Source organism: Bacteroides sp. An19 (assembly GCF_002160215.1).
GTDB lineage: Bacteria > Bacteroidota > Bacteroidia > Bacteroidales > Bacteroidaceae > Phocaeicola > Phocaeicola intestinalis.
In genome coordinates this window covers 1-115,343 of record NZ_NFKD01000003.1, presented here as the reverse complement: position 1 = coordinate 115,343, position 115,343 = coordinate 1, and the positions used below count along the sequence as shown (strand labels likewise).

Below are 115,343 nucleotides of genomic sequence, written 5' to 3'. Positions count from 1 at the left end.
TGATGCTGTCTGCAGGCACATTCAGTACCGTCTGAATGACCGGCCGCTCGGATGCAAGTACCATAATCTCATCATCCATATACCAGAATCCCGGACGGATGCCCCACGGGTCACGCACGGCAAACGCTTCACCGCTTCCCGTCAGCCCGCATATCACATATCCTCCATCCCACTTCGGAGTAGAAGTCTTCAACACATTGGTAATGTCAATACGGTCTTCAATCGTATGCGTAATGTCCATTCCTTCCAGCCCTTCCGCCTTACATTCATTATAAAGGCGTTCCACTTCGCGGTCGAGCCGGTGCCCCACCTGTTCCAGCATGATATACGTATCGGCATACTTGCGCGGATGCTGACCCGCGGCTGTAATGTCGGCAAATATCTCATCGACATTCGTCAAGTTGAAATTGCCGCACAAGGCAAGGTTCTTTGCCCGCCAATTATTGCGCCGCAAAAAGGGATGCACATACGAAATGCCACTTTTGCCTGTGGTAGAGTAACGCAGATGCCCCATATAAAGCTCGCCGGCAAAAGGCAGGCATTGCTTGGCATATTCCGCATCTGCCATCTGTTCGGGAGTAAGCTCTTTGAAATAACCGTGCACCGTTCCGAATATTTCGGTAATCGCTCCCGACCCTAACCCTCTTTCACGGAACATGTATTCCTCTCCCGGATTTGCCTGAAGCTTTACACACGCCAGTCCGGCACCTTCCTGCCCGCGGTTGTGCTGCTTTTCCATCAACAGATACAACTTGTTGAGCCCATACATCCATGTTCCGTATTTCTCTTGATAATATTCCAACGGTTTAAGCAACCGTATCATCGCTACTCCGCATTCGTGTTTAAGTGGTTCCATATTGCTCGTTTTCGTTTAGTCGCCGTTAAGATAAAAAAAATACCTGAATTACCGAATCGGTAAGTTCAGGTATTCATGTACATATGCTAATTTTTTATGTAAAAATAAAACTTATACATTCTCTTTTTAATTATAAAAGTTCGGGCATAAAAAAAGACCCACAATGTGAATCTTCGAGCCGAAAGCGGGACTCGAACCCGCGACTTACTCATTACGAATGAGTTACTCTACCAACTGAGTTATTTCGGCTTATGGCTTTTTCTGAAAAGCGATGCAAAGATACGGCTTTCTTTGAACCTACAAAAGAAATCGGCAGTTTTTTTTCAATTATCCACAAAAAAACGTTTATAAGACAACATTCACCTACACAGAGAACAATGCATAAAAATATCATTATATTACATACACAAGCAACTTATTCAATATTTTGTCATATACATAAACAAAACTTTTGCTATTTAATCAGAAAACATCTATTTTTGTGGCACTAATAAATAACAGCATCCATGAAATATCCAATTTTATCAGCAGAAGAAGCTGCAGCGCTTATCATCGACGGACAGACGGTCGGCATCGGAGGATTCTCGTCAGTAGGTACACCGAAAGCAGTCCCCGCTGCATTGGCAAAGCATGCAGAAACATTACACAATGAAGGAAAACCGTTTAAAATAGGACTTATTACCGGAGGGGCAACAGGAAATCAGGTGGACAGTGCCCTGACCGAAGCACATGCCGTTGCTTTCCGCACTCCTTTCCAGTCGAACAAGGAAATGCGGAATGCCATCAATAGCGGCGAGGTGCAATATTTCGATCTTCACCTTTCGCAAATCGGACAAGACGTGCGCTACGGATTCTTGGGGAAAATCGATGTGGCTATCATCGAAGCTTCCGGCATTACCCCTGAAGGCGACCTCATTCTGAGCACCTCGGTAGGCATTTCGCCCACCCTGACATGTGTGGCAGACAAAATCATTATCGAATTGAACGAGGCTCATGCGGGCAAATTGACGGGAATGCACGACATCTTTGTGCTCGACAATCCGCCTTACCGCCGTGAAATCCCTATCTATAAGGTAAACGACCGTACCGGAAGCATCAGCGTGAAAGTAGACCCCAAGAAAGTGGTTGGAGTGGTGTTGACAAACGAACGTGACCAGATAGCCGCCTTCACTCCTCTGAACGAAACCACACGCCAAATCGGACAAAACGTAGCAGACTTTTTGGTAAAGGAATATCGTCAGGGAGCGATTCCCAAAGAATTTCTTCCCTTGCAATCGGGCGTAGGAAACATTGCCAATGCCGTATTGGGCGCTTTGGGTGGCGACCCGCACTTGCCTGCCTTTTCGATGTACACCGAAGTGATACAGAACTCCGTTATCGACCTGATGCTGGAAGAGCGCATCCGTTTTGTGGCAGGCAGCTCGCTTACACTCTCGGACGATAAGTTGGACCTGCTTTACGAACACATCGGTGAAATGAAAGACCGCGTCCTGCTCCGTCCGCAAGAAATCACCAACCACCCTGAAGTCATCCGCCGGTTAGGTATCATTGCGGTCAATACAGCACTTGAAGCTGACATCTTCGGCAATGTAAACAGCACTCATGTGTCGGGAAGCAAGATGATGAACGGCATCGGAGGCTCGGGCGACTTTGCACGTAATGCCTACCTGTCTATCTTTACCACCCCTTCTACGGCGAAAGGCGGTCTTATCTCGTCCATCGTACCTCAAGTATCGCACGTAGACAGTACCGAACACGATGTACGCATCCTTGTGACCGAACAGGGAGTAGCAGACTTGAGAGGAAAATCACCGCTTCAACGGGCACGTCTCATCATCGAGAATTGCGCGCATCCCGACTATAAAGAACTGCTTTGGGATTACCTGAAACTTTCAGAAGGGCATTGTCATACCCCGATGTCGCTCCGTAACGCCTTTCAGATGCATCTGGCATTTGCCGAAACAGGTGATATGCGGAACACGAAATACGTATGATTTGTTCACCACAGAGGACGCAGGGGTTTTTAATTTACGATTGGGCAATTTACTATTTACTATTTTGATATGGAATCGTACTTCGTAAATTGAGAAAAATAGATTTTCCCCTGTACCCTCTGTGGTGAGTTTCTGATTTCTCCCCGGAACAGTTGTTTCCACATTTGGATTACATGATCGTTTCAGACGGCTTCCATTTATGGTTTCCATATGAAAACCGTACGGTTTCCATATCGAGAACGTACGGTTTCCAATTCAAAACCGTACGGTTTTGATATCAAGAACGTAAAAGTATGCCTGCTGAAACAAAGATACGAGCTGTATGCAAAAATAAATGTTCCTTACCGTCTTACTCTTGTATATGCCATCAAATGTAGAAGGTGTGTAACATGCAGGAAATGCACAAATCCATGTCCAAAAGCTTCTGTGGTGAATATTTCAATCAAATCTTTGCTTTCAGCGATGCCTGGCAGATGCCGTTCAATCCGCATTTGTCGCATTTCGGATTGCGTGCCGTACACACGTACCGTCCGTGCAGGATAAGCCAATGGTGTGCCTTGGGTATCAAGGCTTCAGGAATATAACGGGTAAGATGCTTTTCGGTAGCAAGCGGAGTAGTGCAGGTGCCGGGCACCAGCCCGATGCGGTGGCTCACACGGAACACGTGGGTATCGACTGCCATGGCGGCTTTATGGAACACCACGCTTTGGATGACATTCGCTGTCTTCCGTCCTACTCCGGGAAGCTTCACCAGTTCTTCCAGCGTATCGGGCACCTGCCCTCCATAATCACGCACCAGCATCTGTGCCATTCCTACCAGATGCTTCGCCTTGTTGTTGGGATAGCTCACGCTCCGGATATATTCGTAAACCACATCGGAAGTGGTGGCAGCCATAGCTTCTGCCGTAGGAAAATCACGGAACAATGCCGGAGTAATCATATTGACCCGCTTGTCGGTGCATTGTGCGCTTAAGATAACGGCTACAAGCAACTGGAAAGGGTCTTCGTAATGCAATTCGGTTTCTGCCACGGGCATCGCCTGCTCGAAATAAGCGATTACCCGGTCGTAAAGTTCTTTTTTTCTCATTTTTCTTTCGTTCCCATTTTTATATAAAAAGTGCCGTTGAGGCAAATCGCAATCTCTCCGGCTTTTAATACCATTTCTTCCGCTTAAAGTACACGCATACACCGATGGCGATGAGCAACATCAGTCCCCAAGCATAGAGGTATCCGTATTTCCAGTCCAGTTCGGGCATGACGCGGAAGTTCATCCCCCAGATGCCGGCGAGAAAAGTCAGCGGAATAAAGATGGTAGACACCACGGTGAGCTGGCGCATGATGTTGTTCATGTGCCGGTCGTTGCTGGAAAGAATCATATCGACCAGCGCACCGAGCAGGTCACGGCATCCTTCCAATGTTTGCAGGACAAATTGCAGGTGGTCGTTTACATCGTTGAAGAACGGGCGGCTCGCCTTATGCAGCAACCGGGTATCTTCAGGATGAAGAAGTTTGGCGATTTGTTCCTTCAGCGGGAAGATGCATTTCTTTATCAGGCGATAATTACGCCGAAACACGTGCAGGTCGCCGATTGTTGGGTCCATCACACCGGGCGTGAGCAAGCGCTCTTCCAAGTCTTCCAGCTTGTCTTCCATATCCGAAATGATGGACATGAAACTGGTCATCACACTATTCAGAATCACGCTCAGCAGAAAGTCTGACGAGCGGGTACGGATTTTCAACACGTCATTTTCTATCGCCGTATAGATTTCATCGAAAAAATCGGTATCGTTTTCCGTAAAAGTGAGCAGGTAATCTTCGCCTTGCACCAGGCAAAGCTGTTGGGGAAGATATTCGTCCTCACCTGTAGCGGAAAGCAGTTTCAGGATTACGACATTATAGTCTTCGTGTGCTTCAATCTTGGTGAGATGAAGCGAATTGAGAATATCCTGCTCGGTAAGGAACCCAATGCCGAAATGCCGGCATACCTTCTGTATTTCTTCCGTATCCTTCAGCCCATGTATCTGAATCCAGTGCATGGAGCCCGCCTTGAAATAAGGCAATATGTCTTCTATGGTGTCACCGTCATGGTTTTCCGCTCCGGCTGGTCCATACGTACACAAGTGCAGGTGCGTCGGGGTCTTGCTTCCTCCGATATAGTTCAGTTCTTCCGTCAAAAGATTGTTCTTTGCCATAATCTTGCCTATAGAAAGTGTACAAATATAGGGTTTTCTTGCTAATCCGACAAATTATCCGTAACTTTGCGCCCGATAAAAAGATGAGGATGTTTCTTTGCCGAAACATCTTCCGTGTATTCTAGGACAACCACGTAAAAAACAGGAGCGATGAAAAAAGAAAATCTCGTATCGGTGCCTTTTATGGTTTTGGGCATCGTGTTTTGTGTATGCCTCGTAGCGGCAAATCTATTAGAAACCAAAGTCGTGCAGTTGGGACCGATAGCGGTTACTGCCGGGCTGATTGTTTTTCCCGTCTCATACATTATCAATGATTGCATAGCCGAAGTGTGGGGCTTCCGTAAGGCTCGTCTCATCATCTGGATGGGATTCCTTATGAATTTCATGACCGTTGCCTTGGGCCAGCTTGCCGTAGCATTGCCCGCTGCCCCGTTTTGGGAAGGTGAAGCGGGATTCAATTTTGTATTTGGCATGGCTCCCCGCATTGCCGCGGCAAGCTTGCTGGCTTTTCTGGCAGGCTCGTTTATCAATGCCTACGTGATGAGCCGTATGAAGCTGTCTTCACAAGGAAAACATTTCTCGGCGCGTGCCATCCTCTCTACGGTATATGGCGAAAGTGCCGATTCGCTTATCTTCTTCCCCTTAGCATTCGGCGGACTGATGCCGCTTCCCGAGCTGGGCAAAATGATGCTGGTGCAAGTAGCGCTGAAGACGATGTACGAAATCATTGTACTCCCCGTTACTGTCCGTGTCGTACGTTACATCAAGCACATTGACGGAACGGACACCTACGACGAGAACATATCTTACAATATTCTTAAAATTAACGAACTATAAATCAGGGACCAGGTGACTAGATAACTAGGTACTAGGTTTTAAATAGTCTTAGTATTTGGTATTAAAAAACTAGAACCTAGTCACCTAGTACCTAAGATAACAAAAACAATGGATAAAAACAAAGCATTAGTCGTATTCAGTGGCGGACAAGACTCCACCACTTGCTTGTTTTGGGCAAAAAAACATTTCAAGGAAGTATATGCACTGACTTTCCTTTACGGGCAGAAACATGTAAAGGAAGTGGACTTGGCACGCGAAATCGCCCGTAAGGCAGAAGTACATTTCGATGTGATGGACGTATCGTTTATCGGGCATTTGGGTAAAAACTCGCTTACCGACCTTTCCATTCCGATGGACGAAGAAAAGCCCGAAGGCAACTACCCGAACACTTTCGTACCGGGGCGCAACCTGTTTTTCTTGAGCATTGCCGCCGTATATGCACGCGAACGGGGCATCAGCCACCTGGTGACAGGTGTATCGCAAACCGACTTCAGCGGTTATCCCGATTGCCGCGATTCATTTATCAAATCGCTCAACGTCACGCTTAACCTTGCCATGGACGAGCAGTTCGTCATCCATACCCCACTGATGTGGATAGACAAGGCAGAGACCTGGGCTTTGGCAGACGAACTGGGAGTGCTCGACCTGGTACGCCACGAGACCCTGACGTGTTATAATGGAATACCTGGAGACGGATGCGGACATTGTCCCGCCTGTAAACTCCGCCGGGAAGGATTGGAAAAGTACTTGGAAAATAAACAATGTGATAATAAATAATGTGCCAATGTAATAATGTGCTAATGTGCTAATGTGCTAATGAATTAGCGTATTATTTCATTGTTTATTGCCACATTGTTTATTAGCTCATTATTTATTAGCACATTATTTATTAGCACATTAGCAAATTAAAAAATCATGGAAAGAAAAGACGAATTGACTATCTTGGGAAAGACCACCGCTTACAAGCAAGATTATGCCCCCGAAGTGTTGGAGGCGTTTACTAACAAGCATCCCGAAAACGACTATTGGGTACGGTTTAATTGTCCGGAGTTTACCAGTCTATGCCCCATTACAGGGCAGCCCGACTTTGCGGAAATACGCATCAGCTATCTGCCCGACATGAAAATGGTGGAAAGCAAAAGCTTGAAACTATACCTCTTCAGCTTCCGAAATCACGGAGACTTCCATGAGGATTGTGTAAACATCATCATGAAAGACCTTATCCGCCTGATGGATCCGAAGTACATCGAGGTAACGGGCATCTTCACACCCCGTGGGGGCATCTCCATCTACCCGTATTGCAATTATGGGCGCCCCGGCACAAAGTACGAAGAACTGGCGGAATACCGGATGAGAAATCACGATATTTAGACACATTGTCCAAAGCCTCCTCAAACGAACATATGTGATACGACTGACTTACTAAAGTATAATCATTACCTGTCAGGCAAGTTCCAGCCCCAGTTCCTCTTTCAGTTTCAGGAGGTCGGGGTTTTTCTTGCTCATCATTTGGAAGCGTTCCAGATGACTATAGGCACGCACATTTTCATTGGGAGCACTCACACGTACTTTCATCTTAATTTTCCGATTATGAAGTTTGTTGCGCAAATGCGCCTCAATACCTGCCCCCAGATTGGTCATATACTTCTGCACCATTTCGTTATCCACAACTACTTCAAACGTCACACCGTCTTCCAGCAAATGTGGATGAATATTGCGCATGCGTGCTGCATTTGCCGCCTCTTCTTTCGGAAGATTCACAGCAAATTCGTTCCAATAAACATTCAGATCTCTTTCCGTAATGAGGTAATCTTCATAATCCTTGTCTTCGGAAGAAGAGGTCGACACATCAGTCGATCTCACCGTATCTTGCTTTTGTGCGACATGTGGACGACGGATAGAAATCCCCATACTCCCAGCCTTTACCACCGGAATCTTTTTTCCCGCCTCTTGCTTGGGAAGCGGATTTGCGTGCATAACCGGACCAACAGGTGCGGCAACCGGTTGGGAAGAAACCGTCTGGGGATAAATTGCCTCAGACTCAGATACTGTTGAAGGCTGAACTTGCGCTGCCGGACGAGACGATTGGACCGGCTGGGATTGATTGAATACGGGTTTTAAGGTCTGCTTAGGGCTACGCCCCTCACTTTCCTCATCCGGTCCGCCCAGTTGTGCCAGCTGAATCAAGGTCAGTTCTATCAACAACCGCTTGTTTTTGCTCACCCGATAGTTCAAGTCACAATCATTGCAAAGCTTCATCGCCTTGAAAAGGAAGGATGCCGTACATTTCTGAGCCTGTTTCAAATATCTTTCACGGATAGAAGCCCCGACTTCCAGCAAAGGCAAAGTAGCAGAGTCATGACTCACCAGCAGGTCGCGGAAATGCGAAGCCAGTCCGGTGATGAAATGGTTGCCGTCAAATCCTTTCTGCAATACATCGTTGAATGTAAGAAGGCAATCGGGCACTTTGTTCTCCAGAATGAAATCTGTCAGTTTAAAATAATATTCGTAATCCAGCACATTCAGGTTTTCGATGACACTCCGGTAAGTGATGTGTCCGTTGGTGAAGCTTGCCACCTGGTCGAAGATAGACAATGCGTCACGCATTCCTCCGTCCGCTTTTTGGGCAATAACCGTAAGTGCCTCGGGTTCCGCTTCTATATGCTCTTTCAAGGCCACGCCCTCCAGATGCTCCACCATATCGTTCACGCTGATACGGTTGAAATCGTATATCTGGCACCGGCTCAGGATAGTAGGAAGTATCTTGTGCTTCTCGGTCGTAGCAAGAATAAAGATTGCATGCCGGGGAGGCTCTTCCAGCGTTTTGAGGAAAGCGTTGAATGCTGCTTGCGAAAGCATGTGCACCTCGTCGATGATGTACACCTTGTACTTGCCCACCTGAGGCGGGATGCGTACCTGCTCGATAAGCGAGCGGATGTCTTCCACCGAGTTGTTTGATGCCGCATCCAGTTCATGGATGTTATAAGAACGCTGCTCGTTGAAAGCCACACACGATTCGCATGTATTACATGCCTCGCCCTCGGAAGTAGGATGAAGACAATTGATGGTTTTGGCAAAAATACGGGCACATGTAGTCTTCCCTACTCCTCGCGGTCCACAGAACAAATAGGCGTGCGCCAGTTTATGATTGGCTATCGCGTTTTTCAAAGTAGTGGTCAGTGCCTTTTGACCTACAACGGTGTCGAAGGTCGAAGGACGGTATTTTCGTGCCGATACGATATAATTCTCCATACTTCCGGTGCTGTTAATGATACGATAATTTTATTCGATAGCACAAAAGTACATAAAATCTCGGTTTTTCTTAAGGACTTGCCACGAAATCTTTTTATCTTTGTACCGTTATCTGAGCAAAAAAGTATCCGATATGAGTAAACTGAAAGCTGTGTGGAACTATATCCGCCGCCACAAATATCTGATTACCATCCTGGCATTCCTCTTGATTATCGGCGTGCTGGATGAAGAAAACAGCCTGATTCAGCGTGTAAAGCACAAACGTGAGATATACGAACTGAAACGTGAAATCAAGCATTACCGTAATCAGTATGAAAAAAGCAGTGAGGAACTGAAAGAATTAACCTCAAACCCTGAGATGTTGGAAAAGGTGGCACGCGAGAAATACCTGATGAAGAAACCCAATGAAGATATTTACATCTTCGAAGAAGACTTGGACAAAAACAATGACAAATAAATACTATCCGACAATATCCGTTATCGGAGCCATCCTGCTATTAGGAGGCGCTATTATCCAAATTACCCAAGCAGTATGGGCACCTTACGTATACCTCGTAGGAGCTATACTTTTCGCCTATGTACAAGTAACAGACAGATACGAAGGGGCAAATCTTATCATCCGCCGTCTGCGCCGCCAGCAGATGCTGGGAGCTGCTCTACTGGTACTAGCCGGAGTTATGATGATACTTTGGCACCGTAACGAATGGATATTGTGTCTTACCATTGCTGCCATACTAGAGCTCTACACGGCATTCCGCATTCCTCAGGAAGAGCAAAAAGAAAAACAATAACATACGTTCTACCTTTCCTATACAAAACAAGAATGGCACACAGACATTTTTTCACACTGTCTATGTGCCATTCAAATTATACTCAACGAACAATCGTCATTTCATCTATCAGCCTTTGGATGCCCGCATACTTGTCGATGATGAACAACACGTAGCGGATGTCCACACAAGCGGCGCGCTGAAGCTGCGGGTTATAAGCGATATCCCCCGTCAGCCCTTCATAGTTTCGGTCGAAACCGATACCTATCAGTTCGCCTTGAGCATTGAACACCGGTGAACCAGAATTGCCTCCAGTATTATCGGTAGCTGTCACAAAGCAAACCGGCATACGTCCGTCGGACATGGCATACGGACCGAAATCTTTCGTGCGATATAATTCCTTCAGCTTATCGGGCACAATAAATTCAGGATTGTCCGGATCTTCTTTTTCCATCACCCCTTTCAGCGTGGTGTAATACAGATACTCTTCTCCATCCGCAGGTTCATACGAGCCTATCTTGCCGTACGTCAGGCGCAACGTAGAGTTGGCATCCGGATAGATAGCTTTCCCTTCCTTTTGCTTCAACGCCAGCATACCTGCCACCCACGTCTTGTGCGCACGGTTATAGGCATTGGTTTCGGCTTTCATCTCCTCGCCTGTCTTCCGATAACCTTCCTTTACCGAACGGGCATATTGCACCATCAGGTCATTCTTCAACTTATCCGCACAGGGATGCGCCAGGAATGCTTCCAATGCTTCGGTAGTGCTGAAGATTGAACTATCAAAACAAGCATCTACAAAGGCATCGGTATTCCCTCCGAACCGCTCGTTTACCACCTCAAAGATACCGATATGCTGAGCCGCAGGAACCAACCGTGCATAAAGGGCAATCAATTGCTTCGATACTTTCCGGTCCACTTCGGGACTGTAATCCTTATTGAAGAACTTCGCTCCCTCTGTCCGCAAGGCAGATACCGCTTCGTCTATCTCTTTCTTCTTTCCATTCTCCAAAGCTTTCAACAAACCGTCTGTATCAGGCACTTTCGAAAATTCCGTCCCCAACATCAACGCCTCATAAATGGCTTGCTGGTGATAAACGGCATCATGACGTTTGGCTACAATCTGCTTAATGGCATCGTAGGCTTGCTGATAGGCATCGTTTCCCGTCTCACGCCCGTATGCCAGCAAACGCTCTTGCTCTGCTTTCTTGCGGTCGAGCACTTTGAGGCGCACCAGCCCTTCGTTCATGCCAATGGCGTTCTTCCAATAGTTGGCAGACGAAGCATACTTAGCCGCATACTGGATGCGGGTTTTGGCATCCTTTGCCATTTCTTCGCCCAATACCCGAAGCCGCACGCCCCGCACGGTATCGCGCATAAAGTTCGTGGTACTCATACGCTCTTCCACCTCATCGCTAATCATGTAACGCCAATTGCGTCCGGGAAATCCCATCACAAACGTGAAGTCACCTTCCTTGATGCCGCCGGCATTGATAGTCAGATGCTTCTTCACCTTAAGAGGCACATTCTCGGAAGAATACAAAGCCGGCTTCCCGTCTTTCGAGGCATAAATGCGGAAGATAGAAAAATCTCCGCAATGGCGTGGCCACATCCAATTATCGGTATCAGCACCAAACTTTCCGATAGACGAAGGAGGAGCACCTACCATACGGATGTCCTTATAAACGGTCTTGACGAACAGATAATACTTATTGGCACCATAAAACGGTTTCAGTTCGAGTACCGTAAAGTCATCGGTCTTTATCTTTTCTTTCTTGGCAAACCGAACCGCCACTTTCTCCAGATAGGAAGGCGAAAGATAATTCAGCCCTTCGGGGTCTTCGTCTTTCTTTAATTGTTCCAATACATAATCGGTCACATCAAGGATGCGGTCGATAAAAGTCACGGTCAGCCCTTCGCAAGGAAGCTCTTCGGCGTATGTCTTCGCCCAAAATCCATCGGTCAGGTAATCGTGTTCTACAGAACTGTGTTGCTGGATATAACTGTACCCGCAATGGTGATTGGTAAGCACCAGCCCTTCCGCCGATACTACTTCGCCCGTACAGCCTCCGCCAAAGTGAACCACCGCATCTTTCAGGCTGATGCCCTCAGGACAATACACCTTATCAATGCTGATGTCCAGTCCCAAATCTTGCATCACCGCCGCATTCTGTTTCTTCAGGTCGGTCAGCATCCACATGCCTTCATCGGCATGAGAAACCAAAAAGCAAGCGGAAAAAAATGTTATCAATAGGGATTTTCTCATAATGCTTATTCATTGAAAAACGCAGATTAACGCAAATTTACGCAGATTATTTTAATTCTTTATCAATCCGCGGAAATCTGCGTTAATCTGCGTTTCATCTAAAATATATCACTTATTCTACAATCGTCATTTCATCAATCAGGTTCTTGCATCCGCCCAATTTTTCCACGATAAACAATACATAGCGGATATCTACGGCAATGCAACGCTGAAGGTTGTTATCGAAATTGATATCACCCGAAAGCGACTCCCAGTTGCCGTCGAATGCAGCGCCAATCAACTCACCGTTACCGTTCATCACCGGTGAACCGGAGTTACCGCCCGTAATGTCGTTTGTAGTCAGGAAACAAGTCGGCATCTCCCCGTTGGGCAAAGCATAGCGTCCGTAATTCTTCGTAGCGTAAAGTTCTTTCAGCTTCGCCGGTACAACAAATTCCGGATTATTGGGGTCTTCTTTCTCCATTACACCCTTCAACGTAGTATAATATTTATAATGTACGCCATCCTTCGGGTCATACGATTTCACATTACCGTAAGTCAGACGAATGGTGAAGTTGGCATCCGGAGCTTTCGGCGTAGGAGCATACATCTCGCACAAGCCGCGCACATAAGTCTTGTGCAACAAGTCGATATCACCACAAGCCTTGTCGTATGCTTCATACAATTTTTTCATCATCTCGTTCTTGGCGGTCGAATACTGGACAGCCAAGTCCGTATTGATGGCTTCCAGTGTCGGATTAGCCACGAACGCATCAAAGTTCTTCTGATTCGAGAAAATGCTGGTATCATACAACGCGTCAATATAAGCATTGTAATCACCGTTATATTTCGTCTTAATCGTTTCATAGAAAGCGGGAAGCGCATCTGCCGGAACGCTCTTTGCATAAAGCGGAATCAGAACCTTAGCCACCTTGCGGTCTACCTCGTGGTCATAATCCTTATTGTGCACGTTGGCATATCCTTCTTTCAGTTGTTCGAGCGCTTTCTCAATGTCTTTCTTCTTATTCTTTTCGAGTGCAGTTTTCAGGTTATCGAAAATCAGGTAAGTAGCGCCAAACTCGATACCAGAACGGAAAGTTTCGGTGAAATAAGTCAGCTGTTTGGCAAGCGGAGTCACCCGAGTCACATACTCATCGATTTTTCCTACTACCGAAGCATAATCGGCATTGTTCTTTTCCTTGGCAAACTTAGCGAAGTTGGCTTCCTGCTCTGCCTTGGTTTCCAACACACGGTTGTCGACGATAGCCTTATTCATTCCAATCGAATTTTTCCAATAGTTGCTGGAAGAAGCAAACTTGCTGGCATACTGGATACGTACCTTATCACTTGCTGCCATTTCCTTGCGCAACACTTCCTGACGTGCCTCGCGCACCTGAATGCGCGGTGTATTGGTTCCGTCCATACGGAGCTTCACCTCGCTTTGGGTCAGATAGCGGCTGGTGCTTCCGGGAAATCCCATAATCATGGCATAGTCGCCTTCCTGCAATCCTCTCAACGAGATGGCAAGATGCTTCTTTACCTTTAAAGGCACATTTTCGGCACTATAAGGCGCAGGATCCCCGTTCTTGTCGGCATAGATACGGAACATCGAGAAGTCGCCCGTATGGCGGGGCCACATCCAGTTATCCGTTTCACCCCCGAACTTACCGATAGACGAAGGAGGAGCTGCCACCATACGCACATCGCTATAAGTCTTGATGAAGAACAAGTAAAATTTATTACCTTGATAAAAAGGAAGTGCCTGTGCCGTGATGCCGGGTTTGCCTTTCAGGTCACTCTTCTTCAGTTCTTCATCGGCCAGTTTTTTTAAATATTCCGAACCAAACGAATTCAATTCTGTCACCTTCCCGTCTTTGATGTCCTGGTTCACCTTATCAGTCACATCAACAATACGCTCTACAAACTTGAAAGTCAATCCCGGAGTAGGAAGTTCTTCAGCACTGCTTTTCGCCCAAAACCCATCAGTCAGGTAATCATGCTCCACCGAGCTATGCTGCTGGATAGCATCGTATCCACAATGATGATTTGTAAGAATCAAGCCTTCGGGCGAAATGATTTCACCCGTACATCCGCGCCCGAAAATACCTACGGCATCTTTCAATGCCACATGATTCGGACTATAAATATCATCCACGCCTATCTTCAAACCTTGTGCCTTCATACGGTCGGCAAGGTTCTGCTCCTGCATCAGCTGGAGGAGCCACATTCCTTCATCGGCTTTCGCCGGCGCAAATACCGCACAAATCAGTGCGAATGCCAAAAGTTTCAGTTTTCTCATGTCGTTGTTATCAATTTAACTGTTTATTATTTCTTTCTTTTTTCTAATCAGCGAACAAAGATAGCGAAAAAAGCGTTTCCTGCATCTACATTCAGTAATAATCCTCTATTAAGTTTAATTTTTGATAATTTATTTCCATGAAAATAGTAAACGTTATACATTTGCCACACAAATCTTATAAGGCTTATATCTATGCATAAATGGTATTTGTTTCTACTATGTTGTACAATACTCTGCACCTCGTGCGGTAAAAAATACAAAATAGAAGGTGTATCTTCTGTTTCGAGTCTTGACGGTAAAATGCTTTTTATCAAAGTCCCTTCAGGTGACAAGCTGGTCAGCATCGATTCGGCAGAAGTGATACATGGCCTTTTCAAAATGGAAGGCAAGGTCGACTCTACGGTCGTAGCTTCCCTCTTTATGGATGACAAGTGCATCATGCCGGTAGTCATTGAAAAAGGAAACATCGACATCAATATCAACAATGCCGGCTTTACACTGAAAGGAACTCCCTTAAACGACAGCTTCAACGAATTTATCCTGAAACGTAATTCGCTAAGCGACCGTGCCGATGAAGTGGAGCATCTGGAAGCACGCATGATATTGGATGGAAAAGACCCTGCAGAAGTACACCGTGAAATAGAGAAGCAACGCAACCAGGTGGCCACACAAATAGACAGCCTTGCCAAGACATTCATACAGACTAACTACGACAACGTATTGGGACCGGAAATATTCATCATTCTGTGTTACGGCATGCCTTATCCCGTATTGACTCCAGTAATGCAAGACATCATCAACGAAGCCCCAGCCTCGTTCAAAGAAAACCCTATGATAAAAGAATTCATTTCAATTGCCAAAAGCAATATGGACAATTGATTTTTACGTAAACAGCCAATACAATACATACCCCGGAAAAATGAATATATACTGCATCGGCAGTTGAATATAACTGCATCGGCAGTTGAATATAACTGCATCGGCGATTGAATATAACTGCATCAGCCTACGGATATATACTGCATCAGCAAACACAGTACTAGTGTGTTTTTCAACTCGCCGGATTGGCTAATTTCAGATGCGTACCTTTGCATCAGCCAGATACTAAATGACTAGGTTCTGAATAGTTTTACAAATGGCATCCAATACCTAAAACCTAGAACCTAGTCAATCAAAAAATAGCCTAAAAACTTAGAAGCTGTTTTTGAATTTCTCCAAAAAGTTTTTCTTGGCTTGATGTATCCGTTTTCGTGTGTGCTTTGGGCGATTTTTTGGTCCTTTTCGCTCCTGTTCTTCGTCAGATAGCCCGCTATCTTCCTCATCACAGAAGCAAAAATGCCTCAAAAACTCATCCCAAATCATCGCACGATAAATTCAAAACAGCTTCTTAGAAGCTTTATTTTTCCTATGCTACTTTCTCCAACCGCTTCATCACCGAGAAGATGAACAAGGCAGCCAAGAGACAGAGTACCATCAACGTACCCCATACCACATAAAGCGGCATATCTCCCCATAACCAAGAAGCCACCGAAGTGAGGTAATTACCGATAGCCGTAGCCACGAACCAACCTCCCATCATCATACCCTTATACTTAGGAGGAGCCACTTTCGACACGAACGAAATACCCATCGGAGAAAGAAGCAACTCGGCAAACGTCAATACCAGGTAAGTCGATACCAGCCAGTTGGGCGATACAAACGAAGCGGTTCCCGCCTCAATAGCCTGAGCCTGCTCGGTAGGACAAAGCAAACCGACCGAAGCAGCCAACATCAGCACATAACCGCAAGCAGCCACCAACATACCCAAACCGATTTTACGCGGAGCCGAAGGCTCTTTGCCACGTGCTGCCAACGAACCGAATATCGCCATAGATACAGGCGTAAGTGCTACGACAAAGAACGGATTGAACTGCTGGAAGATAGGCGCATCCACCGGAGTGCTTGCAGGAAGTGCGACGTACTGATAACCCAAGAAGCACATTGCCAGAAAGATGACCACACACGAAACAAGCTTGCCTTTGCCTGTTTTCGACTGGAAAAACGAGAACAGGGCATAAACGATGAATATCACCGCCACCAGGTTCCATACGCTGAACATCATGCTTTCCAATCCTTCCGAGCTGCGTGCGGTAAACTGCTTGGCAAAATAAGTCAATGTCAAACCGTTCTGATGGAATGCCATCCAGAAGAAAATCACCACGGCAAATACCAGACACAGTGCCACGATGCGCTCTTTCGTCTCACGCGGCGAAAGCTCCTCGTGCTTTTCTGCCGCAGCAGCCCCCTTGCCTGCTTCTTTCACACTTCCCCCTTCCACGTGGCGGAACGTGCTACGGAACCCGTAATAGATAGCCATGGAAACAATCAGCGAAACACAAGCCACGCCGAACGCAAAGTGATAGGAATCGTTCGCACTTACACCCAGGCTGTTCTGCGCATACTTCATAATCTCGACCGCTGCTGTCGGAGCAAAAAGCGCACCGATATTAATCGCCATATAGAAAATGCTGAACGCCGAGTCGCGCCGCTTGGCATACTGGGGATCATCGTAGAGGTTGCCTACCATCACCTGCAGGTTGCCTTTGAAAAGTCCCGTACCGCAACTGATTACGACCAGTGCGGCAAACATCGCCACCAGCCCCAATGTGCTGCTTCCCATCGGCAGGGCAAGTAATACGTAACCGGCAAACATCGCAATGACGCCCACCGTCACCATACGCCCATAACCGAACTTATCGGCAAGAATACCTCCTATAAACGGCAAAAAATAAACTAAAGCCAAAAACATGGCATAAATGTTGCCGGCTGTACTCGGCGACATGCCGAAATTGTCCATCAAGAACAAAACGAAGATAGCCAGCATGGTGTAATAGCCGAAACGTTCGCCCGTATTGGCGAGCGCCAGCGCATAAAGACCTTTAGGTTGTCCTTCAAACATACATAAAACTATTTTAGATTAATAAAAAAACATTATTCCACCGACAAAGGTATGAAAATTACTTATTTTTGCAAAGGAATAAGCACCATACGTTATGAAAAAGATTGTTTTAGCTATCGATTCGTTCAAAGGATGTCTCACATCAGAAGAAGTGGAGCAATGTGTAGCAGAAGAAATACATCGCCTCCACCCTCAATGCCAAACCGTAGCCATCCCTATTGCTGACGGAGGAGAAGGTATGCTCGACACACTGATAAATGCCATGCAAGGACAAATCATTTATACCCGCGCCCACGACCCACTCATGCGAATGCGTACAACACGCTACGGCATACTGGGCAATCAACAAACCGCTGTTATCGAAATGGCGGAAATAAACGGCCTGACCACACTCTCTCCCGCCGAACGGAATCCGATGGAGACCAGCACATACGGTACGGGAGAACTGATAAAGGAGGCTTTGGAAAAGGGATTCCGACGGTTCATTATCGGTATCGGAGGAAGTGCCACCAACGATGCAGGCATGGGCATGATGCAGGCACTCGGTGCACGGCTCTACGATAAAGAAGGAAACGAATTGGGACAAGGAGGGAAAATCATGCAACACATCGCACGTATTGACCTCGATCTCCTGCACCCGGCTCTGAAGGAAACAAGTTTTACCGTAGCTTGCGATGTACAGAATCCTTTCTACGGGCCACAAGGAGCCGCCTATGTCTTTGCCCGGCAAAAAGGAGCTACCGACGAACAAATACATCTGCTGGACAAAGGGATGCAACATCTCGCCCGTCTCATCGAACAGGATTTTCACATCTATATAAATAAGGTAAAGGGAGCGGGAGCTGCCGGAGGGCTTGGCGGAGCCTTCCACGTATTGATGAAAAGCCGGCTTCAATCGGGTATCGAATTACTGTTGGACACCGTAGGATTCGATGAACAAATCAAAGATGCCGACCTCGTCATCACCGGAGAAGGCAAGGCAGACCGCCAGACTTGCGAGGGAAAGGTTCCTGCAGGAGTACTGAAAAGAGCGACAAAAGCCGGCATCCCTACCCTTCTGCTGGCAGGAAAGACAGAAGACCGCGACTTATTGGAAAAGATGGGGTTCTGCCAACTCATCCAAATCTCACCCGACACGTTGTCTCCTGAGCAAGCCATACAACCGGATATTGCACGGGAAAACATCCGCAAGGCTACGCAATGTGCATTCAAAACAATGCAGCCACTTCCGCCCGCGCCTCACGTATCAGGTCATCAGGAGCAAGCTTGATTTGCAGCCCCCGTACACCTGCACTTACATAAATAAAAGGAAAATCCAGGCAGGTCTTATGAATATACGTCGGGAAATGCTTTTTCATCCCGATAGGCGAACATCCACCGCGTATGTAACCCGTAAGCGGAAGCAATTCCTTTACAGGTATCAAATCACACTTCTTATTACCCGAAACCTTTGCCGCTAATTTTAAGTCGACTTCATGCTCGCCGGGAATCACACAGACAAAATACCCGCTCTTATCGCCGTGCAACACCAAGGTCTTGAATACACATTCGATGTCTTCTCCCAACGATGCCGCCACATGCACGGCACTCAAGTCGTTCTCGTCCACTTCGTAAGGAATCAGTTCGTAAGGCACTTTTGCCTTATCCAGCAAGCGTGCCACATTGGTCTTGTTGATTTTCATAAGCAATTTCGTTTGAATCTCACCACAGAAGACACAAAGTACCATAAAGGAACACAGAAGAATAGGTCAATAAACAATATGCTAATGTGAAAATAAATTAGCACATTGCCCTATTATTCATTGGCACATTAAAATAGAATCTGTGTGCCTCTGTGGTGAAAATATGCACAATTTCATACCGCACATGGTATCATTCTTAATTCTTCATTCTTAATTCTTCATTTACCTTCAGTTCTTCCTTCAAAAACTTAGGCGTATAACCTTTCGGACTCAGTGCCACTTCTTCGGGCGTGCCGGTAGAAAGCACCTCGCCTCCTCCCCTTCCGCCTTCGGGTCCCATATCAATGATATAATCCGCCATTTTAATGACGTCCAGGTTATGCTCAATGACAATCACCGTATTGCCCTTGTCCACCAGACGGTTCAGCACGTTCATCAGTACCCGGATGTCTTCGAAGTGCAAGCCTGTGGTCGGCTCGTCCAGAATATACACGGTCTTGCCTGTATCGCGTTTCGAAAGTTCGGTGGCGAGCTTCACACGCTGGCTCTCGCCTCCCGACAAGGTGGTGGAGGGCTGTCCCAGCTTGATATAGCCCAACCCTACTTCCTGCAACACCTTAATCTTATTCAGAATCTGTGGCACGTTTTCGAAAAACTCTACCGCACGGTTGATGGTCATATCCAGCACATCGGCAATCGACTTTCCTTTGAAACGCACCTCCAGAGTCTCGCGGTTGTACCGCTTGCCGTGGCACACCTCACAAGGCACCAGCACATCGGGCAAGAAATTCATCTCAATGGTCTTGTAACCGTTTCCTCCGCATGCCTCGCACCTGCCTCCTGACACATTGAACGAAAAGCGTCCGGGCTTGTATCCGCGCATCTTCGCTTCGGGAAGACTTACAAAGAGATTCCGGATATCGCTGAACACGCCCGTATAGGTAGCCGGATTGGAACGCGGCGTACGCCCCAACGGCGACTGGTCGACATTAACCACCTTATCAATGTATTCCAGCCCTTCGACGGCATCGTAAGGCAACGGGTCTTGCAACGAGCGGTAGAAATGTTGCGAGAGAATGGGCTGCAAGGTATCATTAATCAACGTAGACTTGCCGCTTCCGGAAACCCCGGTCACGCAAATCAGCTTGCCCAACGGAAATTCCACATCGACATGCTTCAGGTTGTTTCCCCTCGCTCCCCGAATCCAAAGCGATTTCCCGTTTCCTTCCCGACGCTTGGCAGGCACTTCGATTCTCATTTGCCCGTTAAGGTATTGCGAGGTCAACGTACTGGTCTTCAGCATCTCAGCTGGGGTTCCGGCGAAGACCACTTCCCCACCCAGCCGTCCGGCTTTTGGTCCCATATCGACAACATAATCAGCCGCAAGCATCATGTCCTTGTCGTGCTCCACCACAATGACGGTATTTCCCAAGTCGCGCAATTCCTTCAACGAATTTATCAGGCGGATATTGTCGCGCTGGTGAAGCCCGATGCTCGGCTCGTCAAGAATATACAACACGTTTACCAGTTGCGACCCTATCTGCGTGGCAAGGCGGATGCGCTGGCTCTCGCCTCCCGAAAGGCTGACCGAAGAACGGTTGAGCGACAGGTAATCCAACCCCACATCCAGCAGGAACTTCAGGCGGGTACGGATTTCTTTCAAGATTTCCGCTGCAATCAGGCGCTGCTTCTCTTCCAGAAAAGGCTCCACATGCTGCAGCCATGCATACAGCTCGCTGATGTCCATCGTTGCCAATTGATAGATATTCTTATCGTGAATGCGGAAATGCAACGCCTCCTTATTCAGCCGCGCCCCCTTGCATTCGGGACATACATCGGTCTTGGCAAACTGGTCCGCCCATTTCTGTGCGGTAGCCGAAGCATCACGGTCCTGCATCAGCTGGATATATTTGACAATTCCCTCGTACGTCACAAAATAATCGGACGAAGCATGTATCAGGGAATCTTTTATCTTCAGACGTTCGTCGCATCCGTACAATATCTCGTTAATGGCATCCTCGGGCAACTGGTTGACCGGCGTCTTCAGATTTGCATCATACCGTTCGAGCAAGGCATCGATTTGCCAGAATATCATGCCGTTCTTATACTTTCCCAGGGGAGCAATCGCCCCTTCGTAGACCGAGAGGGAACGGTTTGGAATCACTTTGTCCACATCTATCAGATTGACGTAACCCAATCCCTTGCAACGCGGGCACGCACCCTGAGGCGAATTGAAAGAGAAATTATGAGGAGCCGGCTCCTTGTACGAAAGTCCCGTGACGGGACACATCAGCCGCTTGCTGTAATGGCGTACGTTTTCGGTCTGCGCATCGAGTATCATCAGCAGCCCGTCACCCTGCTGCATCGCCGTAGCCACGCTCTGTTTCAAGCGTTTTTCCTCTTTATCCGTCACCACGGTCTTATCGATAACCACCTCGATATCATGGTTCTTATAACGGTCCAGCTTCATGCCATGCACGATTTCCTTCACCTCTCCGTCGACCCGCACATACAGGTAGCCTTTCTTCCGCACCTGTTCGAAAAGTTCTTTATAATGCCCCTTCCGAGTACGCACCAACGGTGCCAGGATATAAATCCGTTTTCCTTTATAGTCGCGCCGGATAAGGTCGAGAATCTGTTCTTCGGTATACTTCACCATCTTTTCGCCCGACAAATACGAATAGGCTACTCCGGCACGCGCAAAGAGCAAACGCAAGTAGTCGTAAATCTCGGTAGTGGTACCTACGGTAGAACGAGGATTCTTATTCGTGGTTTTCTGCTCAATGGAGATCACCGGACTCAACCCCGTAATCTTATCCACATCGGGCCGCTCCATTCCTCCCAGGAAATTGCGGGCATATGCCGAAAAGGTTTCGATGTAACGACGTTGTCCCTCGGCAAAGATAGTGTCAAAAGCCAACGATGACTTCCCGCTCCCACTCAGACCTGTAATGACCGTCAGGCTGTCGCGGGGTATATCTACATCTATATTCTTCAAGTTGTGCACACGGGCACCCTCTACACTGAGCGTTTGGTTTTCTTCTTTCATACTTAACAGGTGATATATCCTCGCAAAGATATAAAAACCTTACCGAACTGCCATACTCCGCAAAGAAAAAGTAACAAATGCCGCAAGGCTTTTCATACCTTCCTACATGAGATGGTTGCGGAATTCAGATTACTTTTTGATAATCGTTTTTTATTTTATACTATGAGCGGTATGAATTTGTACAAATGTCCGCATCTTGCCAATTATACTTTGCGCGGTATGAAATTGTGCATTTTCTCACCACAGAACACAGAGTCTTTTAAGAAGCTGTTTTGAATTTCTCCAAAAAGTTTTTCTTGGCTTGATGTATCCGTTTTCGTGTGTGCTTTGGGTGATAAATTCAAAACAGCTTCTTAAACATCACCTAAAGCCCTTGCCTTTTCGCCTCTTCCCAAATAGCGTCCATCTCTTCCAATGACATATCCGTCAGTTTCCGTCCGGCTTTCAGCGTATGTTCTTCCAAATAGTTGAACCGGCGGATAAACTTCTGATTTGTCCGCTCCAAAGCATTATCGGGATTGATTTTATACAGACGTGCGGCATTGATAAGGCTGAACATCACGTCGCCGAACTCGGCTTCCGCCTTCTCCTTATCCATTGTGGCTACTTCCGATTCGAACTCGCTGATTTCTTCCTTCACCTTGTCCCATACCTGCGTACGGTCTTCCCAATCAAATCCCACGTTACGCGCCTTGTCCTGAATGCGGTATGCTTTTATCAGTGAGGGCAATGCCTCGGGCACTCCGCTCAACACAGACTTGTTCCCGTCTTTTTCCTTCAACTTGATTTGCTCCCAGTTCTCGGAAACCTGCTCTGCCGTGTCCGCCTTCACTTCGCCGAATACGTGTGGATGGCGGAATATCAGCTTGTCGCACAGGCGGTCGCACACGTCCTTGATGTCGAAATCGCCCGTCTCGCTTCCTATCTTGGCATAGAACACCACGTGAAGCAACACGTCGCCCAATTCCTTGCAAATGTTTTTCTTGTCGTCCTTCATCAGAGCGTCGCACAACTCATACACTTCTTCTATCGTGTTGGGACGTAAACTCTCGTTGGTCTGTTTCCGGTCCCACGGGCACTTTACCCGCAACTCGTCAAGCACATCGAGCAACCGCCCGAAGGCTTCTATCTTTTCTTCTCTTGTATGCATATTCCTATCATTTTAGCGTCTGCAAAAGTAAGGAAAAGCTTCGGAAAAACCTATTGCGGATTTGAAAAAGTCAGAGGGAATTAGGGGGAGTTAAGGAGTTAGAAGGAGTTAAGGAGTTAGAAGGAGTTAAGGAGTTAGAAGGAGTTAAGGAGTTAGAAGGAGTTAAGGAGTTAGAAGGAGTTAGAAGGAGTTAGAAGGAGTTAGAAGGAGTTAGAAGGAGTTAGAAGGAGTTAAGGAGTTAAGCCAATACTTTTACTGATGTTTCCACCAACAAAGCTATTGACTTAACTCCTTAACTCCTTCTTAACTTCTTAACTCCTTAACTCCCGATTGACATGAATCAGAAAGACAATCCGTCGTTCCAACCCGGGTTCTGAGTCAGATTCGGATTCAGCGACCGTTCGTTGATAGGTATCGGATACAGGTAATCACGCTCTTCATTGAAAGCCGTGCGTACAATATCGTGATGATAATCGACATACCCATGATCGCCTTCCGACAGAATAATGTCCGACCCGATCTGATATACCTGCGCATCGGGCACTTCGGGTTCGGTATCGCCTTCATCATACAAAACCACGTCAATCTGACCGTCGCCGCTCAAGTCGTATTCGCCTGCACCGGGGAAATACATGCCCATAATAGACTGGTTGATGCAGGCACCCGCTTTCCAGCGCACCAAGTCATCGAAACGGAAACCTTCCTGAGTCAACTCAATGGCACGCTCGCGACGGATTTCCAAGATAACCCCTTGATTGCTTCCGGTCACATTGGTATAGCCGTAATCGGCAGACGACAGGTAACTATCGGGATTTGCATTAGCCTGAGCCATATCCAAATGCGGCATACCTACGCGGTCACGGATTTCATTCACCGACTTATCCAAGTCTTCTTGCGTCAATGTTCCCAGTTCTGCCTTAGCCTCAGCAAAATTCAGCATGACTTCAGCCAGACGGAATACAGGAAGGTCGCAGGTAGAACGGTCGTTACGGTCTACCTGACCGCCCGAAGCTGTCGGGTCTTGCACATATTTTATCGGCTGGTATCCTGTTACACTAACCGACAAATCGGGAGCCAGGATGTCTGTCTGCCCGATACGGTGATACCCCGGAGTACGGATGCTTTGTGCCAGACGCGGGTCGCGGTCTTTCACTTCTTCGGTAAACGGCATGGTTTCCCATCCTTCACGGTCGGTAAAACGTGTTCCGTCTTTCATCAGATACGTATTGACAAGCTTACGGGTCAGGCCCGGACGTCCTTGGGTGGGCACCAACGTATGTGCCGTCGCATTGTGGTAAACGCTCATGCCGTAATCGAACTTGATGGCAAGGATGTATTCATCGGGATTGGCATCTTCTTCGGCAAAAAGCATCAGATAGTCTTCTTCCGGATTATCGGTCGAATACAAATGATATTCGCCGCTATTAATCAATTCTTCCGCCGCATCCGCCGCCTGTTGCAGATAATACGCATAATCATGACCTTCCAAAGTCAGGTTATGATATTTCCGGTATGTACCTTCGTACAGACAGAAGCGGGACTTCAACGCCAGTGCCGCCCAGCGGTTTACACGGAAAGGACTACTGGTCTCTTCTTCCTTGGTGGGCAGGTTCTCGATAGCATAGTCGATGTCGGCAAGCATATTGGTCATCACCAGTTCACGCGAATCACGTGCCTTATACAGGTCAGGGTCATCCGAAAACAATTCCTTGTCATACCAAGGCACATCACCGAAACGCTTTACCTTATCATAATAAAAGTATGCACGGAAGAAACGCGCCAATGCCGTATATTTCACAGCCGCCTCCGCATCTTCACATTTATCTACATTGCCCAGCAGCGTATTGACACTACGCAACGCCGTCCAGCTCCATCCTCCTCCGCTGGCAGGAACGATGCGGTTTTCTCCGCCCAGCATCTCGTCGGAAAGTTCTTGCTGTACATACACATCGCTCTGCTCGTCATACGGTGATTTATTCAGGATACTGTTATAAAAACCGTTGCTGAAAAGCTGCAGGTCGGTCTCTGTCCTGAAATAATTTTCTTCCGTTATATCACTCAAAGGGCTTTTATCTATCCAGTCGTCACACGAGGAAAGTCCGGCAAACAATGCAAGGGCTATAAATATATTTCTATTTTTCATAATCGTTTTTTCTCTTCTGTTTAAAAATTCATGTTAGAAAGTGACATCGATACCGAACAGGAATGACTTCTGCCACGGATAGAATGCATTGTTGTAAGCTCCGCTCCGGTCGATAGCTCCTTCAGGGTCGACATACTTCGAATGTTTCTTCAACGGAGACCAATAGCAGAGGTTTTCACCCGTAAAATATACGCGTACCGACTCAATGCCGGCTTTCTGCGTCCACTGTTGCGGCAAGGTATAACCTACGGTCAGATTCTTGAAACGCATGTAACGTATATTCTGTAAATAACGGTCGTTTACATTGCTCAGCACACCGCTTGATGCCGAATAAGCCATTGCACGCGGGAAATAAGCATCTGTATTATCTGTTGACCATACGTCTTTCAAGAAATCTTTCTGCAAGAAAGACAGGTACGGATAAGAGTAAGCTCCCCAGAAAGGCATGGATTCTCCGTCGGGATACCAATAATGATTGCCCGTTCCCTGGAAGAACGCCGATACATCAATGCCGTTCCAACGCACGCTTGCCGTAATACCGTAAGAAAGCGAAGGCAACGAATTACCGAGTATCTTACGGTCGCCCGGAGCATTCACATTATTGCTTCCGATATTTACCTTATTGTCACCATTCAAATCGACAAACTTCACGTCGCCTGCCTGCCAGCCTCCGGTTTGTCCATTCAATACATAAGTCAAGTCTACTTGGTCGGCGTATGCCTGTGCTTCTTCATCGGTTTGGAAAAGCCCGTCGGTCACGAATCCCCAGATTTCACCGATTTCCATACCTTCATAAAAGTCTCGGGCAAAAGTCTTGTCCTGATTATCATATTTCGTAACAATGCTCTTGTAGTCGCTCAGGTTAACCCCGATGCTGTACTCAAACGGTTTGCCTCCCAGCGTCAACTGGTCATGCCAGTTCAAGGTGATTTCGTATCCTTTCGTACGCAAGTCGGCAGCATTCATCTCCGGCATACTCGCTCCATAGACAGAAGGCAGTTCCACACCGTCGGTCAACATATCGCGGGTATCACGTATATAACCGTCTACCGTCAAGTTCAAGCGGTTGCCCAGCATCGTCAAGTCGAAACCGAAGTCCCATTGCTGGGCGGTTTCCCATGTCATGTCCGAAGCAATCGGAGCACCCAACGTAGAATATTTGGGCAATACGCTTCCTTCACCAAACGTATAATTCAAATTAGCGATAGATACCAGACGCGCGAAGGTGTAATAAGAAGACACATTCTGATTGCCCAGGCTACCGAAAGAAGCCCTGATTTTCAAGTTGTCAACCAAACGGCGTGCAGGCAGGAAGAAAGGCTCTTCCGAAATGCGCCATCCTACAGAAGCCGAAGGAAAGAATCCCCAGCGGTTGCCTTTCGCAAAACGGGAAGTACCGTCGTAACGCCCGCTCACTTCGAACAGGTAACGGCTCTTGTAATCGTAGTTGATACGGCCGAAGATACCTAACAAAGCGTACTCGTTCTGTCCGCCGCCTACACCGGTAATGGTAGCACCCTCGGCATTCTGACCTACCAAGTCCAAATCGTCCAGGTCGGCAGATACCAGGTTTTCACCGTATGCCGAAATGTTTTTGCTCTTCCATGCTTCGTAGTTCATACCGGCTACTACGGTCAAATGATGCGCATCGTTAAACGTATCGGTATAATTACCGAAGATGTTCGTCGAATAATAATTGCTCGTATTCACCGATTCATCCAAACGGTTGGCACCGGCACCGGTAGCATACGAAAGCAGTTCGCCATCGGGATATTCACGGTAATACATCGGATTGGAACGGCTTGTATTGCGTGTCTGATACAAACGGTATGTGAAATCGCCCGTAAAGCTCAGTTCCTTTATCGGAGAATAAACCAAACGAGTGGTATTCGAAAAGTCTGTACCACGCTCTACATTGCGGTGTGAATCTTCGCCCAACAGAATATGACGGCCATTTGCCACCTTATAATTCAGATAAGGTGTACTATACAACCACGAACCATCGGGATTCTTCTGCGGAAAACAAGCCAAAGCGTGGCGGGCACTGTATGCCAAGGTATTTTCTACACTGCCATCGCCCAAGTAGCTGTATTGCGAACTGTAGAACGACGTATTGTTCGACATCGTAAACCACTTATTAATCCGGAAGTCAATCTTCGAGCGCAAGTTGTATTTCCGGTACACATCCGGATTTTCGCGCAAGATACCGGTCTGCTTGTCGAATGAGCCAGACAAATAATACTTGATATCGTCTTTTCCGCCGCTGACAGAAAGGTTGTGCTGCTGCATCGGACGATTATCGCGGTACAATTCGTGCCACCAGTCGTGGTTTCCATAATATACCCACTGGCGGCGTCCGTTACGTACGTCTTCTACCACCCACGGGCGGTCGGGGTTCTCGGCCTTGTCGTTCACACGGTCTAGCAACTCCTGCATGTCCTGGTCTGTATAATCGACATACAATGTACCCGAATTGGCTTGCCAGAACTTGTTGATAGTATATACCGACCAATAACCGGTCGTTTCGTAGTCGGTAGAAGTGGTAGGTGCCTGCCAGCCGAAACGTCCGCTATAATGCACCGTAGCTTTCCCGTCTTTAGCAGCTCCGGACTTGGTAGTCACCAAAATCACACCAAAGGCTGCACGTGCACCGTAAATAGCGGCAGCCGATGCGTCTTTAATTACGGAGATTGATTCTACATCGTTGGGATTGATACGGTCTATCTCGCCTACCGCACCGTCTATCAATACCAGCGGTTCGGCATCGTTGATAGAAGTCACACCACGCACATTGATAGTAGCCGAGCTTCCCGGTACACCCGAAGAAGTGGTTACGTTCAAACCAGCCACCGTACCTTGCAGCATATTGCTGAGCGAAGTCGTCACGCGGTGTTCCAGTTCATCTCCGTTCACCGTAGATACAGCTCCCGTAAGATTTACTTTCTTCTGCTTGCCATATCCCACAACCACGGTCTCATTCAACAAAACCGCATCCTCACTCAGATGCACCGTAACACTTTTCTGATTGGGCGCCACCGTCACTTTTTGTGCGGCAAAACCTACATACGATACATTCAAAGTGACCTTTCCTTGTGGCACCTGAATCGAAAATGTACCATCCACATCGGTTATCGCTCCGATAGTAGAACTTTCAACCGCAACCGTCACCCCAATAAGAGGTTCATCGTTTGCATCCAACACTTTTCCCGATATGGTCCGGTTCTGTGCAGAAAGCGTCACATTGCTTCCCGCCAAGACCAGTATCAGGAACAAAACTACAGATTGTAATGTTCTCATTATTTATTGGTTAAGAATGTGTATTTACACGAAAAATAACAGCCTTCAAGGATGTCACAGGCTGATAGTCTGTGTATAGACTTCGCCGAAACGGTTGGTAAACTCTATTTTGATTTGTCTGGCACCATCGGAAGGCATGGCACGGAACAGGTGAGCCGTAGGTTCAGCCTGGCTGCGGTCTTTCAGTTGCGAAGCACGCTCTTCATCCGAACCGACAAACTGTTCCATATCCCCCATCGGCTTGCCATCCTGATACCATACCACACGGCAAGCACTGTCCCAGTCCCAGACATTGGCTACCACAAAACTGCTTTGAGCCGTAAACTCTCCTTTATTATATATACGGAACTGATAAGCGAAATCGCGGCGCGTTGCCTTGTAATGCCATTTCACATTATCGCCATCTACATCTACTACCATATAGCCATTGGGCGCACCACACTGGTTTACCCAGCCAGCCCACCAGCCGCCACAGGCTGCGCCGATATTGTGCTCGTAAAGCGTAGGCGTCACTTCGTTGTTTTGGAAAAAATGCGTATGGCCGGAGAACACATGCACCTTATAATCTTTCAGCACCTCTTTCAGAGCGTCTGCGTTACGGACATTTCCGCCCGGCGACACTTTATTCCATACCGGCGCATGCAGGTTCAAGATAACCAGACTTCCTTTGGGCACATAACTTAAATCCTTCTTCAGCCATTCCAACTGCTGCCCTGTAAGGCTTTCTACATAATTCTTCCCACCCACATAGTTGATGTCTTTCATCGTTACAATGTGCGCCTTACCGATATTAAACGAATAATCGGTAGGTCCGAAATAGCTTCCGTATATCCTTTCACCGTATACCGGAGTGCCCATCGCCATATTGTGAAGGTCTTGGTATTGCTTATCGAAATCGTGGTTTCCGATGCATTGGAAGAAAACAGCACCGGTATTTTTTACCGACTCTTGATATTCATCGAACAATGGCATGTTGTCCCACACCAAATCACCCAAGGTCATGGCAACCACTTCACGCGTCTGCTTTAAAGAATCGATAACTTCTTTCAAATCGGGTACCGTTTCCTGACACCAGCGCTTCAGTTGTTTTTCATTTTTCACCTGAGGATCCGATATGGCTATATAATGGAAACGTCCGTCTGCTTGCTTCCGCTTCTCCAATACGAAATCATACTTTCCGCCTGCTTGAGCCAAGTCACGTACCGCAATATAATGTCCTGTAGCCAACCCGTCCTGCTGTGGCAAAACATACGCAGCCGGAGTAGATATTGCTACAAATTTACTGATTGTCGTATCCGAATTCAATGCCCATGCTCCCAGCTTGTCTGTCTTGGTAAAATGCACACCGTCATTTACCACCACACCAGGTATTCCCTTACCGCTTTGGTCTGTCACCTTCCCATTGAAACGCAACATTGCTTCCTGAGCACCTGAAGCCAGGCACATACCACAAAAGAAAGCACTAATAATTAAAGATTTACCATCCATCTTTACTTTTGATTTTATAAATTTAATCTAGTTTTGTTTACGAAAGCAAAAGTAAACCTGTGGCATTTCAAATCAGTTACACCTTAATGACATTACTATGTGAGAACAAAGACAAAACCAATACAAACAAAAATGCATACCTGAACCCATGACAAGGATTCAAGTATGCATTTTGATGAACATAAGTGAGTGAACCGTTTCACATAAGTAAGTCGGGCGTTTCACATAAGTAAATCAGGTCGATCACTTATGTTCGTTCGAGGGAGCTTTTAACCATCAAGCCAAGAAAAACTTTTTAGAGAAACTCAAAACAGTATCCTGGTAGTCAGATGTTCTGGAGATGCAGTTCCAAGTGGAATCCTACTACAGCTTCAATACCCCGGCGGAAGATGTCAAGCCGGAAGTTTTCGTTGGGCGAATGGATGGCATCGCTTTCCAGCCCGAATCCCATCAAGATGGTTTTGATACCCAATATCCGTTCGAAATCACTGATAATGGGAATACTCCCTCCACGTCGTACCGCCAGCGGCTTTTTACCGAATGCCTGGGTAAATCCTTTTTCGGCAGCCTGATAAGCTGGATGCGAGATAGGGCATACATAACCCTCGCCACCATGCATCGGAGTGACTTTGACCTGTACGTAGTCGGGGGCGATGGCATGGATGTAGTCGGTAAATAGACGTGAGATGGTTTCATGGTTCTGGTGAGGGACAAGCCGGCACGACACTTTAGCGTATGCTTTTGATGGAAGAACTGTTTTCGAACCTTCGCCGGTATAACCTCCCCAAATGCCACAGATGTCGAACGAAGGTCGGCAACTGTTCCGCTCAAGGGTGGAATAACCTTTCTCACCTTTCAGTGCACGTACACCGATGGCTGCCTTGTAGGCTTCTTCATCAAAAGGAATGCTGGCTATCATTTGACGCTCGGCTTCCGGAACAGGCTCTACATCATCATAGAAATGCGGGATGGCAATGTGTCCGTCATCATCGGTTATCTGTGAAAGAAGATTGCATAGCACATTGATGGGGTTTGCCACCGCTCCGCCGAAATGTCCCGAATGCAGGTCGCGGTTAGGACCAGTCACTTCGATTTCCCAATAAGCAAGTCCCCGAAGACCGGTTGTGAGCGAAGGAGTGTCTGCACCCAGCATACTGGTATCCGACACCAGGGTAACATCGGCACGGAGCAATTCGCGGTGTTCGTTGAGGAAAGCATTCAGGCTGGGCGAGCCAATTTCTTCTTCGCCTTCGAAGATAAATTTCACATTGTGACGAAGTAACCCTTCGCGTACGAGGTACTCGAAAGCCTTTACTTGAATCATTGCCTGTCCTTTGTCGTCATCGGCACCACGTGCCCAAATACGTCCTTCGCGTATCTCTGGTTCAAACGGTTGGCTTTGCCATAGCTCGAGTGGTTCGGCAGGCATTACGTCATAATGTGCATAAACAAGCACTGTAGGAGCCTGAGGGTCAATGCATTTTTCGGCATATACCAACGGGTTGCCTGCCGAAGGCATAATCATTGCCTTATCGGCTCCTGCTTCAAGGAGGAGCTGGCGCCAGCGTTCGGCACAGGCAAGCATGTCTTTTTTGTGTTCCGGCAGGGCACTGATGCTGGGGATGCGTATCAGGCTGAACAGTTCATCGAGGAACCGTTTTTCGTTTTCTTGAATGTATTGTTTGATTTCCATGGTTGTGCGTATTTTCATCACAGATGGCACAGCTGAAAATAACATCAAGCCTATTTGATTTCGGTGCCGTCTGTGGAGGTTTTATCATAATCGGGTAGTTTTGTTCAGTAAGTAGTAATCAAGCAGGGTCATTGCCGCCATCGCTTCTACTATGGGAACGGCACGGGGCAAGACGCAAGGGTCGTGACGCCCACGGGCTTTCAGTATGGTTTCATTTCCGTTCTTGTCTACTGTAGGTTGTTCCATCAGAACAGTGGCTACAGGTTTGAATGCAACGCGGAAATAAATATCTTCACCGTTGCTGATACCTCCCTGGATGCCCCCCGAGCGGTTGGTACGCAGGGCTATGTGTCCGTCTTGGTTGTAAAACAGGTCATTTTGCTGGCTGCCTTTCCATTCCATATTGCTGAATCCTTGTCCGTATTCGAAACCTTTGGCAGCATTGATACTTAACATTGCACTGCCAAGGGCTGCATGGAGTTTCCCAAATACAGGTTCACCCAATCCGGCAGGACATCCCTGGATAACACAGGTCACCACGCCTCCCAGTGTATCACCTTCTCCTTTCGTACGGAAAATAAGTTCTTCCATCTGTTGTGCCAGCTTGGGGTCGGGACACCGTACAGGATTACTTTCAGTGAGGTTCAGGTCGTAGTGCGTATAGTCTTCATTCAGTTTCAATGTACCTACCTGTGAGGTGAATGCCGTGATGCGTATGCCTATTTCCTTAAGGGCTAGCTTAGCAAGTGCTCCCGCTACCACCCGTGCTATGGTTTCACGTGCCGAAGAACGTCCTCCGCCACGGTGGTCACGCACACCGTACTTCTGGAAATAGGTAAAGTCGGCATGCGAAGGACGGAACACGTCCTTCATATTGTCGTAATCAGAAGAATGCTGGTTGGTGTTCCACACGACAAATCCGATGGGGCACCCGGTAGATACACCTTCGTAAATACCAGAAAGGAACTCTACGGCATCGGGTTCTTTACGGCCGGTGGTAATGGTTGATTGTCCCGGTCGGCGTCGGTTTAATTCTTGTTGCACAAAGTTTTCGTCAATAGCAATACCGGCGGGAAATCCGTCAATGACACCACCGATGGCTTTGCCGTGCGATTCGCCAAAGCTGGTCAGTCTGAATATGTTTCCAAAAATGTTGCTCATAAGTAGATAAGTTTATTCGTTCGTTAGAGGCTGCTTCTGTGAACTCTTGTGTCTCTTTTCTGTTCTTAGGTTTTTCATGTCAGAATTTACTTCCGGCTCCTCCACCTCCGAAATCTCCACCTCCAAAGCTTCCGCCGCCGAAGCTTCCGCCGCTATGTCCACCTCCACCGAAGAACGGACCACCCAGGAAAGGCCAGCCATTTCCTCCACGATGATGGAAATCATCGTCATCACGTATACGACGCTGTTTACGCACTACGTTTCCACAATGTCTGCATACGTAAGTCACTTCGTCGGTGTGATAGCCTGCTGTCCGCGAAAGGGTCTGCACAGAGACTTGCCGGAGGGTGTGTTTATGACATTTCGGACAGCGTTTGCGCTGGCGTGCATTCAGCCATAAGAACAAAGGTACCAAGATAAAACAGCAAAAGAAAATGCTGAACAAAAGAAAAGTATCATCGTCTTCTGGAGCTTGAAGCGGTTCGCCTGTCCCGTTCAGTTGGGCGCGTATGGCATGGATGCCTGCCAGCATACCTGCATCCCAGTTGCCATCCTTGAAGTAGGGATTCATGTAACGCACCTGTATTTGCTTACATGTGGCGTCAGGCAGGTCGCCTTCGATTCCGTATCCTGTGGCAAACTGTATGCATCGTTCGCCTGTAACGAGCAGGACGACCAACCCGTTGTCTGTCTCTTTTTGTCCTATTCCGTTTTCCCGTCCCAGCCGGTAAGCAAAGTCAAAGCAGTCTCCTCCTTCTATTTGCCCTACAGCTACCACAAGGGTTTGTATTCCTGTTTCATGCTCAAGGGCATAAAGAGTAGAGTCGATGGCACTTACTACAGCAGGGCTTAAGATACCATCGGGGTTGCTCACGTAGCGGCGTGCGTCTTTCAGATGCACCAAAGGGATGTCTTCTACTTTGTAGATGCGGCTTTGCGCTTCTGCCAAGGCAAAAGACAGAAACAGGAAACCGAGCAGAAACAGTTTTTTCATACGCAGAAATTAAAACTTTACTTCGGGCGCTTTCTCACTCCCTTCTTCTGCTTCAAAATAAGGACGTTTCTCGAATCCGAACATGCTGGCAAAGATGTTCTTGGGAAACCGGCGTATGGTAGTATTGAATTTACGGGCTGTTTCGTTGAATTTACGCCGCTCTACGCTGATGCGGTTCTCTGTACCTTCTAATTGAGCCTGAAGGGTCTGGAAGTTTTCGTTCGCCTTCAGTTCGGGATAATTTTCAGTTACGGCAAGCAGGCGTCCCAGCGCACTTCCTATCTCGCCTTGAGCACGTTGGTAGGCAGCCAGCTTTTCAGGGGTCAGGTCATCGATGTCAACCGACATTTGGGTAGCCTTGGCACGTGCCGATACTACGGCATCAAACGTTTCTTTTTCATGTGCGGCATATCCTTTGACGGTGCTTACAAGGTTAGGAATCAGGTCAGAGCGCCGCTGGTATTGATTTTCCACGTTGCTCCATGCCGTCCCGACTTCCTCTTCCTGTGCCACCATCGAGTTGTATGATGAAACACTGTAACCTATCAGTACGACAAGAATCACGATTACGATAATCCACGTTTTTTTCATAAGATGCATTTTTTGTTTTTTGATTCATATTTTCGGCAAACATACGAAAAATTTCAATAATTGCCAATGAATCGCTGATAATTGTCATGTACATCGTGGCTAACTATGACTATTCATCAAGGCATTGGTTTCAGCTACCAAGCCCGCAAGATGGATAACGGCTTCTTCTGATTCTCTTTTTGTCTTTCGCTTCGTATGAGACATAAAAGGCAGAGCCAGCGCGCATCCCTGCGAACCGGCTCTTGGATTACTAATTTAAGTAAAATGTGCAGGGACGCTTCCCCGCGATAGAGATTTATCTTCTTTATATATTTAATTGTCTCGTACACAACGAATACGATCGCCTTCATTTTCATTCCCCTTGCCCATAGTCAAATTGGAACCGTTATAGAACCAACCGATGCGTTTTTGACTAGAAGAATTAGGCAGTTTTTTATCAGAAAATTTGAATTCCGTTCTAGACACCGCATTTTCTTCAGGAACACCATCATCTAGTGCTCCAACGATAGACATCAAATAAAGTTCCCGCAAATTAGGAGCACGCCAAGCTCCTCTAGGAGTAAGATAACGACAAGGAGTAGAAGTGTTATCCATAATATCTCGAATATCTATAGCATCAACATAATAGTTATTAACATAAGAATAATTCCTAATCCACTCGTCTGAATAAGTAAATCCACCACTATACAATTCACTTTCGCTTTCATCACTTTTATGCGTTCCAAGTTCACCGTATCGTACACGAGGACGGGTAGAACTTTCATCTAAATAAGGAACTGTTATAGAAGGATCATTCGGATCTTTAGAATAAATGCCAACAGGAGTTCCACTACCTAAATTGCGCATGCACCTATAATGATTTACCAACTTGTCCCTATCTATACGATTTCCTTCTTTGCCGTAATAATCATCATCTCCATGATCATAATTTGTATATTGAAAAGTTCCATCGTCACTTCTATATTCCGCCATATTATATTCTGTACCATGACTTTCCGAAACAGATTCTTCCGCCCAATAGATAATAGGGTAATTTCCATAAGTGGTACTTGATACATAGTGCTTATATACATAATCTGTTTCTGTATACAGCTTGGCTTCTTCCGAAAGGCTTCCATCGCCGATAAACATACCGACATATTGGTTAATGGCTGGCAGATACCATTGTATTTCATTTTTTTCGATAAAGCCATCTCCATTTAAATCCCGATTGCGCTGCATGCAAGCGAGGTAAGCCCGTTGATAATCGCTTTTCATCGCATTAACCGTTTGCATATTGGTTACATCGGCATAACCATTTATGCCAAAATCCACATAAGTATTCCATTCTTTATTTGTATTACAAAGTTTATCTATCATTTCCCAAAAGTTATCCCATCCGGTATCTCTATCTCTGGCAGTAACACCTACTTGGTTAGGATAATAAGCCCATGTATACAATGGACCGGTCTCATTGATTGTTTCTACACCATAAGCACTATAAGACTCTTGCACGCTCCGGCTGAAAAATGTCTGGATAGAACGTTGCGACAGAATATAAGTAGATTTCGTTATACTACTTTCTCCATCCGGACTCAGCTCCACATCATTTAATATTTGCACTTCACGTGGCGACACATTGACAAACCGTTTCCATAAATCGCCTGATACCGTGACTCCTTGTGGGGCTTTGTCATAATAAAATTCGTTTATGTGGCAAGTATAAACTACTTTTTCTTCATTGTCATAAGCATCTTGTTCCGTTCCATTTGCAATCTTTTTCAATTCCTCCATAAATTGAGACAATGTCATTCCGTTACGGGTTCCGTCCGATAATGCATAAGGCTGAAAACGTTTTGAATAAATACCGTTACCATCTTTTTCATTTCTCACAAAACGCAACCAGTCTTCATCTCTTACTTCTATGTTTTCATCGGTAGAAATATAAGAAGCGAATGGTGTACTTATTTTATAAGAAAAGAAATCGGAAACATTGACACCACCTGATAACAGCTTTTCGCTGAAACTGAGCAATACGGTTTCATAATGTGCATCCAATATATATTTCGTGGTACCGTTGGTAAATATCACATCCCCTTCTGCTCCGGGAGATGGTTCTATTTCCGGATCATCAGCCAAGACTTCCACTATAATATTATTTACTCCACTAACGGTAATATTATATGTGTATTTCGTATTCCGGTTACTGAAAAAATCATCCGCATTTTGATCTACATAACCTAAATGAATGGTATAGCTGACACTTGCTTCCACTGCTCCTTCATTACCTTCAACGGTGGAATTTCCGGTGAAATCCCCTTTAAGAACTACATACGTACCCTTATCCGGTGCATAAACATAATCTCCATTAGATACAGTTGGTTTGCTATCTGAAACGTTTGAGTTTTTTTCTTCCTTTTCACGCTGATTGTAATCATTGTCCGGTATGGATCGTTTTCCATTCTGCCTGTTTTCTACCATCCAAAAATTAAAAGACATGTCTGTAGACAAAGTCCCTGTTACTTCTTGGGTATCGAAAAAGTCATCCTCATCTTCATCATTTGTTCCGTCCCACGTATTGGCAAGTGCGATTTCCCGTGACGCTTCCCGTTCTATCAGATAAACTTTCTTAGGAACGTTGAAAACCTGATAGCTGGTTGGACGGAACGTACAGCCAGCTGCCGCTTTGATATTAAACGTAATGTGTGAGTCAAGCCTGCGGAGTTTCAGCGTTTTGATATCTTGCCCTTCTTCAATTAGGTAAGTGTTGTCTCTTTCATCGCTTATTGCCATTCCGCTCATTATATACGAATTTCCTACACGGTCTATTTGTTCATATAGTACAGGAGAAAGATTCAATAATTGTTCCTTGTTCTGAATGTCATCTAATATACTTTTAAAATCATCGTCTTCATAAACATTGGTTGCACCGGATATGTTGGCTATGCCATAAACATACGACGGACCTGTCTTGGTATAGATTGTAACATAATTATCACTTCCGGTAGTGTTCGGTTGACTTGTTGTATTTCCATTATTCAAATCATCGAAATATCCAAAACCTGTCTTATTGCCATTGGCATCGAATATCAGGACGTAGAGGTCAAAAACAACATTGTCATCCGGGACGCGCGATGATGCTTTCTCTTCCGGAACGCTTACATCAAAACCAAGCCTAACCGTTACGTCTTGACCAGGCTTGACTTCTCCATCTTGACGGATAATATTTTCGTCTGTGCACGAAAATATGGTTACAAAACAAGCAATAATCGCAAACCTATTCAAGAGTTTATGCAAATGACGTATGTTCATATATTTTCCTTGTATCATAGCTATTTTTATTGGAATTTCGGAATATCTATAGTTTCCTCATCAAACGAGAGAACTTGATAATATAATTTAGGTGTTACAGGCTTGCTTACTGTACCCCCCTCCCTGTCTATCGTCACCGTAATGTCGTAGATGTGGTTACGTAGCATTCGGTAATAATTATTGCGCAAATCCTCTATATCTTCTTTCGAAAACGAAACCTTATCATTATCTTTTGATATGGCAAAATTTACTGGTACCTTATAATAATAGCTATCATCTCCATAGGGGGCTTCCAGCAAGATATATGTCTGTTTTTCTTCATCTATCAAATCGTCTATAGCATAAATATCTTCATCACTAAAGGTTCCGTTTTCATTCAACAAACTTTCATCAAACCAGTCATTGGGATAGGAGTAAAAAATGACTTTTTCATTCTCATAATTAGTCATCTTATTATATGCTTCTAAAGCATCCATGCTTTTACGTCTATCTATCTCGCCGTATGATTCCGCTTCATTTAATACGGATGTACCTGAGTCTACGTATTTGAATAATTGAAACTTACAATTTTTTATAATGGATTCCTGATTATTATTAACTGATAAGCGTATTTTCACGGCGGCTCTTTTCAGTTCGAATTTTAACGTGATAGTGTTGTTGACAGGAGTTGGAGTTTCTTCTATTTTCCCATCCATCGCAAAAGATTTTTGCGGCTGATTGAAAACCAAATCGGGGGTCAGTTTTTCTTTTAAATTGTCAAGTGTAAATTCCTCTTTGTTTATGCCATCAAGAGAAGGACAATTCGCTACCATGTAATAAGAGTAGTTATCTATGTTTGCTTCAACCTCTTCATAGGTAAGTTCTGTCAGCGTTCCATCCTTTTTAAAATTCGTGTAAGAGTCTTCTTCTTGTGCATCTTTAACCCCTATATTTTCTTCTACGATATGATGCACACATTTATCATTTTTATCGAAGACAAATAAGTCTATGCGGTCTATTTCATTTTCATTCCATCCTTCATTCCATCCATCTTCCGTTGCACGAGACAAAGAAGAGCCTGCAATCTTGTACATGATCTTCACCTGTCCGTTGCTGTCGACCGGCACGGTTTGTTGCGGTGCGGTTTCATCCGAGCAAGCGATGCAGCCAAGGCTGATTGTTGCAAGGAGCATGAATATATGTATAGCTTTTGTTACCATATCAATTTACTTCTTTCTTCTTCCAATATGGGTTTTCTCTCCACCATTGATAATTATCCCAAGTATTATCACCTGTTTCACTTTCATCCACATCTCTTGCCAACTCTTCAAAAGACCAATCGAATTGTGCAGGAACTTGCCTTATCCAAATAAAATCATCTTCTCCTGCATAGCGTCTCCAATTTCTTTCATCATCACCATACAAAAACTCCATATTATCAAGATTTTGATGATTCTTATATGAAGGGTTGATATTCAAATTATATTTTGTTCCGTCAGCTAAGGTTACGGTAATATACAGCTTGGTTGCAATAACCCTATGTCGTTCATTGTTGTATCGTCCCCATGCTGTATAATATGTAAAAGCATCTCGAAGCTCTTGGTCATACTCTGTATAAAAGTTTTTTCTTCTATTATCTTTTTCCCACCATGAATTTTTGCCATCATCGTCAATGTCATCTACACGGCTTTCATTATTTGCATCATCCCAATAGTTATTTCCTTCTTTTTTGTACCATGGATATTCACCAATGGCTTTATCGTTTTCATCGGTCGCAGCGGTTTCATCCGTTCCTGTCCACGAACGTACACAATTCACTTGTATGATGTATGGTTTTGGGCGTGCTATGCCATGCGATACCATTTTCACTTTTCCTGTATATCCTTCATCCTTACACCCATTGAAATCATTCGATTCGCTATAAGAGAAAGTAAAATCTCCACCTTCATCTTCATAATTGCTGAGATGCGCCTCCCATGTAGCACCTTCGGGGCCTGTAAGCATAAAGAAATAGCGTGCTCCGGCGCTACCTGTTTTTAATATTTTCCTATCCGCATCTACATAAGTCGGTTTAGTAAGGATGCAATATCTGGCATCGTCATCGCCTCGGTCGGCTGGATAGTCATAAAGGAACTTGAATAGTTTCCGGACTGTAGTTCGGTCATATTGAACATTGTTTACTTCATTATTTTTAAATTCATCAACCGGTAATAATATATAACCGTTTTTCATAAACTCATCATAGTCATTGTCATGATAAAATGGATTGACCGTTGTTGATGCTGGTTCCGGTGCATACCCAATCGAAGACTCTACCAATTCCCATGGTAAAGCACGGTATTGCACAATCAGCTTGCTGTCATTCACATCGGTTATGTCGAACCGATACCAGTGGTTGCGGATTAAGTCGTAATCTGAACCTTCTTCCGGATTTCCATCTGTGTAGTCTTTGAAATAGATGTTCGGGCTTTTCAAAGTCACTTCTTTATTATTGGCATCTTTCAGGGTTACAGACAGGTAGGATGGCTCATTGCCTGTATTTGTATTGTCATATTCGGGTACATAAATGAGAAAAGAGCCATCATCCTGTTTAGTAAAATCTAAACATCCTTCACTTTCCACATCTGTAGCAGGCAAATGAATTTGTTCTTTCCCTTCCCAATTTTCCGTATTGTTGTATACATCCAGTGGCGCGCACATTCCTTTGGTGGAATACTTGTTCAGCTTGACTTCTTTCAGCGTAAAGCCATCGGCACTGCACTTCACTTCTACTTTACATAGGGCACGCAACAAGTCGATGGTGCCAAGGTTGGTAGAAATATCCGGGCGAAGTGTGATGCTGATAGTAGCTACACCGTAAAAAGGAATCAGGTGTTCCTCAGAAGGTACGAACGAGGCAGTATACTGGTATGCATAGACAGAACAAATGTCTTTGATGGTAGTTTTGCCTTCTACCAATTCGTCTGCTTCGGGGTAATCGGGCCAATTTGCCAAGACCACCACTTTATAATTGAAGTCGGCATATTCTTCCGGCATTTCTCCCTCTACTTTGTAAGTCTGGGCATAATATTCACCGCTTGCGCCTGCCGGGGTCACGCTTTGGGGTGTGAAAGAATAGACAAACGAATCGTCTTCGGTATCAAACAGCAAGAAACGGAAATTATTGTTTGTTATGTCGATGTAGTTTTCATATCCAGTGCCCGGCTCATCTGTACCCACACGGGTGGAAGCATTACCGCTGGCTGTAGTGAGGGTAAAGCTGACCTGTACCGATGCAGCCGATTCGTCCGCAACGGCAAGCCCGTCTTGCTCTTGCCGGCATGCCGAAAGCAAAAGCAGGGCGATACATACGCTCAGGGTTCTTATGATATGTTTCTTCATTCTTAATTCTTCATTCTTAATTCTTCATTCTTAATTCTTAAAGTTCTGTTTCTTGCAGCACTACGTGCCATGAATTGATGATGATGCTGGAATTTACCCAACGGTTGTCTTCATCGAGGAAGAACGTCAGGTTGTATTCACTTTGGCGGTCGAGGTATTCTTGGTCGCTCATGTTGCGGTTGTAATGTCCTTTCACCAATAAGGCATAATCTACCAACGGAATAGACAGCACCGTTTCTCCCTTTTCGTTGCGCACCGTAAGGATAGGCTCTTGGTCTACCATCAACCTTCCTGTAGTCAGTTCGGCAATAGCCACGCTTACCGAGGTTTGTGTGTCTCTGGTACCGACAAGGCTGGCTAATGAGGCTGTTCCTTCGTAGGTAGTCCATGCACGATAAGTCAACGTTTCATCATCAAGCAGCGAATTGTCGTAATTCATGTGTCCGTTGGCATCGGTAATGGTATAGGTGAAATCGTCGGCATGGATGTCTTCTCCCGAAAGATGTTGCAACATGACCCGCACATTGTGGGTGTTCTTGGTCAAGTTTATCGGTATGATTTGCTCGCCTCCGTCCAACAGTTCTTCCAGTTCGATGTTTTGGGCAATGCCGTGGAACAGCGGTGTCAAGTCATTGTCGATATAAGCGGCGTTGCCTTCATCGTATTCGCGGTTCATGCGGCAAGTGAGGTCGTGCAGGGAATGCACATTGGGTTGCATCATGGGGTAGGTGAATGTGCTTCCTGTTTCCCATCCTTCCGCCCATGCCACCAAGGTATAGGTTCCCGGTTCGATACCGAGGTTCATCACATAATCGTCTTCTGCCAATACAGACCCACTTTCTGACAGGGTGTTTACCAATTTGCCTTCGCCGTTGAAGATGTAAAGCGTCACTGATTTGACATTGTGGGCAAAGGCATCGGCAAAGTTCATGTTCATGTCGTACGTAAACTTCACCCGGAAGTAGGTGGTACAGTCTCCTTCGTCTTCGTAGATGGTGTCGCATGATGCCGACAGTATGCCTACCATCCACAAAAGCAGCCATTGGATTTTCTGTTTACTTATGCAAGTCAGTACTTTCATAGAGATGATGGATGTAATTTAGTTGGGTTATCTTATCGTATGGCAAGCGGGACGTTGCGCCCGCTTGCCGGAATGTTGATGTATATCAGGCTTGGTTAAGCCGACAAGTTTAGAGGTTCACGCTTTGGTTGACAACATGCCATGAAAGGATGTTGAGCGTTGCGCCTACGTAGTATTTGTTTGTAGGAGGCACTGGAATAATATCTTCCGTCGGCTCATACACACCGTCTCCTAAACCTTTTATGGATTCCAAAGTAAGCACATAACTGTGATTACGTACTACACCGATATGACCATCGCCGCTTGCAGCAAGATGCTCAATAGGCACGGTAAAGTACGCTTTCCCTCCATTGTATTTCTCAGCACCGCCTACCTGCTTAGCTAATGTAGCGTTAAATGTAGTGTAATCAGTAATTTCTACATAACCAGTGCCATCTTCATCTGGTGTATAGTAAGTTGTAGCACTTTGTGTTAAACTGAGAGTTACTTCATTTGTTCCACTAACCCGTACCAAGGTATAAGCAGAAGGGTCAGCCGAAGTATATTTATAAGGGTCTTCTGATGTATCGCTACCTGTTCTTGTATATACCAATCCGTTATTAGCCAACTGATTTTTCAAGCCTGTCTCGGAATAAACTTTTCCACCATACATATAGAATGTTCCATCTGCCTCGGTAACACTTTCTCCGCTTGTATTAGTAACAGTGTATGTACCAACAACCAATACACTGGTGCAAGCTTGGAAATTGTCCGTATCATACAAATTAGCAGTAAGCGTATTCTCCATACAATATTGAACACCTTTGTTATTTTTAACAACATCTTCGTAAGAAACAAAATTCAATCCTTTACCATCCGGCATAGAGGTATAATTCGGGTCTTCAGCCCAAAAACTGCGATGGTCAGTACTGTTGTTCCAAGTCCAAGACAATGCAGACCAATCTTGCAGGTGTTTCAAATAATACTCGGTGGTATTCAATCCAGTTAAAGCATAACCAACCAGATTAAATTTCAATACATTACCTTCTGAGTCTTGCAAATCTTCAATATTATCAGACAAAGAGGTAGCTTCATTTACCTTTACTTTGGCTGCCAATCTTTCTACATAGATAGTTACAGGGTTTTCTGCGGTTGTAGCCATAGCTTCTGTTTCATAAAAATCCCCCGGAGTTACTGCTGTAGCTATCTTTTCCCCATTATCCCAATATGTGGAACTGGTCATAACAAAACCATTGGTTGCATCACCTATAGTATTTGATTCTAATTTATATGCATCAGAATAATTTACATTAATAGTAGGTGTAGCATTGACAAATGCTACTACTTGAGTGGGCATTTCTGCATCTTCTGCCAATTCTAATGCGACAACTGCTTCTGCCAATCCCTCTACATTCTGATCAGGTGTTGTTGGATTTACTTCTGTTTCACCAACTTCGCGACCCAAGGCAACAAACTTTCCTACATTATCATAGAAAGCAAAACGGATGCTTTTAATTGCTTGCTCATCTTCGCTTCCATTGTCATATCCACCGTCGCTTGTCGCTCTTGATGCAGCCCCATCAGACATGGCTATCCTTACTTTGATGTAAGCTTCCCCACCATCTAAGTTCGTGGTGTTGCTTCCTTCCGCAACTTCATCGTTGCTGCACGCCGCCAACATGCCGCATGCCAACATACTTAGAAATACATACTTGATTTTCATAACACAATTTTCTTTCGTTTATACTATTTAATTATCTATTCTCTTCAGTTGTTCCAATACATTTCCAGCCTCTGTTACACCTTGTGCTTGGGCAGTTTCCATCAAGCTACGTGCTCCGGCATAATCTTTAGTCAGCATGGCATACACACCACGCGCATAGACAGCTTGGGGCGAACTTCCGGCTTTCTGCAGATAACGGGCCGCCGTAGGCAGGTCACCCTTCCGCATGGCGGTATTGGCGGCATTCAGGTTGGTCACTTCATCATCGGGATACATCCGCACTGCCGTTTCGAACACTTCGTTGAAGGCATCGCTGCCCGGCTCCATGGTCTGGGCAGCCATGTAAAACTCTTGCCGGCTCAACTTTTGCGGCTGGGTGCGGAGAATGCGCTTGATTTCTTCCACATCGGTATAACTGCGTATCACGTACCCGATGCGATAGTCGGAACGGCGCAAGGCAGGATAGCATTCGCGCAGCAGCTGCGCATAGTCGGCAGGATAAGCGGCACGTATCTTCCGTTCTTTTGCATCAGGCTTCAGGCTGTTGTCGTCTATCAGCCGCAAGATGTCTTGTTTGTTTTCCAGTGAAGAGGCTTCCACGTATTCCCGCAAGCCTTCCCAGTTTTCTGGTTCATAAGAGGTGCGGATAAAGGTGTCCGGGAAGTGATATAAGCCCGATACATATTTTCGCAACGCTTCCGTGCGTTCACGTGCCAACCGTTCATTATTGGCATACGACCCTTCGGGTGAAGCGAACCCTTTGATGGAAAGCGAGGTAAGCGTGATATCGGCATCTCCCCGTATGGAATCTATTGTGGCTAAAATCTTATCCAGCTCGACGCGGTTGTTGCGGTAACCGGGACGTATATCGGTACGCGACACAGGGAAATCTATGTAGGCGGACTTGTCCAACGAACGTGTCTTCACCGTTTCCACTTGGGGCTGCACATAGACGAAATGGGGAACATAGACCAACGCTTCCTTATAGCCGCCAATCACACTCCATTGCTCTGCCAAGAGCGAACCGCAGCAGCCATAATCTTGCCGCCGGAGCACTACTTCTGCTCCGTTCATCCAGTCATCGTAGCTTATTATGTCTGCATAAGCCACTTCGGAGGGCATTTCTTTTCTTTTGTAGGTTAGTTCCTTCGATCCTGTAAGCAGGCTTTCGCCGTTTCGGATGTACGAATAATAGCGTTTGCGTCCATATACGCCGATAGAGCGGAGTTCTAACGAATCCTTTCCTTGGCGGAGGCAAGGAGTAAGCAACACTGCTTGGTTGCCTTCTACTTCTAATCCATCCAAGTCTACGTTCATGCTTATGTGCAAGTATTCACCCTGACGCTCTATGCATACGCTGTCGGCAGACACACTACCGTCCGGCAAGGCTTGTGCTACGGCTGGCGCCGTCAGCAAACTAAACAGGACTGATAAAAAGCATATAGATTTCATTGTTTTTCCTTTTAAGGTTAGAATACATATATCAGATTGACAGCTGCCTTGGTAGGACCCACGAAGTGATGGCTTTTGCCTTCTTCTGTTTTGCGTCCGCATCCGGCGCACCGGTATTTGTCATACCGGCTATACACATAGCCTATACCGATTTCGGCTTCTATGCTCCAATGCTTCGACAATATCCACTGGTAACCGTAGGCTATGCCGGCTCCCAGCATCCACCCTTCGTACCGATGGTCTTTCAGCTTGCCGAAATCGGTACCCAAAAAAGTAAAGTCTGTATCCCAGTTACTCATGTTATAGATGCCGCCTAAGAGGTGTGCACCAAGAAAATGCCCGTTGAATGCCTCACAGAACCAATAGCGTGCTTCGGGCTGGAAAGATAGCTGTTTCCATTTTTTATTGTCGGAAAAAGTCCATGGATTCCAGTTGGCAGATACATCCAATGTCCACTGTGGGGACATACGGACTTCCGCTCCCAAATTCATGGTCGCGGTCATATCGTACAACAGATTGGTCTTCACCGCCCAATTTTGCGCTGAAACCGAAAGTCCTATGCACGACAAAAGGACGAATAACAAACGCTTCATAGCATATCTCTTTTTATTTATACTCTATCAAAACGGGAACTCAGCCGGACTATAGTATATTAAGGTATATAGGCGGCTGTCTGTAAATCTGTATATATTTCTTATCGCGGACAAAAATAGGCAAATTATTTTACACAAGCAATGCATTAATGCATTTTTTTCAAAAAAAATAAAAGAATGAATGAAAAGGCTGATTATCCGCGAGCAGGCAAGTGGTTTTCTGCAAGTAGTTACCTAAGTTTTATATTCCGGCTGGCGGAATGTATATTCCACGGGCTGGAATATACGTTCCACGGCGTGGAATGTACGTTCCAGCCCATGGAATATAAAACTTTTGTAACTGCCGCAGGGAAACAAATGCCATATGCGGCGTAAATATGTTTATCCGCTGCGTGTTTTATTAGGAATTAAATGTTATCTTTGTCTGCATGAAACAAAATGTGAAAATGATTATTGAATATCCGCAAACATCCCATGTAGGGGCGTATCGCATACGCCCGAATGCGCCAACTAATCCACGTGGATGTTTTTAGGGCGTATGCGATACGCCCCTACATGGCAATTGGGTAAAATGCGGATATTCATTAAATGATTTCTAGACGATGTGCACATCGTCTCTACTATGATGACATCCGCAAATAGCTCATGTAGGGGCGTATTGGGAAAAGGCGGACATTCAAATTGAAGAATATGGAAAAATTGCAGAGATTGCCTTTTAAGGCACGTAAAGCTGTCTTCGAGAAACTGGAGCAGATAGTGGACATTGCCGCCATGAGCAAGGAAGACCGCATGAAATACGACGAAAGCATCAAGGTGTACCGCGACCAGCTGGTTACGATGGAATATGAGCGGCAAAAGGGTAAGGCGGAAGGTTTTGCGGAAGGTTTTGCGGAAGGTAAGGCAGAAGGTGAAGCGACAGGCTTTGCGAAAGGCAAGGCGGAAGGCAGAGAAGAAGGTAAAGAAGCAGAACGCCTTAGAAATGCCCGTGGTATGAAAGCCGCAGGCATTGCTCCCGACTTGATAGCACAAATTACGGGGCTCCCCCTTGAAACGGTTGAGAGGCTGTAAGCAGATATTACACTGCCACATAATAAGATCAGGAAATATATTATATTGAGAAGCTGTTTTGAATTTCTCCAAAAAGTTTTTCTTGGCTTGATGTATCCGTTTTCGTGTGTGCTTTGGGCGATTTTTTGGTCCTTTTCGCTCCTGTTCTTCGTCAGATAGCCCGCTATCTTCCTCATCACAGAAGCGAAAATGCCTCAAAAACTCATCCCAAATCATCGCACGATAAATTCAAAACAGCTTCTGAGTGGCTATCCGCAAACATTCCATGTAGGGGCGGGGTTAGCCCACCTGTATGCGTCCATGTAAATGTTTTCGGGCAGGCAGACCCTGCCCCTACATGTGATGTTGCAGAATTCAATAAAACCGAAGCCTTCATTCCACATCTGTTATCCGGTCGGTATCCAAGTCAATGTAAAAATGGATGCTCGGCTCTCCGTGCAGGAAGCATTCGAATATATCGGCTATCTCACACAGACGGATTGTCAACTCATCGCCGGCACCTGACCTGCGCACAGCCTTGAACAATTCATCGTACTCCTTCAGGCGCTTATCCGAAATCTGACGTAAGGCTAGCTTATCGGCATAACGCAAACGGTACAAATCGACAATCACATCATGTCCCGTCCAGTCGGTTCCCCATCCAGTCTGTGCTTCCTTGCCTGTCACATACGTCCAAAGCTGCGCTCCATTCATAGTTACCATTTTCTGACGCACTATCTCCGGGAGGTCTTGCGGTATGAAACGCACACGCACCAAGTCGCGGAACTGCCAGTCACAAAACTCCGCATAGTTTTCTGATACCAGTGCTTCCCTACTCCATACCGGAAACTTACCTGCCTGCCTGTCATAAGCATATTCCTTCTCATACAAACCAAACAGACTGTCGAAACCTGGGACACTATCCAGCAATACCGTTTCCACTTCGAAATGTTCCGCATCTTCAGCTGTAAGAATCTTATAAGCCGGGACACACGTAGCAATGGAAGGTACCTGAATGTTGTACAAACATTTGCCATTCTTTCCGCGCATCACTCCCGTATCATTTACATGCATGTGTCCTGCCACGTGCAGCCTGATGCCAGCTTCCAGAAAGGCTTCTGTCACTTCTTCGTCCGGCACCCGATGCAAATCGAATTTCCTGCTTCCCCAAGCCTTGCGTACTAATCCGGAAGCTCCATCGTTGAAATCCACTAACGGATAATGCGAATAAGTCACCAAAATTTTATTTCTTCGCTTCGCCTCGGCTACCACTTTCCGTACCCACGGAAGCAAAAAAGCCTTATGTTTCAATACATTATTATAGCCTACACTGGAGCCTTGGTAAGTCTGTACGCCGTTTTTCACCGCACCGGGCAGATAGACTCCTCCGTCAATGGCAAGCAACCACAATCCCTGTACAGGCTCGACCAAATAACTGGCATCCGTAGCCTGCAAGGAATCGCACAATGTATATTGCCGCCGGTCTAAAGCCCCTTCGCGCAAGGCTTCCTGATAATTATAATCTTCGTACCGATAAGAAGTAAAAGGGGTTTCCCAATACACATATCCGGGTTGGGGATAAAATCCAAATGCTGCATAGCAGTGCATCTCGTCGGCATATCCCGCACATCGGTTTTCCTGTGTAGTACGGCTTCCGTCGGCACGGAGAAAACCTTGCTCCTCATTTTGCATACCGAACGGACGGACTGGGTCATGATTTCCCGTCGTCACAAAAAACTGTATGCCGTACCGCCTATGATAAGTATCGAGTATCTCCCTGATTTTTTCCTGATTGACAAATTGACCGTTATCAGTCAAGTCCCCGGGAAGCACTGCCAGCGTAATGCCCCTCCTTGCCACATCATCAAGTGCTGCTATCAAGGCGTAATAGTTTTCATTAAACAAGCGGGTGGACTGCACCTGCATTTCCATCGAACGCACCAGTTCGGGATGGTCTGCGATGTTTTGGATATGCGCATCGGATATAAAAGCTACCCGCTGTTGGCCGACGGCAGTCAGACTCCCTCCACTTAAAAAGAGCAAAGCCCATAAATAATTACGAATCTTCATAAGTAGATGTTGATAATAAGCGCGACAAAGATACAAATTCTCTTCTTCTGTTTATCACTATCACACAAATTATATTACCTTTGCCTGCTACTAACCAATACTTTTCTTTTATGAAATACATTGAAGTTACAATGAAGGCACAACCGTGCAACGAAACCATTACAGATGTGCTGGCGGCATTGACAGCGGATATCGGATTCGAAAGCTTCGTACCCTGCGAAGAAGGAATGCAGGCCTACATCCCCAAAGCGCTGTTCGATGAAGAAGCATTAAAAAATGTGCTGACTGATTTCCCGATTCCCAACGTGTGTCTCTCCTATACCCTTACCGAACCGGAAGATAAAGACTGGAACGAAGAATGGGAAAAGAATTTCTTCCAACCCATCGTGATAGACAACCGTTGCGTGATACACAGCACCTTTCATACGGATTACCCAAAAGCCGAATACGACATTGTCATCAATCCGCAAATGGCTTTTGGAACAGGGCACCACGAAACCACCAGTTCCATTCTTGCCGAACTGCTGGATGCCGACCTGAAAAACAAATCGGTACTTGATATGGGATGCGGCACATCCATTCTTGCTATCCTTGCCAGTATGCGCGGAGCCAATCCGGTAACTGCCATCGACATAGATGACTGGTGCGTAAACAATTCGCGCGACAACATTGCCTTGAACCACATAAACAACATCCATGTAGAACTAGGTGACGCTTCACTGCTGAAAGGACGCAAACCTTTTGATGTCATCATAGCCAACATCAACCGTAACATCCTGCTTGCCGACATGCCTGCATATACAGCATGTATGCATCCGGGGTCGGAACTCTATATGAGCGGATTTTATATAGAAGATATTCCTGCCATCCAAGAAAAAGCCGAAAGTCTGGGTATGGAATTTGTACATTACCGAGAAAAAAACCGCTGGGTAGCCGTAAAGTTCATCAAGCGAATCTAAGAAACTGGTCGTGTAAACCGTCATCCGGGGAAACACGACCTGGTATCTTCAAGTAGCCAATTATAAGTAGGAACTGTCTTGAACTCCTAAAGTCTGAAAAATACAGAATCGGGAAGAATAGTCATCTGCTTCAACTCGTCCAAAGTTCCGTTAAACACATTCAGGTCTACCTGCTCCTTGATGCCAGGCAAACTTCCGCCATCGGTATGTTGCCAAAATTTCCATTTACCTTCATAACGTACCGAATCTACATAATAATGAGCTATCCAATAGGGATAAGTATTGAATATCGAATCGTTCAGGTAACGCTCCTTGAACTTGTAAGAAGCATACAGAATGGGCTTTACATGGTAGTGTCGCTCTATTATCCCTAACCATGTCTTTACCCCTTTCCTGAGTGCATTTTCATCATCGCCCACCTTTTCGATATCAAGTACCGGAGGCAAATCGCCCGGTTCCAGTTTGACCGAACGGATAAAAAAAGCAGCCTGACGCGCTGCGTCTGTTTTCGGATTAAAGAAATGATAGGCTCCCCGAATAAAGCCATACTGACGTGCACAATTGAAATTACGAATAAATGTGGTGTCGCTGAAATCGCCCCCTTCTGATGCTTTCATAAAGACAAAACGTACAGGAAAAGGCGCATATTGTGTTTTTCGGAGTTCCTCCCAATTGATATCCCCCTGATGATGCGAGACATCAAAACCATGCACCGTATATCCAGCCGGAAGACAGACACCATAGGCTTTTGTTCCGTAACAAGGCTTCCACCGGTATGCATACGGGCGGATAAACAGGTAATAAAAACCGATTACAACCAAAGCTGCCATCCCTCCCATCACCACATAATTCAACCATACCGGCAAACTCAAGCGAATTTTCTTCTTCGGCCGGTTCTTCTTGCCGGATGGTCTCCTCTTCTTACCCGTTCCAACCGGATTCCGTGAAGAAGCCTTTGTCCGCACTGTCCGACGGGAAGAGCCTGTGTGTGTAACAGATGGTTCTTTTACCATAAAAATAAATGCCTATCTTTTCACAAAAGGAATGTATCCAAACAGACAAAGAAAACGAGCCGGACAGCCTGCAAAAACATCTTTTCACAGCACTACCGACCCGTCCGCTTATCTACATTGGCATATCTCTAACTCGTCTTATTCTTATTTCTGGTGTTCCAGCTGCAAAGTCTTGGTCGGCTGGTCACATACTTCTGTAGGACCGAAATACTGAATCGGACCCGGATATACGTATGCCGTTTCTTTTGCCCACGTATCGCGTACAGCAGCAAATGCCTTAAACGGAGCTCCGTCTAACTTAACCAATGCTTTCTGGATAACAGGTTTCATTTCTCCGTGACGACGTTCCATGTTCATCATCATTGTGATAGGCACACCACCTGCAATCCATTCTTCTGCAGGAGCTGTCAGATTGCGTACGGAAGACATGTATCCGGTCTTTCCGTTTGCAATCAATACGGCTGCTGTATAACCCAACGAATAGCAATAGTCTGCATCAAAGTTGGAAGGAGCCGCGCAACGTCCTTCATAGCCGAAGAAATGATGCTGTGCAGAGAACTTGCCAGCAAACTTGCCTTCTGCTTTCCATGCAGCCAACTTCTTGCCCACCATTTCCGATAACAGTTTTTCCGTCTCAATCAAAGAAACCTGTACGTTTCCATGCGGGTCACGGTCAAGCGTCAACTGGCGTGCAACGCCTTCGGGCAATGAAGCATAAACAGCAGCATTGTCTGCCGACAGTTTGCTGATGATATATTCACGTTGTTTATTGGGCTCGACAGCAGCATACTCGTCAGCATGTACAGCCAGGAAGTCGTTCAATTCTGCTATCAACTTCTTCATTGCAGGGATAAACTCGATCAAACCTTCCGGAACCAGCACCGTACCGAAATTGTTTCCCTCGGCAGCGCGGGCAACTACTGCATTGGCGATATAAGTCACGATATCATCCAAAGACATATTCTTGGCTTCCACCTCTTCCGATATCAAGCAGATGTTCGGCTGAGTCTGCAAAGCGCATTCCAATGCGATGTGAGAAGCAGAACGTCCCATCAACTTAATGAAATGCCAGTACTTGCGTGCCGAATTACAGTCGCGTTCGATGTTACCGATTACTTCCGAATAAGTCTTGCAGGCAGTATCAAAACCAAATGAAGTCTCTATCATATCGTTCTTCAAGTCACCGTCGATGGTCTTCGGGCAACCAATTACCTGAATGCCATAATTCTTGGCAGCATAATATTCGGCCAACACACATGCATTCGTATTCGAATCGTCACCACCGATAATAACCAGTGCCTTAATGCCCAATTCTTTCAAGATTTCGTATCCTTTTTCGAACTGATCTTCCTTTTCCAGTTTTGTACGTCCTGAACCGATGATATCAAAACCACCTGTATTACGGTATTCATCGATGACATCGGCAGTCAGTTCTTTATAATTATGGTCTACCAAACCGCCAGGACCCAAGATAAATCCGTACAGTCTGTTGGCTGGATTCATCTTTTTGATACCGTCGAACAGACCGGAAATCACATTGTGTCCGCCCGGAGCCTGTCCACCCGAAAGGATGACACCTACATTTACCGGAGCAAATTCTTTCTGTTCGCCTTCTACGAACTTCAACAAAGGCATACCATAGGTATTGGGGAACAATTTCTTGATTTCCTCCTGATCGGCTACAGACTGGGTAGCTTCTCCTTCTACTACCTTTACAGCACCTTTCAATGCTTTAGGCAATTTCGGCTGATAAGCAGCTCTTGCAATTTGTAATGCACTTTTCGTCATAATTGTTTATATTTTAAAAAGGTGTATATAAGTTATTCACTTTTTCTGCTTCGCAAATTTCGTTTTTTTTTTTGTAACGACAAAAATGTCTGTAATAAAAAAATCACCCGACAAGAGTTTTGAAAGATTTTTTCGCAAAGAAAGCGGTAAATTCAAACAAAAACATTATCTTTACCCCACAATCAATACTCAATTTATCTAAAAAGGAATATCATTATGGCTAAAAGAAGAGACTTAAAGAAATTCGTGAAGTACACATCCGATCACGTAACAAGCCTTATCTTATGGGAAATGGCTGTGGCATCCGATGAAAAGCGTCCGGCATACGACCAGCTTTTAAATGAAATCGTCTGCCTGCACCACGATATCGTGGGACGTATCAGCCACACCGAACCGGGAAGTGTCAAACCATTCTACAAAAAGCTGAAAGAAGACTTTAAGGAGGGAATCAACGCCATTATCGGCAAGATTGACGAATTAGCAGACGGAAAAACGGAATGAAACAAGCACTCTGCCGCTTCATCTATTATAAGGTATTAAGGTGGAAGTCGCGTGTATCTGTCCCCGACTTCGACAAGTGCATCTATTGTGCCGCTCCACATACCACCAATTGGGATTTGCTCATCGGAAAGCTGTTCATTTCAGCCATCGGACGCGATTCCGGATTTATGATGAAGAAAGAATGGTTTTTTTTCCCGTTGGGAATCTTATTCCGATGGATGGGCGGTATACCCGTCCATCGGGATAAACATACTTCGCTGGTTGAACAGATAATTCAAAAAATAAAACAAAGCACGAAATTCCATCTGGCCATTACCCCCGAAGGGACACGCTCGGCAAATCCCAACTGGAAAAAAGGCTTTTACTACATCGCAGTAGGAGCAGACATTCCAATTATCCTGGTAGGTATCGACTACCAGCGGAAATGTATCTTTGCCGAACGTTATCTCTATGCCAGTGGAGATATAGAAACCGACATGCGCGAAATCAAACTTTATTTCAGACATTTCAAGGGCAGACATCCCGAAAAATTCGAGTTAGGAGAACTGGGATGACAGGGATGTAAACACATATATTTCCTATGAAACAACTATACCTCACTCTCTTCTTTTTCCTTTCCTTCTTCCATGCACCGGCACAAAGCCTGGAGAAAAACGTGGAGAAACGGCTTGAAGACTTCTTTGCAAACTACCAGACCCACTATGCCGACATCGGAACATGCCGGCTGGACCATTTCATTATCGACCATCAAAAGAAAACTCTTGCTATCTACGCCAATGATGTATTCGGTTATCAACCTTTCACCGAAGAAAACACAACGGCTATCTATCGCCAACTGAAACAACTTCTGCCCGGACCAGCAAACTATTACACACTGACCCTATATACCGACGGGCAACCTATCGAAAACCTTGTACCGAACGCCTTCCGCAATAAACAGAAAGACAAAACACGGCTATACGGAAAAACAGCATACCGGGGCGAACCGTGGGTGAGCAACCTCTCGAAAGCCTACCGACCCAGCCAAGGTCTGGAAGGCAAACACATTGCACTCTGGCAAAGCCACGGAAAGTTTTACAAGAACGATACACACAAATGGTGCTGGCAACGTCCGCGCCTGTTCGGCACTACCGAAGACCTCTACACCCAATCCATCGTAGTGCCTTATCTGATTCCAATGTTGGAAAATGCAGGAGCCATAGTATTTACCCCTCGTGAACGCGACAGACAACCTCATGAAGTCATCGTAGACAACAACATCTCCACCCCCAGAAGCAAATACCTGGAAGTAAACTACAAGAAAAAATGTGTATGGCAAACAACATCGTTACCTGGATTTGCACAAAAACGCACGACATACACCGACGGACAAAACCCTTTCCGCGAAGGCACAGCCCGGTTTATCCCCACTCACAAGAAACCTGAAAAAGCGTTTGCCGAATGGATTCCCTACATCCCCGAAAAAGGCCGGTATGCCGTTTACATCAGTTATCAATCTCTTCCTGAAAGCGTTACTGACGCACGTTATCTTGTATTCCATAACGGCGGAGTGACCGAATTTAAGGTAAACCAGCGTATAGGTGGAGGCACCTGGGTCTATCTGGGTACCTTCGAATTCGATCAAGGTATGAACGATTACGGCATGGTGGTACTCAGCAACGAAAGTTCGCAAAAAGGTGTCGTGTGTGCTGATGCCGTACGCTTCGGGGGAGGAATGGGAAACATTGCACGGCAAGGACAAACCAGCGGCATGCCACGATGGGCGGAAGGTGCACGTTATTGGGCACAATGGGCAGGCATGCCTTACTCCATCTACAGTAAAAGCGAAGGTGAAAACGATTACAACGATGATATCAATGCCCGCTCACTTATGCTCAATTACCTGAGCGGCAGTTCCGTCTACAACCCACAGGAAAAAGGACTTGGCATTCCATTCGAACTGAGTCTCGCCCTACACAGTGATGCCGGCTTCAAGCCAGACAACAGCTTGGTAGGCTCACTTGGCATCTATACCACCCGCTTCAATGAAGGGAAGCTGGCTTGCGGTATTTCACGCTATGCCTCGCGCGACCTTGCCGACATGCTCCTCACAGAACTGCAACGGGATATCAGTTCGCGCTTCGGCATCCAGTGGGCAAGACGCTCCTTGTGGAACCGTAACTATAGTGAGACCCGGCTGCCTGCTGTGCCTTCAGCCATATTGGAAACCCTGTCGCACCAAAATTTCGCCGACTTAAAACTAGGATACGAACCAGCTTTCAAGTTTACCACAGCACGTTCCGTATACAAAACCCTGCTGAAATACCTTGCCGACATGCACGATGAACAATATACTGTGCAACCTCTCCCTGTCACGCATTTCGCCATCGATGAAGGAAAAAAGAAAAATACTTTCACTCTCCGGTGGATACCAACAGAAGACCCTCTCGAACCTACTGCCAAGGCACAAGGTTACATTGTCTACACCCGCATAGGAAGAGGAGGATTCGACAACGGAGTCTACGTACGCGAACCCCAATACACATTTCAGGCAGAACCGGGCATCATTTACAGTTTCTACGTCACAGCAGTTAATCGAGGCGGAGAAAGCTTCCCCTCCGAAATTCTGTCGGCATACAAGGCAAAACATAGCAAAGGAACAGTCTTGATAGTAAACAGTTTCCACCGTACCAGCGCACCTGCCACCATCGAAACCACTACGCTACAAGGTTTCGACTTAAAAGCCGACCCCGGCATACCTTATATCGGCACAACCGCCTTCTGCGGATACCAACAAAGTTTCGAACGCAGCCGCATCGGAATAGAAACTGAAGGCGGACTAGGGTACAGCGGAAATGAACTGGAAGGAAAATACATCGCCGGTAATACATTTGACTATCCCTTTATCCATGGTAAAGCTATCCAAATGGCAGGCAACTGGTCATTCGTATCGTGCAGTGACGAGACATTGGAAAGTGGTTCGACCCAATTGCAACACTATCCAATCGTTGACCTTATCCGTGGAGCAGAAAACCAACCGCTCAGCCTTCACGTGCAACAAGCATTGACCGACTATTGCCACTCTGGAGGAAATTTGCTGCTTAGTGGCACATATACCGGAAGCCAACTAGGCAGCGATACTTTCCTACAGAACACCTTGAAATACAACTATGGAGGAAGCATGCGTCATTCGTCCACCAACAAAATCCAAGGTAACAACCTGAATTTCCACATAGCCCGTGAAGCTAATGCCGAAATTTATGCTGTTCCTTCGCCCGAAAGTTTGACACCCGTATCCGATGCTTTTTCCGTCTATCTCTATGCCGGTTCTGAAGCCAGTGCCGCCATTGCCTACAAAGGTAACCATCGCATCTTTGCCCTTGGCTTTCCTTTCGAATGTATCCAAGAAGAAAAAGCACGCACCCAACTGATGCAAAGCGTCCTCACTTTTTTCACATCGCCCAATGAATACTAGTCCATAACCCTTTAGTCATTAAGTTTTCCTTCCAGCCAAGCGTCTATCAGCCGGCGGGCTATGCTCAGTTTCTTGGGAATCTCGGGCAGGCACGATTTGTGGTAGAAGGCTCCCGCACTCAGTTCTTCATCCTGAAGCTTGATGGTGCCGCTCTCGTACTCGGCGGAATAGCCTATCATAATGCCGCTGGGATAGGGCCACGGCTGGCTCCCGAAGTATTTCAGGTTCTTGATGGTAAGCCCCGTTTCCTCCATCACTTCGCGCCGCACACATTCTTCGAGCGTTTCGCCCGGCTCGAGAAATCCCGCTACCAGCCCCTTGAAGGTGCCACGGAAATTGCGCGCATGCACCAGGAGCACTTCGTCCTCGCCCCGCTTGATGAGCACAATGATGGCAGGCGATATGCGCGGATAAATTTCCATACCGCACACGGGACACCGCTTGGCAATGGGCGCCACCTGTCCGGCAGGCGCTCCGCAACGGGGACAGAACCTGCTGTCGCGGTCCCACGTCAGTATCTCTGAGGCTTTCCCCGCCATCCGGTATTCGTCCCAGGGCAATACGTCGAACGAGGCACGCAGGTCTTTCATCCGACGGGGACTTTCATCATCCCCTTCTATGGGCGCCGCCAAAGCGTATGCCTTTGCCGCACACCCGTCCATCACGCCTATCTCGTGCACGGTACTCCCTTCGGGTATAGCTGCCGGCGGCTCTGTGCCTACGGGGATATGCCACCCGCCGGCCCGTTTCTCAATCAACACCTGCCCTTCGTAAAAAGCAAACCAATAACAATTGTTCTCTATTTGTTCTTCCATAATTATTCCTATTTGTCATATATTTCACCACAGAGGACACAGAGGAAAAATTTAAGAAGCTGTTTTGAATTTATCGTGCGATGATTTGGGATGAGTTTTTGAGGCATTTTCGCTTCTGTGATGAGGAAGATAGCGGGCTATCTGACGAAGAACAGGAGCGGAAAGGACCAAAAAATCGCCCAAAGCACACACGAAAACGAATACATCAAGCCAAGAAAAACTTTTTGGAGAAATTCAAAACAGCTTCTAAAAAACTCTGTGTTCCTCTGCGTCCTCGTGTGGTGAAAAAAATCAATCATTTTTCTTTCATTGTCAGTTGGATGCGCTTGCGCTCCCTGTCTACGCTCAACACCCGCACACGTACCTGCTGATGGATGCTTACCACGGTGGTGGGGTCGTTCACAAAATGACTGGCAAGCTGGGATACGTGCACCAGCCCTTTTTCCTTGATGCCGATATCCACGAAGCACCCGAAGTTGGTGATGTTGGTCACGATGCCCGGCAGTTCCATACCCTCGCACAGGTCGTCAAGAGTATGCACGTTAGGGTCGAAACAGAATGCCTCCAACCGCTTGCGCGGGTCGCGTCCCGGCTTCTCCAGCTCGTGCAGGATATCGGTCAAGGTGGGGATGCCTACCTCGTCTGTCACATAGTCTTCCATCCGGATACGCTCACGGAGCGACTTGTCCGCTATCAAGTCGGAGACGGCACATTTCAGGTCTTTCGCCATCTGCTCTACAATGGGATAGCTTTCAGGATGCACCGCCGAATTATCGAGGGGATTGCCAGCGTTCGGGATGCGGAGGAAACCCGCACATTGCTCGAACGCCTTCGCCCCCATACGGGGCACGTCCAGCAGCTCCTTCCGCGAGCGGAAAGGTCCGTGAGCGGTACGGTAGTCCACGATGTTCTGCGCCAATGCCGGGCCCAGCCCTGACACATACGTAAGCAGATGCCGGCTTGCCGTATTGACATTCACGCCCACCAAGTTGACGCAGCTCTCCACGGTGCGGTCGAGTGCCGCTTTCAGCTTCGTCTGGTCCACATCGTGCTGGTACTGCCCCACCCCGATAGACTTGGCATCGATTTTCACCAGTTCGGCAAGCGGGTCTATCAGCCTCCTGCCGATAGACACAGCCCCGCGCACCGTCACATCATAGTCGGGAAATTCCTCGCGGGCGGTCTTCGAAGCCGAATAAACGGAAGCCCCGTCCTCGCTTACCACAAACACTTGCACCTCGCGCCCGAAGCGCAACGCATTGACAAACTGTTCTGTCTCCCGGCTCGCCGTGCCGTTGCCGATGGCTATCGCCTCCACCTTATATTGCTCCACCAGCGTCGTCAGCTTGCGTGCCGCCGCCTGCCGCTCGGATTTCGGCGGATGCGGATAGACCGTATCGTTGCAGAGCAGGGCGCCTTGCGCGTCGAGGCAGACCACCTTGCATCCCGTGCGGTATCCGGGGTCGATGCCCATCACCCGCTTCTGCCCCAACGGAGGAGCAAGCAGCAGCTGGCGCAGGTTTTCGGCAAACACGCGGATGGCTTCCTCATCGGCACGCTCCTTGCTGGTGCCGGAAAACTCGGTCTCGATAGCCGGCTTAAGCAAACGCTTGTAAGCGTCCGCCACCGCCTCTGCCACCTGCGCCGAACAGGCATTGCCGCCCTTCACGTAGCGGCGCTCCAGCCCCCGGATGCATTCCTCGTCGTCTTCGGGCGTGATGCTCACCTTCAGGATGCCTTCCGCCTCCCCTCTCCGCAAGGCAAGCAGGCGGTGCGAAGAACAACGCTTCAAAGATTCGGAAAAATCGAAATAGTCGCGGTACTTCTGCGCCGCCTCGTCCGCCTCTTTTCCCTTCACCACCTTCGAAACGATGACTCCCCGCCGGGCGAAACATCCGCGCACCAGGCTGCGTGCCCGTTCGTCTTCGCTCACCTGCTCGGCGATGATGTCACGCGCCCCTTTCAAGGCCTCTTCCTCATCCTTCACCTCGCCTTTTACGAAGGCATGCACACGTGCGTCCAAACGGTTCTCGCGCTGTATCAGAAGCAGCGCCGCCAGCGGTTCCAGCCCTTTCTGGCGCGCCATTTCGGCACGTGTCTTGCGCTTGGGCTTGTAGGGCAGGTAAATGTCTTCCAGTTCCGTGGCATCCCAGCAGGCATCTATCCGCGCACGGAGTTCAGGGATAAGCTTTCCCTGCCCCTCAATGGTAGAGAGCACGGTTTCTTTCCGTTTCGCCAACTCGCGCAACTTCTCGTTACGCGCCTGTATCTCGCCAATCTGCACCTCGTCCATTCCGCCGGTGGCTTCCTTGCGGTAGCGGCTGATAAAGGGGATGGTGGCGCCGCCCTCCAATAGTTTCAATGTATTTTCTACGCGATGCGCGGGCAGCTTGAGTGCCCGTGCTATCATTTCGCTGAAGTTTTCCATAATTCGTCGTTCTGTATTTTCGGATGGCAAAGATAAGAGTTTTCAATTGATAATCGACTATTTTAATTTATCATGTGCTGATTAGGAATGGGTTTTTAAAGCATTTTCGCTTCTGTGATAAAGCAAACAACAGCTATCTGAAGAAAAGACACTGATTATCTTTATTGGCAGAAAGAATTATCCGATATCGGAAAGAAAATTACCCCCTATATGCGCGTACTCCCCGCGAATCACTTCGCAGGGAGTGCCCAACTAATAACTAACTTTTTACTTTTGTGGTTTACGTAATTTCATATGACTAACGATGCAAAGATACCGGCTTTCAGACATTCAGACAATACCTACATATAGGTATTTTAGAAACATTCCAAACAATAGTCCAATTACAACTTCATCTTTACCTCGCTTAACTCAACCAACTTGTTGACAATGGCATAAATTGTCAGACCTGCCGCCGAATGTATCTGCAGCTTACGGGTGATGTTTCGCCGGTGCGTAATGACCGTATGTACCGAAATGAAAAGTTTCTCGGCTATTTCCTTGTTGGTCATTCCGCGCACCACACAGCAGATAATTTCTTTCTCCCGCTGACTCAAGGCATCCTGATCGGCATCTTCATCGTCTGTAAAATTCATCAACACCGAAATCTTCTTTTCCAATGATTCTATATCTTCGAACAGATTGATACTCTCATCATATCCCTTCAAACGGTTCGAATCAACAAACGAACTCAACAAAGCTACCAATTTAATGTCCAATGATTGGTAACATTCTCTGAAAGCCTCTACATCGAACCAGCCTTCGAACTGTGGATTTATTATCAGCAATTGCGGGCTATGCGCTTCCATACAGTGTTGCAAACCTTCTTGCGATGTTACTTCCACAGTCTGAACATTCAGGTCCGGCAAACGTTTCAGCACTGTAACCAACCCGCTCCGGACAATGACTGAAGTCTCGGCTACAGCCACCAGTATGTTTTCCTCTGATTTCATTTTACCCCCTTTTCCAACTCCATTATAGCAGGGACGAACAGGTAATCTTCCACCCGATTGTGCGATGCCAGATCCTCTTCACAACAAAATATGTCAAATAATGTTGCATTCAACAATTGATTGTCTCCATTGGCCGGATAGTATTTGATAATAATATTTTTCAACTCGGTCAACTTAACATTAATTTGGTCATGATGACGGGCAAACACTCCGATGCTGAATTCTTCAGTCTTCTTTCCTTCCAACAAATCTCTCACATAAGTAAAGACTTGTTTATTCTCATATTCCATGTGTTTCCTCACTTCTCCCACATAATCGTCAAAGAACTGAAGAATCAGATACGATACCTTGTCGCTTAATGAAAAGTCAATTGCTTCTATTAACTTCTTCCGGATAGAGGGGAGCTGAAAATCGAGGAAATACGAATGGGCACGTTGCAAATAATCCATCAATGCCGGCACAGAAAGTCGTGCCAGATGGTCCTGCATCCGGTCGTTCTCCTCTGTCAGAAAATTAACCACAATCAGAAATGTGGGACAATCCACCCCGTTCATGTCACATACTTCCTGAACAGACTTGTCACCAAATCCTAAAGATACTCCAAAACGGCTCAACACCTGCAGCAACGCATAATTCTCACAGATCAAGTCGCTCATCTTATCGGTCGGCTTATATGTTTTGGGTTTACACATAACAAAAAATGAATTCATAATTGATTTCTGTTTGCAAAGTAAGACAATCCACGGGAATCGGTCAATCCCCATTTATAGGTATATTTATTAACGTGTGCATTTTTGTCGCTTGTCATATTTGTCAAGCCGGATTTACGCCCATACATTTTATGTCCATCGGTTGCTTTTCCAAGCCAAACCAGAACATCAGTTTAGTCTGAAAATCCAATCCGCATAGCTGCCTTGCTTGTAAGATTATTAATCTTCATGCCGAAAGATTATTAATCTTCACGCTGTAAGATTAATAATCTTACAAACGGCGCAGCTATATTGCGGAAAGACCAAAGCCTGCTTGTCATGCCGGATGTGTAACCCGGCGTAATTGAAGAAGCGGATTGGCGATCCAGCGTGACACTGGCAACAGGAGTGACACCGACAGTGTGTATCCCATTAAAAATGCACAATTGCACACCGCTCAAAGTATAAAAATGAAGAATGAAGAATTCCAGGCGAAACAATTCTTCATTCTTCATACTTCATTCTTTATCAAAAAAGCTTTACCATTCGACAAACTTTCCCCGCTTGTGGCGTTCTTCCAATATTTCCGCCAAATGTTTGTTCTTGGACGAAGCAATATACTTACGACCAAAAATATTCGGGATAGCAACCCCCACGGAAATGCAAAGAATAACCAATCCCGAATTTACTCCACTTTCAATAGCTTTCATCAACGGAGTAACCCCTTCAAGATTCTGCACATTCATATTGATGAGCCCGAAAAGCATTCGATACATCAATACTCCCGGAATCATCGGGATAACCGAAGGAATGGTCAGTACGTGATTGGGGACATGAAACCAGTGAACCGCCTTTACAGCTATCAGGCTGACCAGCAAAGCACCGGTGAACGAACCGACCACCAATCCCATGTCCAGACCGATGTTGTTGGTACTCGGTCCAAGATTGACAAAGTTACGTGTACAAACAGCCAAAATACCTCCGATAGCTACTACCCAAAGCAAACGACGCTGAATGTTAAAAATCATAGAGAATCCCATTGCCGAAATGGCAGCCGCCAAGGCATATTCCCAATACTCGTGGTGCGGCACCATGCTGATGGTCGGGAAAAAGTTGTCGATGGCACACAATTTCACAGCAAATGCAATACCAAAAGCCATGGCTCCCATCATCAGAAGCGTATTGACAGCCCGCACAATACCCACCTGGATAAAATTGTCGAGCATATCATCCACAAAATTTATCAAAGGAACTCCTGGAACGATAAACAAAGCACACGCCAACAGCGGATGCCAAGGTGTATTAGTCCACGTTTCGGGAAGGTAAGTAGAAGCCCATGCAATCATAGTGGCAACAAAAGCCGCAATAGCAATACCCACATAGCCATTCAGACCTGACTCATTACATTTCTGACGCACGCGCATACCGATAATCGCTGCAATTGAAGCATACAAGAATGCCATCCAGTCGCATCCGAACTGAATGCAGAATCCGCCACAGGCAAATCCGGCACCGACAGCTGTCTGCAAAGGAGTATAGTTCCGTTTCTTGGTACGGATTTTTTCCAGCTCCTCCTCATATTGGTCGAGCGTATAATCGTTCTCTATCGCCCTCCAGGAAAGTTTGCTCACTTCCGAAATGGCAGTCATGTTCACTCCATGTCCGTTGATACGCTGAAATTTGGTGAACGAAAAGTTTTCATCACTCACATTCACCATCAACATCGTAAATCCGATGTTGATATGCAGTTTCTCTTCCGGAATACCCAGATAAGCGGCTGTCCGCTTCATGTTTCTCATAATCCGGTTGGTATCCGCCAAACTTTCCACCAAAAGCTTTCCGGTACGGAGCAAAAGGTCTACCCGACGATGCAACATCTGGTCGTGGGCTTTCAAAGTCGTTTCTAAATGTTCCTCTAAATTCATTTTGTCTAAATTTAATTCCGGCCGCAAAGGTATGAAAAATATCCCTAGTTCCCGCTATCTCAGTGTAGAGAAATTCCACAATCTTCGCCAGAAATTCCCCAAGACACAAATTTGCATGCAGGATTTAGCTTTCTGATTCTCAATATATAAAAATTTATCGTATCTTTGGCACAAGTATTGTTTGTCCTTTACGGCATCTAACCCATAAACTTAAAATTCGTATGAGACGCTTTTTAACAAAGAAAGATTTGAAACTGAAGAAAAAACAAACCATCTACACCATTATCGGTGTCGTTGTAATTATAGGAATATACCTGTTCCTGACACGAGAGAAAAAGACAGAACCAGAAGCGCCTATTGTCAGTGTAGCTCCGGCTCAACAACAAGACGTAGAGATTTACGGCGAATATGTCGGACGCATACGCGCCCAACAATTTGTAGAGGTACGCGCACGCGTGGAAGGCTTTCTGGAACAAATGCTGTTCGAGGAAGGAACACAAGTAAAACGCAATCAAGTCCTGTTCATCATCAATCAAGACCAATACCAAGCCAAAGTGGATAAGGCACGTGCCCAACTGAAAAAAGACGAAGCAACGGCACGCAAGGCAGAGCGCGACCTGAACCGTATCCGCCCGCTTTATGAACAACGGGCTGCCAGCCAATTGGACCTTGACAACGCCACGGCTGCCTACGAAACCGCTGTAGCCAGCGTAGGCATGAGCCAGGCAGACCTTGACCAGGCAGAACAGGAACTAAGCTACACCGTAGTGCGTTCGCCGATAACCGGACAAATCAGCGAACGTCACGTCGACCTCGGTACCTTGGTCGGCACATCAGGCAAGTCTCTGCTGGCCACCATCGTAAAAAGTGATACCGTATTGGTGGATTTCAGCATGACAGCACTCGATTACCTGAAAAGCAAGGAACGGAACATCATCATCGGCCAGAAAGATTCTACCCGTTCTTGGCAACCAACTGTCACTATCACCCTCCCCGACAACACGGTATATCCTTACAAAGGACTGGTAGACTTCGCCGAACCGCAGGTAGACCCCAAAACCGGAACATTCTCCGTACGTGCAGAAATGAGCAATCCCGAACATGTATTGCTGCCCGGACAGTTTACAAAAGTAAAGCTGCTGCTCGACGTACGCGAAAATGCCACAGTAGTTCCCCAAAAAGCATTGATTATTGAAAAGGGAGGTGCATATATCTACGTGATGCGCAAAGACTCTACAGCTGAAAAACGTTTCATCGAATTGGGACCGGAATTTGGCAACAATGCAGTAGTAGAACGCGGACTGATACCGGGAGAAAACATTGTAGTAGAAGGTTACCACAAGCTGAGCCCGGGCATCAAGATGCGTATAGGCACAGCCCCGATAGAAAAAGAAGAAGAAAATAAGGATGAATAAATCGCACAATCACCAAAACGTATTCACAAAATGAAAGTAAGTTTCTTTATCGACCGGCCAGTCTTTTCAATCGTCATCTCTATATTGATAGTCATCATCGGTGTCATCGGACTTACCATGCTGCCTATCGACCAATATCCGCAAATTACGCCACCTGTGGTAAAAATCAGTGCATCTTATCCGGGTGCGAGCGCACTCACGGTATCACAAGCCGTCGCAACCCCGATAGAACAAGAACTGAACGGTACACCAGGCATGCTTTATATGGAGTCGAACAGTTCCAATTCCGGAGGATTCTCGGCAACAGTCACCTTTGACATCTCGGCAGACCCCGACCTTGCTGCCGTGGAAATCCAGAACCGCATCAAACTGGCTGAATCACGTCTGCCAGCCGAAGTGGTACAGAATGGTATCGAAATCGAGAAACAAGCCGCCAGCCAGCTGATGACTATCTGCCTGACTTCAAGCGATCCCAAGTTTGACGAAATCTACTTGAGTAATTTTGCTACCTTGAATGTACTCGACCTGCTGCGCCGTATACCGGGAGTAGGACGCGTATCCAACATCGGAAGCCGCTACTATGCCATGCAAATCTGGCTGGACCCTGCCCGTCTTGCCAATTTCGGTCTCACCGTACAAGACGTACAAAATGCCTTGAAAGACCAGAACCGTGAATCGGCTGCCGGTGTATTGGGACAACAACCCGTTACCGGTCTCGACATTACTATCCCGATAACGGCACAAGGGCGTCTGTCAAGTGCTGCCCAATTCGAAGAAATCGTATTGCGTGCCAACCCCGACGGTTCACTGATACGCATGCGGGACGTGGCGCGTGTATCGCTCGAAGCCCAGTCATACAATACTGAGAGTGGTATCAACGGAGGCAATGCCGCCGTATTAGGAGTCTACATGCTGCCAGGTGCCAACGCCATGGAAGTAGCAGAACGTGTGAAAGCCGCCATGGATGAAATCAGCAAGAATTTTCCGGAAGGCATGAAATACGAAGTACCTTTCGACATGACATCTTATATATCCGAATCCATCCACGAAGTATACAAGACCCTGTTCGAAGCCTTGTTCCTCGTCATCGTGGTAGTGTTCCTTTCGCTACAAAGTTGGCGTGCGACTCTGATTCCTACCATAGCCGTTCCTATCTCATTGATCGGTACTTTCGGCTTTATGCTCATTTTCGGCTTTTCGTTGAACATCCTGACCCTGCTAGGTTTGGTACTGGCCATCGGACTGGTAGTGGATGATGCCATCGTAGTAGTCGAAAACGTAGAACGTATTATGGAAGAAGAACACCTCAGCCCTTACGAAGCTACCAAAAAAGCAATGGACGGTCTGACCGGAGCCTTGATTGCCACCTCTATGGTACTGGCTGCCGTATTTGTTCCGGTCAGCTTCCTTTCCGGCATTTCAGGACAATTGTATCGACAGTTCAGTATCACCATTGCAGTATCTGTACTGCTATCCACCGTCGTGGCACTGACACTCAGCCCTGTGATGTGCTCACTGATTCTACGTCCACAAGACCCGAACAAACCCAAGAACCGTGTGTTCCGGGCTATCAACAAATGGCTGGACATAGGCAATCATAAATATGTAGGCGGCATCAGCCGGCTCATCAAAAACCCTAAACGCGTGACGGCAGGATTCGGTATGGTCATCGTTTTCATATTCGTGCTCTACCGGCTGATACCAACCAGTTTTCTCCCAACGGAAGACCAGGGATATTTCACCGTCGAACTGGAAATGCCAGAAGGTACTACACTGGAACGTACCCGCGAAATTACCAACCGTGCCGTAGCCTTCCTGATGAAAGATCCTGCTGTAGAATATGTACAAAGCGTAGCAGGTTCCAGCCCGCGTGTCGGTACCAGCCAGGCACGCACCACGCTTACGGTCATCTTGAAAGAATGGAAAGAACGTGACAACACTACCATTGAACAAATTATGGCAGATGTGCAGAACGAGTTCAAGAAATACCCAGAATGCAAGGTTTACCTCTCCACACCACCTGTCATTCCCGGCTTAGGTACCTCCGGAGGTTTTGAAATGCAGCTGGAAGCCCGTGGAGATGCTACGTACGACAATCTGGTGGCTGCTGCAGACACGCTTATGTACTACGCCTCGCAACGCAAAGAGCTGAGTGGACTGTCGTCTTCATTGCAGGCGGAAATCCCTCAACTTTATTTCGACGTAGACCGTGACAAAGTAAAATTGTCGGGCGTACCGATGGCCGATGTTTTCACAACAATGAAAGCTTATACCGGATCGCTTTATGTGAACGACTTCAATATGTTCAACCGTATCTACCGTGTGTACATCCAGGCTGAAGCACCTTACCGTGAACATCGTGACAACATCAACCTGTTTTTCGTGCGGGGAAGTTCCGGCGATATGATTCCATTAACGGCATTGGGCAATACCGAATATACCACCGGTCCCGGAAGTATCAAACGTTTTAATATGTTCAACACCGCCATCATCCGCGGAACAGCCGCCCACGGTTACAGTTCAGGACAAGCAATGGAACTTATCGAGCAACTGGCTAAAGAACATCTGCCCGACAACATCGGAGTAGAATGGAGTGGACTTTCCTACCAGGAAAAACAGGCAGGCGGACAGACCGGTATGATTCTGACACTGGTATTCCTCTTCGTCTTCCTTTTCCTGGCAGCCCTGTATGAAAGCTGGAGCGTGCCAGTCGCTGTACTGCTCTCCTTGCCGGTAGCCGCTTTGGGAGCATATGCCGGTGTCGCCTTATGCGGATTGGAAAATGATACGTATTTCCAGATTGGCCTGGTAATGCTGGTCGGACTGGCTGCCAAAAACGCCATCCTGATTGTAGAGTTTGCCAAAGACGAAGTAGACAAAGGAAAAGATGTAATAGAAGCTGCGCTGCACGCATCACATTTACGTTTCCGTCCCATCCTGATGACCTCACTCGCCTTTATTTTGGGCATGGTGCCACTGGTCATTGCAAGCGGACCGGGTTCTGCCAGCCGTCAAGCCATCGGCACGGGCGTATTCTTCGGAATGATTGTGGCTGTAACAGTAGGTATTTTCCTGGTTCCTTTCTTCTTCGTGATGATTTACAAGGCAAAAAACAAACTCAAAGTGAAACATACTCATTAATTGCTGCAACCTATGAAAGTAACAAAACTCACATATTATTTCCTTTGCATCATCTTGGCAACCTCACTCTTGGCTAGTTGCCAGATAGGGAAACATTATTCACGTCCCGAACTGAACCTGCCCCATACCCTGGACAGTCTTAGCGTAGACACCGCTTCAATAGGTGACTACGCCTGGGAAAAAATCTATACCGACACGACCCTGCAGGCACTGATACGCAAAACACTGACCTACAACAAGGACATGCTGATAGCTGCCTCACGGGTGAAGGAACTGGCAGCACGTAAGCGCATTGCCATCGGAGATATGCTGCCCCAAATCGGACTGCGCGTCTACGCCGAGCGTGAACGGGAAAACTATGGTGGCAATCACTACTCACAAGACGACGAATTCGACCTGAAAGGTACCATGAGCTGGGAAATTGACCTTTGGGGTAAACTGCGTTGGGCAAAAGACAAAAGCGTAGCCGACCTCATCGGGTCAATAGAAAACCAACGGGCATTGAAAATGAGCCTGGTAGCCGAAGTGGCACAAACCTACTTCGAACTGGTGGCCCTCGACAATGAACTTGCCATCGTGCGCCAAACCGTAGATGCGCGACGCGAAAGTCTCCACCTGGCACGCATCCGCTACGAAGGAGGACTGACTTCAGAAACCGCCTTCCGGCAAGCACAAGTGGAATTGGCACGTACAGCCACACTGGTTCCCGACCTTGAACGTCAGATTACGTTAAAAGAAAACGACATAGCTTTCCTGACCGGTGACTATCCACACCACATCCGGCGCACAGCATTGCCCGAAGACGTATTGTTGCCAGCCAGTCTGCCTGTAGGGCTGCCGTCCAGCCTATTGGAACGCCGCCCCGACATCCGCGAAGCAGAACAGGCACTGATAGCAGCCAATGCCGAGGTAGGTATTGCCTTCACCAGCCTGTTCCCCAGTCTGACCTTGAATGCCAGCTACGGAGGCGAGAGCGATGTGCTCAGCGAACTGCTGAAATCTCCCTGGCACCTGCTCAGTGCCAACCTACTACAACCGGTCTTCAGTTGGGGTAAGAACCGTGCCCGACTGAAAGCACAAAAAGCCGCTTTGGAAGGAGCTACCCAAGCCTATGAGAAAGTAGTGCTCAACGCTTTTAAAGAAGCCTACAATGCCATTGCCGACTTCAACAAAAGCAAGGAAATCTATGAAACCCGCCTCCGCTTGGAACAAGCATCGAAAAGTACCCTCGATCTCGCTCAGCTGCAATACATCAATGGTGTGATCGGCTATATGGACCTGCTGGATGCACAGCGTGGTTATCTTAATGCGCAAATCGGACTTAGCAATGCTGTACGTGACAAGCAAATCACCGTTGTCCGCCTATACAAAGCATTAGGAGGTGGATGGAAAAACTGACATTATACTTCCGCAGCATTTATTGATGCATTTTGTCGATGTCATTATAGAAGGTGTATCAAAATGAAAGTTGATTTTTATTTTGATACACCCTCATCATCTCTACGGAAACGGTGTGAAAGGTTCAAGGAAATGCAACACTATAAATGCCTTCTCAAACGAACATAAGTGATACGACTGACTTACTTATGTGAAACGCCCAAGTTACTTATGTGAAACACCCAACTCACTTATGTTCATCAAAAGGCATGCTTCAATCAATGCCTCTGAAATGCAGACAAAAACAAAGCCTCAAAAATTTTAAAGAACAAAGCCGGAACCTCCTCGCGGAGACCCCGACTCGCTTTCATCAAACAACCAATAAGGAAATTAGAGGTAAATTTAATGATATTATCTAATGAATAACAGCTCTCTATATTTAGGCAGCGTCCACATCTGATCGTCTACTATCAGTTCCAATTTGTCGATGTGGTAACGTATCTGTTCCAGCATCGGCGCAATGGTGTCATGGTAAGCCACGGCCTTTTCACGCTCGTCCACAATTTTATTTGCCACTTTACGCGCTTCTATCATCGTATCCACGTGCTCTTTGATATAAGACGTATGCTCCGAAATCTTCCGGATGATGGCAACGTTCTCGGCAGAAAGCTTCTCTGCCTCTTCAGCTGGAAACAGTCCCTTCATCTTGTACACATTATCTATCAGCTTGCTTTGGTATTCGATGGCGACCGGCACCACATGGTTCATCACCAAATCGCCTAATACACGTGCCTCAATCTGAATCTTCTTTGTATACGTTTCCCATTTCACTTCGTTACGCGCCTCCAGTTCTTTCTGTGTCATCACACCCTGCGACTCGAACATCTTCACCGAAGCAGGTGTCAGATACTGGTCGAAAATAACCGGACAACTGGTTTCGCAATCCAGGCCGCGACGTGCCGCTTCCGCTTTCCACTCTTCACTGTAGCCATTACCGTCAAAACGGATAGGCTTCGAAGCCTTGATGTATTCACGGATAACCTGAATGAGGGCAGACACTTTCGGTTCACCTTTCTCTATAAGTTCGTCTACCTTTTGTTTAAACTCTACCAGCTGCTCTGCTACGGCAGTATTCAATGCAATCATTGCGCTGGCACAGTTAGCCTCCGAGCCTACCGCACGGAACTCGAAACGGTTGCCCGTAAAAGCAAAGGGGGAAGTACGGTTACGGTCGGTATTATCAATCAGCAATTCGGGAATCTGCGGGATGTCCAGTTTCATGCCGTGCTTGCCGCCAAGAGCTATCAAGTCATCGGTCGAGCTTTCCTCCATGTGATCAAGTACTTTGCTAAGCTGTGTGCCGAGGAAAGAAGAGATAATGGCAGGAGGTGCTTCGTTGGCTCCCAAACGATGGGCATTCGTAGCGCTCATGATAGAGGCCTTCAGCAAACCGTTGTGACGGTACACCGCCATCAGTGTGTTGACAATAAAAGTTATAAAGCGCAAGTTCTCCTCGGGAGTCTTACCTGGTGCCATCAGCAATACACCTGTATCAGTCCCCAATGACCAGTTGTTGTGCTTCCCCGAACCATTTACTCCCTTGAAGGGTTTTTCATGAAGCAGCACACGGAATCCGTGCGTACGTGCTACTTTACGCATCAGCGACATAATCAGCATGTTATGGTCTACGGCAAGGTTGCACTCCTCAAAGATAGGTGCCAGTTCAAACTGGTTGGGAGCCACTTCATTATGACGGGTCTTGACGGGTATTCCCAGTTCTAATGCCTGAATTTCCAAATCTTTCATAAAAGCAGCCACGCGGGTCGGGATGGCACCGAAATAATGGTCTTCCAGCTGTTGGTTCTTCGAAGCCTCGTGTCCCATCAACGTACGCCCGGTCAGCAATAAATCGGGTCGTGCGGCATACAAGCCTTCATCTACCAGGAAATATTCCTGCTCCCATCCCAGGTATGCCGAAACTTTCTTCACATTCGGATCGAAATAATGGCATACATCTACCGCTGCCTTATTGACTGCACGCAGTGCTTTCAACAACGGAGCCTTATAGTCAAGCGATTCGCCCGTATAAGCGATGAACACGGTAGGAATACACAAGGTGTCGTCTACCACAAATACCGGCGACGAGGGATCCCACGCACTATAACCACGCGCCTCGAAAGTATTACGGATACCGCCATTAGGGAACGAAGAAGCATCCGGTTCCTGCTGTACCAGCAATTTTCCGGAAAACTCTTCCATCATACCTCCCTTGCCATCGTGTTCCACAAAGGCATCGTGCTTCTCTGCAGTCCCTTCCGTAAGCGGTTGGAACCAGTGTGTATAGTGAGTAGCCCCTAATTCGCTTGCCCACTGTTTCATTCCTGCTGCTACAGCATCGGCAATGCTGCGGTCTAGTGTCGCGCCGTTATCCATTGCATCTACCAGCTTCTCGTACACTTTGCTGGGAAGATACTTAAACATCTTTTCCCGATTGAACACGTATTTCCCGAAATATTCACTCGGGCGCTCCTTTGGAGCCGGTACATCAAAAGGCTTCGCCTGGAATGCCTTTTCTACTACCCTGAATCTTAAAGTTGACATAATACCTCAATAATTAGTTGTTATTTGTTCACATATTTCTATACAATCAAATCTTTTTGAAACGAAATTCAATTATATAACATCTTTTTGTCTGATGCAAAAGTAAGGCTTTTCATTCATATACTCCCCCTCTACGAAGTCATATTTTCATTTATTTTATCAGAACCTTTCAATTTGAAATAAAACCGCAACATTCTGTTATCAATTTCACACAAACGAAGTCGATTTTATTACTTTCACAAACAAAGGGACTGTTTTGAATTTCCACAAAAAGTTTTTTTGGGCTTGATGTGTTCGTTTCGTGTGTGTTGGGCGATAAATTCAAAACAGTTTCTAAGACATACTTAAATTTAATGAATCTGCATGTCCGCAATTAGCCAATCCGGTTGAGTTGAAAACGCAGTAGTACTTCATTTGCCGATGAAGTATATATCCGTAGGCGGATGGAGATATATTCAAACGCAGATGCAGTATATATTCATTTTCCAAGGGTATGTATTGGCTGTTTGCGGAATTCATAATTCAAAACTGTTTTTCAAAAACAGTTCCTCATCTATTTTTCAATTACGTTTTCGTAATTTACCCAGTATCTTGCTTTTTTGTATTATCTTTGCCCCTAAATTTGAACTACTAAATTAAAATGAAAAAGAAACGACTGCTTATTGGAGGAAGCATCCTGTTCCTAATCCTAGCCTCAGGCATCATAACAGGATATGCCTGCCTAATGAACCAACCGCTGGGAATTGAAAAATCCACTTTCTTATATATAGACAATGATGACAACATAGACTCTGTATGCTATAAATTGGAACACAGGCTGCATGCACGCAGGCTGACAGGATTTCGCCTGCTGGCATTCCAAAGTGATTATACCAACCACATCCACTCGGGAGCCTATCTGTTTACTCCAGAAGCACGTACGTGGCAAATCTTCCGGACGTTACAAGCTGGAAACCAAACGCCTGTATCGGTCACTATCCCCAGCGTGCGCACCATCGGAAAACTATGCCAATCTATTTCACACCAATTGATGATGGATTCGACCGCAATTGCCAGCCTCCTGACAGACAGTACATATTGTGCCAGTTTGGGATATAACGCTTATACCCTGCCTGCCCTATTTATTCCAAACACCTATGAAGTATATTGGAACACCAGTTGCAAAGATTTCATAAAACGCATGCAGAAAGAACATCAACGGTTCTGGAATGAAAAACGCACAGCACAGGCAAAAGCTATCGGACTTACCCCGACTGAGGTAAGTACCCTTGCATCCATCGTAGACGAAGAAACGGCTAACCAAGCAGAAAAACCGATAGTGGCAGGACTGTACATTAACCGGCTGAAAGCAAACATGCTGCTTCAAGCAGACCCTACTGTTAAATTCGGATTACAGGAATTTGGATTACGCCGCATTCTATACAAACATCTGGAGACCGACAGCCCGTATAATACCTATATATATAAAGGACTTCCTCCTGGTCCTATCCGCATTCCCAGCATACAAGGATTGGAAAGTGTATTAAACTATTCACATCACGACTATCTGTACATGTGTGCCAAAGAAGATTTTTCGGGTACGCACAATTTTGCCCGTACCATGAGCCAGCACCTTGCCAATGCCCGACGTTATCAACAGGCATTGAACCGAAGGAATATCCGGTAAACTTGAGCGGATTGTCTTAAATAATCATTACTTTTGCATCACATTTTCAATAATTACAATATGAATTGGAAAAAACTAACTTTATGGCTGGCAGCAGGTTGCCTATCATTGCCCGCTATTGCCCAACAAACAGACACCACCCTCACCTACCGCATCGAAGCAAGCGGCAATCTGTCGGATGGTACGTATGCACCGCTCTGGTTCACAGCCAACCGGTATGGGCTATCCAGCCAGAAACCAAACAGTGGCTACATCCGAGCCGGACTACATTACGGAAAAAAACTGAACCGCCACTGGCGCATCGAAGCAGGACTTGACCTGGCAGGTGCCGCCGATCAAGTTTCCGGTTTTGTTATACAACAAGCGTACGCCGACATCGCGTGGAAATTCCTGCGCCTCAGCATTGGAAGCAAAGAGCGCCCGGGTTTCCCACTTACAAAAAATGAAAGACTGAGCAGCGGCATGATGGTAGAAGGACCGAATGCCCGGCCAGTTCCGCAAGTCAGAATAGACATCCCCGAATATGTCACCATCCCTGGTACGGGCAATTGGCTTGCCTTAAAGGGGCATCTTGCTTACGGAGCGTTTACCGACTGGAACTGGCAGGAAGATTTCGCAGCTCCCGAGACCAATTGGGGCAAACATATCCTGTATCACAGCAAGTCGTTGATGTTCCGCATCGGGAACCGTGAAAAGTTTCCGGTAGAGTTCGAACTGGGACTGCTGATGGCTGCACAGTTTGCCGGAGCACAAATGCTGAAGAATGCCGATGGAAGCAGCACGGTCTCTGTAGACATGCCCGGCGGACTGAAAAGTTTCTTTAAGGCATTCATCCCGATGAGCGGAGGAAGCGACACACCTTGGGGCGATCAAGTAAACGTAGAAGGCAACCACTTGGGAAGCTGGAATTTTGCCTTGACCTATTACTTGAATGACTGGCGGGTCCGTGCTTACTTAGACCATTATTTCGATGACCATTCGCAAATGGTATGGCAATACGGACGGTGGAAAGACGGACAGCTAGGCATCGAAATAGACCTGCCGAAGAATCGTTGGTTAAGCGCAATTGTATGGGAAACCATGTCGACCAAACAACAGACCGGCCCGCTACTGTATGACGAATTTGCCGGAACACTGGGTTATCAAGTCAGTGCATCCGATAATTATTACAACAACTATTGCTATCAGGCATGGCAGCACTGGGGACAAGGTATGGGAAATCCTTTCCTTCCGGGGCCTATTTATAATAAAGACGGAGAAATCACTTTCAAGAGCAACCGCGTGCGTGCCCAGCATTTAGGCATCGAAGGCGACCCAAGTGAGGAATGGAACTGGCGCATACTGATATCGTTTGCACGCCATTGGGGAACCTACCAAACACCGCTGGACAAACAACGCAAACAGTTCAGTTCGCTTTATGAGGTGAGCTATACTCCCCAATGGGCCAAAGGATGGGGCGCAACCGTAGGCGTAGGACTCGACCGCGGAAATTATTTAGGAAACTCTACAGGAGGTATCCTGACAATCCGGAAAACAGGAAAGATATTTTAAGTTTGTGAGTTTTTAAGTTTTGATTGTTAATATGAAAGCCATACATTTATTAATTGCGATGTGTTTCTTCGCCTTGTTCGCTTCCTGCGAGAAAAAGCCTATTGACGAAAACATCGAAGGCATGTGGAAATTGGAACAGTTTACCACCCTTGACGATGGCATTGTCCACCGTGACTGCCAGCGCATCTTTTATAGCATCCAGTTGCAGATTGTACAGATAGCTGAAAAGCAATGCACGCACAAATACGGCACATTCGTCGGACATTTTTACCTGAACGAAGACCATAGCCAGGCAACCATGAAAGATTTCCGTTTCCGTGGTGAATCAACCGGCGACAGCGGTGAAGATGTTCCAGTAGAGCGGCTGCTTCCTTTCGGCATCAACTCACTTGAAACGACCTTCGATGTTTTGAAAGCCGACGGGAAACACCTCGTCCTCCAGTCAGATTACGCCAAACTGGAATTTATCAGTTTCTGATGAACCCCAATAAACAGACTCTAAACGCGCAGGAAAAAGCATCCGATGACTTCATGGCTTGAGGCTTTTTCCTGCGTTTTTCGGTATGTCTGCGAACGGCAAATAAGCGCTGAAAAGAAAAATTATCCTTTTATCCACCATTTCTTACCCTTCCATCCCCAATTTTAGATTCCGAATTTGCTTGCACATTCCAGATTTTTCTTATCTTTGCAACAAACTAATACATCCAACTAATATATCCAATAATGAAAAACAGTAAAGAACTTATGAACCGCGCAGCCGATAACATCCGTATCTTGGCTGCTTCAATGGTAGAAAAAGCTAAATCCGGACACCCGGGTGGTGCTATGGGTGGTGCAGACTTTGTAAATGTACTCTTCTCTGAGTTTTTAGTTTACGACCCTGAAAATCCCCGTTGGGAAGGCAGAGACCGCTTCTTCCTTGACCCAGGACACATGTCACCGATGCTGTACTCTGTACTGGCGTTGACTGGCAAATTCACCATGGACGAATTGCAACAATTCCGTCAATGGGGAAGCCCTACTCCAGGACATCCTGAAGTAGACGTCATGAGAGGTATCGAAAACACTTCCGGCCCGCTGGGACAAGGACACACATTCGCTGTAGGTGCCGCCATCGCAGCTAAATTCCTGAAAGCACGTTTAGGTGACGTAATGAACCAGACTATTTATGCTTACATCTCAGACGGAGGTGTACAAGAAGAAATCTCACAAGGCTCGGGACGTATCGCCGGACACTTGGGACTGGACAACTTGATTATGTTCTACGACTCGAACGATATCCAGCTGTCTACCGAATGTAAAGACGTAACAGACGAAGATGTAGCCAAGAAATACGAGGCATGGGGCTGGAAAGTCATTACAATCAATGGGAATGACGCTGACGAAATCCGTGCCGCATTGACCGAAGCAAAAGCCGTAACAGGTCAGCCTACCTTGATTATCGGTAAGACCATCATGGGTAAGGGGGCACGTAAGGCAGACAACAGCAGCTACGAACACAACTGCGCTACACACGGCGCGCCGTTGGGAGGTGACGCTTACACCAATACCGTCAAGAACTTGGGTGGCAATCCGGAACAACCGTTCCAAATCTTCCCGGAAGTAGCGGAACTTTACGCAAAACGCCGCGAAGAACTGAAAGCCATCGTAGGCGAACGCTATGCGGCTAAAGCAGAATGGGCAAAGGCTAATCCGGAACTGGCTGCCAAGATGGAATACTGGTTCTCTGGCAAAGCTCCTCAAGTAAACTGGGACGCTATCCAGCAAAAAGCAGGTTCGGCTACACGTGGTGCTTCGGCTACTGTGCTCGGCGCATTGGCAGAACAAGTAGAAAACATGGTTTGCGCATCTGCCGACTTGTCTAACTCTGATAAGACCGACGGTTTCTTGAAAAAGACACATGCCTTTACGAAAAACGACTTCAGCGGCGCATTCTTCCAAGCAGGTGTATCAGAATTGACCATGGCATGCTGCTGCATCGGTATGGCATTGCACGGAGGCGTTATCCCCGCATGCGGTACCTTCTTTGTATTCTCCGACTACATGAAACCAGCTGTACGTATGGCTGCCCTGATGGAAACTCCTGTGAAGTTCATTTGGACACACGACGCATTCCGTGTAGGCGAAGACGGACCTACTCATGAACCGGTAGAACAAGAAGCACAAATCCGCTTGATGGAGAAACTGAAAAACCACAAGGGACACAACTCAATGTTGGTTCTCCGCCCGGCAGATTGCGAAGAGACTACTCAGGCATGGAAGCTGGCAATGGAAAACACGACCACTCCTACTGCACTGATTTTCTCTCGCCAGAATATTGCCAACTTGCCCGAAGGAAACGATTATACCCAGACAGCCAAAGGCGCTTATGTCGTAGCCGGCTCTGACGAAAACCCGGATGTTATCCTGCTGGCTTCAGGTTCGGAAGTATCTACTTTGGTAGCCGGAACTGAACTACTCCGTAAAGATGGCATCAAGGTGCGTATCGTTTCTGTTCCTTCGGAAGGACTGTTCCGCAGCCAAAGCAAAGAATATCAGGACAGCGTCCTTCCTGCCGGAGTAAAGAAATTCGGTCTGACAGCCGGACTGCCTGTAAATCTGCTTGGACTGGTAGGCACTGACGGAAAGATTTGGGGATTGGAATCATTCGGTTTCTCGGCTCCGTACAAGGTTTTGGACGAAAAGCTGGGCTTCACAGCCGAAAACGTATACAACCAAGTAAAAGCCATGTTCTAATATGAAACTGATAGGATTGGCTTCCGACCATGCCGGCTTTGCATTGAAACAATATGTAAAGCAATGGCTCGAAGCAAAAGGTTGGGAATATAAAGACTTCGGCACATATACTGCCGACAGTTGCGACTACGCAGACTTTGCACACCCGTTGGCACTTGCCGTAGAAGCGGGCGAATGTTATCCGGGTATTGCAATCTGTGGCAGCGGAGAAGGCATCAGCATGACTCTGAACAAACATCAGGGCATACGTGCCGCACTTTGCTGGATTCCGGAGATTTCCCACTTGGCACGCCAGCATAATGATGCCAACGTTTTGGTAATGCCTGGACGTTTCATTGACAACGAGATGGCGGACAAAATTATGACCGAATTCTTCAACACTGCTTTTGAAGGAGGACGTCACCAAAAACGCATCGATAAAATGCCGGTCCACTAACCGGTACCTTTTAAAAATGCGGATTAACGCAGGCTTTCGCAGCATAGAATAACTAACTGCCCAATCTGCGTTAATCCGCATTTTATTTAGAAGCTGTTTTGAATTTATCGTGCGATGATTTGGGATGAGTTTTTGAGGCATTTTCGCTTCTGTGATGAGGAAGATAGCGGGCTATCTGACGAAGAACAGGAGCGAAAAGAACCAAAAAATCGCCCAAAGCACACACGAAAACGGATACATCAAGCCAAGAAATACTTTTTGGAGAAATTCAAAACAGCTTCTTACGCTTCTCTTTTCATATTATTTATAGCAAAATTCAGCCTTTTTTTTCGTTTTCTTCCTATATTTGTCCTTCTAAATAGAATCAAATCAATAAATCATTATGAAAAAACTACTGCTCATCCTTTTGATATGTTTGCCTCTGACAGGCATTGCTAAGGATAAAAACGACAACTCAAATCCAAAGTACCTGGCAGGAGCCGTAACCCTGACCGATGGGAAAGTGACTTTCACCAAAGAAATCAAAGCACCCGGACTCTCGAAACAGGAAATCTACAATCAACTTCTAGACTGGGCTACGAACCGGTTTAAACCCGATGGAAAACTAAACAGTTTTGTAGCCTATACCAACGAAGAAGCTGGAGAAATCGCCGTACAAGCTGAAGAATACATTGTATTTTCTTCTTCCGCATTATCACTCGACCGCACACGTATTTACTATCAATTTCTGATTTATGCCAAAGAAGGTATTTGCGACCTTGAAATGACACGTATCCGCTATTGGTATGACGAAGCCCGTGATGGAGGTGAAAAATATACTGCAGAAGAATGGATTACAGACGATATGGCTTTAAACAAGAAACAAACGAAACTGGCTCCGATATGTGGAAAGTTCAGAAGAGAAACCATCGACCTGAAAGACCAACTCTTCCAGCAGGTAACCGATGCTTTAGGACAAAAGCTTCTGGGTACGCAAACAACTGCAAACGTACAACAACCTGCCACTCTCTCTACACAACAGCCCACTCTTTCTGCTACAGGTGAACTGAAAACAGTGAGCATAGACCGGCTTCCTTCCAACTTGAATGAGCTGGCCACCCAAGGACGTATCACTCTGACTGCTGAAAACGGAGAAACCATTGACATCCAAACTGAAAGCTGGAGTGGACTGGGACAAATGTTGGGAAAGAATGTTGCCTATATTTTATTCGACCAAAGCCGCATCGCAGCCAACGCATTGATGGGACAAAACACGACCTACAAAGTTTCATTCTACTTCAACCAAAGCACACAGCCTTCGATAATTATTACTTGCAAAAAAGCGATGGCGCAACCAATGACTGCAAATGAATTGAAATCGCTCAACCAAACTGTCGATGCATCTAAACAATATACAATGTATATCGGTGAAATTACTCAAATTGAAATGAGATAACAAACTCCCTAAATTTCCAAAAGAGGATAGGATGTACACTCGCAAAGAGTAACATCCTATCCTCTTTTTTATTGCTTGCTGCCCATCTTACTGCCATCCGAAAAAACTTGTTTATAGCTTTTTACTACCGTAACAACATAGACAAACAAGTGACTATAGATTGTATAGACCTATCAAACGCCGGAGTACTGTATCTTCTTGTCTCCACACAGATAACTTCGTCTGGTATAAAATTAATAATCTTGCAGCGGATGGACCTATATGCGCTTGCCACTGCAACTATATCCGCGGGCTTCTGCAACCGGCTGCGTCTTGTTATGATTCTATCCGGAAAGGCAGTAGTCAGTAAGCATTGGTTCGAATGCTTACAAAATTTCATCAGGCAATTCAGAAACTGTTTTGAATTTATCGTGCGATGATTTGGGATAAGTTTTTGAGGCATTTCCGTTTGTGTAATGAGGAAGATAACGGCTATCTGACGAAGAATACAATCAGACTGCGATAAGGGTGTGCCAACGACATGAACCGCCTGTAAATCACCTTGCTGTAACAGATGGAAAGCTGTACGAAAAAGAACACGCAGACCAAAGTAGTCAAAATATCCACCACGTAATCCCAGACCGGGTGCTTCTCCAGATAGAAATCACGCATTACCTCGTCAGTCAGGAAGTAAAGCAACATGTAGAGCACATAAGTGATGAACGTCAGCAGCAGCCGGCTCCGGAGTGTGTCGAACCAAAATTTCATATCATCTGTATTTTATTGATTAACGCATGCAAAGTAAAAGCATTCACACAAGACTGACTTCAGAAATCTTTCCCAACCGGCAAAAAGAGGCACTGAAACGTATTCCCTTTCAATCAACCTCTTCTGCCTTCGCCTTCTTACTCCGGAATATTCTATACCCTACTGCAGCAACCAGAACAGACATAAACGGAGAAAGGATATTAAAAAAGCTATATGGAAGATACTCCAGCGTAGGTACTTTAAGTACTGTCGCCTGCGTCATACCACAAGAATTCCATGGAATAAGCACCGATGTGACAGTAGCCGAGTCTTCCACCGACCGGCTAAGCAAACGGTTTTCATACCCTTTTCGCTCATAAAGTTTCTTATAGAGGCTGCTAGTCAGCAAGATGGAAATATATTGGTCGCCCGTAACGATATTACATACCAATCCGGTTCCAACCGTAGCTCCTACCAACGTAAAGGCCCTATGGGCAAGACGGGCAAACAGTTCGGTCAGACTTTTCAGCATACCACTTCCCGCAAGTACTCCACCGAATGTAACCGAACAGACAATCAAGAATATCGTATTAAGCATCCCCGTCATACCTCGTGTAGAAATCAAGGCATCAATAGCCTCATTACCGGTCTGGATAGCCGTCGAGCCATAAAATGTAACAGTAATGCCCTTACATGCATCCCAAAAAGACAAACCTGAAAAATCAGTAAAAGGCAGTCCGGGGTTCGCTACTGCCCATACCGCTTGAGGCTGAGCGACAAGTCCCGTTACGGCAGCCATCACCGCAGCACAAAAAAGCGTCAAGACAGCAGGTACTTTCTTAACAATAAGCACACCAGTAAGTGCCGGAACAATCAGCAACCAGGGTGTAATGTTAAAAACAGATTTCAATGCCCCAGCAAACTCGGCAGTCTGTGACGCTCCAACCTGCTTGTGCATCAGACTCGCCACAAGAAAAATCACCATCGCTATCGTCAGCGAAGGGATAGTAGTAATCATCATATAGCGAATATGAGTGAACAAAGGAGTACCCGAAGAGGAAGAAGCCAACACCGTCGTGTCAGATAACGGAGAGACCTTATCGCCGAAATAAGCCCCCGACACAATAGCACCTGCCGTCCATCCCGGTTCAAATCCCAAAGCCACACCGATGCCTATCAATGCCACTCCAATGGTGGCAATCGTGGTCCACGAACTCCCTGTCATCAGCGATACTAGCGCACATATCGCACAAGCTGCAGCCAAGAATATTGCCGGATAAATTACCTGCATTCCATAACATATCATAGCAGGAACAATACCACTCACCATCCATGTGCCGGCAATCGCACCGATAAGCAACAAGATAAGGATAGCTGTACCAACTGACCGGATATTGTCGAGAATGCAAAACTCCAAAATTTCCCACGAATTCTTATAGGCAAACATCGAAATGGCTGCCGTAACAGCAGAAGCCAATAACAAACATACCTGACTCCCTCCCGAAAGAGCATCGGGGCCGAATATTTTTATAATCACTACCAGAGACAGGGTCAATACCACAAAAGGTATCAAAGAAACTTGCCACGAAGGCAGTCGGCGCATCGGTGTCGATGCACGATTGTCTTTACTCATTTTCAATATTTAATCATCAACAAAACGCAGATTCACACAGATGATTTATCTTTTCCAATCTGCGGAAACCTGCGTTCCTAATGTTCTAAAATCAATACCAATATATTATACCACTCATTAGACAGCACCACGCAACTGCTTGTCCATGGCGGCTGCAGCACGACGTCCGTCACCCATTGCCAGAATCACCGTAGCACCTCCACGCACGATATCACCTCCGGCATAGATAGCAGGAATGGAAGACTGCATGTCATCGTTCACCGCAATGGTACCTTTACGTCCCAGTTCCAGTCCTGGAATGGAATTCGGTACTATCGGATTTGGCGACACGCCCACACTGACAATAGCCATATCAATATCGAGCGTTACAGTAGCCCCTGGTATAGCCACCGGGCTACGGCGTCCAGAAGCATCGGGTTCTCCTAACTCCATTTTCTGAAGCACCACTTGCTTCACACGCCCCTGCTCGTCGGCAATATATTCAAGCGGATTGTGCAGAGTCATAAACTCCACACCTTCTTCTTTGGCGTGCTTCACCTCTTCAATACGGGCAGGCATTTCAGCTTCCGACCGACGGTAAACAATAATTGCCCGCTCAGCTCCTAGACGGCGTGCTGTACGCACGGAATCCATTGCCGTATTTCCGCCTCCCACCACAATGACACGCTTTCCAAAAGTAACAGGGGTATCTGAATCCTCACTTGCCGCATCCATCAGGTTGACGCGGGTCAGATATTCATTCGATGACATAATATTGATTGAATTCTCGCCCGGAATGTTCATGAAGTTGGGCAGTCCGGCTCCAGATGCTACAAAAACACCCTTATAACCTTCAGCCTGCAAGTCTTCTACAGAAACCGTCTTCCCAATGATGCAGTCTTTTACAAACTCTACCCCCATTTTCGAAAGGTTCTCTATCTCTACATCCACGATTTTATTCGGCAACCGAAATTCCGGGATACCATATTTTAATACACCACCAATTTCGTGCAAAGCTTCGAACACGGTCACATCATAACCCATCTTAGCCATATCGCCAGCAAACGACAAACCGGCAGGTCCCGAGCCTACAACAGCTACTTTAACGCCATTCTTCGGAGCCAGTTCGGGCGTAGAAATCTGTCCGCTCTCACGCTCGTAATCAGCAGCAAAACGCTCCAAGTAGCCGATAGCAACGGCTTCGTGCCCCATCTTAAGATGAATGCACTTCGACTCACATTGCTTTTCCTGTGGACATACCCGACCACAAACTGCAGGCAGTGCACTGGTCTTTTTCAATACACGGGCCGCCTCAAGAAACTCACCACGTTCGATATTTTTAATGAAGCCCGGAATATTGATACCTACCGGACAACCTTCCATACACGAAGGATTGGCACAATCCAAACAACGCTTAGCCTCTGTCAATGCCTGTTCTTCATTCAATCCGAGATTCACTTCCTCCTTACGGCTATGCGAACGGTATTCGGGATCCAACTCATTCATTTTCACACGAGGGATAGCGGTGCGTTCTTTCGGTTTCATTGACTTACGCAGGGCTTCTCGCCATGGAGCTGTACGGTCGTCCTGAGACTTTGTAACTTCACATACGTGCGGGTCTACCGGATCGAGTTTATGTATTTCTTCGCGTTCGATATCGCGAAAAGCCCCCATACGCTTCAACATTTCATCGAAATCCACTTGATGTCCATCGAACTCCGGCCCGTCTACGCATACAAACTTGGTCTTTCCTCCTACAGTTATACGGCAGGCACCGCACATACCTGTTCCATCTACCATAATGGTATTGAGCGACACATCGGTCGGGATATCGTATTTTTTGGTGAGCAGGCAAACGAACTTCATCATGATTGCCGGACCAATGGCAAAGCACTTATCCACTTTCTCACGCAGAATGACTTCTTCCACACCAGCCGTTACCAATCCTTTCTTCCCATACGAACCGTCATCAGTCATAATGATTACCTCATCCGAACTTTCACGCATCTCCTTCTCCAGGATAATCAGTTCCTTGCTACGTCCGGCAAGCACAGTTATCACCCGGTTTCCGGCAGCTTTCAACGCCTGCACAATAGGCAACATTGGAGCAACACCCACGCCTCCACCAGCACAAACCACCGTACCGAAGTTTTCAATGTGCGTGGCCTTACCAAGTGGTCCTACCACGTCAGTAATGTAATCACCCTCGTTTAACTCGCACAGGCGTGTAGACGATAATCCCACCTCTTGTACCACCAATGTAATCGTGCCCTTTACCGGATCTGCCTCAGCTATGGTAAGCGGCATACGTTCACCTTTTTCTCCTACGCGCACGATGACAAAATGCCCAGCCTTACGTGACTTGGCTATAAGTGGTGCTTCCACCACTAATTTGAACACCTTTTCTGAAAAATGTTCCTTTGAAATAATTTTATTCATTTTGTCTTGATGTAATAAGTTAGTTTTCAGCACGGCAAAGTTAACTTTTTCAAGCTCATCTGCCAAACAAAAATCAAAATTGTTGCCAACACACCTCATATATACAATCTCAACAGCCTGAAAATCCATCACAAATATTCCTTTCTAATCTATATAAATCTATCTTTTATTCGATAATATTCCAACGAATTGTGTAACTTTGCAGAATAATTTTAGTGAACAATCAATTTTAACCATAACAGACGCTATGATTCTATTTTTCAGAACACCTAATCAAAGTGTGATTGCTACCCAATGCAATAAGGAAATGAATGCAGACGACATCAAGAAACTGAGTTGGCTGTATGGAAACGCGACGGTAGAAAAAGAAGAGAATTTACAAGGCTGGTTCATCGGTCCACGCCGGGAAATGATTACGCCGTGGAGTACGAACGCGGTAGAAATTACCCAGAACATGGGACTTACAGGCATTCGCCGCATCGAAGAATATTTTTCCGTAAAGGACGAAAACGCGGAACACGACCCGATGCTGCAACGTATGTACCACGGGCTAAACCAACAGATATTTGACGTAAATATCAAACCCCAGCCCATTATTTACATTGATGACCTGGAAGCTTACAACGAACAGGAAGGACTGGCACTCTCACGCGAAGAGATGGACTACCTGAAAAAAGTAGAACAAGACCTGGGACGCAAGCTGACCGACTCGGAGGTGTTCGGTTTCGCCCAAATCAATTCGGAACATTGCCGCCATAAAATATTCGGCGGTACGTTCATCATTGACGGAAAGGAAATGGAATCATCCTTGTTCCAGATGATTAAGAAGACTACCAAAGAGAATCCGAACAAGATTATCTCGGCATACAAAGACAATGTAGCCTTTGCCGAAGGTCCCGTAGTAGAGCAATTCGCTCCGAAAGATCACTCTACATCCGATTATTTCATCATTAAAGATATAAAGACCGTCATCTCCCTGAAGGCGGAAACGCATAACTTCCCCACAACGGTAGAGCCGTTCAACGGCGCTTCTACTGGTACCGGAGGTGAAATCCGCGACCGTATGGGCGGAGGAAAAGGCTCGTGGCCCATTGCAGGTACAGCGGTTTATATGACTTCTTATCCCCGTACCGATGAGGGACGCGAATGGGAAAGCATCCTGCCCGTACGCAAATGGTTGTACCAGACTCCCGAACAAATCCTGATTAAGGCTTCGAACGGTGCTTCCGACTTCGGAAACAAATTCGGGCAACCTCTCATCTGCGGTTCGGTATTGACCTTCGAGCATCAGGAAAACAACGAAAAATATGCATACGACAAGGTGATTATGCTTGCCGGAGGCGTGGGCTACGGAACAAAACGCGATTGCCTGAAAGGAACGCCCGAAGCAGGAGATGAAATCGTAGTATTAGGAGGTGACAACTATCGCATCGGACTGGGAGGCGGTTCGGTATCGTCGGTAGAAACCGGCCGTTATTCATCAGGCATCGAGCTGAATGCCGTACAACGTGCCAACGCCGAGATGCAGAAACGCGCATACAATGTAGTGCGCGCCCTCTGCGAAGAAGATACCAACCCGATTGTTTCCATCCATGACCACGGTTCGGCAGGTCACGTAAACTGCTTGTCGGAATTGGTTGAGGATTGCGGCGGATTGATTCACATGGACAAGCTGCCTATCGGAGACGAAACACTTTCGGCAAAAGAAATCATAGCCAACGAATCGCAAGAGCGTATGGGACTGTTGATTGAAGAAGAATCTATCGAACATGTGAAAAAGATAGCCGAACGCGAACGTGCCCCGATGTATGTGGTAGGCGAAACCACGGGCGACCATCGTTTTGCCTTCGAGCAAGCCGATGGTGTACGCCCGTTCGACCTGGCGGTAGACCAGATGTTCGGTTCTTCTCCTAAGACTTATATGGTAGACAAGACTGTAGAACGCCACTATGAAAACGTGACCTACGACGTAACCAAGCTGAACGAATACGTGCGCCGTGTGCTCCAACTGGAAGCCGTAGCCTGCAAGGACTGGCTGACCAACAAAGTAGACCGCTCGGTTACAGGTAAAATCGCGCGCCAGCAATGTCAGGGCGAACTTCAGTTGCCTTTGAGCGATTGCGGTGTGGTTGCGCTCGACTATCGGGGTGAGAAAGGTATTGCCACAGCTCTCGGACATGCTCCGCAAGCAGGTCTTGCCAATCCGGCATACGGTTCGGTATTGTCTGTAGCCGAAGCCCTGACCAACATCGTATGGGCACCTTTGGCAGACGGCATGGACAGCCTCTCGCTTTCGGCTAACTGGATGTGGCCCTGCCGCTCGCAAGAAGGTGAAGACGCACGTCTCTACACGGCGGTGAAAGCATTGTCTGATTTCTGCTGTGCCTTGCAAATCAATGTGCCTACAGGAAAAGACTCGCTTTCGATGACGCAAAAATACCCGAACGGAGAAAAGATTATCAGCCCGGGAACAGTTATCGTATCTGCAGGAGGCGAAGTATCGGATATCAAGAAAGTTGTTTCTCCGGTAATGGTAAACAATCCGAAATCGACCTTCTACCACATTGATTTCAGCTTCGACCAGCTCCGCTTGGGAGGTTCGGCATTTGCACAATCCTTGAATAAAGTGGGCGATGACGTTCCTACCGTACAAAATCCCAGCTATTTCCGTGATGCATTCCTTGCCATTCAGGAACTGGTGAACAAAGGATTGATTTTGGCAGGACACGACATTTCGGCTGGAGGTCTTATCACTACCTTACTCGAAATGTGCTTCGCCAATACCGAAGGCGGTATGGAAATCAACCTCGATAAATTCAAGCACGAAGACATCGTGAAGATTCTCTTCGCCGAAAATCCGGGTGTTGTCATCCAGGTAGCCGACAAGCACAAACACGAAGTCAAGAAAATCCTGGAAGATGCAGGTGTAGGCTTTGTCAAGCTGGGTACACCTACCGACGAACGCCATATACTTGTCACGCTTCACGAAGCTACTTACCAGTTCGGCATCGACTATTTGCGCGACGTATGGTACTCTACTTCTTACCTTCTCGACCGCAAGCAGAGCATGAACGGATGCGCCAAGAAACGTTTCGAGAACTACAAGATGCAACCGCTCGAAACTGTATTCGACAAGTCATTTACAGGCAAATTGTCACAATTCGGCTTGAACCCCGACCGACGCACACCAAGTGGCATCAAGGCGGCAATCATCCGTGAAAAAGGGACCAACGGTGAACGCGAAATGGCATATATGCTCTACTTGGCAGGCTTCGATGTAAAAGACGTAACGATGACCGACCTTGTAAGCGGACGCGAAACACTGGAAGACATCCATTTCATCGTGTTCTGCGGAGGGTTCTCCAATTCCGACGTATTAGGCTCGGCAAAAGGATGGGCTGGAACCTTCCTCTTCAACCCGAAAGCCAAGGCGGCACTTGATAACTTCTATGCACGCAAGGATACCCTTTCGTTAGGCGTATGCAACGGATGCCAGCTGATGATGGAATTAGGGCTGATTACTCCTGAAGACAAGAAACAGGGCAAGATGTTGCACAACGACTCGCACAAGTTCGAATCGGCATTCTTGGGCGTAACCGTACCGATGAACCGAAGCGTGATGTTCGGCTCGTTGAGCGGCTCAAAATTAGGCATCTGGGTAGCCCATGGAGAAGGAAAATTCTCGTTGCCTTATCCTGAAGACCATTACAACGTGGTATTGAAATATTCATACGATGAATATCCGGGCAATCCGAACGGTTCAGACTATAGCGTAGCAGGTATCGCCAGTCAGGACGGACGCCATCTGGCGATGATGCCGCACTTGGAACGTGCCTGCTTCCCCTGGAACAATGCCTACTATCCTGCCGACCGCATTCACGAAGACCAAATCACACCGTGGATGGAAGCCTTCGTCAATGCGCGTAAGTGGGTAGAAGTACATAAGTAAATACCTTTAATATATAAGGAAACACAGATTAACGCGGATTAACGCAGATTATCGAATGAATATCTGCGAAAATCTGCGTTAATCCGCGTTAAAAACAAAACTCATAAACCTTTCCGTTATGCTGAACAAGTTCTTTATTCTAATAGGAATGATATTGGTATCATTATTCCCTATAAACGCCCAAATATTCAAATACATCGGCATGGATAACGGACTCAGCAGCAGAAGGGTACTTTCTATCGAACAAGGAAAACAATATTATATCTGGATACTTACCCACAAAGGGGCAGACCGTTACGACGGGAAACGGTTCACACATTACGACCTGTTCCATCAAGGAAAAGCCCAAGACTTCTATCCCAACCTTAACCTCCTACGCACCGACAGCAAACAGACAATATGGGAAATAGGAAAAGATGGACACCTTTTTCGCTACAACGAACTGAAAGATTCTTTCCAGCTCACTTTCGACCTGCATCTTGCTTATCCGGAATTGAAGAAGCACCCTATATCGGCACTTTATATGGACCGTTCGGACCGGATATGGATGTGCGTGAACCAGCATTTTGTCATTTACGACATCCACTCGGGTAAACACTACCAGTTACCCCAACAGGCAAAAGGCAAAATCATCGGCATTGCACAGGCAAATGCAACCGAATATTATCTGGCATCCGAACTACAATTATACAAAATCCGGTTCGAGGATTTCCAGATTCGAGAGATATATCCCATCCATCTGCCTGCCCTCCAGCTGATAGACTATATCTATTACCACCAACCTACACACCAGCTTGTCATCAATAGCCTGCTGGATAAGGTGTATGTATATAATCCGCTGCAAGAAAAGCTAACGGCACTGGGCAATTCGATGAAAGACATTGGCATTAACAATATCATCCCAGACCGTACGTACCCTGATACACTTTATATCGCTACCGATGGGAAAGGCGTTTACCGCCTGGACATGAACCGCCTGCACCTGGAACCATTCCTGCAAGAAGACCCACGCACCCCCAATAAGATGAATGGAAACATCATCAAAGATATTTACATGGACCACGCCAGACGACTTTGGAACGTGGTCTACCCTACTGGTATCACCATCTATTCGGAACAATATCCCAGTTATCAGTGGCTTGTACACTCGCCCAACAATGCCAATTCCTTGGCAAACAATTGTATCAACGACATTCTGGAAGATGCCGATGGAGACATCTGGTATGCCACCAGCAACGGCATAAGCTGTTTTGACACTCAGCGGAAGCAATGGACCAACTATCTCACTTCTTCCGACAAAGGCTCCAACGGAGAAAGTGAAAACCGCATCTTTACAGCTCTTTGTGAAGTTCGCCCCGGCCTTATCCTAACCGGAGGATACATGTCGGGAATCTATGCAATAGACAAGCAGGCCAGACGAGTGACCTTTTATCAGCAACAAAAGTTCTCACCCGAAGAAGGACCGGACAAATATATCCGATGCATCCTGCGCGATGAAGAAGGCCTTGTATGGACTGGAGGATTCTACCGCCTGAAATCGCATCATCCTCACACGCACGCCACTGCCGAGTATGACATAGGCTATCCTATTACAACATTGGTACAAAAAGACAAACAGACAATGTGGGCAGGTACCATAAACGGGGTATTCGTCCTCAACAAACAGAGTGGTGAAATCCGTCCGCTTGACAATGAAATCGAAATGGGTTGCATCAATGCCATCTGTCTGCACCCAAAAAGCCGGTATACCTATATCGGAACCTCCGGAAACGGACTGTTCGTTGCCGATGATCAAGGAAAAATCATCCGGCACTACCATACCGAAAACAGTGGCTTGGGAAGCAACAATATTTACAGCATCACGAACGACCGTGAAGGAAATCTCTACCTGGGCACAGAAAACGGACTGGCATTTTTCAACCTCTCCACTGGTACATTTACTAACTGGACCAAAGAGCAAGGTCTGCTGGCAGCAAGCTTCAACCCCAATGCAGCTATCCATAGCCGGAATGGGGAAATGATATTCGGAAGTAACGAAGGTGCCATCGTCTTGCCTGACAACATCCAGTTACCTTCCGATTTCTATAGCCATCTGGTATTTACAGACTTGAAAATCATGTACCGAACAGTACACGCGGGAGAGAAAGATTCTCCCCTTTCCCAACCGCTTGACCAAACGACACAAATCAAGCTGGGGTATAACCAGAACACTTTCTCACTCAACGTTTCATCCATCAATTTCGACAATTCATCCGACATTGCATACAGCTGGAAACTGGAAGGATTCTACGATGAATGGTCACCTCTCTCGCCCGACGGACTCATCCAATACACCAACCTCTCGCCAGGCAATTATACCCTGCACGTACGAGCCGTCCTGACCGATAATCACCAACCGATAGAAGAGCGCTCTATCCGTATCCTGATAGGACGTCCGGCATGGCTCACCTTTTGGGCATTTCTGGGCTATGCCCTTATCATCATCGGCATCACATACCTCTTGGTACGCATCAAAATGATACGCCACGAGAAACAAGTATCGCAAGAGAAAATCAATTTCTTCGTACATACCGCTCACGATATCCGTACACCGCTCACCCTCATCAAGGCTCCTTTGGGTGAAATCCTGAAAGACGAACATTTAAGCGATAAGGGAGTAATGAATCTAAACCTCGCCCTGCAAAGCACCGAAAACCTCTCTGACCTTGCAGACAATCTCATCAACTTCCAGAAAGAAAGTTACTACAGTTCACAAGCCGTAGTGTCACGACATGAGCTGGGAACCTACCTGCAAACCTACCTGAAACAATTTCAGGCATACGCCGAACAAAAAGGCATCAGCCTACATTATACCTCCACTTTCAGCCAACTGGATGTATGGATAGACCGTAATAAAATAGACTCTATCCTACGAAACCTCATCAGCAACGCCTTGAAGTACACACCGCACGGAGGAGAAATACAGATAGAATCCGGATATACCAAGAATCGCTGGACACTCTGCATCAAAGACACCGGAATCGGCATCCCCAAAGAAGACCAAAAGAAACTGTTCCGTTTCCTGTTCCGGGGCAGAAATGCTACCAACCAACTGATAACGGGTTCAGGTATTGGCATGTTGCTCACCTACCGGCTCATCCGTAATCACGAAGGAAAAATAAGTTTCACAAGTGCTGAAAACGCAGGCACCACCTTCGTCTTGAGCTTCCCCATCCGGAGCGAACATTATCAGTATCGCACCGATGAAATCCCAGGCGAAGCCTTCGCCACAATGGAAGAACGAGAAGAAATTCTTCCTGCACTTCCTCAGAAAAAGAACGTCCGGAAAGCAGCTTCCAATGCTCCTCTTATCTTAATAGTAGAAGACAACACCAGCCTGCGCACTTTCCTTGCAGAAAACCTGGCTGACACCTATCGTACAGAAGAAGCCGGCAACGGACAAGAGGCACTCAGCAAGATACGCACCCTTCAGCCCGACCTGGTCATCTCCGACGTAATGATGCCCGTAATGAACGGAGAAGAGCTATGTGGAACCCTGAAAAGTGACATTGAAACCAGCCACATACCAGTCATTCTGCTCACAGCCCTGGGAACTAAGGAGGATATCCTGCGCGGTCTACAGACCAAAGCAGACATGCATATTGTAAAGCCCTTCGACCTGACGGTACTGAAAGCAAATATCAATAACCTGTTGGAAAACCGTGAGTTTATACGTAAGCGTCTGAAGCAGGCATCATTAGACATGGAACCACCTGCCGAAGACATCCCTCTCCCATCAGGACTGGACGAAGACTTCATGCGCCGTGCCACTACTTTCATTAAGGAAAACCTAGGAGGTGAACTGACTGTAGACACCCTGTGCGCCAGCATGAACATGAGCCGCACCAGTTTTTACAACAAGATGAAGGCACTAACGGGCATCGCCCCCAACGAATTCATCCGCAATATCCGTATGCAAGAAGCTGCCACCCTGCTGAAAAGCCAGCAATACACTGTAGCAGAAGTTTCCGACCGTATGGGTTTTGCCGATCCGAAATATTTCGCCGACACGTTCAAGAAATTTTATGGCGTGCCGCCCAGCGTATATAAGAAAAACGAATAACAAACCGATTAAAACAACAACATGAATTTCTACATCAAGTCATTCCTTATCTTTACCCGCATCGGGATGTTCACCATCGGGGGCGGATATGCCATGGTGCCGCTCATCGAAGACGAACTAGTCGACAAACGGAAATGGATTACCCGCGAAGACTTCCTCGACCTGATGGCACTGGCACAAACCGTACCCGGCATCTTTGCCGTCAATATCGCCATTTTCATCGGCTACAAGTTACGAAAATTCTGGGGAGCTTTCTGGATGGCACTGGGCACCATCCTCCCTTCGTTCCTTGTTATCCTTGCCATTGCCCTTTTCTTCCAACAAATCAAACAATACCCTGCAGTGGAAAACGTGTTCAAGGGCATCCGCCCTGCTGTAGTGGCATTAATAGCTGCCCCCACGTTCAAGATGGCAAAGTCGGCACGTATTAACCGCTATAACGTGTGGATTCCCATTGTTTCCGCTCTTCTTATCTGGCTCTTGGGTTTTTCTCCCATTTATGTCATTATCCTAAGCGGACTGGGAGGATACATCTATGGGAGGTTAAAATCTAAACGTTGAAAATTAGAAGTTTGCATACACCGGCTCAAACATCAACCGTTCACTATTAATTATTAATTATTAATTATTAACTATTAATTATCCATATGCTTTTCCTGCAACTTTTTTACGCATTCTTCAAAATCGGACTTTTTGGATTCGGAGGCGGGTACGCCATGATATCCATGATACAAGGCGAAGTTGTGACCCGCCACGCCTGGCTCACATCGCCCGAGTTTACCGACATCATCGCCATCAGCCAAATGACTCCTGGTCCTATCGGCATCAACTCTGCCACTTATGTGGGGTATACGGCAGTAGTCAATGCAGGCTATTCGCACGCTTGGGGTATTTTAGGCTCTATTATCACGACTGGTGCCGTGGTGCTTCCTTCGTTTATCTTGATGGTCCTCATCAGCCGGTTCTTCCTGAAATACCAAAAACATCCTGCTGTGTCTTCCGTATTTAGTGGATTACGTCCGGGCGTAGTAGGACTGCTTGCTGCTGCCGCCCTCGTATTGATGAATGGAGAAAACTTCGGCACCGCCAATGTGCAAATCATCGTCAGCATCATCCTCTTCGTAACTGTCTTCATAGCCTCCTACCGCTTTAAGGCCAATCCCATCCTGCTGATTGTACTAAGCGGTATTGTGGGATATCTGGTTTATGGATAAAACAGAAGTTCCGGATAGCCCACATCAACCAGGAAAAGAGCATGTGCAGGCACGGAAGTCCCTGCACTACAACGGTCTTTTGCTTCTATCACCCGACGGAACCCGTCAAGGGTAAGTTTGCCCCTACCTACTTCGACTAGCGTACCTACCACCGCACGCACCATATTACGGAGGAAACGGTCTGCCTGAATAGTAAACACCCATTCATCTTCGCCCACCTGTTCCCAACCAGCTTGCATGATACGGCAATTATTAGTCTTCACATCAGTATGAAGCTTGCTGAAGCTCGTAAAATCGGTGTATTCGAAAAGAACAGATGCAGCCCGATTCATTGCCTCGAAGTCAAGCGACTGAAATACACGCCATGCATAATGCCGATGGAATGGATCCTTATTTGTGGTAATATGGTACTGATACCGCCGATAAGTGGCATCAAAACGGGCATGAGCCTCGTTTGTAACCCGACGCATCCGGTAAACCGCAATGTCAGGCGGAAGCAGGCGATTCAGCTTGTCCACCATCCGAAATATATCTACCGGAGCATCAAAATCAACATGTGCCACCATCAGACGAGCATGCACACCGGCATCGGTACGCCCGGCTCCAACCACTTCCACCGGACGGCGCATCAAGACAGACAAGGCTTTTTGCAATACTTCTTGTACACTCATGCCATTGGGTTGTACCTGCCAGCCGTGATAAGCTGTGCCGTCATATCCTAAATAAATGAAATAACGTACCATTTCCCTTATCTTGCCGTTATGTGAAAACATCCTTGACGCAACTCATACTTCACATAACACCGGTCTGCCTGACGTAAGTCACGAAGCACTTCCGACAATACCAGTTTCAAGGTATCTGCACCCACACCCTGCATGGGACGCCCCTCGGGATGCTCGACTTTAGCAAATCGTTTCCAACTGATATCGAACGTAGTACCATAAAAATGACATGAGTTGAGCGAAGCATTTCCGTTGGTACGACGTAAACGCTTCACGTCATCTTTGGTGCGCAACACCGAAGTCACAATAATTTTATTCGGATTCAACCCCTTCCGACCCAATGAGTCAAGAAAATTCATGCCTATAGTATCCAGCAAGGCACTAGCCTTCGGAACAAGAAAAGGAATTGAATGTGTCAATGAGTCCATATCATAATGCCCGCACGGAGCTATGTGGGTAAGACGTGACCCGACTTCATCTTCGGCCTCTTCACGCGAAGCAATGGGACGGATGCCGATACGCTTAGCTGAAGACAACTGCACATCATTCAGGTCATTGAAACTCCGTTTATAACTTACTACTCCACGGATGTTGTGCGGATTGTTCAGCACAATACTCCGGTCAGGCTCCATACAGCTTCCCAACACAACCAAAAAGCCCCCTATTATCAGGACTGTTCGCATGAAAGTTCGTATCATTTTCTTCTTTTTTAGTACAGATTTCACAAATCTAAACAATATGGCACAAAGATAACGAGATTCAACGAAACATCCGATGAAAAAAGAAAAGAAAATGCCCGATAAGAAGCGTTAGATTAAAAGGAATGATTAAATTTGCAGAAATTTAAATACGAACAAAGACTGAATGATAGAAAAGCATATTGTACTGGAGGACATTGACCCGGTTGTCTTTTATGGCGTCAATAACGCCAACATGCAGATGATTAAAGCATTGTTTCCAAAACTACGAATCGTAGCACGTGGAAATGTCATCAAGATTATGGGAGACGAAGAAGAAATGTGCGCTTTCGAAGAAGCTATCCTTGACTTGGAAAAGCATTGTGCACAATACAATTCGTTAAACGAAGAAACCATCCTCGATATCATCAAGGGAAACAAACCTGCGGTAGAAAAAACAGGGGATGCCATCGTATACAGCGTAACGGGAAAACCCATCACACCGCGGAGTACCAACCAGCTGAAGCTAGTCAAAGAGTTCGACAAGAACGACTTGATTTTTGCCATCGGTCCTGCCGGTTCAGGAAAAACCTATACCGCTATAGCACTGGCAGTACGTGCTTTGAAAAACAAGGAAATAAAAAAAATAGTCTTGAGCCGTCCGGCCGTAGAAGCGGGAGAAAAACTGGGATTCTTACCGGGTGACATGAAAGATAAAATCGATCCTTACCTGCAACCGCTATATGATGCATTGCAAGATATGATTCCTGCCGCCAAGCTCAAGGAGTATATGGACCTGAACATCATACAGATAGCCCCGCTGGCTTTTATGCGTGGACGTACACTGAACGATGCAGTGGTAATTCTGGATGAAGCCCAGAATACCACCACACAACAAATCAAAATGTTCCTTACACGTATGGGGATGAATACCAAGATGATTGTAACAGGTGATATGACGCAAATAGACTTGCCTTCACACCAGACTTCGGGACTGGTACAAGCCCTTAAGATTCTGAAAGGAGTGAAGGGCATCGGCTTTATCGAGCTGAACAAAAAAGACATCGTACGCCATAAACTGGTGACACGTATCGTGGAGGCATACGAAAAATTCGAAGAAGAGAACAAAGGCAACAAGGTGACAAGGTCCTGAACAGTCAAGATTATCTGAAAACCTTGCCCACTGAAAACTTGTCACCTAATTAAAAATATAATAAAATATAAAACTATGAGCAAAGCATTGACAAAAACCGATTTCCACTTTCCGGGACAAAAAAGTGTATATCACGGAAAAGTACGTGATGTGTACAACATCAATGATGAGAAACTGATTATGGTGGCAACCGACCGCATCTCCGCTTTCGACGTGGTTTTGCCCGAAGGTATCCCTTATAAAGGACAGATGCTGAACCAAATCGCAGCCAAATTTCTGGATGCTACCGCCGATATCTGCCCCAACTGGAAACTTGCTACTCCCGACCCCATGGTAACCGTAGGCGTATTGTGCCAAGGATTCCCCATTGAAATGATAGTGCGCGGCTATCTGTGCGGAAGTGCATGGCGTGCCTATAAGAGCGGTGTACGTGAAATTTGTGGCGTGCGTCTGCCCGAAAATATGCGTGAAAACGAAAAGTTTCCTCATCCCATCATCACCCCTACCACCAAGGCGGAAATGGGTATGCACGATGAAGACATCTCAAAAGAAGAAATCCTGGCACGTGGATTAGCTACTCCCGAAGAATATGACATACTGGAACGCTATACACTTGCCCTCTTTGAACGTGGTACACAAATCGCTGCCCAAAGAGGCCTGATACTGGTAGACACAAAATACGAATTCGGCAAACACAACGGTGAAATCTACCTGATGGATGAAATCCACACTCCAGACTCAAGCCGCTACTTCTACCTGGAAGGCTATCAGGAACGCTTCGAAAACGAAGAACCGCAACGCCAGCTCTCGAAAGAATTTGTCCGCGAATGGCTGATGGACAATGGCTTCCAAGGCAAAGAAGGACAAAAAGTGCCTGAAATGACTCCAGAGATAGTATCGTCCATCAGCGACCGTTACATCGAACTTTATGAGCACATCACCGGCGAACCTTTTGTCAAAGCCGATACCGACCATCTGAGCGAACGTATCGAAAAGAACGTGATGAATTATTTGATGGAATGATAAAAATGTGACAATGTAACAATGTGAGAATATGACAATGTGCTAATGAGAGAATGTGCTAATGTGGGAATATTTTTTCTATCAGCACATTATTCATTAGCACATTAAAAAACTCATTGGCACATTAGCACATTGTTCATTATAACAATTAGCACATTAAAAAAGCTCCTATGACCCATTATCCACAAGAGAAAATCAAGCCCTATAACGAAAGCGAAGGAAAAGCAGTACAGGTAGAAAAAATGTTCGACAACATCGCACCTGCTTATGACAAACTGAATCACCTGCTTTCTTTGGACATCGACAAAAGCTGGCGGCGTAAAGCCATCCGCCTGCTTAAACCCTACCGGCCGCAACACATCATGGATGTAGCTACCGGAACAGGAGACTTCGCCATCCAAGCCTACCGTATGCTCCAACCCGAAGAATTAATAGGAACCGACATCTCGGAAGGTATGATGAACATAGGACGCGAAAAAGTAAAACAAATGCATCTCGACAAGCAGATTTCTTTCGCCAAAGAAGACTGCACGACCCTTTCTTTTCCGGATAACCGCTTTGATGCCATTACCGTAGCTTTCGGCATACGTAACTTCGAGAATCTTGATAAAGGCCTGCAAGAGATGCACCGGGTACTGGTTCCCGAAGGGCATCTTGTAATTCTAGAATTGTCAGAACCTGAATGGTTCCCGATGAAGCAACTTTACTCCATCTATTCAAAAATCGTTATCCCTAATCTGGGGAAACTGTTTTCGAAAGACAACAGTGCCTATACCTACCTGCCCAACTCCATCAAGGCTTTCCCACAAGGAGAGGCAATGCAGGGAATTCTTTGCAAAGCAGGTTTCCGGGAAGTGAAATTCAAAAGATTGACTTTGGGCGTCTGCACGCTTTATTTTGCCACTAAATAATACTTTATAAATTTTATTCTATGAAAAAATTTGGTTTGATAGGCTATCCACTGGGACATTCTTTTTCCAAAAACTTCTTCAATGAGAAGTTCGCCTCAGAAAACATCGATGCACAATATGTTAACTTCGAAATACCCACCATTGACGAGTTTCCCAAAGTAACAGCAACCAATCCCGACCTTTGCGGATTGAATGTCACTATCCCTTACAAGGAAAAAGTCATCTCTTATCTCGACCATATAGACCCTGTAGCTGCCGAAATCGGTGCGGTCAACGTCATCAAGTTCGAATGGACAAAAGGCAAGCTGAGGCTGACAGGATACAATTCTGACGTCATCGGCTTTACGCGGTCAATAGAATCACTACTTGAATCCTACCATAAAAAAGCTCTCATCTTAGGTACAGGAGGTTCATCTAAAGCTATCAACTACGGTTTGAAGCAACTCGGGCTAGAAACACGATTCGTTTCCCGAAACCGACACGATGACCATACCATCACCTACAAGGAAATCACTCCCGAAATAATGGACGAATACAAAGTTATCGTCAATTGTACCCCTGTAGGTATGTATCCGCAAGCCGACCAATGTCCTGATATTCCTTACGAATGTCTTACCTCACGACACTTACTCTACGACCTCTTATACAACCCCGACACGACACTTTTTATGAAAAAAGGAAGTGATCAGGGAGCCGTGGTGAAAAACGGACTGGAAATGCTTTTGCTACAAGCATTCGGTTCATGGGAAATCTGGAACAAATGATTTTCCGCATCTACCAGAACAAGCCATTAATAACTAATAAACAGGTTGTGCAGTGAAAAAAAAGAAAATTCTTATCAGCGCCATAGTGGGAATCCTTGTATTGGCAGGTATCTTCATTGGAGCAGGCTTGTATATGCTTGACTTTTCCTTACGGCCTATTAACCGTGGGAAAGACATAAAAGGCTCAATGACTTACATACGCGAAACTTATCCACAAGTTGTGCCTTGGATAGACAGTCTGACACAATGCAATGCATTACGCGATACTTTTATCACTGCTCCCGATGGTATCCGCCTGCATGCATTCTATGCCTATTCTTCCAAACCTACGGCAAATACTGCAGTTATCATACACGGATATACAGATAATGCCATACGCATGTTTCATATCGGATACCTCTATAACCACTCGCTTGATTTCAATGTATTGTTGCCCGACCTGCGCTATTCCGGTTTGTCAGAAGGTGATGCGATCCAAATGGGGTGGCTTGACAGGAAAGACGTAATGCAATGGTTAAATGTAGCCCCCCACCTTTTTGGCGATTCTCTCCGTACTGTAGTTCACGGCATTTCAATGGGAGCAGCCACAACAATGATGCTTTCAGGCGAAGAGCTTCCGACTTACATTAAATGTTTTGTAGAAGATTGTGGCTATACCAGTGTATGGGACCAGTTTGAAAAAGAACTGCAAGGAATGTTTCACCTGCCTGCATTCCCCTTGCTGTATATCACCAGTTGGATATGCCAACTTCAGAACGGATGGAACTTTCACGAAGCTTCAGCACTAAATCAAGTGGAGAAATGTCACCTCCCGATGCTATTCATTCATGGTGGAAACGATGATTTCGTCCCTACCTATATGATATACAAGCTCTACGATGCTAAGCCTCAACCCAAATCCTTATGGGTTGTACCAGGAGTAGACCATGCACACTCCTACCGTGACTATCCTCAGACATATACAAAAAAAGTACAAGACTTTATAATGCCTTATCTTTCTCCTAAGCCTAGCAAATAAGTTGGTCTACACCTTTCATATTCCCCAATTAACGAATGTCCTCATTTAGCCAATCCGGCTGAATTGAAAACGCAGTAGTACTGCATTTGCCGATGAAGTTATATCCGTAAGCAGATGCAGTATATATTCAACCGCGTATGCAGTATATATTCATTTTTCAGAGGTATGTATCGATTGTTGGCGGCATTCATTTAATGACAAATTCTACATACCGGAAAAATAAAGAATCATCCTCTTCATTGGAGAAGATAACCCTTGTAGTAGCCATACGCCAGGTATCCCTAAAAAAATGGCATATGAAATGATCTCGCCATTTTCATATGCCATTCTTATAAAATAATCCTAACTTGCCGGGGTTGGGAATCAATTACCTTCTTCCCTACAACAACAATCATGCCATCGTACCACCCACAATATCAAGCAATTCATTGGTAATTGCCTGCTGACGGCTCTTATTATAAAGCAATGTAAGCTCTTGAAGCAAGTCATTGGCATTATCCGTAGCAATCTGCATCGCCATCGTACGTGCTGCATGTTCGGCTGCAGCCGAGTCAAGCAAAACGGTATAAATCTTCAGACGCAGTACCTTGGGTAATAGTTCCTGCATCACCCGTTCTGCCGAAGGTTCAATAATATAATCAGCCTCCATGTGGAATTTCCGCGTATTGTCTTCCCCTTCTTGATTTTTCTGCTCTGCAGACAAATCAAGCGGCAAATACGCCTCTTTGGTCAGAATCTGCGAAGATGAAGACTTAAAATGGTTGTACAGCAAGATGACCTCCTGAATTTCATCAGCTAAATAACGGTCAATAAGCTCCTCTGCCAAATCGGATGCTTCTTTGTAATTGGGCTTTCCACTCATGTGTTGATAGTCACCCATTGGAGTGTATCCCATCTTCTTGACAGCATCAGCCACTTTACGTCCTACCGGATAAATCAGGATATCATCCTTCCGCACTGCCTGAGCATATTCTGCTACCGTTTCCTGCAAATGGCGAATCACATTTGCATTGAATCCCCCGCACAAACTACTATTCGATGCAAACACGACAATCGCAATCTTCCTCACATCACGTTTCACAATGAAAGGCGACTCCACACTTTGTCCCGAACTTAAAAAATTAGTGAGCATATGGTGCAGTCTTCGTTCGTAAGGAAGCATATTTTCAATGTCGCCTTGCGCCTTATGGAGCTTGGCAGAGGCTACCATCTTCATCGCCGAAGTGATTTTCAGCGTCCCGTTGATGGAATTGATTCTTCCTTTTACTTCTTTCAGTGATGCCATGATGATTATTTGTCTTTAAATTGTCCTACAGTGTCTGCCGCTACTTTTTCGATGATTGTTGTCACCTCGTCATTGATTTTTCCACTTGCCAACACATCCAATACATCTTTTTGATAATTAGCACGCATCGTAGTAAGAAACGCATCCTGAAATGCGCGAACCTTATCAATAGGAATATCACGCATCAACGAGTGTGTTCCACAATACAAGATGGCAACCTGCTCGCCTACCGGCATCGGTGAATACTGAGGCTGGATAAGCAACTGGTTGTTCTTACGGCCACGGTCGATAGCCATGGCAGTAACGGGGTCCATATCACTACTGAATTTAGAGAAAGCCTCCAGTTCGCGATACTGAGCCTGGTCAATTTTCAACGTACCTGCCACTTTCTTCATACTCTTGACCTGTGCGCTACCACCGACACGGGATACAGAAATACCCACGTTGATGGCAGGTCGGAAGCCTTGGTTGAACAAGTCTGTTTCCAAGAATATCTGACCATCGGTAATAGAAATCACATTGGTAGGAATATAAGCCGAAACGTCGCCTGCCTGTGTCTCGATAATAGGCAACGCGGTAAGCGAACCACCCGCTTTCACCTTCCCTTTCAGGCTTGCAGGCAAATCGTTCATGGTTTCTGCCACCTCTTGCTGGCTGATAATCTTTGCCGCACGCTCCAACAGACGAGAATGCAGATAGAAAATATCGCCCGGATAGGCTTCACGGCCTGAAGGGCGGCGCAAAATCAAAGATACTTCACGATAAGCGACAGCCTGCTTTGACAAGTCATCGTAAACAACTAACGCATGACGGCCCGTATCGCGGAAATATTCACCGATAGCTGCACCTGCAAATGGTGCAAAATACTGCAAGGCTGCAGGATCGGATGCAGTAGCAGCTACCACAATCGTATAATCCATCGCACCTTTTTCGCGCAATACATTTACAAGGCTCGCAACAGTGGAACCTTTCTGACCTACTGCCACATAAATGCAATATACAGGATCTCCTGCTTCGTAATTATGACGCTGGTTGATAATAGTGTCGATGGCAATAGCTGTCTTACCTGTCTGACGGTCACCAATAATCAACTCACGCTGTCCACGTCCAATAGGAATCATGGCATCAATAGCTTTCAGACCTGTCTGTAACGGTTCAGTCACAGGCTGACGGAAAATTACTCCCGGTGCCTTGCGTTCCAAAGGCATTTCACAAGTATCTCCTCCTATTTCACCACGTCCGTCCAAAGGTACCCCTAACGGGTCGATAACACGTCCCAACATACCTTCTCCTACATTAATAGAGGCAATACGATTAGTCCGCTTAACGACCATCCCTTCTTTCACTTGATCGGTAGGTCCCAACAAGACGGCTCCGACATTGTCTTCCTCCAGATTCATCACGACTCCCATAAGTCCGTTCTCAAACTGGAGCAATTCATTGGCTTCAGCATTACGTAATCCGTAAATACGAGCCACGCCATCGCTCACCTGAAGCACGGTACCTACTTCATCGAATTTCAGAGAAGTGTCTATTCCTTGCAACTGCTGGAGTAACACTTCCGAAACTTCACTGGGTTTGATATTATTATTTTCTGGCATAAGCTTAATAAATTGAATATTAAGAATCAAAAATAGAAAGTTGGAGAAGCTCATGGCTTCTCCCCTTTCAAAATTCTCAATTCTATTAAATGATTCTCCTGTTTTTTGCTATAAACTGCTGTTTCACACGCTTTAACTGATTAGCCACACTGGCATCCATCCGATACCCGGCGACCTCTACGATATAACCACCAATCAGTTCAGAATCCACTTTCGTATCCAATTCAATAGTAGCATTATTGTTACTTTTTGACAAAGACTTTTTCAAGTAGTCTTCCAATTTGGGTGATGGCACAGCAGTCATTAACTTGCCGATGAGAATGTTTTTATCCTCACGATACAAATCAATGTACGACCAGGTCATGAACTGCAAGAATTTTTCTCTTTTTTCTTCTAATACCAGACTAAAGAAACGCATCAGCTCGTCGCTTACATTGGCTCCGCCAGCTGCTTCATGCAATAATTTCAGCTTTGTCTGGACATCCAATACAGGATTCTCCACTGCATGACGCAAATCGGCAACACGGTCAAAATAGGTAGCAAGTCTTTTCATTTCCTGATACACTTTGTCTTCCTTATTCACCGTCTTGGCATAAGCAAGCAATGCCTTTGCATAACGTCTGGAAACAACTCCCGTATTCATAACCTAATTATTTTTTTGAAGATTCAAGCATTTCATCCAGCATACGGTCTATCAAAGCATTTTGCTCTTTGGCATCAATAAGCTTGCTCCGCATAATCTTTTCAGCTATTTCGACTGAAAGCACAGCTACTTGACGACGAATATCGCGGATTGCACTTTCCTTTTCAGTCTCAATCTGCTTTTTCACTTCTGCCATCAGACGCTGGCCTTCAACTATAGCCTTATCTTGAGCATCTTTCACGATGCGGTCACGTGTGACGGCAGCCTCACTCAAGATGCGGTTTTGCTCTTCACGTGCCTGAGCCAAGATCTTTTCACCCTCAAGCTTCACGTTTGCCAATTGTTCATTGGCTTCACGTGCTGCTTTCAGCGAATTGTCAATATATGCTTTCCGGTCCTCTACTGCCTTAATGATTACGGGGAATCCATATTTCGCCAACAAAACGAAAACGACACCAAACGTAATAATCATCCAAAACACTAGCCCCGGATCCGGAGTTAATAATCCCATAAGCTACATTTTTTTTACAAGAACAATGTCAACAAGCAAACCACAATGGCGATAAGGGCAACACCTTCGACCAAAGCAGCAGCAATAATCATATTCATACGCAAATCACCAGATGCTTCCGGCTGACGAGCCATAGCTTCCATGGCAGCACCACCGATTTTACCGATACCGATACCTGCACCCAATACTGCGATACCTGCGCCGATAGCAGCGCCCAATTTACTAATGCCAACACCTGCAGCAGCCTGCAATAAAACTGATAATAACATAATTCTAAAAATTTAATTGGTTATACTTTTTAATTTATTGTCCTTTTTATTCATGATGTTCTTTCACTCTCGACAAACCGATAAACACCGCCGAAAGCATCGTGAACACATACGCTTGGATGAATGCGACCAAAAGTTCAAGTGCATTCATAAAAATACCGAATGCCACAGCGACAACCGTCATCGAACCATTGATGACAGCACCGGCCTTAACTGTGATGAAAATGATAGCAATCAAACTCAACAAAGCAGCATGCCCCGCCATCATATTGGCGAAAAGACGAATCATCAAGGCAAACGGTTTAGTGAATATACCGAAGAATTCAATCAACGGCATCATAGGAATGGGGACTTTCAGCCATGTAGGAACCTCAGGCCAAAAAATCTCTTTCCAATATGCCTTTGTACCAAAAATATTGGTAAAAAGGAAAGTACATATTGCCAGCACCATAGTAATAGCAATATTACCAGTCACTGTAGCACCTCCTGGGAATATTGGAATCAATCCCATCAGATTATTCACCAGCACAAAGAAGAAAGCAGTCAGCAAATAAGGAGCATAGCGTTTGTAATCCTCCCCTATACAACCTTTGATCACATCATTGTATATGGACATTACTGTCGCTTCAACCATTCCCACACCACCCTTTGGGGCACCTTGTTCCAAAGCATGTTTTTTATACCAACGTGCACAACTTAACATAATCACTACCAATAAGGCACTGTTGATGAATAAGCCTAGCACATTTTTAGTAATGGAAATGTCAATGGGTCTCACCTCTTCGCCAGCAGCATTCCTCTCCACTATCTTGCCGTCATAAGCTCCTCCTTCGGCTATGTACAGACCTTCATATTCTTTTCCTTCCGCAAGATGGGAAGAACAAAACACATGCCAGCCCGTACTGCTTTTCACAATGACTGGGAGCGGAATGGTGAGATGTGTATCACCTACTGTGACCACGTGCCACTCGTAAGCATCACCGATATGCCCGAAAATAAGTTCGTTCACATCTATATCTTCTTCACCGCCGGTCTCCGCCCTCAGCGTCATTGTCGGAATTGCCGACAACAGCAGCAGCGTCAATACTATGTACCGTATTCTTTTCATTTTTTACTTGTTTACTTAATTTCAGTTTCGCTTCAAAGCGAAGGAAGAAACGGGTCTCGAAAACCAGAAACGCAAAATAATAAAAGACAAAAGCCGCCACAAAAGCCACTACGTCTTCTTTTATCACGAATCCATAGGAAACCAGTATCAAAGCACTTAATATCAATTTCAGCACTTTACATATCAGGTAAGTCATTGCTATCTTGTCCGTTCCTAATTCATAACCGAATGCGAACATAAAGATGTATAAAAAACCAAACAGATAAAAGAACACAGGGATAATCGGAAACCAAACAAAGTACCACGTTGGAATAACGAAATGAAAAATCAATCCCATTCCTGCTGTAAGAACAATGCTTGCCACAGTAAGCTCCTCTATGAATTTCTTCTTTACGGTCTTCAAATACATTTTGCCAATACAGCTTTAACTTTGCTACATCTCTCTTTTTCAGAGTTCAGCGCAAACTGATATCTGATTGTCTCTGACTTCTACGAATCCACCCTTAATTTGCAAGGACTGCGATTCTGTCCCAGTCGTATACTTCACTTCTCCAGCCATCAACGATGAAATCAGCGGCGCATGATTCACCAACACTTGGAACTCTCCAAGTTCTCCTGGTAAAACAGCCATATCTACTTTTCCCTCGAAAATAGTACGTTCAGGTGAAGCGATAACCAGATGAAGTTCTTTCATTAGTCATTCATTTTTAAGTTTGTCAGTCCTTCAGCTTATTTGTTTTTTACTTACAGTTTCTATAGCCTAGCTCACTATAGAATAAAAAAACAAAAAACTTAAAACCAAAATCCTTATCCTTTCGCTGCCGCAAGCAATTTCTCGCCTTTCTTGATAGCATCTTCAATCGTTCCCACATTCAAGAATGCCTGTTCAGGCAAGTAATCTACCTCACCATCCAGAATCATCTTGAAACCTTTAATCGTATCTTCAATGGAAACCATTACACCCGGTACACCAGTAAACTGTTCGGCAACAGCAAACGGCTGTGACAAGAAACGCTGTACACGACGCGCACGATTCACGGTCAGACGATCTTCATCAGATAATTCATCCATACCCAAAATAGAAATGATGTCTTGCAATTCCTTATTACGCTGCAGAATCTGTTTTACACGTTGGGCAGTCTCATAATGTTCTTTCCCCACAATCAACGGATCCAAGATACGTGAAGTAGAATCCAACGGGTCTACAGCCGGATATATTCCTAACTCCGTAATCTTACGGCTCAACACCGTTGTGGCATCCAAGTGTGTAAAAGTTGTAGCAGGTGCCGGGTCCGTCAAGTCATCAGCAGGCACATACACCGCTTGCACAGAAGTGATGGAGCCATTCTTGGTAGAAGTGATTCGTTCCTGCATCTGTCCCATTTCAGTAGCCAGCGTAGGCTGATAACCCACAGCCGAAGGCATACGTCCCAACAAAGCAGATACCTCAGAACCAGCCTGAGTGAAACGGAAAATGTTATCGATGAAGAACAAGATATCACGGGGACCGTTTTCACCCGTTTCACGGTCACGGAAAGACTCTGCAAGCGTCAGACCAGACAAAGCCACAGACTGACGTGCACCAGGAGGCTCATTCATCTGGCCAAACACCATGGATACCTGTGACTTCTCCACTTCCTTGTAATCCACCTTCGACAAGTCCCAATTTCCTTCTTCCATACTCTTCAGAAACTCATCACCATAGCGGATAACCCCAGATTCAATCATTTCTCTCAACAAGTCATTACCTTCACGCGTACGTTCACCTACACCGGCAAAGACAGAGAAACCATTGTGTTTCTTGGCAATGTTGTTAATCAACTCTTTGATAAGCACGGTCTTTCCTACACCCGCACCACCAAACAAACCAATTTTACCTCCTTTTAAATAAGGCTCCAAAAGGTCGATAACTTTAATACCTGTAAAAAGAACTTCTTGTGATGTAGCCAGGTCTTCGAACTTAGGCGGCTCACGGTGAATCGGGAAACCATCTTTTTTATCCAGTTCCGTCATACCGTCAATCGCATCACCTACGACATTCATCACACGTCCTTTAATCTGATTTCCTACCGGCATAGAAATCGGATGACCGGCAGGTACGACTTCCATTCCACGCTTCAATCCGTCCGTACTGTCCATGGCAACGCAACGTACGGTATCCTCACCGATATGTTGCTGCACTTCGATTACCAGCGTACGCCCATCGTTACGAACGATAGTCAACGCATCGTGGATTTTCGGCAAGGATTTTTCCACATCCTGTCCTTCTTCCAATTTGAAGTACACATCGACCACCGGACCGATGACCTGCGAAATGTGTCCAACGATTTTTGACATAAGCTTTACTCTTTTTATTATAGATTCAATATTCTGTGTTACCTGAAACAAGTTTTACAATTGTTCAATGTTTGACCAAATCATCTATGCAAATTTAAATAAATATCTTATAAACCTGTCATTCTACATAACATTTTTTTATAAAAAAACCACTTTTCCCACCTAACGTGAAACAAGATATTAACATGACTGTCATTACAGCTTACTTTTTAAACAATTATTCACAGAAAAAGTTCTGAAAACGGTATCGTGTGCGAGAACGACAAATTTATCCGACAATCGTAGCTACCACTCTGCGCGCCCCACCATAATCCCTGAACTCGCATAAATAAATACCTTGCCAAGTACCCAAATTCATATGTCCATCCGTAATGGGAATAGTCAGTGACACCCCCGTCAAACTACATTTGGCATGACTGGGCATGTCATCCGAACCTTCATCAGTATGAGTGTAATAAGGCTGATTTTCCTTCACTAAATCATTATAAATACATTCCATGTCATTTCGCACGCTGGGATCATAATTTTCATTGATGCTCAATGCACAACTGGTATGTTTTACAAACAAATGTAACAGACCTTTTTCTGGAAGTACAGGCAAATGGCTTGCAACCTCCTGAGTAATCAAATGAAATCCTCTTCTTCGAGGTTTCAACGAAAATTCAACTTGCTCAATCATAAGTCACTTACTTTTTATGCATCCAAATCCCGTCCACCTTCCGACGGACCATAACTATATTCAAGACAGACACCAGTAAAAAGACACACGCTCCCGTCAACAAAGCCGGCAACAGACTTTCATTTCCCGCATCAGGAAGCAACGAAGTTATCACAGGCAAATAAGTTCCGCGTATCCCTATTACGATAGCTATGCCCAGCAACAACACAGACAGATTCAGCACAACAGCCAACATTTGATAGGGTCTTGCCACCTGCGCCGGACTATAACCTATCAACAACAATGTTTCCAGCTTTCGCATATTTTTCTGCAACAACAGATAAATACTAAGTATCAAAATATAGAAAGACAAAACGCTTATCAACAAACCGACAGACAAAACCACCCCGACAATCAATTTCAAAAACCAAACTGTCTTTCCAGCTTCCAGTTCGTTCCCTTCCATCTCATAGCCTTTGCGCTGGACAAACTGCACGATGCGTTCATCGGCTGGATTACCCACCTCAACAATCAATCGTGAAGGCTCAGCCTCAACTCCTGTGCTGAAACGTGCATTTGCCCAACGTATAAAAGATTCAGGTACCAATATTGTATTCAACCTACTGGAAAAACCTACGATATGACCTTTCATTTGCTCGGTTTTCCCATTCCCGACCAAACGGATATCCAAATTTACCATACCGATAATCCCTTCAGACAACTGAGGCAAATTCCGACTTTGCGCAAACCCGAAATTATACAAGTTCAAATAATTACGAGGAATGATGATAGGAATGACATTCGACTCGGGATTGAATTTCCATTCCTCCGACTGCACATCGACATACGCATCTGGAACCGATTCAAAAAACAAATCGGTAGACATCTTGATGCCTTGCAACCCCATTCCAGCCATCACTTTAAATTGAGAAGGTAAAAAACTACCCACACGCTTCACGAATGGCTGTTCTTCTATCTCTGCAATATCTCCAGCTGAAAATGTGGTCTGCTTGCCTACAATTGTACCTAACGTACTTACTTTCTTACTTATAATGATATAGTCACCTTTCAAAAAACTGTTTTCCTGAGTGAACATAGGCAAAACATCCCGATAAAACTGTACAGCAAGCAACACGATTACCATTCCACACACGTTTGCCAATGAAAAACCCAGTAATTGAGAAAGGCTGATATGCTGCTTCAATAACTTCCAAATCATATTTTTATAATGAACATTTTATGATTAAACTACAATGACAACACCCTATCGTATTCCAAAGGCAAATGTTTACCAATGGACGTCACCACCGCCCCTGCACCACGTTTACCGATTTCTTCACAAAGTATATCTGCCATCACTTTGCTGTTTCCATCGTCAAGGTGACTGATTGGTTCATCCAAGAAAATAAAGTCAAACGGTTGGCACAAGGCACGAACAAACGCCACACGTTGCTGCTGCCCAAATGACATGCGGCTTACCTTTTGCTCTTTTTTTCCATCAATCCCCAAACGCAAAAGCCACTCGTCAACCTGTTTCCGCGAAGCATAGCGGGTCAATGCATTCTTCAACCGGATATTCTCGATTGCGCTCAATTCTCCGAACAACCTCATTTCCTGAAAAAGCATACTCAACGAACGTTTTCGCAAATCCACCCATTCACGCACCGAAAAACTGCGCACATTACGCCCGTCAAAAGTAATGATACCCTGATAATCTTTCCGATACCCATAAATAAAACTACAAAGAGAAGATTTACCTGTACCCGAAGCTGCCTCCAGCAGATAAATCTTCCCTTTTTGAAAGGTTATCTGCCGATGCCATACATCTGAGATAACCATATCCTTGCCGGCAAATACTTCCGGCAACGTTTGTTGCAACTCTATTGTTTCCATTGTCTTCCATTCTTTATTCTTCCATTCGGGAACGATACCCATTGCTCTGACAAATACCGTCCCGAACGCATGAATCACACTTTAATTTATCGAACTCAACAGCACACGGAGAATATTTTGCTTCTTGTCTTTCATTATCAGTTCCATCCGTGACTTTTCCGCATCAACCGATTCAATGACAAGGTAATCCAACCCCTTCACAAACCTGAGCGCCTCCATTTCAGGACGGTCTGGAAATGATTGCCCAATTTCCAGCAACACAGCAAGGTTCATTGCATAAAAACAACGTTTTCCCTTCACTTCCTTCCCCCACGGGCAATCACGCAAAGAGAGTCCTTCCACAGATGCATCTACCAACCGGGAATCATTGGTAAAATAAAACTTTCCGTCAGAGACCCCAAACCAGAAAGACAAACTTCCAGGACGCATGCCAAGCATACTGCCATCCATCATCCAAAATTCGTATGCAGAAGTTCCACGGTTTATCAGTTTCATCTGCCCGCCTGTCAGCAAGAGCAAAGGTTTCAAGTCCTCGAATGTCTGAAGAAAGCCATTATCTGTCACATCAGCATACGCAATAAACTTATTCGCCAGCAAATCACCCGCAATTGCCATATCTCCTTTCAATGCACTGAATATGGCCTCAAAATCGACAGGCATCATCGAATTTTCCAACTGGTTATTGAACACTGGATGCTCTTTCAACATTTCATACGCCTTCTTTCCATCCACATTCACCGATAACCAGAAGCTCGTATTGGCAGGGAAAAAATCCAAATACTTGCCCGTCACCTTCCCGAACACTTGCATTTGCCTGTCTTTCATCTGCTTCATCACAGGATCCGTTGTCAGGTCAGTAAAGTCAACGGTCATCTTCCCTTCTCCAAAAGTAACCTCCGCCATACATTTCACATCCTTCATCTTCATGTCACCGGAAATACCCATCATCATCGGAGTCACGTAACGTCCGGGAATCAAATCAAGCGTTCCCAAAGCTATGACATCTCCATTCCCACTCTTCATCCTCGCAAAATCCGAAGTGGCACGATAACCTTCTTTCTCGCCTTGGCGCAACAACATCGAAGCAGTATGCAACAGATCTTGCGGTGCACCTCCATTAGGGTCGGCCAGCAACAGTAATGCATCTGACGTGTAGGCCGCAAGCACATTTCCCATAACCGCCCACGAACAACCATTCTCTTCCATCGGCATTGAACAAATCTGTTGCTTGCTCAAAGCCTTGAATAACTCTTCCAGCTTCCCCTCGTCAGACACACGTGCCAACATCCCGGCCGAAATAGATTGCGATTCCATAAAAAAATAAAGATTCCTGCGAAAATCAATACCACTTTCCGAAGGGTTTTCAATTATCTTGTCTATTAATTGCCCGGAGCCTTGCATACCACTTTTCAATGCATCTCCCAGCCTTTGCACAGCGTTTTTTCCTGTTTCTCCCGACAATCCGCTTTTATCGACAATAGACACGGGATTGACGGATATCACCAAAGCAGCGTCTTCGGGCAAAGCAGATTCATATTCATTTCCGCCTGTACAAGACACCATCATCCCCACAAGCATCGTCCAACAGGCCATCCAGACACTTATTGTCTTCTTCTGTATCATAACATTTATATATTAAAAAATTTATTATTAATGTCCGCATCTACCCCCATCTAACTAAGTTGAAAACGCAATAGTACTGCATTGGCAGATGAAGTATATATCCATAGGCGGATGAAGTATATATTCAATCGCACATGCAGTATATATTCATTTTTCAGGGGTACATATTGGCTGTTTGCAGACATTCATTTTATTATTTATTCATTCACATGTGCCAAGTTCATCAAATGCACCGATACCAATGCCGCCGTCTCCGTCCGCAGCCTTGACTTTCCCAGGCTTACCGGCTGGAAGCCGAAAGATTCCGCCAGCTTTACTTCTTCCGGACTAAAGTCACCTTCAGGCCCCACCAGTACCACTGCTCCAGCTTCCGGATTCAGCACGTTCCTTAACAAAGGCTTTTCTCCCTCATAACAATGAGCTATGAATTTTTGCCCCGGAAAGTCCTTACACACGAACTTGGCAAAATCTACCATTCCATTCACCAAGGGTTTCCGTGCTTTTAGCGACTGCTTGACTGCGGATATCACAATTTTCTCAATACGCTCATTCTTCACCACTTTACGTTCCGAAAAACGGCAATTCAAAAATGTCAGTTCATCAAAACCAATCTCGGTAGCCTTCTCCACAAACCACTCCGTACGGTCTATGTTCTTCGTAGGAGCCATGGCAAGATGCAAATGTCCTGTCCAAAGCGGTTCCTGAGCAATGGTTTCAATAACCTTTACACGGCACCGCTTCCCGGCAATGCCATCTATCAAAGCCTTGTAGAAAAACCCCTTTCCATCGGTCAACAAGACTTCATCTCCCACGGTAAGCCGCAGCACACGCAGACAATGAGCCGCCTCTTCTTCGGGCAACTCCGCTTTAGTCCTTATGTCAGGCGTATAAAATGTATGCATAATTCCTCCCTGTATTAGTTTTTATTGTTTTCTTCATTTTCCCGTTTGCGGATTTCATCCCGCAATTGCGACGCGCGTTCATAATCTTCACACTGAACCGCCTCATCCATCGCCCTTTTCAGCATATCAATATCTACCGAGTTGATTGACATCGTATAGCTGGAACCGTCCGAAGAAATATTGCGCAAATGTTCTTTTTCCAAAATATCTTCGTATACATAAAGCGGGAAACCTGCCCGCAATGACAACACAATGGCATCCGACGTACGCGCATCTACTACATCCACTTCCCCATCGGCTCTCCTTATATATAAATAGGTGGAATATATTCCATTCTTCACTTGATAAATAACCCCTTTCAGACATTGCAGACGACCAACTGCCATCACATTCAACAACAAGTCGTGCGTAAACGGACGTGGCGGCCTATAGTGCATTTCCGCCATTTTGATGCCCTGCGCTTCAACCGCCCCGATAATCAATGCCAGTTTCCGTTCCTCTCCCCCAACTTCTTCCAAAACCAACGCAAACGAATCTGACGGTTTCAAGACCGATGACATATCCAGAATCTTCAGTTCAACCTCTTTCATTCCTTCACGTGTTTATATTTAAAGACGATGGCAAACAAGATTGCCACCACCAATGCGTATGCAGCAAAAACAAACCAAGCACGGCTCCATCCCTCTACCTGAGGAAGCGAACTGTTGAAGTCGACAAAACGATTGACCACCGCCTGCGCACTCAGCGTACCGATGGTAGCTCCCAAGCCATTGGTCATGATAATGAACAGCCCCTGCGCGCTGGAACGCACATCCACATCCGTTTCTTTGTCGACAAACAAAGAGCCAGACACGTTGAAAAAATCGAAAGCCACACCATACACAATCATCGAAAGGATAAACATCCACACACCTTCACCCGGATTTCCAAAACCGAACAAGCCAAAGCGCAATACCCACGCCACCATTGCGATAAGCATCACCTTCTTGATACCGAAACGACTCAGGAAAAAAGGTATCAGCAGGATACAGCACGTCTCGCTAATCTGCGACAAGGAAATAAGTAAATTGGCATGCTGAACGCCGAACGTATCAGCATACTCAGGAATAGCACTGAAACTCGTAATATACGGATTGGCAAAACCATTGGTAATCTGCAAAGAAACTCCCAGCAACATGGAAAATATAAAAAAAACAGCCATCTTGCGCCGGCGGAACAACAGGAAAGCTTTCAACCCCAATGCCTCAGCCAATGATTTCGTACCTCCACCGCCACGATTTACCGGACAAGCAGGAAGTGTGTTGGCATAAATAGCAAGCAGAACACCCCAACCAGCACAAACAAAGAACTGCATATAATTGGATTGGAATCCCCACAAATCCACCAGCCACATAGAACAAATGAAGCCAATCGTGCCACACGTACGAATGGGTGGAAAAGCCTTGATAGTATCCAGCCCTGCGCGGTCAAGGGCGGAATAAGCTACTGAATTCGACAATGCCAATGTAGGCATATAAAATGCCACACTCATTGAATAAAAAGCAAACAGAACAGGAAACGAAACCTGGTCGCCTGCCGTCAAGCCATAATAACCTGCACCCGCCATAAACAGAGCAGCCAGCAAATGACTCAGCCCCAAAAGCCGCTGGGCAGGCACCCAACGGTCGGCTATGATACCCAAAATCGCCGGCATGAACAAGGAAACGATACCTTGCATAGCATAAAATATCCCGATGTGACCTCCCAGCCCAATTCCTGCCAGATACGTCCCCATCGAAGTCAAGTAAGCCCCCCACACAGCAAATTGCAGGAAGTTCATCACTATCAATCGAACTTTGACATTCATATTCGCTTCATTTAATCATATATATTCCAAATAAAAAACAATGAAACAAATATACGGAAAGATTATGACTTTACAAATTGTGAAACAAGAAAATAAGAAGCTGTTTTGAATTTCTCCAAAAAGTTTTTCTTGGCTTGATGTATCCGTTTTCGTGTGTGCTTTGGGCGATTTTTTGGTCCTTTTCGCTCCTGTTCTTCGTCAGATAGCC

Annotated in this window: 90 protein-coding genes and 1 tRNA gene (1 of these 91 running past the window's edge); 34 read left to right on the top strand and 57 right to left on the bottom strand. The window is 46.0% G+C overall.

The genetic code is table 11. The annotated features are described in order from the left end of the window. Together B5F25_RS02270 and B5F25_RS02265 are read right to left on the bottom strand one after the other, a co-directional pair. Positions 1-856, bottom strand: the 5' end (the start) of a protein-coding gene (locus tag B5F25_RS02270; protein WP_022041166.1) for an amidophosphoribosyltransferase. It extends 1,028 nt beyond the left edge of the window; only the first 856 of its 1,884 coding nucleotides appear in the window; it begins with the start codon at positions 854-856; its stop codon lies beyond the left edge, outside the window. Positions 857-1,032: 176 nt separating this feature from the next. Beyond that, positions 1,033-1,105, bottom strand: a tRNA-Thr gene (locus B5F25_RS02265). A 257-nt stretch (positions 1,106-1,362) separates the two neighbouring features. Between B5F25_RS02265 and B5F25_RS02260 the strand changes: the two genes are divergently transcribed. Then, entirely contained in the window at positions 1,363-2,850 is a 1,488-nt protein-coding gene (locus B5F25_RS02260) for a succinate CoA transferase (protein ID WP_087247327.1), read from the top strand. 442 nt (positions 2,851-3,292) lie between these two features. Here the strand turns inward: B5F25_RS02260 and nth are convergent, their stop codons facing one another. Together nth and corA are read right to left on the bottom strand one after the other, a co-directional pair. Then, positions 3,293-3,937 carry an endonuclease III gene (gene nth, locus B5F25_RS02255; protein WP_087247325.1) on the bottom strand — a complete coding sequence of 215 codons (645 nt, stop codon included), beginning with the start codon at positions 3,935-3,937 and terminating at the stop codon, positions 3,293-3,295. A 64-nt stretch (positions 3,938-4,001) separates the two neighbouring features. Further along, a complete protein-coding gene (gene corA, locus B5F25_RS02250) occupies positions 4,002-5,042 on the bottom strand; it encodes a magnesium/cobalt transporter CorA (RefSeq protein ID WP_013617428.1) in 1,041 nt (346 codons plus the stop codon). Positions 5,043-5,192: 150 nt separating this feature from the next. Between corA and B5F25_RS02245 the strand changes: the two genes are divergently transcribed. The 3 genes from B5F25_RS02245 (at position 5,193) to queF (ending at position 7,250) form a co-directional block, all read left to right on the top strand. Continuing rightward, positions 5,193-5,879 (top strand): queuosine precursor transporter, encoded by a 687-nt coding sequence (locus B5F25_RS02245; RefSeq protein WP_087247323.1) that lies wholly within the window; start codon positions 5,193-5,195, stop codon positions 5,877-5,879. A 108-nt stretch (positions 5,880-5,987) separates the two neighbouring features. After that, entirely contained in the window at positions 5,988-6,656 is a 669-nt protein-coding gene (queC, locus tag B5F25_RS02240) for a 7-cyano-7-deazaguanine synthase QueC (protein WP_087247321.1), read from the top strand. Positions 6,657-6,794: 138 nt separating this feature from the next. Continuing rightward, positions 6,795-7,250, top strand: coding sequence for a preQ(1) synthase (gene queF / locus B5F25_RS02235; protein WP_013617425.1), 456 nt, complete (start codon positions 6,795-6,797; stop codon positions 7,248-7,250). A 72-nt stretch (positions 7,251-7,322) separates the two neighbouring features. Here queF and B5F25_RS02230 read toward each other — a convergent pair whose 3' ends face one another. Continuing rightward, on the bottom strand, positions 7,323-9,131 hold the full coding sequence (locus B5F25_RS02230) for a DNA polymerase III subunit gamma/tau (RefSeq protein ID WP_087247319.1): 1,809 nt from the start codon (positions 9,129-9,131) through the stop codon (positions 7,323-7,325). A gap of 133 nt (positions 9,132-9,264) precedes the next feature. On the opposite strand from B5F25_RS02230, the gene B5F25_RS02225 reads away from it, so the two are divergent. Together B5F25_RS02225 and B5F25_RS02220 are read left to right on the top strand one after the other, a co-directional pair. Further along, positions 9,265-9,588, top strand: a complete 324-nt coding sequence (locus B5F25_RS02225; protein ID WP_022041158.1) for a septum formation initiator family protein — start codon at positions 9,265-9,267, stop codon at positions 9,586-9,588. After that, positions 9,578-9,922: a hypothetical protein gene (locus tag B5F25_RS02220; protein WP_022041157.1), complete on the top strand. Its 345-nt coding sequence runs from the start codon at positions 9,578-9,580 to the stop codon at positions 9,920-9,922. Before B5F25_RS02225 ends, B5F25_RS02220 begins: the two co-directional genes overlap by 11 nt. Positions 9,923-10,004: 82 nt before the next feature. Here the strand turns inward: B5F25_RS02220 and B5F25_RS02215 are convergent, their stop codons facing one another. Then, the gene (locus B5F25_RS02215; protein WP_087247317.1) at positions 10,005-12,167 is read right to left on the bottom strand and encodes a S46 family peptidase; all 2,163 of its coding nucleotides are present in this window, start codon (positions 12,165-12,167) and stop codon (positions 10,005-10,007) included. Between the two features lie 112 nt (positions 12,168-12,279). After that, positions 12,280-14,445 carry a S46 family peptidase gene (locus B5F25_RS02210; protein ID WP_087247315.1) on the bottom strand — a complete coding sequence of 722 codons (2,166 nt, stop codon included), beginning with the start codon at positions 14,443-14,445 and terminating at the stop codon, positions 12,280-12,282. 192 nt (positions 14,446-14,637) lie between these two features. On the opposite strand from B5F25_RS02210, the gene B5F25_RS02205 reads away from it, so the two are divergent. Then, a complete protein-coding gene (locus tag B5F25_RS02205; RefSeq protein WP_087211400.1) occupies positions 14,638-15,324 on the top strand; it encodes a DUF4369 domain-containing protein in 687 nt (228 codons plus the stop codon). A gap of 312 nt (positions 15,325-15,636) precedes the next feature. On the opposite strand, the gene B5F25_RS21485 is transcribed toward B5F25_RS02205, so the two are convergent. Next, positions 15,637-15,807: a hypothetical protein gene (locus tag B5F25_RS21485; RefSeq protein WP_158098100.1), complete on the bottom strand. Its 171-nt coding sequence runs from the start codon at positions 15,805-15,807 to the stop codon at positions 15,637-15,639. A gap of 43 nt (positions 15,808-15,850) precedes the next feature. After that, the gene (locus tag B5F25_RS02200) at positions 15,851-17,383 is read right to left on the bottom strand and encodes a peptide MFS transporter (protein ID WP_022040353.1); all 1,533 of its coding nucleotides are present in this window, start codon (positions 17,381-17,383) and stop codon (positions 15,851-15,853) included. A 94-nt stretch (positions 17,384-17,477) separates the two neighbouring features. Between B5F25_RS02200 and B5F25_RS02195 the strand changes: the two genes are divergently transcribed. Further along, positions 17,478-18,653 (top strand): glycerate kinase, encoded by a 1,176-nt coding sequence (locus tag B5F25_RS02195; protein WP_087247312.1) that lies wholly within the window; start codon positions 17,478-17,480, stop codon positions 18,651-18,653. Here B5F25_RS02195 and ybaK read toward each other — a convergent pair. The 17 genes from ybaK to B5F25_RS02110 all read right to left on the bottom strand — a co-directional run bounded on the left by ybaK (position 18,592) and on the right by B5F25_RS02110 (position 46,110). Then, entirely contained in the window at positions 18,592-19,065 is a 474-nt protein-coding gene (gene ybaK, locus B5F25_RS02190; protein ID WP_013617433.1) for a Cys-tRNA(Pro) deacylase, read from the bottom strand. The two genes, B5F25_RS02195 and ybaK, sit on opposite strands and share 62 nt — an antisense overlap. A gap of 196 nt (positions 19,066-19,261) precedes the next feature. After that, positions 19,262-22,114 (bottom strand): excinuclease ABC subunit UvrA, encoded by a 2,853-nt coding sequence (gene uvrA, locus B5F25_RS02185; RefSeq protein ID WP_087211390.1) that lies wholly within the window; start codon positions 22,112-22,114, stop codon positions 19,262-19,264. A gap of 364 nt (positions 22,115-22,478) precedes the next feature. Beyond that, entirely contained in the window at positions 22,479-23,264 is a 786-nt protein-coding gene (gene mazG, locus B5F25_RS02180) for a nucleoside triphosphate pyrophosphohydrolase (protein WP_087210364.1), read from the bottom strand. Between the two features lie 340 nt (positions 23,265-23,604). Further along, positions 23,605-25,407 (bottom strand): RagB/SusD family nutrient uptake outer membrane protein, encoded by a 1,803-nt coding sequence (locus B5F25_RS02175; protein ID WP_087247310.1) that lies wholly within the window; start codon positions 25,405-25,407, stop codon positions 23,605-23,607. Between the two features lie 33 nt (positions 25,408-25,440). After that, on the bottom strand, positions 25,441-28,704 hold the full coding sequence (locus B5F25_RS02170) for a TonB-dependent receptor (protein WP_087247308.1): 3,264 nt from the start codon (positions 28,702-28,704) through the stop codon (positions 25,441-25,443). Between the two features lie 54 nt (positions 28,705-28,758). Further along, complete coding sequence (locus B5F25_RS02165) at positions 28,759-30,192, bottom strand: calcineurin-like phosphoesterase family protein (protein ID WP_087247306.1); 1,434 nt, start codon at positions 30,190-30,192, stop codon at positions 28,759-28,761. Between the two features lie 325 nt (positions 30,193-30,517). Further along, on the bottom strand, positions 30,518-31,885 hold the full coding sequence (locus B5F25_RS02160; RefSeq protein ID WP_087247357.1) for a dipeptidase: 1,368 nt from the start codon (positions 31,883-31,885) through the stop codon (positions 30,518-30,520). Positions 31,886-31,969: 84 nt separating this feature from the next. Beyond that, entirely contained in the window at positions 31,970-33,046 is a 1,077-nt protein-coding gene (gene aroC / locus B5F25_RS02155) for a chorismate synthase (RefSeq protein ID WP_087210349.1), read from the bottom strand. 79 nt (positions 33,047-33,125) lie between these two features. Beyond that, positions 33,126-34,040 (bottom strand): TPM domain-containing protein, encoded by a 915-nt coding sequence (locus B5F25_RS02150; RefSeq protein WP_087247304.1) that lies wholly within the window; start codon positions 34,038-34,040, stop codon positions 33,126-33,128. 9 nt (positions 34,041-34,049) lie between these two features. Continuing rightward, the gene (locus B5F25_RS02145; protein ID WP_087210346.1) at positions 34,050-34,631 is read right to left on the bottom strand and encodes a LemA family protein; all 582 of its coding nucleotides are present in this window, start codon (positions 34,629-34,631) and stop codon (positions 34,050-34,052) included. A 312-nt stretch (positions 34,632-34,943) separates the two neighbouring features. After that, the gene (locus B5F25_RS02140) at positions 34,944-37,940 is read right to left on the bottom strand and encodes a DUF4906 domain-containing protein (protein WP_087247302.1); all 2,997 of its coding nucleotides are present in this window, start codon (positions 37,938-37,940) and stop codon (positions 34,944-34,946) included. Positions 37,941-37,948: 8 nt separating this feature from the next. Continuing rightward, positions 37,949-39,121: a FimB/Mfa2 family fimbrial subunit gene (locus B5F25_RS02135; protein ID WP_087247300.1), complete on the bottom strand. Its 1,173-nt coding sequence runs from the start codon at positions 39,119-39,121 to the stop codon at positions 37,949-37,951. 1 nt (position 39,122) lies between these two features. After that, positions 39,123-41,282 carry a FimB/Mfa2 family fimbrial subunit gene (locus B5F25_RS02130; RefSeq protein WP_087247298.1) on the bottom strand — a complete coding sequence of 720 codons (2,160 nt, stop codon included), beginning with the start codon at positions 41,280-41,282 and terminating at the stop codon, positions 39,123-39,125. A 37-nt stretch (positions 41,283-41,319) separates the two neighbouring features. Further along, positions 41,320-42,363 carry a FimB/Mfa2 family fimbrial subunit gene (locus B5F25_RS02125; protein WP_206423523.1) on the bottom strand — a complete coding sequence of 348 codons (1,044 nt, stop codon included), beginning with the start codon at positions 42,361-42,363 and terminating at the stop codon, positions 41,320-41,322. A gap of 109 nt (positions 42,364-42,472) precedes the next feature. Then, positions 42,473-44,065: an Mfa1 family fimbria major subunit gene (locus tag B5F25_RS02120; protein ID WP_087247296.1), complete on the bottom strand. Its 1,593-nt coding sequence runs from the start codon at positions 44,063-44,065 to the stop codon at positions 42,473-42,475. Between the two features lie 27 nt (positions 44,066-44,092). Further along, positions 44,093-45,517, bottom strand: a complete 1,425-nt coding sequence (locus B5F25_RS02115; RefSeq protein ID WP_087247294.1) for a DUF3868 domain-containing protein — start codon at positions 45,515-45,517, stop codon at positions 44,093-44,095. A gap of 17 nt (positions 45,518-45,534) precedes the next feature. Then, positions 45,535-46,110 (bottom strand): DUF3575 domain-containing protein, encoded by a 576-nt coding sequence (locus B5F25_RS02110; protein ID WP_087247292.1) that lies wholly within the window; start codon positions 46,108-46,110, stop codon positions 45,535-45,537. A gap of 177 nt (positions 46,111-46,287) precedes the next feature. Here B5F25_RS02110 and B5F25_RS22335 point away from each other — a divergent pair, with 177 nt between their 5' ends. Together B5F25_RS22335 and B5F25_RS22330 are read left to right on the top strand one after the other, a co-directional pair. Beyond that, positions 46,288-46,485 carry a hypothetical protein gene (locus B5F25_RS22335; protein ID WP_087247290.1) on the top strand — a complete coding sequence of 66 codons (198 nt, stop codon included), beginning with the start codon at positions 46,288-46,290 and terminating at the stop codon, positions 46,483-46,485. Positions 46,486-46,800: 315 nt separating this feature from the next. After that, a complete protein-coding gene (locus B5F25_RS22330) occupies positions 46,801-47,178 on the top strand; it encodes a hypothetical protein (RefSeq protein WP_241148338.1) in 378 nt (125 codons plus the stop codon). A 372-nt stretch (positions 47,179-47,550) separates the two neighbouring features. Here B5F25_RS22330 and B5F25_RS02095 read toward each other — a convergent pair whose 3' ends face one another. After that, positions 47,551-49,227 carry a metallophosphoesterase gene (locus B5F25_RS02095; RefSeq protein ID WP_087247286.1) on the bottom strand — a complete coding sequence of 559 codons (1,677 nt, stop codon included), beginning with the start codon at positions 49,225-49,227 and terminating at the stop codon, positions 47,551-47,553. Positions 49,228-49,337: 110 nt separating this feature from the next. Between B5F25_RS02095 and prmA the strand changes: the two genes are divergently transcribed. Next, positions 49,338-50,186, top strand: coding sequence for a 50S ribosomal protein L11 methyltransferase (gene prmA, locus B5F25_RS02090; protein WP_087212728.1), 849 nt, complete (start codon positions 49,338-49,340; stop codon positions 50,184-50,186). An 86-nt stretch (positions 50,187-50,272) separates the two neighbouring features. Here the strand turns inward: prmA and B5F25_RS02085 are convergent, their stop codons facing one another. Next, positions 50,273-51,199 (bottom strand): glycoside hydrolase family 25 protein, encoded by a 927-nt coding sequence (locus tag B5F25_RS02085; protein ID WP_087247284.1) that lies wholly within the window; start codon positions 51,197-51,199, stop codon positions 50,273-50,275. A gap of 144 nt (positions 51,200-51,343) precedes the next feature. Next, positions 51,344-52,987: a diphosphate--fructose-6-phosphate 1-phosphotransferase gene (locus tag B5F25_RS02080; RefSeq protein WP_087212730.1), complete on the bottom strand. Its 1,644-nt coding sequence runs from the start codon at positions 52,985-52,987 to the stop codon at positions 51,344-51,346. A gap of 216 nt (positions 52,988-53,203) precedes the next feature. Here B5F25_RS02080 and B5F25_RS02075 point away from each other — a divergent pair, with 216 nt between their 5' ends. The 3 genes from B5F25_RS02075 to B5F25_RS02065 are packed head-to-tail and all read left to right on the top strand — an operon-like array spanning position 53,204 to position 56,942. Then, positions 53,204-53,488 (top strand): hypothetical protein, encoded by a 285-nt coding sequence (locus B5F25_RS02075; protein WP_022040716.1) that lies wholly within the window; start codon positions 53,204-53,206, stop codon positions 53,486-53,488. Next, positions 53,485-54,042, top strand: coding sequence for a 1-acyl-sn-glycerol-3-phosphate acyltransferase (locus B5F25_RS02070; protein ID WP_087247282.1), 558 nt, complete (start codon positions 53,485-53,487; stop codon positions 54,040-54,042). The genes B5F25_RS02075 and B5F25_RS02070 overlap by 4 nt, the downstream gene beginning before the upstream one ends. 26 nt (positions 54,043-54,068) lie before the next feature. Beyond that, positions 54,069-56,942, top strand: a complete 2,874-nt coding sequence (locus B5F25_RS02065) for a xanthan lyase (RefSeq protein ID WP_087247280.1) — start codon at positions 54,069-54,071, stop codon at positions 56,940-56,942. A gap of 11 nt (positions 56,943-56,953) precedes the next feature. On the opposite strand, the gene nudC is transcribed toward B5F25_RS02065, so the two are convergent. Next, positions 56,954-57,757 (bottom strand): NAD(+) diphosphatase, encoded by an 804-nt coding sequence (gene nudC, locus B5F25_RS02060; protein WP_087247277.1) that lies wholly within the window; start codon positions 57,755-57,757, stop codon positions 56,954-56,956. 80 nt (positions 57,758-57,837) lie between these two features. On the opposite strand from nudC, the gene B5F25_RS21475 reads away from it, so the two are divergent. Then, a complete protein-coding gene (locus tag B5F25_RS21475; protein ID WP_162614343.1) occupies positions 57,838-58,128 on the top strand; it encodes a hypothetical protein in 291 nt (96 codons plus the stop codon). On the opposite strand, the gene B5F25_RS02055 is transcribed toward B5F25_RS21475, so the two are convergent. From B5F25_RS02055 to B5F25_RS02040, 5 genes are all read right to left on the bottom strand, one after another. Beyond that, positions 58,053-60,185, bottom strand: coding sequence for a Tex family protein (locus B5F25_RS02055; RefSeq protein WP_087247274.1), 2,133 nt, complete (start codon positions 60,183-60,185; stop codon positions 58,053-58,055). The two genes, B5F25_RS21475 and B5F25_RS02055, sit on opposite strands and share 76 nt — an antisense overlap. A gap of 383 nt (positions 60,186-60,568) precedes the next feature. Then, positions 60,569-61,177: a response regulator transcription factor gene (locus B5F25_RS02050; RefSeq protein WP_022040721.1), complete on the bottom strand. Its 609-nt coding sequence runs from the start codon at positions 61,175-61,177 to the stop codon at positions 60,569-60,571. After that, positions 61,174-61,887 (bottom strand): hemerythrin domain-containing protein, encoded by a 714-nt coding sequence (locus B5F25_RS02045; RefSeq protein WP_191762810.1) that lies wholly within the window; start codon positions 61,885-61,887, stop codon positions 61,174-61,176. Before B5F25_RS02045 ends, B5F25_RS02050 begins: the two co-directional genes overlap by 4 nt. 242 nt (positions 61,888-62,129) lie before the next feature. Next, positions 62,130-62,381: a hypothetical protein gene (locus B5F25_RS21025; protein ID WP_140406842.1), complete on the bottom strand. Its 252-nt coding sequence runs from the start codon at positions 62,379-62,381 to the stop codon at positions 62,130-62,132. A gap of 24 nt (positions 62,382-62,405) precedes the next feature. Continuing rightward, positions 62,406-63,791 (bottom strand): threonine/serine exporter family protein, encoded by a 1,386-nt coding sequence (locus B5F25_RS02040; protein ID WP_022040725.1) that lies wholly within the window; start codon positions 63,789-63,791, stop codon positions 62,406-62,408. Positions 63,792-64,012: 221 nt separating this feature from the next. On the opposite strand from B5F25_RS02040, the gene B5F25_RS02035 reads away from it, so the two are divergent. From B5F25_RS02035 to B5F25_RS02025, 3 genes are read left to right on the top strand one after another with little or no spacing between them, the layout of a single operon-like run. Continuing rightward, positions 64,013-65,206, top strand: a complete 1,194-nt coding sequence (locus B5F25_RS02035; protein WP_022040726.1) for an efflux RND transporter periplasmic adaptor subunit — start codon at positions 64,013-64,015, stop codon at positions 65,204-65,206. 30 nt (positions 65,207-65,236) lie between these two features. After that, positions 65,237-68,347 carry a multidrug efflux RND transporter permease subunit gene (locus B5F25_RS02030; protein ID WP_022040727.1) on the top strand — a complete coding sequence of 1,037 codons (3,111 nt, stop codon included), beginning with the start codon at positions 65,237-65,239 and terminating at the stop codon, positions 68,345-68,347. Between the two features lie 12 nt (positions 68,348-68,359). Further along, on the top strand, positions 68,360-69,745 hold the full coding sequence (locus B5F25_RS02025; protein WP_022040728.1) for an efflux transporter outer membrane subunit: 1,386 nt from the start codon (positions 68,360-68,362) through the stop codon (positions 69,743-69,745). 390 nt (positions 69,746-70,135) lie between these two features. On the opposite strand, the gene B5F25_RS02020 is transcribed toward B5F25_RS02025, so the two are convergent. Further along, positions 70,136-72,325 (bottom strand): glutamine synthetase III, encoded by a 2,190-nt coding sequence (locus tag B5F25_RS02020; protein WP_022040729.1) that lies wholly within the window; start codon positions 72,323-72,325, stop codon positions 70,136-70,138. A gap of 640 nt (positions 72,326-72,965) precedes the next feature. Here B5F25_RS02020 and mltG point away from each other — a divergent pair. The 7 genes from mltG (at position 72,966) to B5F25_RS01985 (ending at position 80,149) form a co-directional block, all read left to right on the top strand. Then, a complete protein-coding gene (gene mltG / locus B5F25_RS02010; protein WP_022040731.1) occupies positions 72,966-73,991 on the top strand; it encodes an endolytic transglycosylase MltG in 1,026 nt (341 codons plus the stop codon). A gap of 60 nt (positions 73,992-74,051) precedes the next feature. Next, positions 74,052-75,542 (top strand): capsule assembly Wzi family protein, encoded by a 1,491-nt coding sequence (locus B5F25_RS02005; RefSeq protein WP_087247270.1) that lies wholly within the window; start codon positions 74,052-74,054, stop codon positions 75,540-75,542. Positions 75,543-75,573: 31 nt separating this feature from the next. Further along, positions 75,574-76,020: a lipocalin-like domain-containing protein gene (locus tag B5F25_RS02000; RefSeq protein WP_239473386.1), complete on the top strand. Its 447-nt coding sequence runs from the start codon at positions 75,574-75,576 to the stop codon at positions 76,018-76,020. Positions 76,021-76,265: 245 nt separating this feature from the next. Then, positions 76,266-78,278 carry a transketolase gene (locus B5F25_RS01995; protein ID WP_087213151.1) on the top strand — a complete coding sequence of 671 codons (2,013 nt, stop codon included), beginning with the start codon at positions 76,266-76,268 and terminating at the stop codon, positions 78,276-78,278. Position 78,279: 1 nt separating this feature from the next. After that, complete coding sequence (gene rpiB, locus B5F25_RS01990) at positions 78,280-78,714, top strand: ribose 5-phosphate isomerase B (RefSeq protein ID WP_022040735.1); 435 nt, start codon at positions 78,280-78,282, stop codon at positions 78,712-78,714. A gap of 114 nt (positions 78,715-78,828) precedes the next feature. Then, positions 78,829-79,152, top strand: coding sequence for a hypothetical protein (locus B5F25_RS21470; protein WP_162614342.1), 324 nt, complete (start codon positions 78,829-78,831; stop codon positions 79,150-79,152). Beyond that, complete coding sequence (locus tag B5F25_RS01985; RefSeq protein ID WP_087247266.1) at positions 79,097-80,149, top strand: DUF4468 domain-containing protein; 1,053 nt, start codon at positions 79,097-79,099, stop codon at positions 80,147-80,149. Before B5F25_RS21470 ends, B5F25_RS01985 begins: the two co-directional genes overlap by 56 nt. A 471-nt stretch (positions 80,150-80,620) precedes the next feature. Here the strand turns inward: B5F25_RS01985 and B5F25_RS01975 are convergent, their stop codons facing one another. The 3 genes from B5F25_RS01975 to B5F25_RS01965 all read right to left on the bottom strand — a co-directional run bounded on the left by B5F25_RS01975 (position 80,621) and on the right by B5F25_RS01965 (position 84,926). Continuing rightward, entirely contained in the window at positions 80,621-80,896 is a 276-nt protein-coding gene (locus tag B5F25_RS01975) for a hypothetical protein (RefSeq protein WP_087247262.1), read from the bottom strand. A gap of 109 nt (positions 80,897-81,005) precedes the next feature. Then, positions 81,006-82,478, bottom strand: a complete 1,473-nt coding sequence (locus B5F25_RS01970; protein ID WP_087208820.1) for a Na+/H+ antiporter NhaC family protein — start codon at positions 82,476-82,478, stop codon at positions 81,006-81,008. Between the two features lie 147 nt (positions 82,479-82,625). After that, complete coding sequence (locus B5F25_RS01965) at positions 82,626-84,926, bottom strand: bifunctional dihydroorotate dehydrogenase B NAD binding subunit/NADPH-dependent glutamate synthase (RefSeq protein ID WP_087208823.1); 2,301 nt, start codon at positions 84,924-84,926, stop codon at positions 82,626-82,628. Positions 84,927-85,173: 247 nt separating this feature from the next. Between B5F25_RS01965 and purL the strand changes: the two genes are divergently transcribed. From purL to B5F25_RS01945, 4 genes are all read left to right on the top strand, one after another. Continuing rightward, positions 85,174-88,875 (top strand): phosphoribosylformylglycinamidine synthase, encoded by a 3,702-nt coding sequence (gene purL / locus B5F25_RS01960; protein WP_087247260.1) that lies wholly within the window; start codon positions 85,174-85,176, stop codon positions 88,873-88,875. A 118-nt stretch (positions 88,876-88,993) separates the two neighbouring features. Further along, on the top strand, positions 88,994-92,977 hold the full coding sequence (locus B5F25_RS01955) for a hybrid sensor histidine kinase/response regulator transcription factor (RefSeq protein WP_087247258.1): 3,984 nt from the start codon (positions 88,994-88,996) through the stop codon (positions 92,975-92,977). Positions 92,978-92,998: 21 nt separating this feature from the next. After that, positions 92,999-93,538, top strand: coding sequence for a chromate transporter (locus B5F25_RS01950; protein ID WP_087247256.1), 540 nt, complete (start codon positions 92,999-93,001; stop codon positions 93,536-93,538). A gap of 86 nt (positions 93,539-93,624) precedes the next feature. Next, a complete protein-coding gene (locus tag B5F25_RS01945; RefSeq protein ID WP_022040743.1) occupies positions 93,625-94,191 on the top strand; it encodes a chromate transporter in 567 nt (188 codons plus the stop codon). On the opposite strand, the gene truA is transcribed toward B5F25_RS01945, so the two are convergent. After that, complete coding sequence (gene truA, locus B5F25_RS01940) at positions 94,182-94,934, bottom strand: tRNA pseudouridine(38-40) synthase TruA (protein WP_022040744.1); 753 nt, start codon at positions 94,932-94,934, stop codon at positions 94,182-94,184. The genes B5F25_RS01945 and truA overlap by 10 nt on opposite strands. Before the next feature lie 5 nt (positions 94,935-94,939). Beyond that, the gene (locus B5F25_RS01935; protein WP_087208826.1) at positions 94,940-95,596 is read right to left on the bottom strand and encodes a DUF5715 family protein; all 657 of its coding nucleotides are present in this window, start codon (positions 95,594-95,596) and stop codon (positions 94,940-94,942) included. A gap of 181 nt (positions 95,597-95,777) precedes the next feature. Between B5F25_RS01935 and B5F25_RS01930 the strand changes: the two genes are divergently transcribed. The 5 genes from B5F25_RS01930 (at position 95,778) to B5F25_RS01910 (ending at position 100,459) form a co-directional block, all read left to right on the top strand. Next, positions 95,778-96,743 carry a PhoH family protein gene (locus B5F25_RS01930; RefSeq protein ID WP_022040746.1) on the top strand — a complete coding sequence of 322 codons (966 nt, stop codon included), beginning with the start codon at positions 95,778-95,780 and terminating at the stop codon, positions 96,741-96,743. Between the two features lie 75 nt (positions 96,744-96,818). Continuing rightward, positions 96,819-97,766 (top strand): phosphoribosylaminoimidazolesuccinocarboxamide synthase, encoded by a 948-nt coding sequence (locus B5F25_RS01925; RefSeq protein WP_087247254.1) that lies wholly within the window; start codon positions 96,819-96,821, stop codon positions 97,764-97,766. A 170-nt stretch (positions 97,767-97,936) separates the two neighbouring features. After that, complete coding sequence (ubiE, locus tag B5F25_RS01920) at positions 97,937-98,677, top strand: bifunctional demethylmenaquinone methyltransferase/2-methoxy-6-polyprenyl-1,4-benzoquinol methylase UbiE (RefSeq protein WP_087247252.1); 741 nt, start codon at positions 97,937-97,939, stop codon at positions 98,675-98,677. Between the two features lie 20 nt (positions 98,678-98,697). Further along, on the top strand, positions 98,698-99,441 hold the full coding sequence (locus B5F25_RS01915; RefSeq protein ID WP_022040749.1) for a shikimate dehydrogenase: 744 nt from the start codon (positions 98,698-98,700) through the stop codon (positions 99,439-99,441). A 52-nt stretch (positions 99,442-99,493) separates the two neighbouring features. Continuing rightward, the gene (locus B5F25_RS01910) at positions 99,494-100,459 is read left to right on the top strand and encodes an alpha/beta hydrolase (protein ID WP_087247250.1); all 966 of its coding nucleotides are present in this window, start codon (positions 99,494-99,496) and stop codon (positions 100,457-100,459) included. Between the two features lie 391 nt (positions 100,460-100,850). Here B5F25_RS01910 and B5F25_RS01905 read toward each other — a convergent pair whose 3' ends face one another. The 16 genes from B5F25_RS01905 to B5F25_RS01830 all read right to left on the bottom strand — a co-directional run bounded on the left by B5F25_RS01905 (position 100,851) and on the right by B5F25_RS01830 (position 115,135). Next, entirely contained in the window at positions 100,851-101,744 is an 894-nt protein-coding gene (locus B5F25_RS01905) for a F0F1 ATP synthase subunit gamma (RefSeq protein ID WP_087247248.1), read from the bottom strand. Between the two features lie 5 nt (positions 101,745-101,749). Continuing rightward, on the bottom strand, positions 101,750-103,345 hold the full coding sequence (atpA, locus tag B5F25_RS01900; RefSeq protein ID WP_087247353.1) for a F0F1 ATP synthase subunit alpha: 1,596 nt from the start codon (positions 103,343-103,345) through the stop codon (positions 101,750-101,752). Positions 103,346-103,430: 85 nt separating this feature from the next. Continuing rightward, positions 103,431-103,988, bottom strand: coding sequence for a F0F1 ATP synthase subunit delta (locus tag B5F25_RS01895; RefSeq protein ID WP_087208807.1), 558 nt, complete (start codon positions 103,986-103,988; stop codon positions 103,431-103,433). A gap of 7 nt (positions 103,989-103,995) precedes the next feature. After that, positions 103,996-104,499, bottom strand: a complete 504-nt coding sequence (gene atpF, locus B5F25_RS01890; protein ID WP_022040754.1) for a F0F1 ATP synthase subunit B — start codon at positions 104,497-104,499, stop codon at positions 103,996-103,998. 14 nt (positions 104,500-104,513) lie between these two features. Beyond that, on the bottom strand, positions 104,514-104,768 hold the full coding sequence (gene atpE / locus B5F25_RS01885; protein WP_013616285.1) for an ATP synthase F0 subunit C: 255 nt from the start codon (positions 104,766-104,768) through the stop codon (positions 104,514-104,516). 46 nt (positions 104,769-104,814) lie between these two features. Next, positions 104,815-105,876, bottom strand: a complete 1,062-nt coding sequence (atpB, locus tag B5F25_RS01880) for a F0F1 ATP synthase subunit A (RefSeq protein ID WP_204247027.1) — start codon at positions 105,874-105,876, stop codon at positions 104,815-104,817. Further along, complete coding sequence (locus tag B5F25_RS01875) at positions 105,791-106,285, bottom strand: hypothetical protein (protein WP_022040756.1); 495 nt, start codon at positions 106,283-106,285, stop codon at positions 105,791-105,793. Before B5F25_RS01875 ends, atpB begins: the two co-directional genes overlap by 86 nt. 39 nt (positions 106,286-106,324) lie before the next feature. Beyond that, a complete protein-coding gene (locus B5F25_RS01870) occupies positions 106,325-106,570 on the bottom strand; it encodes an ATPase F1 complex delta/epsilon subunit (RefSeq protein ID WP_022040757.1) in 246 nt (81 codons plus the stop codon). A 113-nt stretch (positions 106,571-106,683) separates the two neighbouring features. After that, the gene (gene atpD, locus B5F25_RS01865; RefSeq protein ID WP_087208809.1) at positions 106,684-108,213 is read right to left on the bottom strand and encodes a F0F1 ATP synthase subunit beta; all 1,530 of its coding nucleotides are present in this window, start codon (positions 108,211-108,213) and stop codon (positions 106,684-106,686) included. A gap of 268 nt (positions 108,214-108,481) precedes the next feature. Continuing rightward, a complete protein-coding gene (locus B5F25_RS01860) occupies positions 108,482-108,892 on the bottom strand; it encodes a secondary thiamine-phosphate synthase enzyme YjbQ (protein WP_022040760.1) in 411 nt (136 codons plus the stop codon). Positions 108,893-108,899: 7 nt separating this feature from the next. Continuing rightward, positions 108,900-110,090, bottom strand: a complete 1,191-nt coding sequence (locus B5F25_RS01855) for a hypothetical protein (protein ID WP_022040761.1) — start codon at positions 110,088-110,090, stop codon at positions 108,900-108,902. Positions 110,091-110,119: 29 nt separating this feature from the next. Next, positions 110,120-110,764 (bottom strand): ATP-binding cassette domain-containing protein, encoded by a 645-nt coding sequence (locus tag B5F25_RS01850; RefSeq protein ID WP_087208830.1) that lies wholly within the window; start codon positions 110,762-110,764, stop codon positions 110,120-110,122. Positions 110,765-110,845: 81 nt separating this feature from the next. Beyond that, positions 110,846-112,387, bottom strand: a complete 1,542-nt coding sequence (locus tag B5F25_RS01845) for a DUF4836 family protein (RefSeq protein WP_087247246.1) — start codon at positions 112,385-112,387, stop codon at positions 110,846-110,848. A 197-nt stretch (positions 112,388-112,584) separates the two neighbouring features. Beyond that, positions 112,585-113,289, bottom strand: a complete 705-nt coding sequence (locus tag B5F25_RS01840; protein WP_087208812.1) for a 16S rRNA (uracil(1498)-N(3))-methyltransferase — start codon at positions 113,287-113,289, stop codon at positions 112,585-112,587. A gap of 14 nt (positions 113,290-113,303) precedes the next feature. Beyond that, positions 113,304-113,879 (bottom strand): bifunctional nuclease family protein, encoded by a 576-nt coding sequence (locus B5F25_RS01835; protein ID WP_087247244.1) that lies wholly within the window; start codon positions 113,877-113,879, stop codon positions 113,304-113,306. After that, on the bottom strand, positions 113,876-115,135 hold the full coding sequence (locus B5F25_RS01830) for an MFS transporter (protein ID WP_087247242.1): 1,260 nt from the start codon (positions 115,133-115,135) through the stop codon (positions 113,876-113,878). The genes B5F25_RS01835 and B5F25_RS01830 overlap by 4 nt, the downstream gene beginning before the upstream one ends. Positions 115,136-115,343 lie beyond the last annotated feature (208 nt).

Coding starts and splice junctions, on each gene's coding strand:
- B5F25_RS02035 (WP_022040726.1), top strand. CDS start 64,013: ATGAGACGCTTTTTAACAAAGAAAGATTTGAAACTGAAGAAAAAACAA.
- mltG (WP_022040731.1), top strand. CDS start 72,966: ATGAAAAAGAAACGACTGCTTATTGGAGGAAGCATCCTGTTCCTAATC.
- B5F25_RS02245 (WP_087247323.1), top strand. CDS start 5,193: ATGAAAAAAGAAAATCTCGTATCGGTGCCTTTTATGGTTTTGGGCATC.
- B5F25_RS02175 (WP_087247310.1), bottom strand. CDS start 25,407: ATGAAAAATAGAAATATATTTATAGCCCTTGCATTGTTTGCCGGACTT.
- ybaK (WP_013617433.1), bottom strand. CDS start 19,065: ATGAAAATCAACAAGACCAATGTGGCACGCTTGCTGGATAAGGCAAAA.
- B5F25_RS02210 (WP_087247315.1), bottom strand. CDS start 14,445: ATGAGAAAACTGAAACTTTTGGCATTCGCACTGATTTGTGCGGTATTT.
- truA (WP_022040744.1), bottom strand. CDS start 94,934: ATGGTACGTTATTTCATTTATTTAGGATATGACGGCACAGCTTATCAC.
- B5F25_RS01935 (WP_087208826.1), bottom strand. CDS start 95,596: ATGCGAACAGTCCTGATAATAGGGGGCTTTTTGGTTGTGTTGGGAAGC.
- mazG (WP_087210364.1), bottom strand. CDS start 23,264: ATGCATACAAGAGAAGAAAAGATAGAAGCCTTCGGGCGGTTGCTCGAT.
- B5F25_RS01925 (WP_087247254.1), top strand. CDS start 96,819: ATGAGCAAAGCATTGACAAAAACCGATTTCCACTTTCCGGGACAAAAA.
- B5F25_RS21470 (WP_162614342.1), top strand. CDS start 78,829: ATGATTTGGGATGAGTTTTTGAGGCATTTTCGCTTCTGTGATGAGGAA.
- B5F25_RS21485 (WP_158098100.1), bottom strand. CDS start 15,807: ATGATTTGGGATGAGTTTTTGAGGCATTTTTGCTTCTGTGATGAGGAA.
- B5F25_RS02170 (WP_087247308.1), bottom strand. CDS start 28,704: ATGAGAACATTACAATCTGTAGTTTTGTTCCTGATACTGGTCTTGGCG.
- B5F25_RS02075 (WP_022040716.1), top strand. CDS start 53,204: ATGGCTAAAAGAAGAGACTTAAAGAAATTCGTGAAGTACACATCCGAT.
- B5F25_RS22330 (WP_241148338.1), top strand. CDS start 46,801: ATGGAAAAATTGCAGAGATTGCCTTTTAAGGCACGTAAAGCTGTCTTC.
- B5F25_RS01875 (WP_022040756.1), bottom strand. CDS start 106,285: ATGTATTTGAAGACCGTAAAGAAGAAATTCATAGAGGAGCTTACTGTG.
- B5F25_RS01855 (WP_022040761.1), bottom strand. CDS start 110,090: ATGATTTGGAAGTTATTGAAGCAGCATATCAGCCTTTCTCAATTACTG.
- B5F25_RS02000 (WP_239473386.1), top strand. CDS start 75,574: ATGAAAGCCATACATTTATTAATTGCGATGTGTTTCTTCGCCTTGTTC.
- B5F25_RS01995 (WP_087213151.1), top strand. CDS start 76,266: ATGAAAAACAGTAAAGAACTTATGAACCGCGCAGCCGATAACATCCGT.
- B5F25_RS02260 (WP_087247327.1), top strand. CDS start 1,363: ATGAAATATCCAATTTTATCAGCAGAAGAAGCTGCAGCGCTTATCATC.
- B5F25_RS21025 (WP_140406842.1), bottom strand. CDS start 62,381: ATGAAGAATGAAGAATTGTTTCGCCTGGAATTCTTCATTCTTCATTTT.
- B5F25_RS02200 (WP_022040353.1), bottom strand. CDS start 17,383: ATGTTTGAAGGACAACCTAAAGGTCTTTATGCGCTGGCGCTCGCCAAT.
- B5F25_RS02225 (WP_022041158.1), top strand. CDS start 9,265: ATGAGTAAACTGAAAGCTGTGTGGAACTATATCCGCCGCCACAAATAT.
- B5F25_RS02080 (WP_087212730.1), bottom strand. CDS start 52,987: ATGACGAAAAGTGCATTACAAATTGCAAGAGCTGCTTATCAGCCGAAA.
- rpiB (WP_022040735.1), top strand. CDS start 78,280: ATGAAACTGATAGGATTGGCTTCCGACCATGCCGGCTTTGCATTGAAA.
- atpD (WP_087208809.1), bottom strand. CDS start 108,213: ATGTCAAAAATCGTTGGACACATTTCGCAGGTCATCGGTCCGGTGGTC.
- B5F25_RS21475 (WP_162614343.1), top strand. CDS start 57,838: ATGATTTGGGATGAGTTTTTGAGGCATTTTCGCTTCTGTGATGAGGAA.
- B5F25_RS01965 (WP_087208823.1), bottom strand. CDS start 84,926: ATGAATAAAATTATTTCAAAGGAACATTTTTCAGAAAAGGTGTTCAAA.
- atpB (WP_204247027.1), bottom strand. CDS start 105,876: ATGAAAAGAATACGGTACATAGTATTGACGCTGCTGCTGTTGTCGGCA.
- B5F25_RS22335 (WP_087247290.1), top strand. CDS start 46,288: ATGAATGAAAAGGCTGATTATCCGCGAGCAGGCAAGTGGTTTTCTGCA.
- B5F25_RS02230 (WP_087247319.1), bottom strand. CDS start 9,131: ATGGAGAATTATATCGTATCGGCACGAAAATACCGTCCTTCGACCTTC.
- B5F25_RS02050 (WP_022040721.1), bottom strand. CDS start 61,177: ATGAAATCAGAGGAAAACATACTGGTGGCTGTAGCCGAGACTTCAGTC.
- B5F25_RS02120 (WP_087247296.1), bottom strand. CDS start 44,065: ATGAAAATCAAGTATGTATTTCTAAGTATGTTGGCATGCGGCATGTTG.
- corA (WP_013617428.1), bottom strand. CDS start 5,042: ATGGCAAAGAACAATCTTTTGACGGAAGAACTGAACTATATCGGAGGA.
- B5F25_RS02160 (WP_087247357.1), bottom strand. CDS start 31,885: ATGGAAATCAAACAATACATTCAAGAAAACGAAAAACGGTTCCTCGAT.
- B5F25_RS02205 (WP_087211400.1), top strand. CDS start 14,638: ATGCATAAATGGTATTTGTTTCTACTATGTTGTACAATACTCTGCACC.
- B5F25_RS01975 (WP_087247262.1), bottom strand. CDS start 80,896: ATGAAATTTTGGTTCGACACACTCCGGAGCCGGCTGCTGCTGACGTTC.
- B5F25_RS02140 (WP_087247302.1), bottom strand. CDS start 37,940: ATGATACAAGGAAAATATATGAACATACGTCATTTGCATAAACTCTTG.
- atpF (WP_022040754.1), bottom strand. CDS start 104,499: ATGGGATTATTAACTCCGGATCCGGGGCTAGTGTTTTGGATGATTATT.
- nth (WP_087247325.1), bottom strand. CDS start 3,937: ATGAGAAAAAAAGAACTTTACGACCGGGTAATCGCTTATTTCGAGCAG.
- ubiE (WP_087247252.1), top strand. CDS start 97,937: ATGACCCATTATCCACAAGAGAAAATCAAGCCCTATAACGAAAGCGAA.
- B5F25_RS01860 (WP_022040760.1), bottom strand. CDS start 108,892: ATGATTGAGCAAGTTGAATTTTCGTTGAAACCTCGAAGAAGAGGATTT.
- B5F25_RS02145 (WP_087210346.1), bottom strand. CDS start 34,631: ATGAAAAAAACGTGGATTATCGTAATCGTGATTCTTGTCGTACTGATA.
- B5F25_RS01870 (WP_022040757.1), bottom strand. CDS start 106,570: ATGAAAGAACTTCATCTGGTTATCGCTTCACCTGAACGTACTATTTTC.
- B5F25_RS02065 (WP_087247280.1), top strand. CDS start 54,069: ATGAAACAACTATACCTCACTCTCTTCTTTTTCCTTTCCTTCTTCCAT.
- B5F25_RS02020 (WP_022040729.1), bottom strand. CDS start 72,325: ATGTCAACTTTAAGATTCAGGGTAGTAGAAAAGGCATTCCAGGCGAAG.
- uvrA (WP_087211390.1), bottom strand. CDS start 22,114: ATGAAAGAAGAAAACCAAACGCTCAGTGTAGAGGGTGCCCGTGTGCAC.
- B5F25_RS01905 (WP_087247248.1), bottom strand. CDS start 101,744: ATGGCATCACTGAAAGAAGTAAAAGGAAGAATCAATTCCATCAACGGG.
- B5F25_RS01950 (WP_087247256.1), top strand. CDS start 92,999: ATGAATTTCTACATCAAGTCATTCCTTATCTTTACCCGCATCGGGATG.
- B5F25_RS01930 (WP_022040746.1), top strand. CDS start 95,778: ATGATAGAAAAGCATATTGTACTGGAGGACATTGACCCGGTTGTCTTT.
- aroC (WP_087210349.1), bottom strand. CDS start 33,046: ATGAGCAACATTTTTGGAAACATATTCAGACTGACCAGCTTTGGCGAA.
- prmA (WP_087212728.1), top strand. CDS start 49,338: ATGAAATACATTGAAGTTACAATGAAGGCACAACCGTGCAACGAAACC.
- B5F25_RS01955 (WP_087247258.1), top strand. CDS start 88,994: ATGCTGAACAAGTTCTTTATTCTAATAGGAATGATATTGGTATCATTA.
- B5F25_RS02045 (WP_191762810.1), bottom strand. CDS start 61,887: ATGAATTCATTTTTTGTTATGTGTAAACCCAAAACATATAAGCCGACC.
- B5F25_RS02040 (WP_022040725.1), bottom strand. CDS start 63,791: ATGAATTTAGAGGAACATTTAGAAACGACTTTGAAAGCCCACGACCAG.
- B5F25_RS02150 (WP_087247304.1), bottom strand. CDS start 34,040: ATGAAAAAACTGTTTCTGCTCGGTTTCCTGTTTCTGTCTTTTGCCTTG.
- nudC (WP_087247277.1), bottom strand. CDS start 57,757: ATGGAAGAACAAATAGAGAACAATTGTTATTGGTTTGCTTTTTACGAA.
- B5F25_RS01845 (WP_087247246.1), bottom strand. CDS start 112,387: ATGATACAGAAGAAGACAATAAGTGTCTGGATGGCCTGTTGGACGATG.
- purL (WP_087247260.1), top strand. CDS start 85,174: ATGATTCTATTTTTCAGAACACCTAATCAAAGTGTGATTGCTACCCAA.
- B5F25_RS02220 (WP_022041157.1), top strand. CDS start 9,578: ATGACAAATAAATACTATCCGACAATATCCGTTATCGGAGCCATCCTG.
- B5F25_RS02110 (WP_087247292.1), bottom strand. CDS start 46,110: ATGAAGCGTTTGTTATTCGTCCTTTTGTCGTGCATAGGACTTTCGGTT.
- queF (WP_013617425.1), top strand. CDS start 6,795: ATGGAAAGAAAAGACGAATTGACTATCTTGGGAAAGACCACCGCTTAC.
- B5F25_RS02005 (WP_087247270.1), top strand. CDS start 74,052: ATGAATTGGAAAAAACTAACTTTATGGCTGGCAGCAGGTTGCCTATCA.
- queC (WP_087247321.1), top strand. CDS start 5,988: ATGGATAAAAACAAAGCATTAGTCGTATTCAGTGGCGGACAAGACTCC.
- atpA (WP_087247353.1), bottom strand. CDS start 103,345: ATGCCAGAAAATAATAATATCAAACCCAGTGAAGTTTCGGAAGTGTTA.
- atpE (WP_013616285.1), bottom strand. CDS start 104,768: ATGTTATTATCAGTTTTATTGCAGGCTGCTGCAGGTGTTGGCATTAGT.
- B5F25_RS02165 (WP_087247306.1), bottom strand. CDS start 30,192: ATGGATGGTAAATCTTTAATTATTAGTGCTTTCTTTTGTGGTATGTGC.
- B5F25_RS01945 (WP_022040743.1), top strand. CDS start 93,625: ATGCTTTTCCTGCAACTTTTTTACGCATTCTTCAAAATCGGACTTTTT.
- B5F25_RS02055 (WP_087247274.1), bottom strand. CDS start 60,185: ATGGAAAACTTCAGCGAAATGATAGCACGGGCACTCAAGCTGCCCGCG.
- B5F25_RS01915 (WP_022040749.1), top strand. CDS start 98,698: ATGAAAAAATTTGGTTTGATAGGCTATCCACTGGGACATTCTTTTTCC.
- B5F25_RS01850 (WP_087208830.1), bottom strand. CDS start 110,764: ATGGAAACAATAGAGTTGCAACAAACGTTGCCGGAAGTATTTGCCGGC.
- B5F25_RS02025 (WP_022040728.1), top strand. CDS start 68,360: ATGAAAGTAACAAAACTCACATATTATTTCCTTTGCATCATCTTGGCA.
- B5F25_RS02130 (WP_087247298.1), bottom strand. CDS start 41,282: ATGAAGAAACATATCATAAGAACCCTGAGCGTATGTATCGCCCTGCTT.
- B5F25_RS01840 (WP_087208812.1), bottom strand. CDS start 113,289: ATGCATACATTTTATACGCCTGACATAAGGACTAAAGCGGAGTTGCCC.
- B5F25_RS02115 (WP_087247294.1), bottom strand. CDS start 45,517: ATGAAATCTATATGCTTTTTATCAGTCCTGTTTAGTTTGCTGACGGCG.
- B5F25_RS01970 (WP_087208820.1), bottom strand. CDS start 82,478: ATGCGCCGACTGCCTTCGTGGCAAGTTTCTTTGATACCTTTTGTGGTA.
- B5F25_RS02195 (WP_087247312.1), top strand. CDS start 17,478: ATGAAAAAGATTGTTTTAGCTATCGATTCGTTCAAAGGATGTCTCACA.
- B5F25_RS02215 (WP_087247317.1), bottom strand. CDS start 12,167: ATGAGAAAATCCCTATTGATAACATTTTTTTCCGCTTGCTTTTTGGTT.
- B5F25_RS01835 (WP_087247244.1), bottom strand. CDS start 113,879: ATGAAAGAGGTTGAACTGAAGATTCTGGATATGTCATCGGTCTTGAAA.
- B5F25_RS01830 (WP_087247242.1), bottom strand. CDS start 115,135: ATGAATGTCAAAGTTCGATTGATAGTGATGAACTTCCTGCAATTTGCT.
- B5F25_RS02095 (WP_087247286.1), bottom strand. CDS start 49,227: ATGAAGATTCGTAATTATTTATGGGCTTTGCTCTTTTTAAGTGGAGGG.
- B5F25_RS01985 (WP_087247266.1), top strand. CDS start 79,097: ATGAAAAAACTACTGCTCATCCTTTTGATATGTTTGCCTCTGACAGGC.
- B5F25_RS02070 (WP_087247282.1), top strand. CDS start 53,485: ATGAAACAAGCACTCTGCCGCTTCATCTATTATAAGGTATTAAGGTGG.
- B5F25_RS02030 (WP_022040727.1), top strand. CDS start 65,237: ATGAAAGTAAGTTTCTTTATCGACCGGCCAGTCTTTTCAATCGTCATC.
- B5F25_RS02135 (WP_087247300.1), bottom strand. CDS start 39,121: ATGGTAACAAAAGCTATACATATATTCATGCTCCTTGCAACAATCAGC.
- B5F25_RS01895 (WP_087208807.1), bottom strand. CDS start 103,988: ATGAATACGGGAGTTGTTTCCAGACGTTATGCAAAGGCATTGCTTGCT.
- B5F25_RS02085 (WP_087247284.1), bottom strand. CDS start 51,199: ATGGTAAAAGAACCATCTGTTACACACACAGGCTCTTCCCGTCGGACA.
- B5F25_RS02125 (WP_206423523.1), bottom strand. CDS start 42,363: ATGAAAGTACTGACTTGCATAAGTAAACAGAAAATCCAATGGCTGCTT.